The 87056-nt window shown below is 71.9% G+C and carries 73 protein-coding genes and 3 tRNA genes; 50 read left to right on the top strand and 26 right to left on the bottom strand.

All coding sequences use genetic code 11. From position 1 onward, the window contains the following. Positions 1-291: 291 nt before the first annotated feature. Positions 292-2124 carry a hypothetical protein gene (locus tag AC069K_RS32565; RefSeq protein ID WP_478622173.1) on the bottom strand — a complete coding sequence of 611 codons (1833 nt, stop codon included), beginning with the start codon at positions 2122-2124 and terminating at the stop codon, positions 292-294. Positions 2125-2426: 302 nt separating this feature from the next. On the opposite strand from AC069K_RS32565, the gene rplU reads away from it, so the two are divergent. The 4 genes from rplU (at position 2427) to AC069K_RS32545 (ending at position 6613) form a co-directional block, all read left to right on the top strand. After that, positions 2427-2747, top strand: coding sequence for a 50S ribosomal protein L21 (rplU, locus tag AC069K_RS32560; RefSeq protein ID WP_015033583.1), 321 nt, complete (start codon positions 2427-2429; stop codon positions 2745-2747). A gap of 14 nt (positions 2748-2761) precedes the next feature. Next, positions 2762-3016 carry a 50S ribosomal protein L27 gene (gene rpmA, locus AC069K_RS32555; protein WP_108955339.1) on the top strand — a complete coding sequence of 85 codons (255 nt, stop codon included), beginning with the start codon at positions 2762-2764 and terminating at the stop codon, positions 3014-3016. 151 nt (positions 3017-3167) lie between these two features. Beyond that, positions 3168-4607, top strand: a complete 1440-nt coding sequence (gene obgE, locus AC069K_RS32550) for a GTPase ObgE (RefSeq protein WP_358835757.1) — start codon at positions 3168-3170, stop codon at positions 4605-4607. 269 nt (positions 4608-4876) lie between these two features. Further along, positions 4877-6613 carry a stealth family protein gene (locus AC069K_RS32545; RefSeq protein WP_365108337.1) on the top strand — a complete coding sequence of 579 codons (1737 nt, stop codon included), beginning with the start codon at positions 4877-4879 and terminating at the stop codon, positions 6611-6613. Positions 6614-6701: 88 nt separating this feature from the next. Here AC069K_RS32545 and AC069K_RS32540 read toward each other — a convergent pair whose 3' ends face one another. Together AC069K_RS32540 and AC069K_RS32535 are read right to left on the bottom strand one after the other, a co-directional pair. Next, positions 6702-9524 carry a stealth conserved region 3 domain-containing protein gene (locus AC069K_RS32540; RefSeq protein WP_478622170.1) on the bottom strand — a complete coding sequence of 941 codons (2823 nt, stop codon included), beginning with the start codon at positions 9522-9524 and terminating at the stop codon, positions 6702-6704. After that, on the bottom strand, positions 9521-10522 hold the full coding sequence (locus tag AC069K_RS32535; RefSeq protein ID WP_365108331.1) for a hypothetical protein: 1002 nt from the start codon (positions 10520-10522) through the stop codon (positions 9521-9523). The genes AC069K_RS32540 and AC069K_RS32535 overlap by 4 nt, the downstream gene beginning before the upstream one ends. 200 nt (positions 10523-10722) lie before the next feature. Here AC069K_RS32535 and AC069K_RS32530 point away from each other — a divergent pair, with 200 nt between their 5' ends. The 7 genes from AC069K_RS32530 (at position 10723) to AC069K_RS32500 (ending at position 19920) form a co-directional block, all read left to right on the top strand. Beyond that, positions 10723-12885, top strand: a complete 2163-nt coding sequence (locus AC069K_RS32530) for a PIG-L family deacetylase (protein ID WP_478622168.1) — start codon at positions 10723-10725, stop codon at positions 12883-12885. Between the two features lie 228 nt (positions 12886-13113). Beyond that, the gene (gene galE, locus AC069K_RS32525) at positions 13114-14088 is read left to right on the top strand and encodes a UDP-glucose 4-epimerase GalE (protein ID WP_365108326.1); all 975 of its coding nucleotides are present in this window, start codon (positions 13114-13116) and stop codon (positions 14086-14088) included. A 283-nt stretch (positions 14089-14371) separates the two neighbouring features. Continuing rightward, entirely contained in the window at positions 14372-15499 is a 1128-nt protein-coding gene (gene proB, locus AC069K_RS32520; protein ID WP_365108325.1) for a glutamate 5-kinase, read from the top strand. A gap of 277 nt (positions 15500-15776) precedes the next feature. Beyond that, positions 15777-16262, top strand: a complete 486-nt coding sequence (locus tag AC069K_RS32515; protein WP_358836978.1) for a hypothetical protein — start codon at positions 15777-15779, stop codon at positions 16260-16262. Between the two features lie 349 nt (positions 16263-16611). Beyond that, complete coding sequence (locus tag AC069K_RS32510) at positions 16612-17895, top strand: glutamate-5-semialdehyde dehydrogenase (protein ID WP_358836977.1); 1284 nt, start codon at positions 16612-16614, stop codon at positions 17893-17895. A gap of 154 nt (positions 17896-18049) precedes the next feature. Then, complete coding sequence (locus AC069K_RS32505) at positions 18050-18622, top strand: SCO2584 family spore wall biosynthesis protein (protein ID WP_365108318.1); 573 nt, start codon at positions 18050-18052, stop codon at positions 18620-18622. Positions 18623-18846: 224 nt separating this feature from the next. Then, the gene (locus tag AC069K_RS32500) at positions 18847-19920 is read left to right on the top strand and encodes an SCO2583 family membrane protein (protein ID WP_365108315.1); all 1074 of its coding nucleotides are present in this window, start codon (positions 18847-18849) and stop codon (positions 19918-19920) included. Positions 19921-19956: 36 nt separating this feature from the next. On the opposite strand, the gene AC069K_RS32495 is transcribed toward AC069K_RS32500, so the two are convergent. After that, the gene (locus AC069K_RS32495; protein ID WP_365108312.1) at positions 19957-21108 is read right to left on the bottom strand and encodes a M48 family metallopeptidase; all 1152 of its coding nucleotides are present in this window, start codon (positions 21106-21108) and stop codon (positions 19957-19959) included. A gap of 108 nt (positions 21109-21216) precedes the next feature. Between AC069K_RS32495 and AC069K_RS32490 the strand changes: the two genes are divergently transcribed. The 7 genes from AC069K_RS32490 to AC069K_RS32460 all read left to right on the top strand — a co-directional run bounded on the left by AC069K_RS32490 (position 21217) and on the right by AC069K_RS32460 (position 25584). After that, on the top strand, positions 21217-21441 hold the full coding sequence (locus AC069K_RS32490; protein WP_365108347.1) for a hypothetical protein: 225 nt from the start codon (positions 21217-21219) through the stop codon (positions 21439-21441). 89 nt (positions 21442-21530) lie between these two features. Further along, the gene (locus AC069K_RS32485) at positions 21531-21695 is read left to right on the top strand and encodes a hypothetical protein (RefSeq protein ID WP_190092478.1); all 165 of its coding nucleotides are present in this window, start codon (positions 21531-21533) and stop codon (positions 21693-21695) included. 38 nt (positions 21696-21733) lie between these two features. Beyond that, positions 21734-22354, top strand: coding sequence for a nicotinate-nucleotide adenylyltransferase (gene nadD / locus AC069K_RS32480; RefSeq protein ID WP_358837545.1), 621 nt, complete (start codon positions 21734-21736; stop codon positions 22352-22354). A gap of 14 nt (positions 22355-22368) precedes the next feature. After that, positions 22369-24168, top strand: coding sequence for an LCP family protein (locus tag AC069K_RS32475; RefSeq protein ID WP_478622162.1), 1800 nt, complete (start codon positions 22369-22371; stop codon positions 24166-24168). Between the two features lie 78 nt (positions 24169-24246). After that, positions 24247-24681, top strand: a complete 435-nt coding sequence (gene rsfS / locus AC069K_RS32470) for a ribosome silencing factor (protein WP_365108305.1) — start codon at positions 24247-24249, stop codon at positions 24679-24681. Next, on the top strand, positions 24678-25337 hold the full coding sequence (locus tag AC069K_RS32465) for a histidine phosphatase family protein (RefSeq protein WP_358837548.1): 660 nt from the start codon (positions 24678-24680) through the stop codon (positions 25335-25337). Before rsfS ends, AC069K_RS32465 begins: the two co-directional genes overlap by 4 nt. Before the next feature lie 174 nt (positions 25338-25511). Beyond that, positions 25512-25584: transfer RNA gene (locus AC069K_RS32460), tRNA-Ala, on the top strand. Between the two features lie 175 nt (positions 25585-25759). On the opposite strand, the gene AC069K_RS32455 is transcribed toward AC069K_RS32460, so the two are convergent. Next, positions 25760-26629: a helix-turn-helix transcriptional regulator gene (locus tag AC069K_RS32455; RefSeq protein ID WP_365108302.1), complete on the bottom strand. Its 870-nt coding sequence runs from the start codon at positions 26627-26629 to the stop codon at positions 25760-25762. 94 nt (positions 26630-26723) lie between these two features. On the opposite strand from AC069K_RS32455, the gene AC069K_RS32450 reads away from it, so the two are divergent. The 3 genes from AC069K_RS32450 (at position 26724) to AC069K_RS32440 (ending at position 28641) form a co-directional block, all read left to right on the top strand. Beyond that, the gene (locus AC069K_RS32450; RefSeq protein ID WP_478622160.1) at positions 26724-28172 is read left to right on the top strand and encodes an MFS transporter; all 1449 of its coding nucleotides are present in this window, start codon (positions 26724-26726) and stop codon (positions 28170-28172) included. A 72-nt stretch (positions 28173-28244) separates the two neighbouring features. Then, positions 28245-28406, top strand: a complete 162-nt coding sequence (locus AC069K_RS32445) for a hypothetical protein (protein ID WP_478622158.1) — start codon at positions 28245-28247, stop codon at positions 28404-28406. A 1-nt stretch (position 28407) separates the two neighbouring features. After that, positions 28408-28641 (top strand): hypothetical protein, encoded by a 234-nt coding sequence (locus AC069K_RS32440; protein ID WP_067158879.1) that lies wholly within the window; start codon positions 28408-28410, stop codon positions 28639-28641. On the opposite strand, the gene AC069K_RS32435 is transcribed toward AC069K_RS32440, so the two are convergent. Further along, on the bottom strand, positions 28610-29842 hold the full coding sequence (locus AC069K_RS32435; protein WP_478622156.1) for a glycosyltransferase 87 family protein: 1233 nt from the start codon (positions 29840-29842) through the stop codon (positions 28610-28612). The genes AC069K_RS32440 and AC069K_RS32435 overlap by 32 nt on opposite strands. Positions 29843-29959: 117 nt before the next feature. On the opposite strand from AC069K_RS32435, the gene AC069K_RS32430 reads away from it, so the two are divergent. Next, positions 29960-30032 (top strand) — tRNA-Ala (locus AC069K_RS32430). Positions 30033-30093: 61 nt separating this feature from the next. Here AC069K_RS32430 and AC069K_RS32425 read toward each other — a convergent pair. Together AC069K_RS32425 and AC069K_RS32420 are read right to left on the bottom strand one after the other, a co-directional pair. After that, positions 30094-31662 carry a ferredoxin gene (locus tag AC069K_RS32425; RefSeq protein ID WP_365108294.1) on the bottom strand — a complete coding sequence of 523 codons (1569 nt, stop codon included), beginning with the start codon at positions 31660-31662 and terminating at the stop codon, positions 30094-30096. Continuing rightward, positions 31659-33008 (bottom strand): ferric reductase-like transmembrane domain-containing protein, encoded by a 1350-nt coding sequence (locus AC069K_RS32420; protein WP_478622153.1) that lies wholly within the window; start codon positions 33006-33008, stop codon positions 31659-31661. The genes AC069K_RS32425 and AC069K_RS32420 overlap by 4 nt, the downstream gene beginning before the upstream one ends. Before the next feature lie 416 nt (positions 33009-33424). On the opposite strand from AC069K_RS32420, the gene leuS reads away from it, so the two are divergent. The 5 genes from leuS (at position 33425) to AC069K_RS32395 (ending at position 42332) form a co-directional block, all read left to right on the top strand. After that, entirely contained in the window at positions 33425-36313 is a 2889-nt protein-coding gene (gene leuS, locus AC069K_RS32415; protein WP_478622151.1) for a leucine--tRNA ligase, read from the top strand. A gap of 169 nt (positions 36314-36482) precedes the next feature. After that, on the top strand, positions 36483-37190 hold the full coding sequence (locus AC069K_RS32410; RefSeq protein ID WP_478622149.1) for a hypothetical protein: 708 nt from the start codon (positions 36483-36485) through the stop codon (positions 37188-37190). A gap of 237 nt (positions 37191-37427) precedes the next feature. Next, a complete protein-coding gene (locus AC069K_RS32405) occupies positions 37428-38273 on the top strand; it encodes a DegV family protein (protein WP_365108283.1) in 846 nt (281 codons plus the stop codon). A 949-nt stretch (positions 38274-39222) separates the two neighbouring features. Continuing rightward, complete coding sequence (locus tag AC069K_RS32400) at positions 39223-39651, top strand: ComEA family DNA-binding protein (RefSeq protein WP_478622147.1); 429 nt, start codon at positions 39223-39225, stop codon at positions 39649-39651. Next, positions 39648-42332: a ComEC/Rec2 family competence protein gene (locus tag AC069K_RS32395; RefSeq protein WP_478622145.1), complete on the top strand. Its 2685-nt coding sequence runs from the start codon at positions 39648-39650 to the stop codon at positions 42330-42332. The genes AC069K_RS32400 and AC069K_RS32395 overlap by 4 nt, the downstream gene beginning before the upstream one ends. A 71-nt stretch (positions 42333-42403) precedes the next feature. On the opposite strand, the gene AC069K_RS32390 is transcribed toward AC069K_RS32395, so the two are convergent. Continuing rightward, entirely contained in the window at positions 42404-42652 is a 249-nt protein-coding gene (locus AC069K_RS32390) for a hypothetical protein (RefSeq protein WP_358832423.1), read from the bottom strand. Positions 42653-42843: 191 nt separating this feature from the next. Between AC069K_RS32390 and holA the strand changes: the two genes are divergently transcribed. After that, positions 42844-43830: a DNA polymerase III subunit delta gene (gene holA, locus AC069K_RS32385; RefSeq protein ID WP_365108272.1), complete on the top strand. Its 987-nt coding sequence runs from the start codon at positions 42844-42846 to the stop codon at positions 43828-43830. A 314-nt stretch (positions 43831-44144) separates the two neighbouring features. Here the strand turns inward: holA and AC069K_RS32380 are convergent, their stop codons facing one another. Then, positions 44145-44471, bottom strand: a complete 327-nt coding sequence (locus AC069K_RS32380; RefSeq protein WP_358835070.1) for a hypothetical protein — start codon at positions 44469-44471, stop codon at positions 44145-44147. A gap of 162 nt (positions 44472-44633) precedes the next feature. Here AC069K_RS32380 and AC069K_RS32375 point away from each other — a divergent pair, with 162 nt between their 5' ends. Continuing rightward, complete coding sequence (locus AC069K_RS32375) at positions 44634-44903, top strand: GntR family transcriptional regulator (RefSeq protein WP_478622143.1); 270 nt, start codon at positions 44634-44636, stop codon at positions 44901-44903. 56 nt (positions 44904-44959) lie between these two features. Here the strand turns inward: AC069K_RS32375 and AC069K_RS32370 are convergent, their stop codons facing one another. The 10 genes from AC069K_RS32370 to rpsT all read right to left on the bottom strand — a co-directional run bounded on the left by AC069K_RS32370 (position 44960) and on the right by rpsT (position 53115). Next, complete coding sequence (locus tag AC069K_RS32370; protein WP_478622142.1) at positions 44960-45190, bottom strand: hypothetical protein; 231 nt, start codon at positions 45188-45190, stop codon at positions 44960-44962. Beyond that, entirely contained in the window at positions 45187-45402 is a 216-nt protein-coding gene (locus tag AC069K_RS32365) for a hypothetical protein (RefSeq protein WP_358835073.1), read from the bottom strand. Before AC069K_RS32365 ends, AC069K_RS32370 begins: the two co-directional genes overlap by 4 nt. A gap of 95 nt (positions 45403-45497) precedes the next feature. Next, positions 45498-46346, bottom strand: a complete 849-nt coding sequence (locus AC069K_RS32360) for a helix-turn-helix domain-containing protein (RefSeq protein ID WP_358835074.1) — start codon at positions 46344-46346, stop codon at positions 45498-45500. A gap of 12 nt (positions 46347-46358) precedes the next feature. After that, entirely contained in the window at positions 46359-46874 is a 516-nt protein-coding gene (locus tag AC069K_RS32355) for a DUF6879 family protein (protein WP_478622139.1), read from the bottom strand. A 2-nt stretch (positions 46875-46876) separates the two neighbouring features. Continuing rightward, positions 46877-47119: a hypothetical protein gene (locus tag AC069K_RS32350; protein ID WP_358835076.1), complete on the bottom strand. Its 243-nt coding sequence runs from the start codon at positions 47117-47119 to the stop codon at positions 46877-46879. Positions 47120-47266: 147 nt separating this feature from the next. Continuing rightward, a complete protein-coding gene (locus AC069K_RS32345; protein WP_478622137.1) occupies positions 47267-48202 on the bottom strand; it encodes a major capsid protein in 936 nt (311 codons plus the stop codon). A gap of 1046 nt (positions 48203-49248) precedes the next feature. Next, positions 49249-49428: an HNH endonuclease gene (locus AC069K_RS32340; RefSeq protein ID WP_478622135.1), complete on the bottom strand. Its 180-nt coding sequence runs from the start codon at positions 49426-49428 to the stop codon at positions 49249-49251. 226 nt (positions 49429-49654) lie between these two features. After that, positions 49655-49729: transfer RNA gene (locus AC069K_RS32335), tRNA-Leu, on the bottom strand. Positions 49730-50492: 763 nt separating this feature from the next. Next, positions 50493-52208, bottom strand: coding sequence for a recombinase family protein (locus AC069K_RS32330; protein ID WP_478622133.1), 1716 nt, complete (start codon positions 52206-52208; stop codon positions 50493-50495). A gap of 637 nt (positions 52209-52845) precedes the next feature. Then, positions 52846-53115 carry a 30S ribosomal protein S20 gene (rpsT, locus tag AC069K_RS32325; RefSeq protein ID WP_101388267.1) on the bottom strand — a complete coding sequence of 90 codons (270 nt, stop codon included), beginning with the start codon at positions 53113-53115 and terminating at the stop codon, positions 52846-52848. Between the two features lie 205 nt (positions 53116-53320). Between rpsT and lepA the strand changes: the two genes are divergently transcribed. Next, positions 53321-55186, top strand: coding sequence for a translation elongation factor 4 (gene lepA / locus AC069K_RS32320; protein WP_358832421.1), 1866 nt, complete (start codon positions 53321-53323; stop codon positions 55184-55186). A 193-nt stretch (positions 55187-55379) separates the two neighbouring features. Continuing rightward, the gene (locus tag AC069K_RS32315) at positions 55380-57266 is read left to right on the top strand and encodes an AMP-dependent synthetase/ligase (RefSeq protein ID WP_365108268.1); all 1887 of its coding nucleotides are present in this window, start codon (positions 55380-55382) and stop codon (positions 57264-57266) included. Positions 57267-57526: 260 nt separating this feature from the next. Here AC069K_RS32315 and AC069K_RS32310 read toward each other — a convergent pair whose 3' ends face one another. Next, positions 57527-58108 carry a response regulator gene (locus AC069K_RS32310; RefSeq protein ID WP_478622129.1) on the bottom strand — a complete coding sequence of 194 codons (582 nt, stop codon included), beginning with the start codon at positions 58106-58108 and terminating at the stop codon, positions 57527-57529. Positions 58109-58118: 10 nt separating this feature from the next. Beyond that, entirely contained in the window at positions 58119-62192 is a 4074-nt protein-coding gene (locus AC069K_RS32305) for a HAMP domain-containing protein (RefSeq protein ID WP_478622177.1), read from the bottom strand. A gap of 188 nt (positions 62193-62380) precedes the next feature. Between AC069K_RS32305 and AC069K_RS32300 the strand changes: the two genes are divergently transcribed. Together AC069K_RS32300 and hemW are read left to right on the top strand one after the other, a co-directional pair. Beyond that, positions 62381-64291, top strand: coding sequence for a SpoIIE family protein phosphatase (locus AC069K_RS32300; RefSeq protein WP_478622127.1), 1911 nt, complete (start codon positions 62381-62383; stop codon positions 64289-64291). A gap of 33 nt (positions 64292-64324) precedes the next feature. Further along, a complete protein-coding gene (gene hemW, locus AC069K_RS32295; protein WP_478622125.1) occupies positions 64325-65566 on the top strand; it encodes a radical SAM family heme chaperone HemW in 1242 nt (413 codons plus the stop codon). A gap of 275 nt (positions 65567-65841) precedes the next feature. Here hemW and AC069K_RS32290 read toward each other — a convergent pair whose 3' ends face one another. Together AC069K_RS32290 and AC069K_RS32285 are read right to left on the bottom strand one after the other, a co-directional pair. Next, positions 65842-66660: a DUF3097 domain-containing protein gene (locus AC069K_RS32290; protein WP_358834475.1), complete on the bottom strand. Its 819-nt coding sequence runs from the start codon at positions 66658-66660 to the stop codon at positions 65842-65844. 47 nt (positions 66661-66707) lie between these two features. Next, positions 66708-67439: an MBL fold metallo-hydrolase gene (locus AC069K_RS32285; protein ID WP_365108254.1), complete on the bottom strand. Its 732-nt coding sequence runs from the start codon at positions 67437-67439 to the stop codon at positions 66708-66710. Between the two features lie 177 nt (positions 67440-67616). Here AC069K_RS32285 and hrcA point away from each other — a divergent pair, with 177 nt between their 5' ends. The 8 genes from hrcA to AC069K_RS32245 all read left to right on the top strand — a co-directional run bounded on the left by hrcA (position 67617) and on the right by AC069K_RS32245 (position 75004). Continuing rightward, positions 67617-68633 carry a heat-inducible transcriptional repressor HrcA gene (gene hrcA, locus AC069K_RS32280; RefSeq protein ID WP_358834473.1) on the top strand — a complete coding sequence of 339 codons (1017 nt, stop codon included), beginning with the start codon at positions 67617-67619 and terminating at the stop codon, positions 68631-68633. Then, positions 68634-69770, top strand: a complete 1137-nt coding sequence (gene dnaJ, locus AC069K_RS32275) for a molecular chaperone DnaJ (RefSeq protein WP_358834472.1) — start codon at positions 68634-68636, stop codon at positions 69768-69770. A 282-nt stretch (positions 69771-70052) separates the two neighbouring features. Continuing rightward, entirely contained in the window at positions 70053-71129 is a 1077-nt protein-coding gene (locus AC069K_RS32270) for a nitronate monooxygenase (protein ID WP_365108250.1), read from the top strand. A gap of 10 nt (positions 71130-71139) precedes the next feature. Then, on the top strand, positions 71140-71892 hold the full coding sequence (locus AC069K_RS32265) for a 16S rRNA (uracil(1498)-N(3))-methyltransferase (RefSeq protein WP_478622121.1): 753 nt from the start codon (positions 71140-71142) through the stop codon (positions 71890-71892). 105 nt (positions 71893-71997) lie between these two features. Continuing rightward, positions 71998-72537, top strand: a complete 540-nt coding sequence (locus AC069K_RS32260) for a hypothetical protein (protein WP_365108244.1) — start codon at positions 71998-72000, stop codon at positions 72535-72537. A gap of 121 nt (positions 72538-72658) precedes the next feature. Beyond that, entirely contained in the window at positions 72659-73018 is a 360-nt protein-coding gene (locus AC069K_RS32255; RefSeq protein ID WP_358834477.1) for a histidine triad nucleotide-binding protein, read from the top strand. Positions 73019-73041: 23 nt separating this feature from the next. Then, positions 73042-73953, top strand: a complete 912-nt coding sequence (locus AC069K_RS32250) for a ribonuclease Z (RefSeq protein ID WP_478622118.1) — start codon at positions 73042-73044, stop codon at positions 73951-73953. 49 nt (positions 73954-74002) lie between these two features. Beyond that, positions 74003-75004, top strand: a complete 1002-nt coding sequence (locus AC069K_RS32245) for an adenosine deaminase (RefSeq protein WP_478622116.1) — start codon at positions 74003-74005, stop codon at positions 75002-75004. A 447-nt stretch (positions 75005-75451) separates the two neighbouring features. Here the strand turns inward: AC069K_RS32245 and AC069K_RS32240 are convergent, their stop codons facing one another. Beyond that, a complete protein-coding gene (locus tag AC069K_RS32240) occupies positions 75452-76669 on the bottom strand; it encodes an MFS transporter (RefSeq protein ID WP_478622114.1) in 1218 nt (405 codons plus the stop codon). A gap of 259 nt (positions 76670-76928) precedes the next feature. Between AC069K_RS32240 and AC069K_RS32235 the strand changes: the two genes are divergently transcribed. The 6 genes from AC069K_RS32235 to AC069K_RS32210 all read left to right on the top strand — a co-directional run bounded on the left by AC069K_RS32235 (position 76929) and on the right by AC069K_RS32210 (position 82859). Further along, positions 76929-78242 (top strand): glucarate dehydratase family protein, encoded by a 1314-nt coding sequence (locus tag AC069K_RS32235; protein WP_478622113.1) that lies wholly within the window; start codon positions 76929-76931, stop codon positions 78240-78242. A gap of 98 nt (positions 78243-78340) precedes the next feature. Further along, on the top strand, positions 78341-79468 hold the full coding sequence (locus AC069K_RS32230; RefSeq protein WP_478622111.1) for a carbohydrate kinase family protein: 1128 nt from the start codon (positions 78341-78343) through the stop codon (positions 79466-79468). A gap of 225 nt (positions 79469-79693) precedes the next feature. Further along, positions 79694-80710 (top strand): PhoH family protein, encoded by a 1017-nt coding sequence (locus AC069K_RS32225; RefSeq protein ID WP_365108227.1) that lies wholly within the window; start codon positions 79694-79696, stop codon positions 80708-80710. A 12-nt stretch (positions 80711-80722) separates the two neighbouring features. Beyond that, complete coding sequence (ybeY, locus tag AC069K_RS32220) at positions 80723-81220, top strand: rRNA maturation RNase YbeY (protein WP_358834462.1); 498 nt, start codon at positions 80723-80725, stop codon at positions 81218-81220. After that, on the top strand, positions 81217-82509 hold the full coding sequence (locus tag AC069K_RS32215; RefSeq protein WP_365108225.1) for a hemolysin family protein: 1293 nt from the start codon (positions 81217-81219) through the stop codon (positions 82507-82509). Before ybeY ends, AC069K_RS32215 begins: the two co-directional genes overlap by 4 nt. Next, complete coding sequence (locus tag AC069K_RS32210) at positions 82506-82859, top strand: MmcQ/YjbR family DNA-binding protein (RefSeq protein WP_365108222.1); 354 nt, start codon at positions 82506-82508, stop codon at positions 82857-82859. The genes AC069K_RS32215 and AC069K_RS32210 overlap by 4 nt, the downstream gene beginning before the upstream one ends. Positions 82860-82900: 41 nt before the next feature. Here the strand turns inward: AC069K_RS32210 and AC069K_RS32205 are convergent, their stop codons facing one another. Beyond that, entirely contained in the window at positions 82901-84316 is a 1416-nt protein-coding gene (locus tag AC069K_RS32205) for an MFS transporter (RefSeq protein ID WP_365108219.1), read from the bottom strand. 169 nt (positions 84317-84485) lie between these two features. On the opposite strand from AC069K_RS32205, the gene AC069K_RS32200 reads away from it, so the two are divergent. The 3 genes from AC069K_RS32200 to AC069K_RS32190 all read left to right on the top strand — a co-directional run bounded on the left by AC069K_RS32200 (position 84486) and on the right by AC069K_RS32190 (position 86936). Then, the gene (locus tag AC069K_RS32200) at positions 84486-85307 is read left to right on the top strand and encodes a helix-turn-helix transcriptional regulator (protein ID WP_478622175.1); all 822 of its coding nucleotides are present in this window, start codon (positions 84486-84488) and stop codon (positions 85305-85307) included. Positions 85308-85447: 140 nt separating this feature from the next. Continuing rightward, positions 85448-85798: a cytidine deaminase gene (locus AC069K_RS32195; protein WP_478622108.1), complete on the top strand. Its 351-nt coding sequence runs from the start codon at positions 85448-85450 to the stop codon at positions 85796-85798. A gap of 661 nt (positions 85799-86459) precedes the next feature. After that, positions 86460-86936, top strand: a complete 477-nt coding sequence (locus tag AC069K_RS32190) for a hypothetical protein (protein ID WP_478622106.1) — start codon at positions 86460-86462, stop codon at positions 86934-86936. The last annotated feature ends 120 nt before the right edge of the window (positions 86937-87056 follow it).

Raw genomic sequence — 87056 nt, 5'->3', positions numbered from 1 at the left:
GGGGGGTTGCTCGCGCCGTTCCCCGCGCCCCTTGAAGCGCCCCTTCGGGGCGCCCCGGGAATGCCGCGCAGCGGCATGTGAGGGGCGCGGGGAACGGCGCGAGAAGCCCCACCGGCCCGCAGCCGGAGTCCGGGCCCTGAAGGGGCGCGGGGAACTGCGCGACCAGCCCCCCACCGGCCCGCACGCGAACACCGTGCCCCGGGGCAGCCCCCACTGGCCCGCAGGTGGACACAAGCGCCCCGGGGGTCAGCCCGCCACCGGCCCGCCGGCGAAGGCCGGGCGAACCCGGCGTCAGCCCCGGCGTCGGCCGCGGGTTCGCCAGGCCGTGCGCAGTTGGCTCGCCAGGAACAGGGACGCCAGGGTCGGGATCGTCGCCCGGTAGCAGTCCGGGGTCGTCCAGGCGTACGCGGACGCCGGGACCAGGACCGTCAGGGCCGCAACCCGCAGGCCCCACCAGCGGCGGCCGCGGGGGACCGGGATCGCCGGGGTGCCCAGGTCCGTGGAGAGGGAGTCGCGGATGCCGCGCAACACGCCCCGGCGGGCGAGGAGTTGGGCGCCCGGCGCGGTGCGCAGGATCTCGTCGTGGTCGCCGAAGCCCAGCGGGAGGGCGGGCAGGCCGAGCGCCGCCACCAGGTCGGCCTGGCGGGCGGCGGGGGAGTCCGCGCCGCGCAGCAGCGCCACCAGCGGCCGGGCGTCGCGGACCGCGAACGCCGCCGCCAGGGCCCGCGCGGTCGCGGAGGCCGCCGCGTGGTCGGTGACGGGCGCCGCCGGGTCCCACTGGTGGGCCGCGGTCTCCGTGCCCTTCTGCACGAGCGTGAGCCCGTACCGGGAGCCGCTGCGGCGCAGGACCAGCGCGGGCCACTTCTCGCCCGTGGTGAAGCTGCCGGCCGCCGCCGTCAGCCGGTCCTCGCGGCTGAGCGCCGCGCGCCGCCCGGGGACGGGGTCCGGGACGAGCTCCACGTAACTGGTGCCGGGCCGGGCGGGCGCGATCCGCAGGGAGACCCCGCACATCAGCGCGGCCTCGGCGACGGCGTGCGGGGGAGCGGCGGCTATCGCCAGGGTGCGCGGCTGCCCGGGGCCGGCCGGGGCGGGGGCCGCGGGCGCGGTGTCCGGCCGTCCGGGCCGGGAGAACAGCGGGGTGCGCGAGGCCAGTTGCATCCGCACGCCCGAGCGCAGCTCCACGAACTCGGTGCGCGGCTCGCCCAGATACGCCCACGGATACGTCCGCGCGCCCACCCCGATCGCCCGGAACACCTCCAGCGCCTCCTCCCACCGCTCGTGCAGGATCAGCATCAGGACGAGGTGGTTGCGGAAGTCCGCCGCGTCCGGGTCGCCCGGCTCGTACCAGGTGGACAGCTCCAGGCCGCGCTCGACGGCCGCGTCGATCCTGGCCCGCTCGACGGGGCTCTGGCGCGGGTCGTCGGAGACGACGACGTACTCGACGGCGGCGAGCAGCGGCAGCGCGTGCAGCTTGGAGCCGGGCAGGGCGCTCCCGGCGGCCCGCTCGGCGAAGGCGAACATCTCGCCGTGCGAGCCGTACCACTTCTCGGAGAGGTACTGCAGGGCCGCCGCGTGGCAGCCGTAGTGGTGCGGGGCGCGGGCGACGGCCTCCGCCCAGTACGCGTCGAACACCTCGCGCGAGGCCTGGCTGCCCCGGGCGTGGGTGAGGGCGATCTGCCAGGGCACCGGGTCGGTGGGGTTGAGCCGGGCGGCGGCCGAGGCGACGGGGACGGCGTCGCCGAGCAGCGCGAAGAACGCCTGGAACTGCTCGGCCGCCACGTCCTGGGCGCGTGCGGCGCTGCGTACCTCCCACGCCTGGTGGACGCAGAGCTCGGCCTTGACCAGGACGGCGTCGGGGTCCTCGGGTGACTCGGCGAGCCAGTCCTCCAGCCAGCCGGGGCTGTGCAGGGCGGCGGTGGCGAGCTGGGTGACGTAGGTGCTGCGGCGCTCCCACTCGGCCCGCTCGCGGGTTCCGGCGAGCAGGGCGGCGGCGGGGCCCCGGTCGCCGGCGTGCACGGCGGCGAGCGCGTCGCCCATCGGGCCGTCCGGGGCGTCGAGGGTGACGGCCTCGTCGGGCGGCAGGTCCGCGCCCACGGCCGAGCCGTGGCGGAGCATACGGGGCATGGAGAGCAGCGAACGCAGGTGCACGAGTGATTATTGAATCAGTGACCTTCCGGGGCCGGGCCCCGGGTCCGGGGCAGCGGGGGCGGGCCCCGGACGGGAGATCGCTGGTTTGACCCCGGGGAAGGCGACCCGTAGCCTTGACCCTCGGCGTGTTTCCATGCGCGCCCGCCTCTGAGCACCTCCCTCCCGGCGACCGTCCGCGGTCGTGGGGAGAGGCCGCTCGTCCATTCCGGATCGTCACGGGCCCGCCCGTGCGAGCGGCTGGCTTCAGAGGTCCCGTCCCGAGTGAGAGAGAGATCCGCGTGTACGCCATCGTGCGCAGCGGTGGTCGCCAGCACAAGGTTGCTGTCGGCGACATCGTTGAGGTTGACAAGATTTCCACTGCCAAGGTTGGCGACACGGTCGAGCTCTCGACCCTGCTCGTTGTCGACGGCGACGCTGTGACCAGCGACCCGTGGGTGCTGGCCGGCATCAAGGTCACGGCCGAGGTCGTGGACCACCACAAGGGTGCCAAGATCGACATCCTTCGGTACAAGAACAAGACCGGTTACCGCCGTCGCCAGGGCCACCGCCAGCAGTACACGGCGATCAAGGTCACCGGCATCCCCGCGGCTGCGAAGTAAGGGACTGAGGAGACATGGCACACAAGAAGGGCGCATCGTCCACCCGGAACGGTCGCGACTCCAACGCTCAGCGGCTCGGTGTGAAGCGCTTCGGCGGTCAGACCGTCAACGCCGGTGAGATCCTGGTCCGCCAGCGTGGCACCCACTTCCACCCGGGCGCCGGTGTCGGCCGCGGTGGCGACGACACGCTGTTCGCCCTGGAGGCCGGCGCGGTGCAGTTCGGCACCCACCGCGGCCGCAAGGTCGTGAACATCGTTCCGGTCGCCTGACCGGTTCCTACGTGAGGCGGACCTCACTTCCCGTACGGGTTCCGTACGGGAAGCAGGTCCGCCTTTCGCGTGTTTCCTTAGAAACACGGCATTACCCAGACATTCCGTACTCCCCCGGCCCTCGCCGGGGGGACCCCCTGGAGGCAAGCCCATGACCACCTTCGTGGACCGCGTCGAGCTGCACGTCGCCGCGGGTAACGGAGGCCACGGCTGCGCCTCCGTTCACCGAGAGAAGTTCAAGCCGCTCGGCGGCCCCGACGGCGGCAACGGCGGCCGCGGCGGCGACGTCATCCTGGTCGTCGACCAGTCGGTGACCACGCTCCTCGACTACCACCACAGCCCGCACCGCAAGGCCACCAACGGCGCGCCCGGCGCCGGCGACAACCGCTCCGGCAAGGACGGCCAGGACCTCGTCCTGCCGGTCCCGGACGGCACCGTCGTCCTCGACAAGGACGGCAACGTGCTCGCCGACCTCGTCGGCCAGGGCACCACCTTCATCGCCGGCCAGGGCGGCCGCGGCGGCCTCGGCAACGCGGCGCTCGCCTCCGCCCGGCGCAAGGCCCCCGGCTTCGCGCTGCTCGGCGAGCCCGGCGAGGCCCGTGACGTGGTCATGGAGCTCAAGACCGTCGCGGACGTGGCCCTCGTCGGCTACCCGAGCGCCGGCAAGTCCTCCCTGATCTCCGTGCTCTCGGCCGCCAAGCCGAAGATCGCGGACTACCCGTTCACCACCCTGGTCCCCAACCTCGGCGTGGTCACCGCGGGCTCCACCGTCTACACCATCGCCGACGTCCCCGGCCTCATCCCCGGCGCCAGCCAGGGCAAGGGCCTGGGCCTTGAGTTCCTGCGGCACGTCGAGCGCTGCTCGGTGCTCGTGCACGTCCTGGACACCGCCACCCTGGAGTCCGACCGCGACCCGGTCTCCGACCTCGACATCATCGAGGCGGAGCTGAAGAGCTACGGCGGCCTCGACGACCGGCCCCGCATCGTCGTCCTCAACAAGATCGACATCCCGGACGGCAAGGACCTCGCGGACATGATCCGCGGCGACCTGGAGCAGCGCGGCTACCAGGTCTACGAGGTCTCGGCGGTCGCCCGCACCGGTCTGAAGGAGCTCTCCTTCGGCCTGGCGAAGATCGTGGCCGAGGCGCGTGCTGCCAAGCCCGTCGAGGAGGCCACCCGGATCGTCATCCGCCCCAAGGCGGTCGACGACGCGGGCTTCACGGTCACCTACGACGAGGCGGCCGAGGTCTACCGGGTGCGCGGCGAGAAGCCGGAGCGCTGGATCCGCCAGACCGACTTCAACAACGACGAGGCCGTCGGCTACCTCGCCGACCGGCTCAGCCGCCTCGGCGTCGAGGACCAGCTGATGAAGGCGGGCGCCCGCGCGGGCGACGCCGTCGCCATCGGCCCCGAGGAGAACGCGGTCGTCTTCGACTGGGAGCCGACGATGATGGCGGGCGCGGAGATGCTCGGCCGCCGCGGCGAGGACCACCGCCTGGAAGCCCCCCGACCCGCCGCGCAGCGCCGCCGCGACCGCGACGCGGAGCGCGACGAGGCACAGCAGGAGTACGACGACTTCAAGCCGTTCTAGGCGCCTTCCTGGAAGCGTTGTCGGTCGGCTGCGGGTCCGCTGTGGCCGAGCGCGCAGTTCCCCGCGCCCCTGGGCAGTCAGGGGCGCGGGGAACTGCGCGAGCAACCCGGCACGGTCCGCAGACGAACGACCCCGGCCGCCCGCCAGAGGGCTTTCGGGAAGGGGCGGGGCGGGGGAAAACCCCGCGTCCGGCCCCCACGGCCGCGGCGGCATACTGGACACGTTCAGCAAACGTACGATGTCCACCGAACGTCAAGGAGTAGCCCCCCGTGCGTAATCCCGAGGCACCGAGACTGCTGGGGGTCTACCGGCGGGCCGTGCCCGAGAGCGTCCGCAAGGCGATCGTCTCGCAGGTCGACGCCGACATGCGGCGCCGCGTGAAGATGCGTATCGCCGGTGGCGCCGCCGTCGCCGAGAAGATGCGCGCCGCCCGCGTCACCAAGCGCTACCAGACCCTCGCCTCCGGCCCCGACCGCGCGGTCGTGCACGTCGGCAAGGACCCCAAGGTCGCGCTCGTCACGCCCGGGGTCACCCCCCTCCAGGCCCGCCGCGCCAACCTCGACGCCGTGCTGCGCGCCCTGCACGCCGCCGGCCTCGACCACTTCTGCGTGCGCGGCCGCTCCGAGACCGCCGCCGCCGTCGCCGTCCGCGAGGACGACCGCACGGCCGTGCTGAAGGTGCTGGAGGCGCTCTGCGGCGACCAGCCCGGCTACGTCACCCACGTCAAGGGCAACAACCCCGTCCCCGAGGCCTCCCTGCCGGGGTACGAGGACGGCACCTGGCGCCGGTTCAAGAGCGCCGGGACCGTCCGGGTCACCTGGTACCGCACGGACCCCACGCACCGCCTGATCCTGGGCAACCGCTACGGCTGCGACGTCGAGTTCTGGCACGAGGAGGACGGGCAGCTGGTGCCGCCGCGCGTCGGCAAGCTCGCCGAGTCGCTCGCCCCGACGGGCCCCACCACCCGGGTCTCCGAGGCGTACTTCACCCACCTCGCCCCGCGCGAGGCCCCCGACGCGGCCCAGGTCCCCACCCGCGCCGAGTTCGCCATCCACCCCACCGACGAGATCACCTTCCCCATCGACGTCGTCTACACCTGGGTGAACGGCGCCGACCCGGCCTGGCTGCGCCGCCGCGCCGCGTTCACCGGCGAGACCTACCACGCCGAGGCCGCCAACGCCGCGCGCTACCTCAGCCGCGACGAACTGCGCTACTCGCTGCGCTCGCTGCACCTGTACGCGCCCTGGGTACGCAACGTCTACCTCGTCACCGACGACCAGACGCCCGAGTGGCTGGACACCACCCGGCCCGGCATCAAGGTCGTCAGCCACAAGGAGATCTTCCGCGACCCGGCGCTGCTGCCCACCTTCAACTCGCACGCCATCGAGAGCCAGCTCCACCACATCGACGGCCTGGCCGAGCACTTCCTGTACTTCAACGACGACGTGATGCTCGGCAACGAGGTCACCCCGCAGGACTTCTTCCTCTCCAGCGGCCTCACCAAGTTCTTCCCCTCGCCCGCGCTCGTACCGCTGGGCGCGAGGACCCCCGAGGACCCGCCGGTGGCCGCCGCGGGCAAGAACAACCGCCGGCTGATCGAGGAGCGGTACGGGGCGGTGGTCGTGCAGAAGATGAAGCACATGCCGCACCCGCTGCGCCGCAGCCTGCTCACCGAGATCGAGACGGAGTTCGAGCCGGAGTACCGCTACACCGAGGCGAGCCGGTTCCGCTCGGAGGACGACATCTCCATCTCCTCCTCGCTGCACCACTACTACGCGTACCACACGCAGCGCGCGGTGCCCTCCGAACTCCCGTACACCTACCTCGATCTGACGCACCCGTGGACGGAGACGCGGCTCGGCCGGCTCCTCGCCAACCGGGACAAGACGGTGTTCTGCGTCAACGACACCGTCTCCACCGAGCAGGACGTGCACGAGCAGAAGGATCTGATCACGCCGTTCCTGGACGCGTACTTCCCGGTGCCGAGCCCGTTCGAGAAGGACTAGCGCCCACCGGTCGGCGCGACCGAAACGAAGAGGGGGCCCGCCCCGGCCGTCCGGCCGGGGCGGGCCCCCTCTCTCCGTATCCGCCGCGTCAGTCGCGCTCGTACCGCGACTTCACCGGGAAGTACGCGCTCAGGAACGCCCGCAGGACGCGGTCCTGCTCCTCCACCGACACCTCCGCGTCGGCGGACTCACCGATGCAGAACGTGTCGTGGCCGCGCTCGGCGAGCAGCCGGGTCAGCACCGTGTGGTGGTCGTAGTTGCCCACGTTGATGTAGCTGCACGAGATCGCGCTCGGCACCGAGCTGCCGGTCAGGTAGCCGTAGTGGTGGTGGAGCGAGGACGTGATCGACAGGTCCGAGTTGGCGCGGAAGGGGTTGGCCGCGGTCCGGCCCACCTCCTCGGGGAACTTGTCCGCGATCTCGGTCAGCACACTGCGGCGCAGCGGGTGCGGCGCGTGCAGGAAGCTGTTGGTCGCCACCCGCCCGAACGCCTTCTCCAGCAGCGCCCGGTTGTTCTTGGCGGCCGCGAAGTAGCCCTCGTCGTCCGGGGACGGCTCGGTCGGCGGGACGGTGGTGGGCGAGCGGAAGAACTTCGCCACCCCGTTGCTCAGGAAGAACGACGACGGCGCCAGCGGACGCCCGATGAACACGTCGTCGTTGAGGTAGAGGAAGTGCTCCGCGAGGCCCTCGATGCGGTACAGCTGGCTCTCGATGGCGTGCGAGTTGAACGTCGGCAGCCAGGCCGGGTCCTTGAAGATCTCCCGGTGGCTGACGACCTTGATGCCGGGCTGGGTGGTGTCCAGCCACTCCGGCGTCTGGTCGTCGGTCACCAGGTAGATGGTGCGCACCCAGGGCGCGAACATCTCCAGGGAGCGCAGCGAGTAGCGCAGCTCGTCGCGGTTGCGGAAGCGCACGTCACCGCTGTCGGCGTCGTTGGTCGGCATGTTGCGGCTGCGGCGCACCGAGTCGCGGCGCTCCTGCCAGGCCGGGTCGGTGTCGTCGACCCAGGTGTAGACGACGTCGATCGGGTAGTCGACGTCCCACATCAGCTGCTTGGTGAACTGCGCGAGCGTCGGGTAGTCGCGCTCGCCGACCCGCAGCTTGGCCGTGGCCTCCAGGTTGGGCAGACGGCGCCCGAGCAGGGTCGTCAGCCGGGGCGTCTCGCGCCAGCCGTCCTCCTCCGACTCCGCCCAGAACTCCAGACCGCAGCCGTAGGCCGGGCCGTAGCGCAGGGTGCGGCTCTCGGAGGTGATCGGCTTGAACACCCGCAGGCCCGCCACCTCACCGACGCCGTCGAGGCGCTCGGCGAGGACCGCGCCCGGGGCCGCGCCGCGCGGGGTGACCAGCTCGGCGTAGACCGGCTTGCCGTGCAGGGCCGTCGACATGGCCTCCAGGACCCGGCGGCGCATCTCCACGGGCACGGCGACGCGGTGGGCGACACCGACGTCGTGGCGCAGCAGGATGTACGGGATCCCCGCGTCCTCCAGGACCTTGGCGGTGATCTCCAGGTTGATCTGGGCCATGCGCGGGCCGGTGATGTCGTCGCGCTGCTCGGCGAGGCGGCCGGCCGAGCGGATCAGCGTCCCGCTGCGGTCCTGCGCCTGGATCATCACCTCGCGGGCCTTCTGCTCGTCCGCCGAGTTCGACAGGGCCGAGACGGGGGCGGCGACGCTGAAGCTGCGGGTGCCGCCGGCAGCGATGCGCAGCGCCGTGCGGTCGGCGCGCTGGGCGAGGCGCTCGGGGGTGTCGCGGCGGGCCACCAGCTTGGTGAAGAGCTCCTCCCAGCGGGAGGTGATGTCCTCGCCGCCGAACCGCTCGTACACGCCCTTGCGGGCGGCCTTGCCGAAGGCGTGCCGGGTGTCGTCCTCGCCCATCAGCCGGGACATCGCGGCGGCCAGCGAGTCGATGTCGCCGGGCGGCACCAGCAGACCGTCCACGTCGTGGCGGATGATCTCGGCGGGCCCGGTGACGATGTCGTACGCGATGACCGGCACGCCGGCCGCGAACATCTCCAGGAGCACCAGCGGGAACGCCTCGTTGCGCGAGGGCAGCAGGCAGACGCTGGCCTTGGCCCACTCCTGCTCCATCTGCGAGGAGCGGCCCACCAGTTCGATGCGCGAGTGCATGCCCAGGCCCTCGACGAGGCGGCGCAGACGCACCTCCTGCGGGCCGTCGCCGAAGATCCGCAGCTGCCAGTCGGGGAAGTCCGCGGAGATCCGGTGGAAGGCGTGGATGGCGTGGTCCAGCTGCTTCTCCGGGGTCATCCGGGCAGCGAGGACGATCGTCCTGGACTCCAGGTCGGCGCGCGGGCGGTAGCCGTCGGGCACCGCGTTGGGGATCGCGGCCAGCTCCGGCGCGGAGTCGCGCAGCGAGTCGGAGAACCAGTCGTTGGTGCGCTCGGTCAGCGACACCAGCGCGTCCACGCGGGGGCCGTAGACCAGCAGCGGCTCACCGGAGACGCCGCGCAGCTGGGAGGCGCGGTGCTCCTGGTGCACGGTGACGACCCGGGAGGGGGCGAGCTCGGCGGCGGCGGCCAGCAGCGCCGGGGTCGTGGTGATCAGCACGTCCGAGTCGAGGGAGCCGAGGGCGGCCGTCATCTCGATGTCGGAGAGCCGGTCGAACGTCGACTCCCAGGACGGCTTGATGATCTCGCTCGGCAGCGACTCCAGGGTGCGGCAGGCGTTCTCGTCCAGCGAGCTGGGGCGCACCGGGCGTCCGTACGATTCGGTCCTGTCCACCAGGTAGCGCCGCTTGACCTGCTGGGCGGCCGAGAAGAACGGCTCCGGGCGGGTCTTGAAGACGCTCAGCACCTCGACGTCGTGCCGGGGAGCGAGATGGATCGCCTGGGTGTAGGCGGCCATCTCGGTGCCGCCCATCTCGTCGCCCCAGGTGAGCAGAAACGTGATCTTCATGCAACTTCCTCTGCGCCACGGGGGGCGGTTCCGAATCCGGTACAGGACACGGCGAGCACGCCGGCCGGTGTGACGTAGGCGTGCACCCGCGCGAGCGAACCGTTGTCGAGAGCGACGATACGGAACGGCGTCCGGTAGACCTGCTTGGGGTGACGCACATCGGTCAGCCGCCGGGCGATCTTGATCCGGTTCCCGCCGGCCTTCAGGTGCATGTCCCAGGTGCGGGTGGTGCGGCCGACCGCCATCTCGGCGAGCGGTACGTCGAAGGTGAAGCGGTCACCGTCCCACACCGGCACGGCCGCGGCCGACTTGCCGCCGCGCCGCAGCACCGCCTCCGCGGTGTACTCCTCGACGGGGGCCTTGGGCGCGATGAGCCGGCCGTGCACCACGATCCGGTCCCAGCGCAGCTCGAACGAGGTGAGCTCGGCCTGATGGCGCGGGCCGCGCACGTTCAGCATCGAACGGCCGTCCACCGAGCGGACCGGACGGAAGACCGCGCCGCTCGTCGGGGACGGCGACGTGGACAGGGTCGGGCCGTCGGAGGACTCCACCGGAGCCGAGGCGATCTTCGCCCGCACCTCGCGGCCGTCACTGCCCGTGACGACGACCTCCATCCGCCACATACCGGACGAGAGCACCGGACCGCGGGTGGCGGTCTCCGACGGATCGTCATGGCGCAGCGGAACGGTCGCCGTCAGAAGGAGACTTCCGTCACTCTGCGGCTCCTGCTCCAGCTCCACGTGGACGACCTTGCGCCCGCGCGACAGCTCCAGATGAGCAGCGCCGACCGCCTCGGGACGGCGCGGGAACGTCACCGCGAAGTTGAGGGTGCGCCCACCGGAGACCGAGAAGTGCACCGGTCGCAGCAGCGGACGCGGCTTGACTCCGTCGATGGCCGGTACGGTATGCATCTGCTCGACACGTCGGCGCATACGTACTGCCGCGCGGCGCGCCCGCTTGGCGGCGCCCACCGCATAGGGCAGCAGTGAGTCACTCACGGTGAACCTAGCTCTCGTCTGGGCTAATGGTCAGCGTTGCATGCTGCCAATAATGCGTAAGATCGGCAAGTTGCTTCGTAATTCTATCGATGCATCACGATTGCATCATCGAGTGGAACCCAAACGAAGTTTCCGCCCTCTCCTCGGGTGGCGGTCTGCTTGATCGCAGATGAACGTGGAGCGGGGAGTGGGAGAAAGACATGGGACGCTGGCCGAAGACGGGACGCCAAGTGGCCTCCCGGCGTACCGTGCTGGCTTCGCTGGCGGGGATGGTGGCAGCGGGGGCGATCGCCGGGTGTGACAGCAAGCACCCCTCGGCCCGAGGCGCCGCCGCCGTCACCAGTCAACCACCGAAGCCGGTGTCGCTGCTGCCGGTCGACCACCGCAGCAGCTTCGACACCCCCGGCCGCCCGCTCGCCATGGCGATCGTCGCGCACCCGGACGACGACCTGTTCTTCATGAACCCCGACACGCTCCACACGATCGAGCGCGGCGTCCCCGTCGTCTCCGTGTACGTCACCGGCGGCGGCTCCTTCGGCGTCAACCAGGCACCCGGCGAGCCCAAGGCCCGCCCCGACGTGCCCGCCTACGTCTCCGCCCGCCAGCAGGGCCTGCGCCAGGCGTACGCCCGCATGCTCGGCGCGACCCTGTTCACCCCGTGGACGCGCACCGCGCTCAAGCTGCCCGGCGGACGCGAGGCCGAACTCAACGTCCTGGAGTACGAGGGCCGCCGCGCCGAACTGATCTTCCTCGGCGTGCGGATGCACGAGAAGACCGGCCGCGGCTGGGTCGGCATGACCCAGCTGTGGAACACCTCCGGCGTCGTCCTGCGCACCCAGCCGACCCCCGAGTCGCCGGTCCGCGAGAAGTACACCTACAGCCGCGACGAGCTCACCGACGCGCTGCTGTTCCTCCTGCGCAAGTACCGGCCCACGCTCGTGCGCACCCTCGACCCGGACCCCGACGCCCAGGTCCACGACAAGCTCCACCCGCGCGGCAGCGACCAGGTCGGCTACTCCGACCACCCCGACCACACCGCCGTCGCCCTCTTCACCTGGCGCGCCCTCGCCCAGTGGGGCCAGGGCAGCAGCGAGGGCACCCGCACCCCCGGCTTCCTCACCGAGGCCTTCCGCGGCTACTACAACCAGCGCTGGCCGTACAACCTCCCCAATGACACGGTCCACCAGAAGACCGAATACCTCAACGCCTACGGCGGCGCCTCCAGCTGGCAGTGCGGCAACGCATCGGGCTGCGGCGACTACTCCGTCGGCCTCAACGGCGTCCTGAAGTCCAAGAAGGGCTGGGTCCGCTCCACCCACCGCCGCTACCCGACCGCCGGCCCCAAGGTCGTCATCGACGAGGACGGCCGGATGAGCGCCTACGCCGTACTCGGCACCCGCGCCGCCCGCTGGCGCGAGTCCGGCCCCTACAGCGGCGGCTGGGGCGCAGCCGAGGACCTCGGCGGCGGCCCCCTCGCCCCCGCCCTCAGCGCCGTCGTCGCCGCCGACGGCCGCCACCTCGTCCTCGGCCTGCGCTTCACCGGCCTCGGCTCCACCGACAAGGACGACACCCGCGAGATAGTGGTCCTCCAGCAGAAGAGCGCCGGCGGCGCCTTCGAAGAGCGCTGGACCAGCCTCGGCAACCCCGAGACCGACCCCCGCCGCTCCCGCCTCACCGGCCCGCCCACCGCGGTCGCCGCCCCCGACGGCACCATCCACGTCTTCGTACGCAACGCCGCCAAGGGCGTCAGCACCCGCGTCCGCGACAAGCAGGGCACCTGGTCGCCGTGGCAGAAGCTCACCGGCGGCGGACAGATCCAGGAAGGCCTCGCCGCCACCGTCGACGGCGACGGCCGCATCCACGTCTTCGGCTCCGCCTTCGGCTGGGTCGAGCACTGGACCCAGAAGAACCCCGGCGGCCCCCTCGTCCGCGGCGTCCGCGGCCTCAAGACCCGGCCCGGCGACGCCCCCGACGCGGTCACCGCCCAGGACGGCTCCGTGCTGCTCGCCTTCCACAAGCCCTCCAGCGACCAGATCAACGTCGCCCAGCTCCGCGGCGGCCAGGCCGGCCGCTGGACCGAACTGCCCGACCAGAAGGTCACCGGCTACGGCCCCGTCGCCCTCGTCGACGGCCAGGACCTCGCCACCGGCGGCGTCATGCTGAGCTCCCGCAGCGGCACCGGCTCCATCGAGATGGTCGACAGCGGCAAGCAAGTCACCCTCCACGGCGACGCGTCCTCCGGCTTCATGGTCGGCGCCCCCGCCGTCGTCCAGGGCGCGAGCGAGGGCGTCGCCCTCGTCACGCTCAACCTGAACACCACCCCCGCGGTCACCAGGGTCCCCCCGCGCGCGGGCACCGTCTGAGCGACACACCGGTCCGCCCCGCCCGGCCGGGGCGGACCGGAGGACAGCGGGGGCGCGCGCACAACTCCCGTACGCCTCATATGTCCCGGCCCGCACCCCCGTGCGTCGGTTCGCGCCTCCAGGACCGCCCGCCCGTCCTTACGCCGCCCACACCTTCGTACGAAAAGTCACAGGAGCGGCCGCCCCCGCTCCCGCCCCGCGCCCCGGACCGCCTCCTAGACTGTCCGCATGACTTGGATGATCACAGGCGGTGCCGGGTACATCGGATCCCACGTGGTGAAGGCCCTCGTCGACGGCGGGGAGCGCGTCGTCGTCCTCGACGACCTCAGCACCGGCGACCCCGCCCGGCTGCCCGAAGGCGTCCTCCTCGAACGCGGCACCGTCCTCGACCGCGCCGTCCTCGACCGCGTCCTGCGCGAGAACGACGTCGACGGCGTCATCCACATCGCCGCCAAGAAGCAGGTCGGCGAATCCGTCGAACGCCCCCTGCACTACTACCGCGAGAACGTCGAAGGCCTGCGGACCGTCCTGGAAGCCGCCGCCGACGCAGGCGTACGCCGCTTCCTGTTCTCCTCCTCCGCCGCCGTCTACGGCATGCCCGACGTCGACCTCGTCACCGAGCAGACCGCATGCCTGCCCATGAGCCCCTACGGCGAGACCAAGCTCGCCGGCGAATGGCTCGTCAGCGCCGTCGGCAAGGCCCACAACATGGCCACCGCCTCCCTGCGCTACTTCAACGTCGCCGGCGCCGCCACCCCCGACCTCGGCGACCCCGGCATCTTCAACCTCGTCCCGATGGTCTTCGAACGCCTCACCGAGGGCAAAGCCCCGCTGATCTTCGGCAACGACTACCCCACCCCCGACGGCACCTGCGTACGCGACTACATCCACGTCGAGGACATCGCCGGCGCCCACCTCGCCGCCGCCCGCCGGCTCGCCGCCGACCCCGACGCCGCCCTCATCCTCAACATCGGCCGCGGCGAAGGCGCCTCCGTCGCCGAAATGGTCGACATCATCCGCGACGTCACCGGCATCACCGAACCCGCCCCCGAGGTCGCCCCCCGCCGCCCCGGCGACCCCGCCCGCGTCGTCGCCTCCGCCGAGCTCATCACCAAGGAACTCGACTGGACCGCCCGCCACGACATCCGCGCCATGATCACCTCGGCCTGGGAAGGCTGGCAGCTGCGCCACCCGCGCGACTGACCCCCCGGATGGCTACGGGGGCCCCGGGCCCCCGGCTCCCGGGCCGCCGGACCCCAGTGGCCCCGGCCCGCCGGGCGGGGGCCAGTCCACCCGGCGGGGGCCCGTGGGCCCGTCCACCCGGCGGGGCCTGCCAGCCCGGCCGGGGGTACGCCCACCCGGCGGGGGGTCTGCCCACCCGTCGGGGCCTGCCCGCCCGGCCGGGGGCCAGTCCACCCGGCAGGGACCCGTCCAACGCTCGAAACGGCCGTGCGCCCCCACCCCGGCCTGACATAGATTTCCCGGTGTGACAGTGGCAAGGCAGTACGTGACCCAGGCCCGCAGGATCGTCGTCAAGGTGGGCTCGTCCTCCCTCACCACCGCCTCCGGCGGCCTCGACGCCGACCGCGTCGACGCCCTCGTCGACGTCCTCGCCAAAGCCCGCAGCGGCGGCGAGAAGGAAATAGTGCTGGTCTCCTCCGGCGCCATCGCCGCCGGACTCGCCCCCCTCGGCCTGCGCCGCCGCCCCACCGACCTCGCCCGCCAGCAGGCCGCCGCCAGCGTCGGCCAAGGCCTCCTCGTCGCCCGCTACACCGCCTCCTTCGCCCGCTACGGCGTACGCGTCGGACAAGTGCTCCTCACCAGCGACGACACCAGCCGCCGCGCCCACTACCGCAACGCCTACCGCACCCTCGACCAGCTCCTCGCCATGGGCGCCCTCCCCGTCGTCAACGAGAACGACACCGTCGCCACCGACGAGATCCGCTTCGGCGACAACGACCGCCTCGCCGCCCTCGTCGCCCACCTCGTCCGCGCCGACCTCCTCGTCCTCCTCTCCGACGTCGACGGCCTCTACGACGGCGACCCCAGCACACCCGGCACCACCCGCATCGGCGAAGTACACGGCCCCGACGACATCGCCCACGTACAGATCGGCAGCGCCGGAAAAGCCGGCGTCGGCACCGGCGGCATGGTCACCAAGGTCGAAGCCGCCCGCATCGCCGCCGCCGCCGGCATCCCCGTCGTCCTCACCTCCGCCACCCACGCCGCCGACGCCCTCGCCGGCCGCGACACCGGCACCTACTTCCACCCCACCGGCCGCCGCTCCGCCGACCGCCTCCTCTGGCTCGCCCACGCCTCCACCCCCCAGGGCCACCTCGTCCTCGACGACGGAGCCGTCACCGCCGTCGTCGAACGCCGCTCCTCCCTCCTGCCCGCCGGAATCGCCGCCGTCGAAGGCGAGTTCAGCGCCGGAGACCCCGTCGAACTCCGCGACACCACCGGCCGCGCCATCGCCCGCGGCCTCGTCAACTTCGACGCCAAGGAGATCCCCCAACTCCTCGGCCGCTCCACCCGCGAACTCGCCCGCGAACTCGGTCCCGCCTACGAGCGAGAAGTCGTACACAGGGACGATCTGGTCGTCCTGCACCCCTGAAACGGCTGAAAGTCCGGCCTTCGGACCGACACCTTCACGAAAACCGCCCCGCGACCCTGCCAGGACTGGTCAACTTTGTTGCGGGGTACTCGCGGGGAGACCCACGGGGTGGCCCGCAGGGTGCCCACGGGGAGACCCATGGGGTAACCCGCGGGTGACCTGCGGGGTGGCCCGCCGGGAGCCCACGGGGCGACCCGCGGGTGACCTGCGGGGGTGGCCTGCGGGGGTGGCCCGCGGGGGGTACGACAACGCATCGCAGCATCACAGGAGGCCGCCGGTGAGACGAGCGCGCCCGGGGGCGGCGCCCCGAGTCGGGGGAACCCACGCCCGCAGGGCCGTGGGGGAGGACGGGCGGACCCTGACCAGCGTGGGCACGGGGACCGACATCACACAGACCGAGGAGCGGGAGAAGCCCGGAGACACCCCCAGGCTCTGGCACATCACCCTCAGCGTCTCCGGCGCCGAAACCCCGCTCAAAGAGGTCCGCCGCGGCCTCGAGCAGCTCGCCCACGACCACCCCTTCTTACTGACCAGCAGATACGCCGGCGACCACGCCGAGATCCGCTACTGGGAAGAAGCCCGCGACCTGCACGACGCGGCGGCCGTCGCCCTGCGCCTGTGGGGCGAACACCGCTCCACCGCCAAACTCCCGCCCTGGGAGATCGTCGGCCTGGAGGTCATCGACCGCGAGACCTACCACCAACGCCTCGCCGAGGGCTACGGCCCCCCTCCAGCCGCACCCGTGGGGGTTCATCCCTTTTGAGGGGGTGAGGCGGGAGGGAGCGGTGCTGGAGTGGCCGGTGGGCGGGCCGGTGCGGGACGTGCCGGTGGTGGACGTGCCAGTGGTGGGCGGTCTGTTTCTGGATGCGCCGGTAGGGGGCAGTCCGGATCTGGATGCGCCGGGTCCGGGGGGCGTGGTTCTGGACGCGCCGGGTCCGGGTGCCCCGCCTTACGGAGCGCCGCCACCGCCCGCGATCCCCGGCGCCCACGGGCCCGTACGAGCCGGTCGACCCGACCGACCCGCACCCCCCGCCCGACCGGACCGTGAGAGCCCCGTCTCGGCACGTGGAATCCGTGCGGAACACGGCCGCCCGGCGCACTACCCTGCGGACATGAGCGCGTTTTCTCCCGACGAGAACCAGTCCCCGGTCACCCAGGCCGCCCACCGGGCCCGCACGGCCGCCGCCGATATCGCGCCATTGCCGCGCTCGGCCAAGGACGACGCGCTCCTGGCCATTGCCGACGCCCTCGAAGCCCGCACCGAGGAGATCGTCGAGGCCAACGCCCTCGACATCGCCAAGGCCCGCGACGCCGGGACCAGCGAGACCGTCATCGACCGCCTCACCCTCACCCCCGAACGCGTCCGCGCCATCGCCTCCGACGTACGCGACGTCGCGGCCCTCCCCGACCCCGTCGGCGAAGTCGTCCGCGGCTCCACCCTCCCCAACGGCATCGACCTGCGCCAGATCCGGGTCCCCCTCGGCGTCGTCGGCATCATCTACGAAGCCCGCCCCAACGTCACCGTCGACGCCGCCGCCCTCTGCCTCAAGTCCGGCAACGCCGTCCTGCTGCGCGGCTCCTCCTCCGCGTACGAGTCCAACACCGCCCTCGTCCGCGTCCTGCGCGACGCCGTCGCCGGCACGGGCCTGCCCGCCGACGCCGTCCAGCTCGTCCCCGGCGAATCCCGCGACTCCGTACGCGAGTTGATGCGCGCCCGCGGCCTCGTCGACGTCCTCATCCCGCGCGGCGGCGCCTCCCTCATCCGCACCGTCGTCGAGGAGTCCACCGTCCCCGTCATCGAGACCGGCACCGGCAACTGCCACGTCTACGTGGACGCCCAGGCCGACCTCGACATGGCCGTCGACATCCTCATCAACTCCAAGGCGTCCCGCCCCTCCGTCTGCAACGCCGCCGAGACCCTCCTCGTCCACCGCGACATCGCCGACGCCTTCCTGCCCCGCGCCCTCGACGCACTCGCCGAGGCCGGCGTCACCGTCCACGGCGACCCGCGCGTCCAAGCCTACGCCGACGCCACCAAGGCGACCGTCGTCGCCGCCACCGCCGAGGACTGGGAGACCGAATACCTCTCCTACGACCTCGCCGCCGCCGTCGTCGACTCCCTCGACGCCGCCGTCGCCCACATCCGGCAGTGGACCTCCGGCCACACCGAGGCGATCGTCACCACCTCCCAGGCCGCCGCCCGCCGATTCACCCAGTTGGTCGACTCCACCACCGTCGCCGTGAACGCCTCCACCCGCTTCACCGACGGCGGCCAGTTCGGCTTCGGCGCCGAGATCGGCATCTCCACCCAGAAGCTCCACGCCCGCGGCCCCATGGGCCTGCCCGAGCTCACCTCCACCAAGTACATCGTCACCGGCGACGGACACGTGCGATAACGGCATGGATCCGGCCGGGGGGAGCGGGGCGGCCCCGCCCCGCGCGCCGGGCGGGGGCGGCATCCGGCGTGTCAACCGAGGGGGAGAGTCAACCGAGGGGGAGAGTTCGGACACTCCCTGCCCAAAACATCCGCTACGGGGCTAGTCTGAACCCGTGCCGGACGACGTGGGGGGCAAGCCGTTCCCGAACGGCTGGGAGCCCGACGACGACCGCGGAGGTGCGGACGACGCGTTCGCCTCCGTGGTCTTCGACGAGGACTTCGTACGGGCCGCGCAGATCCACGAACCGAGCGCCGTGGAACGGCTGTTGGCCGCCGCGCAAGCCCGCGCCGAAGCCGAAGCGGCCCGAGCCCGCGCCGGCGCGGGAGCCGACGACGACTTCCCCTACCCGGCCCGCGACACCGACGCCTACGGCACCGCCTTCCCCGGCGGCGCCGACGCCGGCCCCTACGGCCCGCACGGCGGCGTATTGCGCCCCTACCGCGGCCGCGCCCGCTGGCACCGCCCCGTCGCCTGGCTGCTCGCCCTGATCATGGGCATCGGGATGGTCGCCCTGGCCTTCGCAGCCGTCTACCGCGGCGGCTCCAACAGCCGCGAGGACCCCGCCCCGCCCCCCGCCACCAGCAACGTGGACAAGTCCGGACCACCCGTTCCAGCCACCGCCGGCCCCACCGCCTCGGCGGACTACTCGGCCCCGGCGGTCGCGGCGGTACCCCGACGACCTTGAGGGCGGGGGGTGGGGGCCCTCCCCCCCCGCCCCCACCCCCTCCCCACCCACCCCCCGCACCCCACCCACCCCACGCCTGACCAGGCCCTTCCCCCGCGCCGACGGCGATCTGACCGTCTTCTGACCAGGCTCTGACCCCACCCCGCACAACCGCGTGGGAACTCGTCAGAACTTGTCGCGTAGCAGCGCGTTTACCGGCCCCTCCCGCGACCTACCCTGAAGGTATGGCAGGGCGTGGAGAGCCACCCGAGGGGACCCCGGAGGGCCTCCCCGGCGGAGGTGAGGACGAGTACCGATCCGTCGTGTTCGACGAGTCGTTCGTCCGCGCTGCCCGCCTGCAGGAGTTCTCCGCTCAGGAACGGATGCGCGAGCACGCGCGCGCGGTGCGCAGCCGGTCCAGCTGGTCCTTCAGGCCCTTCACCAAACAGATAGTCGCGCTGGCCGTCCTCCTCTTCATCGCGTTCGGCACCGCCGTGTACATGGGCCTGCGCCACCCCTACCAGCCCGGTGGCGGCAGCGTCACCGCCGAGCCCCTGCGCATGACGGTCATACCCCTGGCCCCGCAGACCGTCGTCCCCGGCATCGACGTCGCCCGTCTCTTCGACCACAGCCCGGCCGCCCAGTTCCGCACCGGCGCCGACGGCATCAACCTCCCGGCCGTCCGCAGGACCGCCCACTTCTCCGAGAGCCAGATCATCGCCGGTGTGACCACCGCCAAGGAGTATCTGGTCCAGTCCTCCCTCGACCCCCAGGTCCTGACCGGGAAGTCCGTGCACCAGGTGCGGGCTCTGCTCGATCCCGAGCTGGTCACCCAGTTCGACCAGAGCATCGACAACCCCGCCGACGACGGCCGGCACGCCGCCACCGGCTGGCTGGTGCGCTTCGATCCGGCCAAAGTCGCACTGGCCGACACCGAGGTGCGTGTGCAGGGCACCTTCCGCTACGCCGAGTCCGGCCGGGACACCCTCGACGTGACGTCCGACCACACCTTCACGTACGCCCTGCGGCCGGCTGCCTCCGGCCAGGACAAGGCGGCCTCGCTCTTCACCGTCCGCCGCGAGCTGCACTTCCGCTTCGACCGCGACGACCTGCGGCTGCACCGGGTCGAGCTGCAGTTCAGCTATGTGGAGGCCGGACCGCAGGCCTGCTCGGCCGATGTCTCCGCACAGCTGCGGCCGCTGCTCGCGGGCGAGCGGACCAGCGCGACCGGCCCGGCGGGCACCGACCCGTACGCGACCGGTCCCGCCACCGCGGCCCTCTGCGGCACTCTCGCCACCGGCGCCCAGCCGACGCCGTAGAAACCCCCGGACAGCTCCAAGCGTCCCTAAGCCTTCCTAAGCGTCCCGACCCGGCCCCTCCTGTGCCCCGCCCGGTCCCTCGCCGTCCGCCGCCGGGCCGGAAGGCCGGTCCTGCTGACCGTCCCGCTCCCCGCCTTTCGGCCGGTCCGAGGCGCGCGAGGCGGACCCCGCGCCCGTGAACTTGCCGTACAGCTTGCCGCCCAGGTCCGCCGTGCCGCCGGCTATGTCGCCGACCAGCTTCATCAGCGGGTCCTTGCTCGTGCGGACCGTCTCGGCGTACGAGGCGGCGGACTCGCGGAACGAGTCGGAGACCGATGTGTCCTTGTCCTCCTCACGACGGGGGTAGTGGCCGTCCATCAGGCGCTGGTAGTCACGGCTCTCGGCCCACTTCTTCAGCTCGGCCGCGCGCACGGTGGTGAACGGGTGCGAGCGGGGCAGCACGTTCAGGATCTTCAGGACGGAGTCGCGCAGGTCGCCGGCGGCCTCGTACTCCTCGGCCTGCTCCAGGAACGCGTCCACGTTCATCTCGTGGAGGTGGTTGCCGCCGGCTATCTTCATCAGGCCCCGCATCGAGGCCTGGAGGTCCTGGCCGACGAGCAGTCCGGCCCGGTCGGCGGACAGCTCCGACTTGCGGAACCACTCCCGCAGCGCCGTCACGATCGCCATCACGGCCACGTTGCCCAGCGGGATCCAGGCGACCTTCAGCGCCAGGTTGGTGAGGAAGAGCAGGATTGTGCGGTAGACCGAGTGGCCGGACAGGGCGTGGCCCACCTCGTGGCCCACGACGGCGCGCATCTCCTCCTCGTCGAGCAGCTCCACGAGGCCGGTGGTGACGACGATGATCGGCTCGTCAAGCCCGATGCACATCGCGTTGGGCCGGGGGTCCTGCGTCACGTACATCGCGGGGACCTTCTCCAGGTCCAGGATGTAACAGGCGTCCCGCAGCATCGAGTTGAGGTGGGCGAACTGGGCGTCGCTCACGCGCACGGAGTCGGAGAGGAACAGCAGGCGCAGGCTGCGCTCCGGCAGCAGCCCGCTGAGCGCCTTGAAGACCGTGTCGAAGCCGCTGAGCCTGCGCAGCGCCACCAGCGCCGACCGGTCGGCGGGGTGTTCGTAGGCCCGGGAGGAGATCCCGGGGAAGCGGCGGCGCTGCCTGCTCGGCACGCTGTCCTGGAAGTCGTCGGTCATGGTGTCCCCCTGTCGGAGAGTCTCGGCTCGTCCCCCTGACGACATCCACCCTAGGCGGTGGGGCTACCGTGGGGCGGGGGCCTGTGGATAACCAAGGAGACACCTGCCATGACGGACGCCGTCACGCTTCTCGCCGCCGCCTCGGACCAGCAGGGACCCGGAAATGTGCTGCGGATCCTGCTGCTGGTGTCGATCTTCGGTGCGGGCGGCCTCGCCTGGCTGCTGCTGCGCGGCTACCGGTCGGATGACGGTGGCGACGCGGCCGCGGCCGGGCCGGACGGCGAGCCGGGCCGGGGCGCGGGCCCCGACGCGGAGGGCGTCGTCAAGGACTGAACGGCTGAGTCGGCGTGAGAGTGCCCGGGCGGCCCGCATACGATGTGCCCGAAGTCTCCGCTCCGACTCCCGGATAGGTCCTGCTGACGATGAGCCTCACCAGCACCGCCGCCACGCATCTGGTCACCCTCGCCGAGGGCGCCGAGCACGGTGGCAACCACGAAAGCCTCAGCCCGTACGTCACCGGTGGCGGCGCGCTGTTCGCGCTGCTGCTCCTGCTGTGGATCACCACGCGCTTCAACCGCGACCGCTGAGTCGGGGCGTTTCCACCGGGCCAGTAGGCTCTGCACGCATGGGAGAGCAGGAAGTGCCTACCGGTCCGGTCAAGCGGCGCATCGGCGTGATGGGCGGAACGTTCGACCCGATCCACCACGGACACCTGGTGGCCGCCAGCGAGGTGGCGTCCCAGTTCCATCTGGACGAGGTCGTGTTCGTACCGACCGGGCAGCCGTGGCAGAAGAGCCACAAAAACGTCTCCGCGGCCGAGGACCGGTATCTGATGACGGTCATCGCGACCGCGTCCAACCCGCAGTTCTCGGTGAGCCGGATCGACATCGACCGCGGCGGCGCGACGTACACCGTGGACACGCTGCGGGATCTGCGCTCCCTCAACAGTGACGCGGACCTGTTCTTCATCACCGGCGCCGACGCGCTCTCGCAGATCCTCACGACCTGGCGTGACGTGGACGAGCTGTTCTCGCTCGCCCACTTCATCGGGGTGACCCGGCCCGGCCACATACTGACGGACGACGGTCTGCCCGAGGGCGGGGTGTCGCTGGTGGAGGTGCCCGCTCTGGCCATCTCGTCGACGGACTGCCGGGCGAGGGTCGCGCAGGGCGACCCGGTCTGGTATCTGGTTCCGGACGGTGTGGTGCGCTACATCGACAAGCGCCAGCTCTACCGCGGCGAGTGAGAGAAGGGCACCCGGTGAACGACCGACAGGACCCCTACGACCCCTATGCGCCGCAGGTGCGGCTTGTCGGTTATGACGAGTACGGCCAGCCGGTGTACCAGCAGGTGCCCCAACAGGGTTCGTACGACCCGTACGGCCATGCCCAGCCGCAGCAGACCCACCAGTCCGAGCAGGACCATCAGGCTCACCAGCAGGGGCAGCAGCACGGTCAGCAGGGCGGCTACGGGTACGACCCCTACGCCCAGCAGCAGCCCTCGTACGACTACGACTATGACTACGACCGTAGCTCTGGCTCCGGCTCCGGCTCCGGTTCGGGTCCCGGTGCCGGTTCCGGCCCGGGATACGACGCGTACGGGCAGCCCGCACAGCCCTCCGTGCCCCAGCAGCACCAGGGGTACGGCTATGACACGCAGCAGTGGGGCCGCGAGCAGCCCCAGGCCCAGGCCGCCCAGGCGTCCGCGCAGGCGCAGGCCCCCGTGCGGGAGGCCGAGCCCGAGCCCGAACCGGTGGCCGAGCAGGTCCCGGTGCTGCCGCAGCAGCGCAAGGACGAACGCGACTACCGCACCGAGCAGTTCTCGTTCATCGAGGAGCCCGACGAGGACTCCGAAGACGTCATCGACTGGCTGAAGTTCACCGAGAGCCGCACCGAGCGGCGCGAGGAGGCGCGGCGCCGCGGCCGCAACCGGGTGGTCGCGCTGGTCGTGGTTCTCGCGCTCGCGGTGGTCGGCGGTGTCGGCTACCTGTGGGCGGCCGGCAAGCTGCCCGGTCTGTCCTCGTCCTCGGACTCCGGGAAGCCGGCGGTCGCGGTCGGGGCGCAGAAGCGGGACGTGATCGTCGTCCATCTGCACAACACCCAGAAGGGCGGCACCTCCACGGCGCTGCTCGTCAACAACGCGACCACCAAGCAGGGCACCACCGTCCTGCTGCCCAACACGCTGGCCGTCTCCAACGACGACGGCACCCGCACCACGCTGGGCAAGTCGGTGGACGGCGACGGCTCGCAAGGGACCCGCGAGGCACTCGGCACCCTGCTCGGCACCAAGATCACCGGCACCTGGCGGCTGGACACGCCGTTCCTGGAGAACCTGGTCGACCTGGTCGGAAACATCGACATCAGTACGGATGCCGACGTGCCGGGCACCAAGGCGGGCTCGGCCCCCGTGGTGAAGAAGGGCGAGGACCAGACGCTGACCGGGCAGATGGCCGTGGCGTACGCCACGTACAAGGGGCCCGGTGAGGCGGAGGCCAAGCAGCTTCAGCGGTTCGGGCAGGTGATGTACGGGGTGCTGCGCAAGATCTCGGACGATCCGAAGGCCGCGACGATCACCGTGCAGACGCTGGCGCAGATCCTCGACCCCTCGCTGCCCGAGGCCGACCTCGGTGGCGCGCTGGCCAAGCTGGCCGAGCACGCCAAGGTCGGGGCCTACAAGACGGCGCTGCTGCCGGTGCAGCAGGACGGCACGCTCAGCGCGCAGGCCGGTGACAGCGTGGTCAAGGACATCCTGGGCGGTTCGGTCACCGCGCCCGACAAGGGTTCGGCGGTCCGTGTCGGCGTCAGCAACGCCAGTGGCACCCCGAAGGCGGCGGAGAAGGCCCGGGTCGCCCTGGTGAACGGCGGTTACGCCGTCATCGACGCGGGGGGCACGGGCACGGCGGCGTCGTCCTCCGTCACCTACGGTGACGCGAGCCAGAAGGCGAAGGCCGAAGAGGTGGCCAAAACACTGGGGCTGCCGGCCGGAGCGGTCCGGCAGGGCAAGGCCGCGGCCAACGCGGACGTCACCGTGGTGCTCGGCAAGGACTACAAGATCAAGTAATCCTTTCGGGGCTGTCGGCGGTCCGTGAGACCCTGGAGAACGATCTGAATCGATCTGACCGCCGACGAAAGCCAGCTTGTGACCGCCACGGACCGTTCCATCGAGCTCATCACCGCCGCCGCCCAGGCGGCCGCCGACCGGCTCGCGCACGACATCATCGCGTACGACGTCAGCGACGTGCTGTCGATCACCGACGCCTTCCTGCTCGCCTCCGCCCCCAACGACCGCCAGGTCAAGTCGATCGCGGAGGAGGTCGAGGAGCGCCTGAACAAGGAGCTCGGCGCCAAGCCGGTGCGCCGGGAGGGTGACCGCGACGCCCGCTGGATCCTGCTCGACTACGTGGACATCGTCGTGCACGTCCAGCACAGCGAGGAGCGCGTGTTCTACGCCCTGGAGCGGCTCTGGAAGGACTGCCCCGAGCTGCCGCTTCCCGAGGACGCGCTGAAGACCCGCGGCAAGGCCGCCGAGCACGCCCAGCTGCACGGTGGGACGGAGGACGGTGAGCTGAGCTGAACGGCAGCGACACGAAACCGGGCCGCGGCCGCCGCGTCGTCCTGTGGCGGCACGGCCAGACCGCCTGGAACCTGGAGCGCCGCTTCCAGGGCTCCACGGACATCGAGCTGACCGAAGCCGGTCTCGGCCAGGCGCGCCGCGCGGCGCGCCTGCTGGCGGCCCTGAAGCCGGACGCGATCATCGCCTCCGACCTCCAGCGGGCGGCGGCGACCGCCCAGGAGCTGGCCGCGGTGTGCGGGCTGCCGGTGACCCACGACGCCGCTCTGCGGGAGACGTACGCGGGCGCCTGGCAGGGCCTGACGCACGAGGAGATCGTCCAGCGCTACGGCGAGCAGTACGCGGCGTGGAAGCGCGGCGAGCCGGTGCGCCGGGGCGGCGGCGAGCTGGAGACCGAGGTGGCCGACCGGGCCGCCCCGGTGGTGCTCGCGCACGCCGACAAGCTGCCCGACGACGGCACCCTGGTCGTGGTCAGCCACGGCGGGACCATCCGTACGACCATCGGCCGCCTCCTCGGCCTGGAGTCGCACCACTGGGAGGGCCTGGGCGGGCTCTCCAACTGCTGCTGGTCCGTCCTCGGCGAGGGCGCGCGCGGCTGGCGCCTGCTGGAGCACAACGCCGGCACCCTCCCCGAGCCGGTCTTCGGCGACGACGACTGAGGGCGGGCCGACCGGGGCCGGAGCCGGCCGTGCCGCGGCGGCCTGCGGGCCGCCGCCGGGCACGCCGGACGCCCGCCCGGGGCGGTGCGACCACCGGATTTCACTTTCCGGCAGGTCACAGGCTAAAGTTCTTCTTGTTCGCGGCGCGGGAACGCGCGAAACACAGCGAACAGCGGGGCTATAGCTCAGTTGGTAGAGCGCCTGCATGGCATGCAGGAGGTCAGGAGTTCAATTCTCCTTAGCTCCACAGGTGGGGAAATCCCGTCCGGTCGGTTCGACCGGGCGGGATTTCCGCATTTCCTGGCCGCCCCCGCCGACCCCCCCCCGCTCACCCCGCGCACTCCTCTCGTACGCCCCCACGGGCCCGCACGGGTGCCCGCGAGGGTGAGGCGGCCGCCCAGCCCCGTGCCCGCGCGGCCGCCTCACGCCCAGATCTTCTCCCGCATGTCGCGCAACGCCGCCGTGCGCGCGCCGCTCTCCTCGTCGTTCGGTGTGTAGGTCACGATCCGGCACTCCGGCATCCCGTTGATGGACAGCGACACCGACGTCATCCGTATCTCACCGACCGCCGGGTGCCGGAAGGTCTTCACCCTCGGGCCCGGCGGCACCACGTCGCCGTTCTTCCACAGCCGCGCGAAGTACGGGCTGGCCTCGGAGAGCCTCGTGATGAACGACTCCCAGGCGGGCTCCCCGGCATGGCGGCCGTACTCCGAGCGCAGGGTCGCCACCATCACCGGCAGCTCCTTCTCCCTGAACAGCACCGGGCAGTTGGGCTCCGGGACGGTGAACAGCGTCCACAGGACGTTGCGTATGCCCAGTGACCGGATCTCCGGGATGTCGAACAGGTCCCGGTAGGCGGGGTTGGTCGCCAGGATGTCGTAGCGCCCGTTGTAGACCACCGCCGGATGCGGGTCCAGGGCGTCGATGATCCCCTGGATCTCGGGGCCCACCTCCACCACCAGGGCGTCCCGGTCCAGCTCGCAGGGCACGTCCGCCAGGTGGTAGAGGTGCGCGCGCTCCGGCTCGTCCAGGCGCAGGGTGCGCGCCACCGCGTCGAGGACCTGCGGCGAGGCGTTGATCGGACGCCCCTGCTCCAGCCACGTGTACCAGGTCACACCCACTCCGGAGAGCTGGGCGACCTCCTCGCGGCGCAGCCCGGGCGTGCGTCTGCGCAGGCCCGGAGGCATGCCGACATCGGCCGGTGTGACCCGCGCGCGTCTGCTGCGCAGGAAGGCGGCGAGTTCCGGTCTGCGGCGTCCGTTCGGTGCGGCCACTGTCGTCACGTCCCCCATGGTCGATCTCTTCGCCCGCCGCTGCCAGGTGCTGTCAGTACCAGCATCAGCGGGCTCTCGTTACCCGTATCGGAGCATGGTCAGGCTGGCTGCCATGACCACCGCACTCCGTCCGGGCCCAAGTCCCCTACTCAGTAAAGACCGTGCCACTGACAACCGGCCTTCGCTGCTGCTCGCGATCGTGCTCGCGGCGCAGTTCATGGCGCTCCTCGACGTCTTCATCGTCAACGTCGCGGCCCCCACCATCCGCACCGAACTGCACGCGTCCGGCGCCGCGTTGCAGCTGGTCGTCGCCGGGTACACCGTCGCGTACGCCGTGCTGCTGATCACCGGCGCGCGGCTGGGCGACCTGCTCGGGCACCGCCGGCTCTACCTGACGGGCCTCGCCGTCTTCACGGCCGCCTCCCTCGCCTGCGGTCTGGCCGGGACGGCCGGCCAGCTGATCGCCTTCCGGCTGGTGCAGGGCGCCGGGTCGGCGCTGATGATCCCGCAGGTGCTCAGCCTCATCCAGCGCAACTTCACCGGAGAGGCACGCACGCGTGCCCTCGGGGTGTACTCCGCCGTCCTCGCCACCGGCGCCGCCGCCGGGCAGGTGGTCGGCGGCGTCCTGGTCAGCGCCGACCTCTTCGGCACCAGCTGGCGGCCGGTGTTCCTGGTCAACGTGCCCCTCGGCCTCGTCCTGCTGGTCCTCGGCGTGCGCCGGCTGCCCCGGGAGGAGCACGAGCACCGCGGCGCGGCCCGCTGGGTACGCGACCTCGACCTGCCGGGCCTGGTCCTGCTCGGCGCCAGTGTCTGTCTGCTCACGGTGCCGCTCGTGCTCGGCCAGGAGGAGGACTGGCCGCTGTGGGCCTGGCTGTCGCTGGCCTCCAGCGTGCTGCTCTTCGCCGCCTTCTGGGCGTACGAGTCGCGCCTGGCCCGGCGCGGCGGCGTCCCGCTGATCGCGCCCAGGGTGCTGCGCCTGCCCGGCATGGGCCTCGCGGTCTTCCGGATCGCCGTGGTGATGGCCGTCAACGCCGGCTTCCTGTTCACCCTCACCCTGCACATCCAGGGCGGCCTCGGCTACAGCGCGCTGCGCGCCGGACTGACCTTCGCGCCGACCGCCGTGGTCTTCGGCACGGTCGGGCTGACCTGGCGGCGCTGGCCCGCACGCTGGCAACGGGCCCTGGTGCCGGCCGGCTTCGCGCTGACCGCGGTCTCCACCCTGGCCACCGGCGCCCTCCAGCGCGGCGGCGGCACGGGCGGGCTCGTCGTCTACGTGACGTACGCGGGCGTGGGCGCCGGTCTGGCGCTCGCCTTCAGCCCCACCTTCGCGGGCGCGCTCGCGGGAGTGCGCCCCGAGGACGCCTCGGACGCCAGCGGGCTGCTCGCCACCGTGAACCAGCTGGGCCAGCTGATCGGCGTCGCGGCCTTCGGGACGCTCTTCCTGAACCGGCTCACCACGGGGGCGCACACCTCCGGCGGCGCGCTGTGGGCATGCTCTCTCGCGCTGTCCGCGGCGGCACTGGTGGGAGCGCTGACGGGTCTCGTATCACGACGTCGCTGACCCTCTTGCGCGGCCATGGCAGAATCGTGACGGCCGGAGGGGGACGACGGACCGAACGGGAGGGAGACCGCGATGCCTGCGAGCCGCGACGCCGTCCCGGACCTGTCCGGTACGGCGCGGACAGCGACCCGGGCCGGCCGCCCTTCGCGCGCCTCCTCCCCGGTCGCGCGGCTGCTCGGCGACCGCGGAAGCCTCTCCTACGTGTGCACGGCCTGCGGCCACAGCTGGAGCTGAGATGGGTGCACACAGGCGGAAGTGCGACTGGTGCGGCAGCGGTACGCCGATCGTCCGGGACATGGAACCGGTCAACGCCGACTACCAGTACTGGTGCGAGGAGTGCGCGCGGGCGCTGATCATAAAAGGCGACCCCATCGAGACCTACCGGGAGCTGGAGGGGGAGCCGATCTACGGCCGCCTCCTGGAGGCGCACTGCACCCTCAAGAGGTTCTACTCCTTCGCCACGGCCTGACCCCGGCGGCTTCGCCGCCCAGACCCGCCCCGAGGGCCACCGCCGCCACGCACACCGCCCCGGCCAGCGGATAGAGCGCCGAGAGCGCCATCTGCCATCCGTCCTGCGCCAGTTCGGGGCGGCCCTCCCCGTGCGGCACCCACCACAGGGCGTACGAGCCGAAGACCAGCGCCACCAGGGCGCCGCCGGCGCGGCGGGTCCCGAGAGCCACGAGCCCCGGCACGCACCACACCCAGTGGTGCGACCACGAGACCGGGCTCACCAGGAGCGCCGTGGCCGCGCAGCACAGCACCGCCTCCGCCCGCCGGTCGCGCAGCTCGGCCCGTACCGCCGCGGCCAGTCCCAGTCCCGCGGTCAGGGCCGCGACGGCGGCCCACCAGGCCCCCGGCTCCGCGGTGTGCAGCAGCCGGGCCAGCACCCCGCGCAGCGACTGGTTGGCGGTGTCCTCGGCGCGGCCGACCCGGCTCGCCTGGAACACCGTGGACGTCCAGAAGCGGCGCGAGTCGGCGGGCAGCACCAGAGCGGTGGCCAGCGTCGCCCCGGCGAACACCGCGAGCGCCGTCGCCGCCTGCCGCAGCCACGGGTTCCGGCCCGCTCCACGCGCGCGTACGAGACCGGTGAGCAGCAGGAACAGGGCGAACAGGGCCGGAGTGAGCTTCACCGCCGCCGCCAGGCCGATGCCCGTGCCCGCCCCCCGGTGGCCGGAGCGCCGGGTCAGGTCCCACAGGACGGCGACCGCGAGCAGCAGATTGATCTGGCCGTAGCGCAGGGTCGTCCACACCGGCTCGCACCACACCGCGAGCGCCGCCACCCACAGTGCCGCGCCGGGCCGCTCCCGTCCCACCAGCCGCAGCGACAGACGGGCGAGCGCGACCAGGAGGGCGAGGTTCGCCGCGGTGGCGAGCGTGCGCATCTCCGGCACGCCCAGCAGCGTCAGCGGCGTGAACAGCAGCGCGGCGAACGGCGGGTAGGTGGTGGGCAGCCCCGCGCGCGTGGCGCGCATCGCGTACAGGTCCGCCCCGGCCCGTACGGCGCCGCCCTCCGCCCGGTAGACCATCAGATCGATCATGGAGACGCCGGCGGCCCGCTGGGCGGCCCAGAAGGCACCGAAGGAGAGCAGGCAGGCCGCTGCGGCGAGCGCCACGGGGCGGCGGACGGGGGTGAGACGGGCGGCGGTGTGCGCGAGCACGTTCACGGTCACGAAAGGGGACGTTACCGGCCCTGTCCGTACAGAACGGCAATCGATTTGGTGGAGTGCCGGGGGGACCGTGTAATGTTCTCGATGTCGCCGGGGGAAACCGGGCGGCGAACACAGCAAGGGGCTATAGCTCAGTTGGTAGAGCGCCTGCATGGCATGCAGGAGGTCAGGAGTTCAATTCTCCTTAGCTCCACAGTGAAGAAGGCGGCCACCCGATCCGGGTGGCCGCCTTCTCGCCGTTACGGCTCAGCGGGTCAACCGCGGCCGCTGCCCAGGGCCTTGCGGGCCGGGGCCGCCAGCGCGGGCAGTTCGGCGGGCGCCCCCTCGATCCGCAGCGCCAGCGCGGGGCACCGGCGCACAGCTCGCTGCGCGCGCCCCCGCAGATGCATCGGGACGGTCGCGTCGGCCACCGCCGGGTAGCCGTCGGCGCCCAGCCGGATCAGCTCCGGGATGAGGTCCGCGCACAGCCCGTGCCCCTCGCACAGCGTCCAGTCGACCAGCACCTTCTCGCCGCTGGGGATGCCCTCCTCCTGGTAGCCGTCGCCGGGCAGCGGCAGCAGGCCCAGCGTCGGGCGGCCGCAGCCGCCGCCCAGGACGTGCGCCGCCAGGTCGTCGGTGAAGGCGTTGACGGTGGACGCCAGGAAGCGGGCCGAGCCGTCCGGGTGCTTGCAGGCACCGCGCCCCTTGACCGCGCCCGTCACCTCGCGCAGCGCCTCCAGGGCGGCCGGGCCGCCGCCGTTGAGCACGTCCGCCAGACCGCCCGCGGCGGCCGGCAGACCGAGCCGGCACGGGCCGCACTGGCCCGACGTCTCGGCCGCCAGCCAGTTGGCGATCCGCAGCGCCTCGCCCAGCGGGCAGGTCTCCGGGCCGATCGGCAGGATCGCGCCCGCGCCCAGCGCGCCGCCCAGCGCCGCCAGCGAGTCCCGCGAGATGACCGCGTCGTGCGCGGCGGCCGCGTCCAGCCAGCTGCCGTGGTAGCCGCCGGTCAGCACGCCCTGCGGCACCGGCGGCGCCCCGGCCAGCTGGAGCACGTACCGCAGCGGCACGCCCGTCGGTACCTCCACCACCATCGGCCGGGCCACCGCCCCGGAGAGCGTCAGCAGGACCGTGCCGGGCTCGGTGGGCAGCCCCGAGTGGCGGTAGCGGCGCGGGCCGACCCGGGCGGCCACGGCGAGCTGCGCGTACGTCTCCGCGTTGGACAGCAGCGTCGGCGCGCCGCCGATCCCGGTGTCCGAGGCGCGCACCTTGCGCCCCGGCGGCAGCGCGGGGCCGCCGCCCGCCGCCCGGATCACGGACGAGGCCTCGCCGGAGACCATCCGCTCCGGAGTGCGCAGCACGCGCGCGCGGAGCGCGGACCCGCGCCGGTCGGCCAGCCCCCGCTCCGCGAAGGCCGCGCGGATCGAGGCCTCCGTGGAATCCCGGGTCACGGCGACGACCAGGGTGCGGGCTCCGAGGGCCTCAGCGGCCAGCAGAGCGCCGTCCAGGACCAGATGGGGGGCGCGGTTCACCAGGACCGTGTCCTTGCGGCAGGCGGGCTCTCCTTCGCTCGCGTTGACCACCACGACCGGACGCACGCCCCGCCGGATCGCGGACTTGGCGACCGCGCGCAGCTTGCGGGCGAACGGGAACCCGGCGCCGCCGCGTCCGTTGAGCGAGATCTCCTCGGCGAGCTGGGCCAGCTGCTCGCCGGGAACCGGCTCCAGCGGGCCGTGCACCTTCAGGTGCATCTCCAGGCCGAGCCGCTCGACGAGGTCGAACCCCGCGGTCAGTTGCGGGAGTCCGACGACCCGCACCTCGGGGACGTCGGGCAGTGGCGCGTTCACGGGCGGTCTCCTGCGGGGCTGTGCCAGGGCTCACCGGCGACGGGCTGGTGGAACGGGCTGGACTGGGGGGAGGGTTCGGGCTGCGGCGCGGCCGGTCCGGGGAACGGCCCCGGAGCGTCGAAGGCGGCGCCGTTGTCTTCGTAGGGGACGGTCGGCAGGGGCGCGGTCTCGTCGAAGCCGCCGGGATCCGCCCCGCCGTAGGGCCCGGCGCCGTAGGCCGTGGCGTCGTAGGCCGGGGAGCCATAGTCCGCCGTGCCGCGGGCGGGATCGGTGTAGGCCGTCCCCGAGAGGCCGCTGCCTGCCGGGTCGCCGTCGGTCAGGCCCCCGCCGAGGTCCGTGAAGCCGTTCTCCTGGAGCGGCATGTTCTCCGGCGGACGCGGGGTGGGCGTCGGCCAGCTCGGGGCGTACGGGGGCGGAGCGGGGGCCAGGGAGACCGCCCGGTAGGCGGCCGAGATGCCGGGCGCGGGCGCCGCGGCGGGCACGGCACGCCGCCGGCCGGTCCCCTGGAGCTCCTGGCTCTCGTACGGATCGGACGTGAGCGGATCGGCCGGGTCGCGCTCGGCGGTGAACCGGTCGGTCGCGAACGCGTCCGCCGGGTACGGATGCGGCGCGGGCGCCTCGTAGCGGGGGGAGGCGGGATCGGCCGGGTGCGGCTGGGGGGTGGAGGCGTCCGGGGCGATCGCCTGGGCCGCCTCCACGCGCGCGAGGAGCGGCGCCAGCCACCGCACGAGACGACGGCGCGCCGGGCGCGGCAGCGAGCGGACGACGAGGGCGCCGGCCACACCGGCCAGCGACAGGCTGTAGAGCGTGACGACCCAGCCGGCCGCCTGACGGCCCGCGTACAGGCCGTGGACCAGCGCGAAGCACCAGGCCGGGTAGGCCAGCATGTGCACCGAGCGCCAGTGGCCCGCCACCCGGTCGGGGTGGGCGAAGGCGCTGCGCAGGGCGCCGGTGGCGGCCGTGACGACCATGAGGACCGCGGCGAGGGAGCCGAGGCCGATCAGTCCGTCGGAGCCGGTCACCCCGAGCCCGAAGGGGATCAGGGCGCCGAGCAGTCCCACATGACCGACCGCGATCTTGACGGTGACGTGGACCAGCAGGAAGCCGATGGAGGACACCGCGGTCGCGCGGTGCACGGCCTGGGCGACGAGCCGGTGGCGCGTCGTCATCAGCAGCCGGTCGGTGGCGAGCAGGCCCCAGACGACCGAGGAGGTCAGACAGACCAGCGACAGGACGCCGGTGGTGAAGTCCAGCGCGGCACGGAAACCGCCGCCGGTCGTGGCGGCGAGCACGGGTATGAGCACCGCCGAGGCGATGAGCATCGCGCCGGACGTTCCTCCTTTCACCCGTCCTTTCAGGGACGGGATTTTCCGTGTCGGGGTGGAGCGGGGACTGTGAGGGTTCATGGGGCGACTCCGAAACGTTCAGCAAAGTGGTCCCGTGGCCGCATGCTAGGTCGCCTCATACCAAGCAGTACGGCGTTTGAGTGGTTGCCCCAGAAGAGGTCGGTACGCGGAGTAACCTCTTCCGGCCGCGCTCGTTGGGGCGCCCCGTGAACGCTCAGTGCGGGCCGTGCGGGGCCTGCGGTACCCTGACGCCATGCGTGCCGTACGCCTTCTGCTTAGCGAGCCGCGCTGATCAGTCCCGACCGATGAGAAGAGCCGGTCGGAATCGGCGCGGCGTCCCCTCCTGTGCGAGGGGCTTTTTCGTTTGGTGAATGTCGCAGCCGCTGGCAGAGACGATCGATGGAGCTTTAAGGATCATGAGCGAGACGAATTCCGCTGCCGCAGAGCCGGTGGCGCCGCACCGCTACACGGCCGCCATGGCCGCCGACATCGAGGCACGCTGGCAGGACTTCTGGGACGCGCACGGCACCTACGCGGCGCCGAACCCCAGCGGTGACCTGGCCGGGGACCCGGCGGTCGCCGCCCGGCCCAAGAAGTTCATCATGGACATGTTCCCGTACCCCTCGGGTGCGGGACTGCACGTCGGCCACCCGCTGGGCTACATCGCCACGGACGTCTTCGCCCGTCACCAGCGCATGACCGGCCACAACGTGCTGCACACCCTGGGCTTCGACGCCTTCGGCCTGCCCGCCGAGCAGTACGCGGTGCAGACCGGCACGCACCCGCGCGTGTCCACCGAGGCCAACATGGAGAACATGAAGGCGCAGCTGCGCCGCCTGGGCCTGGGCCACGACCGGCGCCGCTCCTTCGCGACGATCGACCCGGAGTACTACAAGTGGACGCAGTGGATCTTCGTCCAGATCTTCAACTCCTGGTACGACACCGAGGCGAAGAAGGCCCGCCCGATCTCCGAACTGGTCGCCCAGTTCGAGAGCGGTGAGCGGCAGGCTCCCGGTACGCGCGCGTGGAGCGAGCTGAGCCCCGCCGAGCGCTCCGACGTCCTGGGCGGCTACCGCCTGGCCTACGCCTCGGACGCGCCCGTCAACTGGTGCCCGGGCCTGGGCACCGTCCTGGCCAACGAGGAAGTCACCGCCGACGGCCGCTCCGAGCGCGGCAACTTCCCCGTCTTCAAGGCCAAGCTGCGCCAGTGGAACATGCGCATCACCGCCTACGCGGACCGCCTGCTGGACGACCTGGACGCGCTGGACTGGCCCGAGGCCATCAAGCTGCAGCAGCGCAACTGGATCGGCCGCTCCGAGGGCGCGCGCGTGGACTTCGCCGTCGACACCGTCACCGGCGGCGCCGACGCCATCACCGTCTTCACCACCCGCCAGGACACCCTGTTCGGCGCCACCTACATGGTGCTGGCGCCCGAACACGAGCTGGTCGACGCGATCGTCCCGGCCGCCTGGCCCGAGGGCACCCACGAGGTGTGGACCGGCGGCCACGCCACCCCGGCTGAGGCCGTCGCCAAGTACCGCGCGTTCGCCGCGTCCAAGTCCGACGTGGAGCGCCAGGCCGACGCCAAGGAGAAGACCGGCGTCTTCACCGGCGCGTACGCGGTCAACCCGGTCAGCGGCGACAAGGTCCCCGTCTTCGTCGCGGACTACGTCCTGATGGGCTACGGCACCGGCGCGATCATGGCCGTTCCGGCGCACGACACCCGCGACTTCGCCTTCGCGCGCGCCTTCGAACTGCCGATGCGCTGCGTCGTCGAGCCGTCCGACGACCGCGGCACCGACGCCAACACCTGGGACGAGGCCTTCGCCTCGTACGACGCCAGGCTGGTCAACTCCGCCAACGCCGAGATCTCCCTGGACGGCCTGGGCGTCACCGAGGCCAAGGCGAAGATCACCGACTGGCTGTCCGAGCGCGGCATCGGCGAGGGCACCGTCAACTTCCGCCTGCGCGACTGGCTGTTCAGCCGCCAGCGCTACTGGGGCGAGCCCTTCCCGATCGTCTACGACGAGGACGGCGTCGCCCACTCGCTGCCCGAGTCGATGCTGCCGCTGGAACTGCCCGAAGTCGAGGACTACTCGCCGCGCACGTTCGACCCGGACGACGCGGACACCTCGCCGGAGACCCCGCTGTCGCGCAACGAGGACTGGGTGAACGTCACCCTGGACCTGGGCGACGGCCGCGGCCCGCGCCCGTACCGCCGCGAGACCAACACCATGCCCAACTGGGCCGGTTCCTGCTGGTACGAGCTGCGTTACCTGGACCCGCACAACAGCGAGAAGCTGGTCGACCCCGAGATCGAGCAGTACTGGATGGGCCCGCGCGAGGGCCAGCCGCACGGCGGCGTCGACCTGTACGTGGGCGGCGCCGAGCACGCCGTGCTGCACCTGCTGTACGCGCGCTTCTGGTCCAAGGTCCTGTTCGACCTGGGGCACGTCTCGTCCGCCGAGCCGTTCCACAAGCTGTACAACCAGGGCATGATCCAGGCGTACGTCTACCGGGACGCCCGCGGCTTCCCGGTGCACGCCGCCGAGGTCGAGGAGCGCGACGGGACGTTCTTCTTCGAGGGCGAGCCCGTCAAGCGCGAGCTGGGCAAGATGGGCAAGTCCCTGAAGAACGCGGTCACTCCGGACGAGATCTGCGCCGAGTACGGCGCGGACACCCTGCGCCTGTACGAGATGGCGATGGGCCCGCTGGACGTGTCGCGCCCGTGGGACACGCGCGCGGTGGTCGGCCAGTACCGCCTGCTGCAGCGGCTGTGGCGCAACATCGTCGACGAGGCGACCGGCGAGGTCACCGTCACCGACGCCGAGCCGGACGAGGCGACCCTGCGCGCCCTGCACAAGGCGATCGACGGCGCCGGCGGCGACCTGGCGGAGATGCGCTTCAACACCGCCATCGCCAAGATCACCGAGCTGAACAACCACCTGACCAAGGCGGGCGGCCCGCTGCCGCGCACGGTCGCGGAGCCGCTGGTGCTGCTGGTGGCGCCGCTGGCCCCGCACATCGCCGAGGAGCTGTGGCGCAGGCTGGGCCACCAGGACTCGGTCGTCCACCAGGACTTCCCGGTCGCGGACCCCGCGTACGTCGTCGACGAGACCGTGACCTGCGTCGTGCAGGTCAAGGGCAAGGTCAAGGCGCGCCTGGAGATCCCGCCGAGCATCTCCGACGAGGAGCTGGAGAAGCTGGCCCTGGCCGACGAGGCGGTCGTCGCGGCGCTGGGCGGCGCCGGGATCCGCAAGGTCATCGTGCGGGCGCCGAAGCTGGTGAACATCGTCCCCGCGTGACCGGCTGACGAGCTGAGCGGGCCGACCGGCCGAGCGGCACTGGGGGTTTCCCCTACGGGCAGGTTGGGGGTCGCCGGGGAACCCCCGACCCGCCCGGGCCGTTTACGGTGGGAGGGAGCCGGCGGAGTGCGCCGGTGAAGGCAGGCCGACCGCCGATGAGGGGACGTTCATGGAAGCCGCGATCGCGATCATGGCTCTGCTGTTCGTGGCCTTCGTCGTGCTGGGCGTGTACCTGACGGTGAAGGCGGTCGGCGCCGCCAAGCGCGGCGTGGAGCGCACGGTCACCCAGGCCCGCAAGACCGTCGAGGACACCACCCTCCGGGCCAAGAGCTTCGGCCAGGTCGGGGTCGGCGGCGAGCTCGCGCAGCTCCGGCTCTCCCTGCGCACCTCCATGCGGGCCACCCAGGAAGCGCTCCACGCGGGCGCGGAGCAGGACGCGTCCCTGAAGGAGTCGCTGACCCTCTTCGAGCGCCTGAGCGGCCATGGGCACGAGCTGGACGAGGAGCTCAAGCGCCTGGAGCGCGAGCCAGACAAGCAGCGCACAGGCAAGCGGATGCCCGAGCTGCGCGAGCGCACCGAGCGGATCACGCACGCGGCGGACTCGCTGCGCTGGGCGGCCCGCGACCGCGCCCGGCAGTTCGCCGAGGACGACCTGGCGGCGCTGAGCGCGGAGATCGAGGTCGAGTCCGGAGCGCTGCGGGACTGGGCCACGAAGGGGCCGACCACAGGAGTCTCCGCCACAGCGGCCGAACCGGCCTCCCCCGCGTCGCCCCCGCCCGCCGAGGCCCCCGCCCCGGCCCCGCAGGCGATCGGCGCGGTGAAGCCCACGCCGGTGTATCCGTGGCAGAAGACGGCCAAGCCGGAGACGACCAACTGACGGGTCCGGGTCCGGGCAGGGACAGGGGAACTGGTACCGGCGCGGGGACCAGTCCGGGTATGGGTACGAGTATGGTCCGGGGCGCACGGGGTGGAGCGTGCGAGCGGGGTGCGGGCGCCCTGAACGGCCCGCCGCCCGGCGCGTACGCAGGTCCGAACCGGTCAAGGCGGGTCCGAACCGATCATTGAGCCGGGGCCGGGCTGCCGTGTGGCGGCCCCGGCGGGTAACCTCCCGCTCATGTCCCGCCATGTCGCGATCGTCACCGATTCAACGGCCTACCTGCCGCCGCAGACGATGGACCGGCACGGCATCACCGCGGTGCCGCTGACCGTCGTCCTCGGCAATCAGGCGCTGGAGGAGGGCACCGAGATCTCGGCCCGCTCCCTCGCCCTGGCCCTGCAGAAGCGCCGTTCCGTGACCACTTCGCGGCCCAGCCCCGACGTGTTCGCCGCCGCCTACCGGGCCGCGGCCGAGTCCGGGGCCACCGGGATCGTCTCACTGCACCTGTCGGCCGAGTTCTCCGGGACCTACGACGCGGCCGTACTGGCGGCGAAGAGCGCTGCCGTGCCGGTACGGGTGGTGGACACCGGGATGGTCGCGATGGCCCTGGGCTTCTGCGCGCTCGCGGCCGCCGAAGTGGCCGAGGCGGCAGGCACCCTCGACGAGGCGGTCGCCGCGGCCGAGAAGCGCGCGGCGGGCACCTCCGCCTTCTTCTACGTGGACACCCTGGACTATCTGCGCCGGGGCGGCCGGATCGGCGCGGCACAGGCGCTGCTCGGCTCGGCGCTCGCGGTCAAGCCGCTGCTCCAGCTGGAGGGCGGACGCATCGAGATGCTGGAGAAGGTGCGTACGGCCTCGCGGGCCATCGCCCGGCTGGAGGAGATCGTCGTCGACCGGGCCGGGACGAGCCGGGTGGACATCGCCGTACACCACCTCGCCGCGCCCGAACGAGCGGCGGTGCTCGCGGACCGGCTGAGGGAACGGGTGCCGGGACTCGCGGACCTGCATGTCAGCGAGGTCGGCGCGGTGATCGGCGCGCACACGGGACCGGGACTGCTGGGGGCTGTGGTCTCGCCGCGCTGAGGGCGTGGGGCGGTGGGGGCGCGGGAGCGGTGGGGGGTGCGGGGTGCTTGGCGTGGCCACCTGCCTACCCCGGCCGGTCTGACGGCCCTGTCCACCTGCGGGTTTGACGGTCCGGCCGCTTGTGACGAAAACCGGCGGGTGCCGGTGTGGACGTCAGCGGCGGCTGGTGTGCGTCACCCGTGAGGGTGGCGGAGTTATCCACAATCACGGGGTTTTCCACGGGAATTGAGCATGATCAGCGGGTTCGGCCGGACCTGCCTACCGTCGTGGCATGGCTATCCGATCACCACGCATCGCAACGAGCGGGCCGGGCCGCGCTTCGGGTTCGGACGGCCGTGTCCGCCACGGTCACGGCCGTCGCCCACGCGGCGCCCAGATCCGTGCCTCTGCCGGAACGGCCGCGCGGCGGCGGGCGGAGGCGCTGCTCCCGGCGGCCCCGCCGACAGATCCGCCCGCGCCGGTCGCGGCCGTCGCCGCACCACCCGGACGCGCTCTCTCACCTCCGACCTCCTACCCGCCCCCTGAACTCGAGCCTGGGCCTGGGCCTGGGGCTGGGCCTGGGCTTGGGCTTGGACCTGTTCCGACTCCGCCAACTGCGGCTTCCCGCCCGGCATTCACCCGTGTACGAGAACGGGCCTGGGTGGCTCTGCGGGAGCGGCTGCCCGTGTGGGTGCAGGCGCGGTGCGGGCTCACGCCGAGAAGTCTGGCCGCGCTGAGCGTGGTGCTGGTCGTGGCTGTGGGGTTCGCCGTGCAGCACTTCTGGGCGGGCAGGCCCGAGCCCGTGCGAGTCCCGGAGAGGGTGACGGGACCGGTGCCTCCCGTCGTGGCGCCCTCCGCCCGGAAGCCCGGCCCGTCCAACACGGGGCTGACACCCAGCCCTGCGGCCATGACGATGACGGGGAGCGGAGCGAGTGGAGCACCTGGGCCGTCCCCCGGCGGCGGAATCGTCGTGGACGTCAGCGGCAAGGTGCGGAGTCCGGGGATTCGCCGACTGCCGCCAGGGTCCCGTGTCGCCGACGCGCTGGCTGCGGCGGGCGGGGTCCGGGACGGTGTGGATGTCACCGGCCTCAACCGGGCCCGGCTGCTCATGGACGGCGAGCAGGTGGTCGTGGGAGTGCCGGGCGCGATGCCCGGTGGGGCCCCGCCCGCGGCCGGCAACGGCGGGAGCGCCGGGGCGGCTGCCGGGACGCCGGTCAGCCTGGGCTCCGCCACGGTGGAGCAACTGGACGCGCTGCCCGGGGTGGGTCCCGTGCTCGCCCAGCACATCGTGGACTACCGCGCCCAGCACGGCGGCTTCCGGTCCGTCGAAGAGCTACGGGAGGTCAACGGGATCGGCGACCGCCGGTTCGAGGATCTGCGCCCCCTGGTGCGGCCATGAACCGCCAAGTGGTCCATACCGAGTCGGACAGCGCCCTGGGCGCCGCGAACCCCCACCAGGAAGGCCCGCCGGACCTCCGCCTGGTCCCACCGGCGATCGGAGCCTGGGGCGCCGCCGCCCTCGCGCTCAACGTCCCTGGGGAGTGGGCGGTATGGGAAGTTCTGGCACTGCTGGCGGTGGCAGGGGTGCTGCTCGGGCCGACGATTCGGCGCCGGGGGAGAGGTGATGCCCTTTCCGGGAGCGGGAGCGGAAACGGAAGCGGTAGTAGAACCGGGGCCCGCGACCTTGTCGCCACTCCCGAACCTGCCGCTCCCCGACCTGCCGCTCCCGAACCCGCCACTTCCGAACCCGCCACTTCCGAACCCGCCACCGGAGCCAGGGCTGGTCCCTGGTGGGCGAACCGGGTCGCTGTCGCCGCCGTGCTTCTGTGCGCGGCAGCCGGGACCACCGCCGGCGCGCTGCACGCGGCCGAGGCACGCCGGGGGCCGGTCCCGGTGCTCGCCCGGCAGTACGCGCACGCCACCGTCGAACTGACCCTGACTTCCGACCCCAAGCCGATACGGGCGCGGGCGGCATGGGGTGGGCGGTCGGTGGTGATCCAAGCCGTGGTCACCCGGGTCGTCGGGCCGGACGGTCGGGCCGAGCGGGTGCGGACACCGGTACTGGTGATCGCCCCGGAGGCGTGGCAGCGACTGCTGCCCTCGACGCGGGTGCGCGTGTCCACCCGGCTCGCGCCACCGAGGCCGAACGACAGGTGGGCGGCGGCCGTGGTGCGGGTGCCCGAGCGGGCGGCGCCGCAGGTCGTGGGGGAGCCAACCACGTTGCAGCGTACGGCGGCCGGACTGCGCGGCGGCTTGCGGGAAGCGGCCGAAGGACTGAGCCCGGACGCCCGGGCGCTGCTGCCGGGGCTGGTCATCGGGGACACCTCGCGGGTCACGCCCGAGCTGCGGGATGACTTCGAAGCGACCGACCTCACGCATCTGATGGCGGTGTCGGGCAGCAACCTGGTGATCGTCCTGGTGCTGCTGATCGGGCCCCCGAGCCGTGCCTCGTTGGCCGAGAGAGGCGGCCTCGCCCCGCGGTTGGGCATCTCACTGCGGGCGACGGCGCTGCTCGGCGGGCTGGTCACCGTCGCGTTCGTGGTGGTGTGCCGACCGGAACCGAGCGTGCTGCGCGCGGCCGCCTGCGGACTCGTCACCCTGCTCGCCATCGCGACGGGCCGCCGCAGATCGCTGATCCCGGCGCTGGCCGCAGCCGTACTGGTCCTGGTGCTGTACGCCCCGGAGCTGGCGGGGAGTTACGGGTTCCTGCTCTCCGTCCTGGCCACGGGGGCACTCCTGACGATCGCCCCGGGATGGAGCGACGCGCTGCGGCGGCGCGGGGTGCCGGGCAGGCTCGCGGAGGTGCTGGCGGCGGCGGGGGCGGCCCAGGCGGTCTGCGCGCCCGTGGTGGCGGTGTTCGCGGCGCGGGTCAGTCTGGTGGCCGTCCCGTGCAACCTGCTGGCGGAGCTGGCGGTGGCCCCGGCGACGGTGCTGGGGTTCGCGGCCCTGGCCGTGGCACCGGTCGCGATGCCCGCCGCCGAGCTGCTGGCCCGGTGCGCGGGCTGGCCGACGGAGTGGATCGCCGGTATCGCCCGGACCGGGGCGTCGCTGCCGGGGGCACAGACGGGGTGGCCGGGCGGCTGGGGCGGGGGAGTGCTGCTCGTCGGCGTCACGGCCGGTGTGGTGTTCCTGGTCAGACGGCTGCCGCGCCATCCGTGGCTGGCGGCCGGGTGCGCGGTGCTCGTGCTGCTCGCCGTGGTGAGGCCTGCCCCGCTGACCAGGATCGTCACCGGCTGGCCACCGCCGGGCTGGGTGTTCGCGATATGCGATGTGGGGCAGGGCGACGCCACCGTGCTGGCTACCGGTGCGGGGGAGGCGGTGGTGGTCGACACGGGGCCGGCCCCCGTTCCGGCCGACCGGTGCCTGAGGGCTTTGGGCGTCACCCGGATTCCCCTGCTCCTGCTCACGCATTTCCACGCCGACCATGTGGCGGGGCTGGACGGGGTGCTGCGGGGCCGGGCCGTCGGGGTGATCGAGACGACGACGTTCGAAGAGCCACCCGAGCAGGCCCGGTTCGTCCGCAGGACCGCCGCCCGGGCCGGGGTGCCGGTGGTCCCGGTGGAGCCGGGGGAGTGGCGTGCGGTGGCCGGCCTCTCCTGGCAGGCACTGTGGCCGCTGCCGCCTCCGACGGTGACCCCGGACGGGCCGAACGACGCCAGCGTCACGCTGCTGGTCCGGGTCGGCGGGCTGACGCTGCTGCTCCCCGGTGACCTCGAACCGCCTGCCCAGCAGGCTCTGTTGCGAGCGCATCCGGAGCTGCCCCCGGTGGATGTCCTCAAGGTCGCCCACCACGGCTCGGCCCACCAGGACCCCGCGCTGCTACGGGCGGTCCGGCCCCGGCTGGCGTTGATCTCGGCGGGGAGGGGCAACCCGTACGGCCATCCGGCGCCGTCCACGGTGGCGCTGCTCGCCTCGTCCGGGGCGCGGGTGCTGCGGACGGACACGGACGGCGCCATCGCGGTGATGGGGAGGGGGAGTCGCAGCGGGAGCGGGAGCGGGAGCGGGAATGGGAATGGGAGCGGGAGCGGGAGTGGGCCGGGGAACGGGTTGGTGGCGGTGCCGCTGGGGCGGGGGCCATGAGTCGCCCGTTGGGGTGGGGTCCATGAATCGTGCTGGGCGGCGCCGGCCGGAAGGGGGTGGGCGGGACGTCGCTAGGGGGCCTCCAGCCAGCCCTCGTACTCCTCGGCCAGTTCGTTCAGGGCCGCCGGGTCGAGGCGCTGGTGCGGGTCCTCGACCACGACCAGCCACTGGGCGTCCTCGGCGTCGTCCTCGCCGGCCAGGGCGTCGCGTACGAGCTGGGGCTCCTCGGTCACGGCGAAGCGGGCGGGGAGTTCCTGGGCCACCTCGTCGGCGGCGTCGCGGTCGGGCAGCACCAGTACGTGTCGGGTCACATCACTCACCTGGACATTCTCCTGCACGGGGAGGGGTGGACAGGGACGGGGGCGGGGTGGGGAGGGAAGGGGAGGGTGGACAGGGGCGGGGTGGGGGTGGGGGCGGGGGGCGGGGGCCCCCGGGGGGGAGAGGGGGAAAGGGAAGGGCCGCTGGGAGTGGGCGGCCGGGGCTGTCAGTAGGGCGTGGGATGCTGGATGCGATGGCCACCAGGAAGAATTCCACCGACGATCCGCTCGCTCCTCTCACGCTCGCCGTGGGCCAGGAGGACCTGCTGCTCGACCGTGCCGTACAGCAGGTGGTGGCGGCCGCGCGGGCCGCCGACGCAGACACCGATGTGCGCGATCTCGCCTCCGATCAGCTCCAGCCCGGCACGCTGGCCGAGCTGACCAGCCCTTCGCTGTTCGCGGAGCGCAAGGTCGTGGTCGTACGGAACGCGCACGATCTGTCGGCGGACACGATCAAGGATGTGAAGGCGTATCTCGATGCGCCTGCCGAGGAGATCACGCTCGTGCTGCTGCACGCGGGCGGCGCCAAGGGCAAGGGGCTGCTCGACGCGGCGCGCAAGGCGGGGGCGCGGGAGGTGGCGTGTCCCAAGACGACGAAGCCGGCGGAGCGGCTGACGTTCGTGCGGTCGGAGTTCCGGGCGCTGGGGCGTTCGGCGACGCCGGAGGCGTGCCAGGCGCTGGTCGACTCGATCGGCAGCGATCTGCGGGAGCTCGCGTCGGCGGTGTCGCAGCTGTGCGCGGACGTGGCGGGGACCATCGACGAGGCGGTCGTCGGGCGCTACTACACCGGGCGGGCGGAGGCGTCGAGCTTCACGGTCGCGGACCGGGCGGTGGAGGGCCGGGCGGCGGAGGCGCTGGAGGCGCTGCGGTGGTCGCTGTCGACCGGGGTGGCGCCGGTGATGATCACGAGTGCGCTGGCTCAGGGGGTGCGGGCGATCGGGAAGCTGTCGTCGGCGCGGGGCGGGCGGCCGGCGGATCTCGCGCGGGAGCTGGGGATGCCGCCGTGGAAGATCGACCGGGTGCGGCAGCAGATGCGGGGGTGGACGCCGGATGGGGTCGCGTCCGCTCTGCGGGCGGTGGCGGAGGCGGATGCGGGGGTCAAGGGTGGGGGGGATGATCCCGAGTACGCCTTGGAGAAGGCGGTGGTGGCTGTGGCTCGGGCTGCGCGGGCTCGGGGTTGAGGGGGCGTTTGGTTTGCCCCAGCCCGCCCCTTCCCGAAGTTCCAAAGTAGGGGTTCTGTCCCGCCCGACCCTGTGCCGGGCGGGACAGCTTGAAAGGACGTACTACCTGGCCGTGGAGCGGCGCGTGGCGGGAAGCTCGTCCCACTGTGGGCCGGGGATGTAGCGCGGGGCGCAGTCCGGGCAGGCGTAGAGGGTTAACCCCGCGCCGCTGGTGCGGTGAATCTGCCTGATGGTGACCGGGGCGCACGTGGGGTGCCCACACACGGTGACGGGGGTCTGTACGGCGGGGGTCTCGCGTGTGAGCGCGTCGCGGGTCATGCCGACACCCCGGCCGTGAACGCCGACGCGGGGAACGGTGCTCCGGGATACGTATAGGGGAAGTCGATTCCCTGGGTGGCGTAGTAGAGGGTCCTGCGGCGCTCGCGCTTCAACCGGAGTTCCAACGTGTCCTCGGCTTGACGCTGGAACAGCGCTTGGACTTCTTCCTTGCTCGGGCTGCGCCACGGTACGGCCCACGGATCGATGCGGGCGGGTTCGGGCAGGGGCTCCAGGCTGGAGGCAGGCGCCGCGCTGTGGCGTCCTCGGGCGGGCAGTAACAAGCGGAGCACCCACAGAAGGGCGCGGGCGATAGAGTCGCGCATACGTCGTTCAGCTCCTCGAAAGCTGCTTCGGCGAGCCCCGATAGACCGGGCCTAATCGGTCTGTCGGGGCGTTTTCATGTCTGACGTTAGAGCAACCGGTATAGCTCCGTCTAGGTCGGTCCAGTCCGGTACAGGTTGGGTGGATTGTCTACGCTTCGCGGCATGGCAGCGCTTGAAATCGACCACCAGGCACCGGAGCCCCCATACCGGCAGATCGCTGCCGACTTGACGGGCCAGATCAAGAGGGGCGAACTCCTTGCTGACCGCCCGATCCCTTCCGAGAAGGTGCTCACGGACCGGTACGGCGTTGCTCGGAATACGGTCCGGTCGGCGATTGCCGTTCTGCGGGAGAACGGACTCGTCTACACAGTGCCGAACCGGGGTACGTACGTGCGCCGCAGCACCGAGGACGAGCACCAGGGCAACCAGTAATCCCGACCAGCACGCGGGGAACGTGCCGACCGGGGCGGCTGTGTTGCTCTCCCGCTTCACGACGACTCGGCGTCCTCGGGGTACTCACGCCGGGGCAGATTGCGGGCCAGTGGATTGCGCGGGATGTAGACCACCCCCGAGCGCACGTCGAGCGCCCCGCCGCACTCGGTCCACCAGCCCTTGGGAGAGTCCGCGTACGGGCCGTCCGGGTCTTCCAGGAGCGTGGCCGCCTTCAGGGTGCGTGAGCCTGTCTTGCACCGTCCGGGGGTCGTTACGGGGGCGCTCACGGCTTCCTCTTCACGGGGTGAGGGTGGTTCCTGATCTCCGCCGCAGCCTCGTACGCCTTCCCGTGATCCTTGGCTTCGCGTGCCGTGGCCAGCTCCGCCGCCAGTGCCGTGCAGACTCCGCACCCGGCCACGGGTGAACAGCCGTACAGGTAGTCCTCGACAAACCCGGCGAGTTCAACCGCCGGCTCCGGGTAGGTCCGTCGCTCCGTCATTGCTGCATCGCCATCCCCTCGCGTGGTCCGATGGGGACGACGCTAGGGACCACCGAATCCCAACACCCAGCGGCGTGCACGTTGTTGCACGGCGATTAATGGAGCGCTTCCATAGCCATCGTGATCAGCGTCCGGGCTGGCTCGCCGTAAACAGCGAGTCCCGCCAACTCCGCGAACGTGTCGGCGTACGCCGCGATCTCGCTGGGTTGCGTCAGTGTGAGATAGCCCGAGACCAATTCGACGTTGACCTGTGTCCTGTCGAAGATCCAGAACCCCTCTACTGGCATTCGCGAACGATCAGGTCGCTTCGGTACGACTCCCACGCTGACGTTGGCCAGCGAGCCGACTGTGAGCAGGTGGGCAAGCTGATCCTTGAGGACGACTGGTCCACACAGCGCGTTGTGCAACGAGGCCTCTTCCACGAGGAACGCGAACCGTCGATCTCCCTCGCGCAACACCCGCTGGCGGGCCATGCGGGCGGCCACCGCTTCGGTTACATCGTCCACCTCGACTCGCCGTCTCTGAACGGAGCGCAGGACAGCCTCGGTGTAATCGCGGGTCTGGATCAGTCCCGGCACGAGTCCGGGCGAGTATGAGCGGAACCAGCGTGTTCGCTCGTACAGGGGCAAGCGAGCGTCCTGGGCATGCTTGAGCCCTGCCCGCTCCATGCGCCGCCAGCCGATCCACATGCCTTCGGCGGTCCGCAAGGAGGCAATTAGGTCCTCTGCCTGGTCCTGCGCGTCGGTTGCCTGGCACCACGCTCGGATGTCGTCAGTGGATGGAGGCGTACGGGCATTCATGATCCGCGACGACTTGGAACGACTCCATCCGCAGCGTTCAGCGATCTCGGTACCAGTCAGCCCAGCATCCCGGCACAGCTCTGCCAAACGATCCGCTAGAGCCTGCCGGGCCTGCTGAGCGCTGGAATACGGGGAAACAGCCATGGTGCGTGACCGTCAGCGCGGCCGGTACTCCTCGTGAGGAGTCGCCCGTTCCCAGACCGCTTCGAATGCTGTGCTGACCAGTTCGACGACGTCCGGTTTGGTGCACCACTCGCGGTCAACTACCTCCCCGATCCCGGAAAAGTAGGTGAACAGCACTGACTCGTTGTCGAACATCCACAGATCGGTGCCGGGCAGAGGAATATCGGCAGCTCTGCGCCGGGGAAGCCATCGGACGAGTTCACCCGCTACGACGTTCGGAAACGTCACGTCGTGCTCGTACCGGATGTAGTCCGTCACCGGCTCAGAGACGATCCGTGCCCGCCGCATGCCCACGCCGCGGGCCGTCACGTCGGCCACTACGTCCAAGAATGGACGCCACCACGTTGAGCGGTCAGCGGCAGGGTCAAGGCGCTTGCCCTGCTGCCACGCGATGAACTCGGGGTCGCTGGGCTGGTAGGCGTCGCGCATCTCCAGATGCACAGCGGAATGCTGGGCCTTGGCCAGACCCTCAAGCACGGGGTTCGTCATCGCTACTCGCTGTCGGGACGGGGAATGAACTGACGCATGACCTTCGGAAGCCGGACGATCGTCTCGTGATCCGGAACATCCGTGCTGTGACCGGGGATTGACCCGACTTTCTGGCAGGCCTTCACCTCCTCCTCGGTGGCCTTATAGGACTGGATCAGCAGATCCCCGGTCTCTTCGTCCAGCCAGATGGTCGGGGAGTCTGTGTCAGGGGTGTTCGGGATGATCCCAAGGAACCGTAGGGCCATGCTCACTCCCGCTGTCGAGTGGGTTGCACCAGCGTGCACGAGCTTCGCCCTTGTGGCTGAGCAGCGCAAGAGGACCGCCGGAACACAGAAAGCCCCCGTACTCGTCACCTCAACAGAGTGACGAGTACGGGGGCTTGGGGGTGCAGATCAGCCGACGAGAACGTTGGTCAGCCGTGCGGCGGCCTTCCCGCCAAACAGGGCGAGGCCACAATAGAAGTCGATGCGGGTGCGGTAGACGGGCTTGTCGTGAGATTCCCCAAGGTCTGTGGCCTGCACGCCACCGTTGGTCAGGCCGCTCACTCCGGCGTCGGCCTCGGTGCGTCCGAAGCGTACGGCGTAGACGTCGCCAGTCTGCTTACCGCCCGTGCCAGCCGTCAGCGGGAGCACGTCCGTACCGTCCAGCTTCTGCCCGGCGTCGAGCAGCGGGATGCCCTTCCACGTGACCGTGTTCTTTCCAGCGATTTCGGCCGAGAGGAGCTGGGCACCGCCGAGCCGCCGGAACCCGGACTCGACCTTCGCACGGAGTGCGGCATTCATGTAGAGCGCGCCGTTCGAACCGTCGATGCCGCGCACCTGGGCGACGAGCGCGTCCAACGCATCAAAGAAGTCATGTCCATTGGCGACCGGTCCGACACCCTTCGCGTCCAGGACCTGACCACCGAACAGGCGCTTGCGCAGCCCGTCAAAGCCTTTCGGGTTCACCTCCACATCACCGTTGAAGAACTGGTCCGCAAAATGAACGGATGCCGCCTTGATCTTTAGCGTCTCCTGAATCGCCCGCTGATCGTTGATGTTGCCGCGAGTCTGCGCGATGAACTTGTCCACATCGGAATCCCCGCCGAGAATGGCAAGCGTTTCGATCTTCTGGTTCAGAGTGCCAGTGCTCTCCGGGTAAGCCTCGTTCACGCCCCGGAAGGACACCCCGGGAAGGGTGGATTCCTCGTTGTATCGGTACGCGTTTCCTTCCACCTGTATCAGCGGGAGCCGGTCCAGGATCGGCGATTCCTGAACGAACGTTTCAATCACGCCGCGCTGAAGCTGGTCAAGGGACAGCTTTGCGGATTCAGCAAGAGTCAAAGACATCGGTAATTCCTTACTTCTCAATGGGTGAACAAGAAAGGTGCCGCAGTCGGTTGGCGGCACCCACAGGAACGGCCTAATCAGCCATGCAAGTTTTTTGCCTCCCTGCCGATCTTTTGGGCGGGAGGAGGGGAGTACCCCCCTGCTCGGAACGCAATTTATGTCCGAATTGGCTTCGCATTTGCCGCTGCCCAGCCACCAGGTTGGCGTTTCGCGGTTTCGCGGTTGTGACACTGCGTGCACAGCGGACGAAGCCTGTTGAACGCGTCCGGCTCGGCGACGCCTTGCGTCACCAACTCACGCCGAGACACAGGGAAATGGTCGGCGACCGTGGCCGTGCGACCGCACAGCAGACACCATGGGTTGCGGTACAGGTACGCCTTACGGATGCGCTGCCAACGCGTCGTATAGCCCCGCTCAGCACTCCTACCGCGCTGTTGCTCGGCCTCGCATCGGTGAGCCTCACAGCGGCCACCACGGGCAGTCAGCTCGGGGCACCCGGGGACAGAGCACGGGGGGCGGGGTCTTCGAGGCATGGGGGATCACCTCCGGACTGGGTTACTGACGGGTCAACGTCATCGCGAGGTCATTCCCAGTCCACGCGTCCAGTGTTGCCATAGGCGCATGCAAAGACAGAGACCACGCCCCCGGCGCTTGGGCCATCGCGGATCGGGCCGCACTGTCAGTGGGACCGCCCTCGTTCGCGCCCGGTGGCCTCAGAACAGCGGCAGCGTGCCCGCATCGAGCGACGTACAGGTATCAACAACCGTCCAGACTCACGTTAGTGACACCCCCCCACGCGGACGGGAAAAACCGCGGCGCATAGGCGGATCCGCAGGAAATTTTCCCGAGATGCCGCTACTGGGCTGAACCTCCGCATGGAACCCTGTCCACAAGAGCGAAACGCACACACGGGAGGCTGCCGCAAATGCCACGATCAGTAGGCTCGCCAGGACAAACGCATACCCCGGTACTCGAATTCCGCTGCGGCGGGCTGCATGTGACCTTGCAGCGCGTGCCCGTGTGGCTGATCACCTTGGTTACAGCAGCTAGCGGTACAGGAGCAGCCTGGTGGACGAGTCGCTAACTGACGTGCCCGAACTCCGTACGCTCTTGAGCCCATGGCACCCGTGGCACAGCACTTGAACGTTGCTGTCTATGTCCTCGCCACCGAGGGACAGCGGGCGTACATGGTCGACGTCCACCCCGTCAGCGGGGAAGGTGTTCATGCACCAGTCGCACCAGGCCGGGCCCCGTTCCTGCACTCGCCGGCGGAGCCGTGCCGCAGCATCAAACCGCTTCGCGCGTCGTCGGCTCCGCGCTCGGCGAGCCCGCATCAAGGGCCGGTCCTGGTGGGCCCGATCGTGAACGTCGCAGCGCCCGCGGCGCGTTGCCGCCTCACTGCACTCAATGCATGGGGTCATGCTTCACCGCCTGGTGCTCGTTGTTGTCGAGTGCCCGCCCCCGGACTCGAACCGGGAACACCGCGGGTCTAGGCCGCGTGCCTCTTGCCAGTTGGGCTAGGCGGGCTGGTGTCGTCCTCGCCGGTAAGGCGGGACAACGAGGGGACTGCACGCGCTTACAACCCCGTTCGGCGCCCCGGTCAAGGGCGGTTACTTGTGGGCGGTGCAGTCCCCGCATGCGTTGCCTCACGACCCCTGCGACCACCCCGGTAACGCGGGGCGTGTGGTGCACGGGCAACGCTGGTTCCGAGAGTCAGGCACTCAGACCGCCGGGTGTCCCCCTGTAGGGCGGGTGCGCGGTAATCCTGCTCTCGGAGCATTCGGGAGAGCGGAGGTTTCCCGTGCCCCTCGGGACAGTCGGGGAGAGCGGAGGTTTCCCCTGCCCGAGGGGCACCAGGACCGTTGCTGATCTCTCTTCCGGGTTACAAGGGAGAGCGAAGGTTTCCCACGGCCCCTCGCGTGACGCTGTGACGCTGAGAGGGCCGTTTCTGTTTTTCTTTTACGTTCTATAGAAAAAGTGAAAACAGCCCTTCCAGCGTCACAGCGTCACGCTTGCCCCGCTGGTGGTCCTCTCTGGTAGGCCGGGACCCCGTGGGAGCCGCTGTATGCCTGTCTGGGGGCATGGGAAAGCCCCGGCGGTCCGAGGACTACCGGGGCAGGGTGCGGGCTGGTCGTACTGCATCCCAGGCCGAACCTGTAAGAGCACCAGCGCTAGCCCGCGCACCCATTCCGGCGCGGGATGCAGCGAGCCTATGGGCCGCTCGGGGGAGATGCCGAACCCCCGGCAGACCAGCGGCCAACCGGGGCGTGCTCGGGCTTCCAGGAGGCCGCTACGCGGCAACCGCCAATGTGCCGGGAGTCAGGTTGCGGTGCGCGTTCGCCCCTGGCGTCGGCGCGTGCTCCGGGTTGTTCTCGGCGGCAAGCTCGGCTGCCATCGTCGCGTTCTCCTCGATGGCGGGGTCAAGGTCACCGTTGATGGTGAAGTCCACCCGTCGCAGGTCGAGCTTCCGCCACCCGCCCTTGGTTCCGCGCTTCACCGTGAGCCGTGCGCCCGATTCCACAAGCATGCTGCGCCGTGCCACGTTGTCCGCGTCGTTCCAATCGTCGGCGTAGGTGCGTCCCGTGCCGATTACGTCGCGCCGGGGCTCGGTCTTCTCCCGTGCTTCCAGTTCGGCTAGGCGCGCGTCAAGGCTGTCTGCGTGGCGCTGCCAGGCTGCCTGCGCGGTCTTGGACTTCTGACGCCCCTTCTGGCGCTGGTGCTCCTCGAACTCCGCGACGGTGGCGTCAATCTCGGGCTGAGGATCGTAGCCGGGTATCTCTATGGTGCGGGTGATCTGCACGGGGCCGACCAGGCGCAGGAACTCGGCGCTCACGTACTCGTCGGCCCAGTCCGCGCGCACGGTGGAAGGGGCCTTGCAGTCCGAGCCGTACTTGTAGGACGAGCATCCGTAGTAGCCCTTGTTCAAGTACATACGGGCGCCGCACCCGTCGCAGTGAATGACGCGCAGCAGCAGCGCCCCGGAGTCCTTGCGGGCGGGCGGGCGGGCAGCGACGGGCTTGGGGGCGAGTAGGGCTCCCACATGGTCGAACTCTTCGCGGGTGAGGATCGGGGTTTCGGCGGCCAAGACCGGGCTGCCCTGGTCGTCGCGGACCGGGTTTCCGCGGTGCATCTTCCAACCCATAATCGCGGGGGACGTGAGCATCTTGACGATGGTCTTGTCCCGCCACTGTGCGGGCTTCCGCTTCGCAGTGGCGCTCTCCTCGGGCTCCGCTCCGCCGTTCTTTGTACGGGCCTTGCAGATGGTCCAGTGGGCGGACGGGGACAGCACGGCGTCAGCGTTCAGCATGCGTGCGATGGTCAGCGGGCTCTTGCCGGACAGCAGCGCTGCAATGATGCGCTCTATGACCTTGACCGCTTCGGGGTCGGGGGCGAGCGTCCAGCCGACCCCGCCATGCTCGGCGGGCATGGGGGCGGGAACGTAGCCGTACGGGGGCTGTCCGCCGCCGCGCCACCGAAGGGGCATCTTGCGCATGGCCGCTTGCGCGCCGGTCACGCGGTCGCTGGTTGACTGCGATTCGACCTGTGCCGCGAACGCCAGCATGAGCATCATGAGCTCGCTCATGGGGTCCATGGGGTTGCGGAAGTCGAAGACGAGCCGACCCCCGCCGATGCCCTCAGCAAAGACGAGCATCTTGCGGTGAGTCTTGGCCCACTTCGCAAGCTCGTGCATGTCGTCCATGGACCGGATGGCGCGGTCGAAGCGCCACCACACGAGAACGTCGAAGTCGGCTGGGCGCTTCAGCCACCCGCCGAGCTGCGGACGCTCGAAGGGGCCGACCTTGGACGCAGACACATCCAGGTCGACCGCTTCTCGCAACGCGTCACCTTCGCCGAAGTCGATACCGAGGGCTGCCGCCGCCATGTCGTCGGCTTCACGCTGACGCTCGGGGCTGGTGGTCTCGTCCGTGTGTACGGACAGGCGTATGCACCGGATGCCGCGCAGGGTCTCTGCATCCAGCGTCCCAACAGGTGTAGTGCTCTCCATGGTTATACCGGGAGAGCGGAGGTTTCCCATACCAGCGCTGACCTGCGCAGATATCAGTGCATCTCTCTTCATGGCCTCTGTGGAGACCACACCTTGCTCGAACCGCTTGACCTGCGTCGATGCCACCATGACCCGAGGACTCCAGAACTGTCAGTCTGGAACTTCGGGGCTTCCCTAAACCCTCCGGGGGACAGGGGGAGAAAGGTGGTTTCCCGGGGGCTTCGCCCCCGGACCCCGTAGCAGGGGCTCCGCCCCCTGCACCCCTGGCCGGGCTTCGCCCCTGCACCCCTGGCCGGGCTCCGCCCCCTGCACCCCAGCGGGGGCTCCGCCCCCGCACCCCCAGCCGGGGCTTCGCCCCGACCCCGTAGCGGGGATCCGCCCCCTGCCCCCGCCTTCGGGGCTCCCGGCTCACCCAAAAAACAAAACCCCGCCCCCGCCCAGCCGGACGGAAACGGGGTCGTGCTCAAAGAGTCGCCGCACCCGCGTGGCGAACGCAGGCCGCGTGCGGCGGTGGTGCTGGGTACCGGGGAGGGAGCGGATGAGAGGGCCCGCTGGGTCCCTTCCGGTGGTCTATCAAGTTGGTCAGCCTGGGAGACTGGCCAGGCGAGCGGCCCGGGGGCCGGTCACTTGGGCCGGGTCAGGCAGCCTTGAGGGCGGCAACCTTGGTGGCCAGCGCCGACTTCTTGTTGGCGGCGGCGTTCTTGTGGATGACACCCTTGCTGACGGCCTTGTCCAGCTTCTTGGAGGCGGTGCGGACAGCCGTGTCGGCCGCCTCGACGTCGCCGGCCAGGACAGCCTCGCGGGCCTTGCGGATCGCGGTCTTGACCTCGGACTTGACGGCCTTGTTACGCAGGCGCGCCTTCTCGTTGGTCTTGTTCCGCTTGATCTGGGACTTGATGTTCGCCACGAAAGAGCCTTTTCAGGTTCGATGTATCAGATGGTTGCGACTCGCCGCTGAGAGGGCGGACGAGGCACAGCTGCCCAGGCTACCAGCAGGCCGACTGGCGGCCCAAACCGAGCGCAGTGCCGTTCCCATGGGACGATGGGGGCTACGTATCGATCCGACATCGCCCGAGACGAGACGCCCCGCGTCTCAAGAATCAGGACCCTGCGTGCCCGCGACTCCTACCAACGTGCCCGAGCCGAGCCGTACCGACCCGGCTCTGATCCGCAATTTCTGCATCATCGCGCACATCGACCACGGCAAGTCGACCCTTGCCGACCGGATGCTCCAGCTGACCGGTGTGGTCGACCAGCGGCAGATGCGTGCTCAGTACCTCGACCGGATGGACATCGAGCGCGAGCGCGGCATCACGATCAAGAGTCAGGCCGTGCGGCTGCCCTGGGCCCCCACCGAGGGGCCGGGCCAGGGCAGCACCCACATCCTGAACATGATCGACACCCCGGGGCACGTGGACTTCACGTACGAGGTGTCGCGGTCGCTGGCCGCCTGTGAGGGGACCGTCCTGCTCGTCGACGCCGCTCAGGGCATCGAGGCGCAGACCCTGGCGAACCTCTACCTCGCCATGGAGAACGACCTCACGATCGTTCCCGTCCTCAACAAGATCGACCTGCCGGCCGCGCAGCCCGAGAAGTTCGCCGAGGAGCTGGCCAACCTCATCGGCTGCCAGCCCGAGGACGTGCTGAAGGTCTCCGCGAAGACCGGTGTCGGGGTGGACGCGCTGCTGGACCGCGTGGTGCGCGATGTGCCCGCGCCGGTCGGTGTGGCCGACGCCCCCGCCCGCGCGATGATCTTCGACTCGGTCTACGACTCGTACCGGGGCGTCGTCACGTACGTCCGTGTCGTCGACGGTCAGCTCAACAAGCGTGAGCGGATCCGGATGATGTCGACCGGTGCCACGCACGAGCTGCTCGAGATCGGGACCAACTCGCCGGAGATGCTGCCCGCCGACGGGCTGGGCGTCGGTGAGGTCGGCTACCTGATCACCGGTGTGAAGGACGTCCGCCAGTCCAAGGTCGGTGACACCATCACGTCCCTGCACCATGGCGCCACCGAGGCGCTCGGCGGGTACAAGGACCCCAAGCCGATGGTCTTCTCGGGTCTGTATCCGCTGGACGGGTCGGACTACCCGGACCTGCGCGAGGCCCTGGACAAGCTCCAGCTCAACGATGCCGCGCTGGTGTACGAGCCGGAGACCTCGGCGGCGCTGGGCTTCGGTTTCCGTGTCGGCTTCCTCGGCCTGCTCCACCTCGACGTGATCCGTGAGCGGCTTGAGCGCGAGTTCGGGCTCGACCTCATCGCCACCGCTCCCAACGTGGTCTACCGGGTGGTTCTGGAGGACGGCAAGGAAGTCACCGTCACCAATCCGAGTGAGTTCCCGGAGGGGAAGATCTCGGACGTGTACGAGCCGGTCGTGCGAGCGACGATCCTCGCGCCGAGCGAGTTCATCGGTTCGATCATGGAGCTGTGCCAGACCCGGCGCGGCACCCTGATCGGGATGGACTACCTCTCCGAGGACCGCGTCGAGATCCGTTACACGCTGCCGCTCGCGGAGATCGTCTTCGACTTCTTCGACCAGTTGAAGTCGAAGACCCGGGGGTACGCCTCGCTCGACTACGAGCCCACCGGCGAGCAGTCCGCCAGCCTCGTCAAGGTGGACATCCTGCTCCACGGCGACAAGGTCGACGCCTTCTCGGCGGTCACGCACAAGGACGCGGCGTACGCGTACGGTGTGCGGCTCGTCGCCAAGCTGCGCGAGCTCATCCCCCGGCAGGCCTTCGAGGTGCCCATCCAGGCCGCGATCGGCTCCCGGGTGATCGCCCGCGAGACCATCCGCGCCATCCGCAAGGACGTCCTCGCCAAGTGCTACGGCGGTGACATCTCCCGTAAGCGGAAGCTGCTGGAGAAGCAGAAGGAAGGCAAGAAGCGGATGAAGATGGTCGGTTCCGTGGAGGTTCCGCAGGAGGCCTTCATCGCGGTGCTGTCCAGCGACGAGTCTGCGAGCAAGAAGAAGTGACCGGCGAGTAGCCGACCGGTGCCGTGACGGACCCCCGCTCTTCCGAGCGGGGGTCCGTTCGTTATGAAACCACCTTCCGCTGCCTCTTACGCGGCGGGGCGGGGGCGCTCTACTCTGATCACGGCCCGATGGTTACTCGCCAGTTAAACAAGAAGCAGCCGCAGCCCTGCCGCAGGCCAGCCCGGAGGACGTCGTGAGCGACACACATACCTTGATCGAGAACCGGCCACCGTCCGTGGCGGCCCTCTTCGTCCAGCGCGTGGAGGCCACTCCGGACCTGGAGGCCTACCGCCATCCGGTCCCGGCCGCCGGCGGCCAGGGGCCCGATGAGTGGAAGTCGCTGAGCTGGGGGCAGGCCGCCGAGCGGGTCTACGCGATCGCGGCCGGGCTCGTCGATCTGGGTGTGACCGCCGAGCAGCGCGTGGCGCTGTCCTCCTCCACCCGGATCGAGTGGATCCTCGCCGACCTCGGGACGATGTGCGCGGGCGGCGCGACCACCACGATCTACCCGCAGACCAACGCCGAGGAGTCCGCCTACATCCTGGGCGACTCCGAGAGCCGGGTGCTCTTCGCGGAGAACGCGGCCCAGCTCGCCAAGGCCCGTGAGCGCCGCGCCGAGCTGCCGGAGCTGAAGCACGTCGTGGTCTTCGACGCGGCCGGCGCCGAGCCCGTCGAGGGCGACCCCGAGGGCTGGGTGCTCACCCTCGCGGAGCTGGAGGCGCGCGGCGCCGCGTATCTGGAGAAGCATCCGGACGCGGTGAAGGAGCGGATCGCGGCGATCACCTCCGACCAGCTGGCCACGCTGATCTACACCTCCGGGACGACCGGCCGCCCCAAGGGTGTGCGGCTGCCGCAGGACAACTGGTCGTACATGGCGAAGGCGATCGCGGCGACCGGGCTGATCAGCGCCGACGACGTCCAGTACCTCTGGCTGCCGCTCGCGCACGTCTTCGGCAAGGTGCTGACCTCCGGGCAGATCGAGGTCGGGCACGTGACGGCCGTCGACGGCCGGGTCGACAAGATCATCGAGAATCTGCCGGTGGTCCAGCCCACCTACATGGCGTCGGTGCCCCGGATCTTCGAGAAGGTCTACAACGGCGTCGCCGCCAAGGCGCGGGAGGCCGGCGGGGCCAAGTACAAGATCTTCCAGTGGGCGGCCGAGGTGGCCCGCGAGTACGCCAAGGCCAGTCAGGACAACTTCCGGCGCACCGGCCGGGCGACCGCCCCCTTCGGGCTCACCGCCAAGCACAAGGTCGCGGACGCGCTGGTGTACGCGAAGATCCGCGAGGCGTTCGGCGGGCGGCTGCGCGCGGCGGTCTCGGGTTCGGCGGCGCTCGCCCCCGACATCGGCTTTTTCTTCTCCGGCGCCGGGATCCACATCCTGGAGGGGTACGGCCTCACCGAGACCAGCGCCGCCTCCTTCGTGAACCCGGGCGAGGCCTACCGGACGGGCACGGTCGGCAAGCCGCTGCCCGGTCTTGAGGTGCGCATCGCGGACGACGGCGAGATCCTGCTGCGCGGCCCCGGCATCATGGAGGGCTACCACAACCTGCCCGAGAAGACCGCCGAGGTCCTGGAGTCGGACGGCTGGTTCCACACCGGTGACATCGGCGAGCTGTCGGCGGACGGCTATCTGCGGATCACCGACCGCAAGAAGGACCTGATCAAGACGTCCGGCGGCAAGTACATCGCGCCGGCCGAGGTCGAGGGGCAGTTCAAGGCGGTCTGCCCGTTCGTCTCCAACATCCTGGTGCTCGGCGCCGACCGGAACTTCTGCACCGCGCTGATCGCCCTCGACGAGCCCGCGATCCTGGGCTGGGCGAAGGACCACGGGGTCACCGGCTCGTACGCCGACGTGGTCGCGAACCCGGAGACGGTGGCGCTGATCGAGGGCTATGTGAAGCGCCTGAACGAGGATCTCCAGCGCTGGCAGACCATCAAGCAGTTCCGGCTGCTGCCGCGCGACCTCGACGTGGAGCACGGCGAGCTGACCCCCAGCCTCAAGCTGAAGCGGCCGGTCGTCGAGCGGGAGTACAAGGACCTGATCGACGAGATGTACTCGGGCTCGCGCGAGGCGTAGCGGCGGCGGGGGGGGGGGGGGGGGGGGGGGCCCCCCCCCCCCCCCCCCCGCCCCCCCCCCCCCCCCCCCCCCCCACCCCCCCCCCCCTCCCCCCCCCCCCCCCACCCCCCCCCCCCCCCTCCCNNNGTACGGGGGGGGGGGGGGGGGGGGGGGGGGGGGGGGGGGGGGGGGGGGGGGGGGGGTGGGTGGGGGGGGGGGGGGGGGGGTGGGGGAGGGGGGGGGGGGGGGGGGGCCCCCCCCCCCCCCCCCCCCCCCGGTACTCAGCGGCGCCCCCGCCGCATGTCCCGGACGATCGCCTCCAGCGCGGTCAGCCGCAGCCGCAGGTCACCGGCGTCGCCCGGCCCCTCGCGCACCAGCTCGTCCTCGATCGCGGCCAGCAGCTCCGCCATCTCGCCGAGCTGCTTCTGCTCCCGGGCGAGCAGCAGTTCCAGCTGGCGGTTCTTGCGGTGCAGTTCGAGGAAGACGTTCACCTTGGCCCGCAGGACCCACGGGTCGAACGGCTTGGTGAGGAAGTCGGCGGCGCCCGTGGCGTAGCCCCGGAAGGCGTAGTCGCTGTCGCCCTCCGCGCCGGTCAGGAAGATGATCGGCACGTCCTTGGTCTGGTCGAGGCGCTTGAGGTTGGCGGCGGTCTCGAAGCCGTCCATGCCCGGCATCCGTACGTCGAGCAGCACCACCGCGAACGACTGCCGCAGCAGCGCCTTCATCGCCTCCTCGCCCGAACGGGCCCGCACCAGCGGCTCGTTGAGCGTGCCGAGGACCGCCTCCAGGGCGGTCAGGTTGTCCTCCCGGTCGTCGACGAGGAGGATGCTCGCCCGCTCGGCGGACGGTACCGCTGTGCTCATCGTGTCGCCTTTACGTGGTCGGCGGAGCGGTGGCGGGGTCCTCGGGGCCGGCCGGCTGCTTCGGTACGGACGCGCCGGTCCGGCCCGGGGGTGCCGCGTCCTCGCCCTCCGGGTCGAGCAGCGCGCACACCACGGTGAGCAGGCGGTCCACGTCGACGGGCTTGGGCACGTACTCGTTGGCGCCCTGGGCGATGGACTTCTCGCGGTCGCCGGGCATGGCCTTCGCGGTCAGGGCGACGATGGGCAGATCGGCCCACAGGGGGCTGCGGCGGATGGCCTCGATCGTCTCGTATCCGTCCATCTCGGGCATCATGATGTCCATCAGGACCAGCTCGACGTCCGGATTGCGCTCCAGGGCCTCGATGCCCTCGCGGCCGTTCTCCGCGTACAGCACGGGCATCCCGACCCGGCCGAGCACATGGGTGAGGGCGAAGACGTTGCGGATGTCGTCGTCGACGATCAGCACCCGCCGCCCCGACAGCACCTGTCCCGCCCGGCCCTCCTTCCACTGCTCCAGCCTGGTGGTGGTGGGCCAGACGTCGTCCTGGTCGGCCACCGGAAGGGGCTCGGAGGCGGCCGGCTGGGCCGGGTCGGCGGTGAGCCTCGGGAGCTGGTCCGGTTCGGCGCCCGCATGGCCGGGGTGGAGCACCGGCACGTACAGGGTGAAGGTGGAGCCGCGGCCCGGCTCGCTCTCGGCGATGATCCGGCCGCCGAGCAGGCCCGCGATCTCGCGGCTGATGGAGAGGCCGAGGCCGGTGCCGCCGTACTTGCGGTTGGTCGTCCCGTCGGCCTGCTGGAACGCCTCGAAGATCACCGGGAGTTTCTCGGGCGCGATGCCGATGCCGGTGTCGGTGACCTGGAAGGCGATCAGGTCGTCCGTGCCCAGCACCCCGTTGTCCGGGTCCTTGATGCGGTTGACGCGGAGTTCGACGCGGCCGGAGGAGGTGAACTTGATCGCGTTGGAGAGGAGGTTGCGCAGGATCTGCTGGAGCCGCTGCTCGTCCGAGTACATCTCGCGCGGCACGTCCTCGCCGACCGCGACCTCGAAGGCCAGGCCCCGGTCGAGGGTGATGGGGCGGAAGGTCGCGTGGACGTAGTCGAGCACCTTGATGAGCGGCAGTTTCTTGGGCCGTACGTCCATCCGGCCGGCCTCGATCTTCGACAGGTCCAGGATGTCGTTGATCAGCTGGAGCAGGTCGGAGCCGGAGCGGTGGATCGTGCTGGCGAACTGGACCTCCTGGTCGGAGAGGTGGTCGTCGGGGTTGTCGGAGAGCAGCCGGGCCAGGATGAGCAGCGAGTTGAGCGGGGTGCGCAGCTCGTGCGACATGTTCGCCAGGAACTCCGACTTGTACTGGGAGCTGGTCGCGAGCAGGGCGGCCTTCTCCTCCAGCTCGGCGTTGGAGCGCTGGAGTTCGGCCTGCTGGCGCTGGAGCTCGTCCGAGCGCTCCTGGAGCTGGATGGCGAGCCGCTGGGACTCGCTGAGCAGCGACTCGGTACGGGAGTTGGCGATGATGGTGTTGATGGCGACGCCGATGGTGTTCACGAACTGGTCGAAGAAGGCCAGGTGGACGTCGGAGAAGCGGGAGAAGGAGGCCAGTTCGATCACGCCGAGGAGCTTGTCCTCGAAGAGGATCGGGATGATCACGACACTGGCCGGGGACGCCTCCCCGAGACCCGAGTTGATCTTGATGTAGTCCGGCGGCGCCTCCTCCAGCAGGATCCGCTTCTTCTCCAGCGCCGCCTGGCGCACCAGGCCGTGGCCCGGCATGCCGGTGGTGTCGACGGTGGCGCCCTGGGCCGAGCCGTAGCCCGCGATGAAGGCGAGGCCCTTGGTGGTCGACGTCGTACGGGACGGGGTGCCCTCGTTGCCCGGATCGGCCAGGAAGAACGCGCCGTACTGGGCGTTCACCAGCGGGGTCAGCTCGCGCAGGATCAGGTCCGCGACCTCCATCAGGTCGCGGTGGCCCTGCATCAGACCGGCCAGGCGCGCCAGGTTCGACTCCAGCCAGTCCTTGGCGCGGGTCGTCTCGCGCAGGTTGGACACCATCAGGTTGATGTTGTCCTTCAGCTCCGAGACCTCGCCCCGGGTCTCCACGGTGATCGAGCGGGACATGTCGCCCTGGGCCACCGCCGAGGCCACCTCCGCGATCGCGCGGACCTGGGTGGTGAGGTTCAGGGCGAGCTCGTTGACGTTGGTGGTCAGGCGCTTCCAGGTGCCGTACACGCCCTCGACCCGGGCCTGGCCGCCCAGCTGGCCCTCCGAGCCGACCTCGCGGGCGACCCGGGTGACCTCGGAGGAGAACGAGGAGAGCGTGTCCACCATGGTGTTGATGGTGGTCTTCAGCTCCAGGATCTCGCCGCGCGCGTCCACGTCGATCTTCTTGGAGAGGTCGCCCTGCGCCACGGCGGTCGCCACCTGGGCGATGTTGCGCACCTGGGAGGTGAGGTTGTCCGCCATGTAGTTGACGTTGTCGGTGAGGTCCTTCCAGACGCCGGAGACGCCGAGGACCTGGGCGCGCCCGCCCAGCCGCCCGTCCGTGCCGACCTCGCGGGCGACGCGGGTCACCTCGTCCGCGAACGCCCGCAGCTGCTCCACCATCGTGTTGACGGTGTCCTTGAGCTCCAGGATCTCGCCCCGCGCGTCCACGGTGATCTTCTTGGAGAGGTCGCCGTTGGCGACGGCCGTGGTCACCTGGGCGATGTTGCGGACCTGGGAGGTGAGGTTCGAGGCCATGAAGTTGACGTTGTCCGTCAGGTCCTTCCAGACCCCCGACACCCCGCGCACCTGCGCCTGCCCGCCGAGGTTGCCCTCGGTGCCGACCTCGCGGGCGACGCGGGTGACCTCGTCGGCGAAGGCGGAGAGCTGGTCGACCATGGTGTTGATCGTCGACTTCAGCTCCAGGATCTCCCCCTTCGCCTCCACGGTGATCTTCTTGCCGAGGTCGCCCTGGGCCACCGCCGTCGAGACGAGCGCGATGTTGCGTACCTGGGAGGTGAGGTTGTCCGCCATGAAGTTGACGTTCTCGGTGAGGTCCTTCCAGACCCCCGAGACGCCCCGGACCTGGGCGCGCCCGCCGAGGTTGCCCTCGGTGCCGACCTCGCGGGCGACGCGGGTCACTTCGTCGGCGAAGGCGGAGAGCTGGTCGACCATGGTGTTGATCGTCGACTTCAGCTCCAGGATCTCGCCCTGCGCGTCCACGGTGATCTTCTGGGAGAGGTCGCCGTTGGCGACGGCCGTGGTCACCTGGGCGATGTTGCGCACCTGGGAGGTGAGGTTCGACGCCATGAAGTTGACGTTGTCCGTCAGGTCCTTCCAGACCCCCGAGACGCCCCGGACCTGCGCGCGCCCACCCAGCCGGCCCTCGGTGCCGACCTCGCGGGCCACCCGGGTCACCTCGTCCGCGAAGGCGGAGAGCTGGTCGACCATCGTGTTCACGGTGAGTTTCAGCTCAAGGAGTTCGCCGGTCGCCTCGACCGTCACCGTACGGGTGAGGTCGCCGCGCGCCACCGCCGTGGTCACCGCCGCGATGTCGCGGACCTGCGCGGTCAGCCGGGACGCCATGGTGTTGACGGCCTCGGTCACGTCCCGCCAACTGCCGCTCAGCCGCTGCACCTTGGCCCGCCCGCCCAGCCGGCCCTCGGTGCCGACCTCGCGGGCGACGCGGGTCACCTCGCCGGTGAAGAGGGAGAGCTGGTCCACCATCTTGTTGACGGCCCGGCCCAGCCGGCGCAGATCCCCGCGCAACTGGCGGTTCCCGTCGTGGAGGTCGACCCGCTGGGTCAGATCACCGCCCGCCACCGCGTCCAGGACGCGCGTGGCGTTCGCCGCCGGTACGACCAGGGCGTCGATCAGGGTGTTCGCGCTGTCCACCCCGGCCGTCCAGGCGCCGTGCCCCGGGCTCGCCGCCAGCCGCTCGTCCAGCCGGCCGTGGCGGACGACCTCGCGCCGCACCCGTCGCAGCTCGTCCGTGAAGTGCTGGTTGCGCACGGCCACTTGGTTGAAGATCGCGGCGAGCTCGGCGGGTATCCCCTCGTGGGTCTCCTGGAGCCGGACCCCGAAGTCCCCGTCCCGCAGCGCCGTCATCGCGGCCAGCAGCGGGCGCAACTCCAGTGCCCGGATCCACTCCCCGCCCTCGGGCGGCGCGGCGCTGTCTCTGCTCATCCCGGTCATCCCGGCCCACTTCAGTGACTCGGTGCTTATGGGCCCGCTCAGTCTGTCACTCTGTCGGTGTCATGAGGTGCGCAATGTGAGAACCGATCAGGAGCCGCACCGTGGGGTCCATTCCAACGCAGCGGGAGAGCGGGAACCGCCCGCCCGGCCCGGTGCCCTCCCCTGGCGCGGCGGAGCCCCGGCCCGCGTCCGCCGCCCGCACCGGCCTGCCCGGCAACCCGCTCGCGCCGTCCGCCGCCCGCCGCTTCGCGCGCGCCGCCCTCGCCGACTGGACCGCCCAGGGCGCGCCCGGCGCCGAGGGGCTGGACGAGCGGGCCGCCGACGAGGCGGCCATAGTCGTCAACGAGCTGGTCACCAACGCCGTGGTGCACGCGGGCACCACCGTCGAGCTGGTCTGCCGCCTGGAGCCGCCCGCCGGGGACGAGCCCGGCGCGGTGGTCGTCGAGGTCTCCGACCACCACCCCTCCCGGGTCGTGCGCCACGAGCCGCGCGAGCCGGGCGCGCCGGAGTACGGCCGGGGGCTGCACCTGGTGGCCGCGCTCGCCGAGTGCTGGGGCATCACCTACCGCACCGGCCTCAAGACGGTCTGGGCGCGGCTGCTCCTCGACGCGGAGGGCGCCGCCCCGGGCGAGGAGGGGCCGGGCCGCGAGGAACGGCTCCAGCGCGGACCGCGCGCCGCCGGGATGCCGGCCGCCCCGGGGCGCGGCGCCCCCCTCGGGCAGGACCGCGACTGGGTGAACCGGGGCGCCCTCTCCTTCCTGGCGGAGGCGTCCGACCTGCTGGCGGGCCAGTTCGACGAGGACATGATCGCGGCGCTCGCCGGACAGCTCCTGGTGCCCCGGCTCTGCGACTGGTGCGCGATCTGGCTCGACCCGGAGACCGGCGGCCCGGCCGGCGAGCCCCGGCTGGCCCGGGTGTGGCACGCCCGCGAGTCCGGGATCGACGAGCTGCGGGCGGTCCTGGAGAAGGATCCGCCCCGGCTGCCGGAGTCCGCGCGCGGCGGCCCGGTCCCGATGCCCTGGCCGGCCCCGCAGGACGGCGGCGACGGGGCGGCGCTCGCGTACCGGATGGTCGCCGGCGGCCGGGCCGTCGGCGTGCTCATGCTCGGGCGGGCCGGGACGGCGCGCATCCCCGACGAGGTCACCGGACTGGTCGAGGACTTCGTACGCCGGGTGGCGCTGGCGATCGGCGCCGCCCGCCAGTACACCCGCCAGGTCACCATCAGCCGGGTCCTCCAGCGCGGACTGCTCCCGGCGGGCGTGGCGGAGATCCCCGGCGTCGACAGCGCGCTGGTCTACCAGCCCAGCGGCGAGGGCGTGGCGGGCGGCGACTTCTACGACCTGTTCCCCGGCGCCGACGGCCGCTGGTGCTTCGCGCTCGGCGACGTCCAGGGCAGCGGCCCCGAGGCGGCCGTCGTCACCGGCCTGGTGCGGCCCTGGCTGCGGCTGCTCGCCCGTGAGGGGTACGCGGTGCACGACGTCCTGGACCGCCTCAACAAGCTGCTCGTCGACGACGGCGTCGAGGCCGCCGAGGCGGCCGCCCGGATGGTCGCGGCGGCGGGCGGCCGCGAGGTGGCCGAGGGCCCGCAGGCCCGCTTCCTCTCCCTGCTGTACGGAGAGCTCGTCCCGGTGCCGCCGGAGAGCGGCGGGGGCGTCCTGTGCACCCTGGCGAGCGCCGGCCACCCGCTGCCGCTGCTGCTGCGGCCCGAGGGGTCGGTGCGGGCGGCGGCCGTGCCGCAGGTGCTGGTCGGGGTGGTGGAGGGGGTGGCGTACGAGAGCGAGAGCTTCCGGCTGATGCCCGGCGACACCCTGCTGTGCGTCACGGACGGGGTGACCGAGCGCCGCTCCGGCCGGCAGATGTTCGACGACGGGGACGGCCTCGCCGCGGTGCTCGCGGGGTGCGTGGGCATGACGGCGACGGGGGTCGCGGAGAGCGTCAAGCGGGCGGTGTACGCGTTCGGCACCACGCCGCCGGAGGACGATCTGGCGCTCCTGGTGCTCCAGGCGCGCTGAGGGCGTGCCCGGGGCCGTCCGGGGTGGCGGACAATGGGGGGCATGCCTTCCGTACTGCCCGATGGTGAGCCCATGCCCGAGGACGGGGCGCTGCCCGGTTCCGCCCTGGAGGGCGCTCGGGAGCGACCGCTCGGCTTCTACCTGCACGTTCCCTACTGCGCCACGCGCTGCGGGTACTGCGACTTCAACACCTACACCGCCACCGAGCTGCGCGGCTCCGGCGGCGTCCTGGCGTCCCGCGACAACTACGCGGCCACCCTGACCGACGAGATCCGGCTCGCCCGCAAGGTGCTCGGCGACGACCCGCGCCCGGTCCGTACGGTCTTCGTGGGCGGCGGCACCCCGACGCTGCTCCCCGCCGCCGACCTGGTCCGGATGCTCTCGGCGGTACGCGAGGAGTTCGGCCTGGCGGACGACGCGGAGGTGACGACGGAGGCGAACCCCGAGTCGGTGGACCGGGCGTATTTGGAGGAGCTGCGGGCCGGCGGCTTCAACCGGGTCTCCTTCGGCATGCAGAGCGCCAAGCAGCACGTCCTGAAGATCCTCGACCGCACGCACACGCCGGGCCGCCCCGAGGCGTGCGTCGCCGAGGCGCGGGCGGCGGGCTTCGACCACGTCAACCTCGACCTGATCTACGGGACGCCGGGGGAGTCGGACCAGGACTGGCGCGAGACGCTGGCGGCGGCGGTGGGGGCGGGTCCCGACCACATCTCCGCGTACGCCCTGATCGTGGAGGAGGGTACGCAGCTGGCGCGCCGCATCCGCCGGGGCGAGGTCCCGATGACGGACGACGACGTCCACGCGGACCGCTACCTCATCGCGGACGCGGTGCTGGCCGAGGCGGGCTTCCACTGGTACGAGGTGTCGAACTGGGCCACCACGGAAGCGGGCCGCTGCCTGCACAACGAGCTGTACTGGCGGGGCGCGGACTGGTGGGGCGCGGGCCCCGGCGCGCACAGCCATGTCGGGGGCGTGCGGTGGTGGAACGTGAAGCATCCCGGGGCGTATGCGGCGGCGCTGGCGGGTGGGCGTACGCCGGGGGCGGGGCGCGAGGTCCTGGCGGCGGAGGACCGCCGGGTGGAGCGCATCCTGCTGGAGCTCCGGCTCCGGGAGGGCTGCGAGCTGTCGCTGCTGCGCCCGGCGGGGCTGGCGGCGGCGCGCCGGGCAATGGGGGAGGGGTTGCTGGAGGAGGGGGCGTTCGGGGCGGGGCGGGCGGTGCTGACCCTGCGGGGGCGGTTGTTGGCGGACGGGGTGGTGCGGGATCTGGTGGACTGACCCCCGGTCCGGGGTGCGGTGTTCGGCTGCGGGTGTGTGGTGGGTTGCCCGCGCAGTTCCCCGCGCCCCTGGGGGGAACGGGGCCCCCGGGGCGCGAGGACCGGGAGGAACTGGGCCGCAGGCCCGTTCCTTGAGGGGCGCGGGGAACTGCGCCGCCAGCCCCCACCGGGCCGCAGGCGAACGTGGGTTTCAGGGGCGCGGGGAACTGCGCGGCCAGCCCCCACCGGGGCGCGGATGGAGAGAGGCGTTCGGGGCGGAGCCGTCCCCCGGAGGGTTTAGGGGAGGGGCGGGGAGGGGGCCGTCACGAAGTCGATCAGCTCCTCCACCCGCCCCAGCAACTCCGGCTCCAGGTCCCGATAACTCCGCACCCCGGAGAGAATCCGCTGCCACGCCGCCCCCGTGTTCACCGGCCACCCCAGCGCCCGGCACACCCCCGTCTTCCAGTCCTCCCCCCGCGGCACCACCGGCCACCCCGCGATCCCCACGGCCGCCGGCTTCACCGCCTCCCACACGTCGATGTAGGGGTGCCCGGCCACCAGCACGTGCGCGCCCGTGACCGCCGCCGCGATCCGGGACTCCTTGGAGCCGGGCACCAGGTGGTCGACCAGGACACCCAGGCGCGCGTCGGGGCCGGGGGCGAAGTCCGCGACGATCGCGGGGAGGTCGTCGATGCCCGACAGGTACTCGACGACGACGCCCTCGATGCGCAGGTCGTCGCCCCACACCTTCTCCACCAGCTCCGCGTCGTGGCGCCCCTCGACATAGATGCGCCCCGCGCGCGCCACCCGCGCCCGCGCCCCCGGCACGGCGACGGAGCCCGAGGCGGTGCGCGCCGGGCGCGAGGGAGCGGGCGCCGGCGGGCGTACCAGCGTGACCACCTTCCCCTCCAGCAGGAACCCCCGCGCCGCCATGGGGAACACCCGCTTCTTGCCGAAGCGGTCCTCCAGCGTCACCGTCCCCGCCTCACAGCGGAGCACCGCCCCGCAGAACCCGGTCGTCACCTCCTCGACGACCAGGTCGAGCTCGGCGGGCACCTCGGGGGCCGGGGTCCCCTTCTTCCAGGGCGGAGTCAGGTCCGGGCTGTAGCTGCGCATTCCGATGAGAATACGGGTGGATCATGTGCCCATATGGGTGTACGCCCTTATGACACGCCGAATTCCTCCGCGAGCCCGGCCCGCTGCGCCCGGACGAACGCCGCGTCCACCACCGCCCCGTGCCCCGGTACGTACACCGCGTCCTCGCCGCCCAGGTCGAGCAGCCGGTCGAGGGCGGCGGGCCAGTGGGTGCGGACCGCGTCCGGCCCGGCCTGCGGCTCGCCGGACTCCTCGACCAGGTCACCGCAGAAGACGATTTCGGGCGAACCGGGGCCACCAGGGCTGCCCGGGACCAGCAGGGCCAGGTCGTGGCCGGTGTGGCCGGGGCCCACGTTCGCCAGCAGCACCTGCCGCCCGCCCAGCTCCAGCGTCCACTCGCCCGTCACGAAGTGCCGCGGGCGCACCAGCAGGTCCGCCGCCTCGGCGGCCCGCGCGGGCGGCACCCCGTGGGTGACGGCGTCGGTCCGCAGGGCGTCCGCGTCCAGGACCCGGTCGATCCCGACCGCCCCGTAGACCTCGGCCCCGGAGAACGCGGCCGTGCCCAGGACGTGGTCGAAGTGCGGATGGCTGAGTGCGATATGCGTCACCCGGCGCCCGAGCAGCGCCTGTGCCTGGGCGCGCAGCTCGGCGCCCTCGCGCAGGGTCGAGCCCGTGTCGTACAGCAGGACCGCGTCCTCGCCCGCGACCAGGCCCGCCGTAGCGTCCCACCCCGGCAGCCGGCGGCGGCCCACGCCGTCGCCCAGCCGCTCCCAGCCGAACTCTTCCCAGCGGACGTCCATGACACGACGCTATCCCGGGCGGCCGGGGCGGTGCGTTCGAGCGCGCCGCGAGCGTCACGGACCGCCGCCCTTGCTAGGGGTGTACCGGTCGGCCGTACACTGGCCGGGGATCGCTGGCACTCGAACGCGCAGAGTGCCAGGGCAGAGCGGCCAGGACGACAGCTGGAGGTGTGCGCGGTGCTCAGTGAACGCAGACTCGAAGTCCTGCGCGCGATCGTCCAGGACTACGTCGGGACCGAGGAGCCGGTGGGCTCGAAGGCCCTGACCGAGCGGCACAAGCTGGGCGTCTCGCCGGCGACCGTGCGCAACGACATGGCCGTGCTGGAGGAGGAGGGCTTCATCGCCCAGCCCCACACCAGCGCCGGCCGTATCCCCACGGACAAGGGCTACCGGCTGTTCGTCGACCGGCTCGCGGGCGTCAAGCCGCTGTCGTCGCCGGAGCGGCGGGCCATCCAGAACTTCCTGGACGGCGCCGTCGACCTCGACGACGTGGTGGCGCGCACGGTCCGGCTGCTCGCGCAGCTGACCCGGCAGGTCGCCGTCGTGCAGTACCCGTCGCTGACACGGTCCACCGTGCGGCACGTGGAGCTGCTGTCGCTGGCCCCGGCCCGGCTGATGCTGGTGCTCATCACGGACACCGGGCGGGTCGAGCAGCGGCTGGTCGACTGCCCGGCGCCGTTCGGCGAGACCTCGCTGGCGGATCTGCGGGCCCGGCTCAACAGCCGGGTGGTGGGGCGCCGCTTCGCGGACGTCCCGCAGCTGGTGCAGGATCTTCCCGAATCCTTCGAGCCGGAGGACCGAGGAACCGTTTCGACGGTGCTCGCCACCCTGCTCGAAACCCTGGTGGAGGAGACCGAGGAACGGCTGATGATCGGCGGCACCGCCAATCTCACCCGCTTCGGACACGACTTCCCCCTGACCATTCGGCCGGTGCTGGAGGCGCTGGAGGAGCAGGTCGTGCTCCTCAAGCTGCTCGGCGAGGCCAAAGAATCGGGCATGACCGTACGAATCGGGCATGAGAACGCCCATGAAGGGCTGAACTCCACGTCCGTCGTCTCGGTCGGCTACGGTTCGGGCGGCGAAGCCGTCGCGAAACTCGGCGTGGTCGGACCGACCCGCATGGATTACCCCGGAACGATGGGAGCGGTACGCGCAGTGGCACGTTACGTCGGACAGATCCTGGCGGAGTCGTAAGTGGCCACGGACTACTACGCCGTACTGGGCGTACGCCGCGACGCATCGCAGGACGAGATCAAGAAGGCGTTCCGGCGCCTGGCGCGTGAGCTCCACCCGGATGTGAATCCGGACCCGAAGACGCAGGAGCGCTTCAAGGAGATCAACGCCGCCTACGAGGTCCTCTCGGACCCGCAGAAGAAGCAGGTCTACGACCTCGGAGGCGACCCCCTGTCGTCCTCCGGCGGCGGTGGAGCCGGTGGCTTCGGCGCGGGCGGCTTCGGGAACTTCTCGGACATCATGGACGCGTTCTTCGGCAACGCGGCGCAGCGCGGGCCCCGTTCGCGCACCCGTCGCGGCCAGGACGCCATGATCCGGCTGGAGATCGACCTCAACGAGGCGGCCTTCGGCACGACCAAGGACATCCAGGTCGACACGGCGGTCGTCTGTACGACCTGCTCCGGCGAGGGCGCCGCTCCCGGCACCTCGGCGCAGACGTGTGACATGTGCCGCGGCCGCGGCGAGGTCTCCCAGGTCACCCGCTCCTTCCTCGGCCAGGTCATGACCTCCCGCCCCTGCCCCCAGTGCCAGGGCTTCGGGACCGTCGTGCCCACGCCGTGCCCGGAGTGCGCGGGCGACGGCCGCATCCGCTCGCGCCGCACGCTCACGGTCAAGATCCCGGCCGGTGTCGACAACGGCACCCGGATCCAGCTCGCGGGCGAGGGCGAGGTCGGCCCCGGCGGCGGCCCCGCCGGTGATCTGTACGTGGAGATCCACGAGCTGAACCACGACGTCTTCCAGCGCCGTGGCGACGATCTGCACTGCACGGTGACGATCCCCATGACAGCGGCGTCGCTCGGCACCAAGGTGCCGTTGCAGACGCTGGACGGCATGGAGGAGGTGGACATCCGGCCGGGCACCCAGTCGGGCCAGTCCATCCCGCTGCACGCGCGCGGTGTGACGCACCTGCGGGGCGGTGGCCGGGGCGACCTGATCGTCCACGTCGAGGTCACCACGCCGACCAAGCTGGATCCGCAGCAGGAGGATCTGCTGCGCCAGCTGGCGAAGCTCCGCGGCGAGGAACGCCCGACGGGGCAGTTCCAGCCCGGGCAGCAGGGGTTGTTCTCCCGGCTGAAGGACGCGTTCAACGGGCGGTGAGGGGGTTCCCTCTCGGGGGCGCCGCCCGTCGGCCCGGTGTTCGGCTGCGGGTGCGTGGGGGTTGCTCGCGCAGTTCCCCGCGCCCCTGTTCGGCCCGGTCTTTGGCCGCGGATCGTGGGTGGCCGGTCGCGCAGTTCCCCGCGCCCCTCGGGGGGACCGCCGTCTCCCGGGATGTCGCTCAGCCAGTGACCCCTTCGGGAACCGTGCGGCCAGCCCGGGGGTGAAGGGGCTGGGGGGTCGGGGCGATTCGGTGGCTGGGCGGGGCCGTGGCACGATGCGGGCATGGCTTTGACCGATCTCTGCCGGTATCCGATCGTGCAGGCTCCCATGGCCGGTGGCGTCTCCGCCCCCGGTCTGGCCGCCGCGGTCTGCGAGGCCGGCGGACTCGGGTTCCTGGCCGCCGGGTACAAGACGGCCGACGGCATGTACCAGGAGATCAAGCAGCTGCGGGGGCTCACCGGACGCCCCTTCGGCGTCAACCTGTTCATGCCGCAGCCGCCGCACACCGACCCGGCCGTCGTCGAGGTGTACCGCAACCAGCTCGCGGGCGAGGCCACCTGGTACGAGACGCCGCTCGGCGAGGCCGACTCCGGTGGCGACGACGGCTACGAGGCCAAGCTGGCGATCCTGCGCGAGGACCCGGTCGCGGCCGTCTCGTTCACCTTCGGCTGCCCCGAGCGCGAGGTGCTCGCCGCGTTCGCCGCCCTCGGCACGTACACCGTCGTCACCGTGACCACCCCCGACGAGGCGCTGGCCGCGCAGGTCGCCGGGGCCGACGCCGTCTGCGTCCAGGGGACGGAGGCCGGCGGCCACCAGTCCACGCACCGCGACGACCCGCAGGCCGACGGCTCCGGGCTCGGGCTGCTGACGCTGATCACCCAGGTCCGCGAGAGCGTGACGCTGCCGATCGTCGCGGCCGGCGGGCTGATGCGCGGCGCCCAGATCGCGGCGGTGCTCGCGGCGGGCGCGGACGCGGCGCAGCTCGGCACGGCGTTCCTGGCCTGCCCCGAGTCCGGCGCGCACGCCCTGCACAAGCAGGCCCTGACCAACCCCCTCTTCGTCCGTACGGAGCTGACGCGGGCGTTCTCCGGACGCCCGGCCCGCGGCCTGGTCAACCGCTTCATGCGCGAGCACGGACCGTACGCCCCGGCCGCCTACCCCCAGGTGCACCAGATCACCGCCGGGCTGCGCCGGGCCGCCGCGGCGGCGGGCGACGCCCAGGGCATGGCGCTGTGGGCGGGCCAGGGACACCGGCTGGCACGGGCGCTGCCCGCCGGGCAGCTGGTGGAGGTCCTGGCGGCCGAAGTGGACGCGGCGCTCGCCGCGCTGGCCGCCGCAACGAGAAACCGCACCACATGAGGAGCACGTCATGACCGCCCCGGTCTTCGTCGTCGAGCGTTTCCCCGCGTCCGGGCCGGGCGGCCGGTACGTCCTGGACGGCCCCGAGGGACGGCACGCCGTCTCCGTGAAGCGGCTCGCACCCGGTGAGGACGTCGTCCTCACCGACGGCCGCGGCACCTGGGCGGACTGCGTGGTCCTGGCCACCGAGGGCAAGGACCGGCTCGTCGTCCAGCTGGACTCGCTGAGGGACGAGCCGCAGCCGCAGCCGCGCATCACCGTCGTCCAGGCGCTGCCCAAGGGCGACCGGGGCGAGGTCGCGGTCGAGACGATGACCGAGGTGGGCGTCGACGCCGTGGTGCCCTGGCAGGCCTCGCGCTGCATCACGCAGTGGAAGGGCGACCGGGGCGCCAAGTCCCTCGCCAAGTGGCGCGCCACGGCCCGTGAGTCGGGCAAGCAGTCGCGCCGGGTGCGGTTCCCGGAGGTACGGGACGCGATGACGACCAAGCAGGTTGTCGCGTTTTTGGCCACGGCTGATTTCGCCGCCGTGCTGCACGAGGGCAGCGACGTCCCGAGCGAGCCGCTGGCCACGGCCGAGCTGCCCGGGAGCGGGGAGATCGTCCTGGTGGTGGGCCCCGAAGGGGGCGTGTCGCCCGAGGAGTTGGCGGCCTTCGCGCAGGCCGGCGCCCGGCCGTACGTGCTCGGCCCGAGCGTGCTGCGCACCTCCACGGCGGGCACGGCGGCGGCGGCTCTGCTGATGGGGCGCACCGGCCGCTGGTCGTGACGCCGCCGGCGCGCGGCTGACCTCCCGCCGGCGTCCGCCCGTGCGTCCGGCCGACGTCGTAAAGCCGTCTACCGCGTCCGGCGCCGGGGTGGGACGCTGGCGCGTATGGGGGCAAGGAGATACGTCACGTGGCCGCTGCGCCACCGGCGCGCGTTCGCCGCGCTCGGCCTGGTCGCCGGGGCGGCGGCCGGAGCCGCGGCCTGCGATCCGGTCGGCGGCATGAGCTCGGTCACCGTCTCGGTGACCACCGACAAGGTCGCGACGAGCAAGCTGGAGCACGACGGCTTCACGGTGCGGTATCTGACCTGCACCGCGAAGGTCGACGGTGGCTCGTCGACCCGTACGCCGTCGGCCGCCTCGACCCGGACGGTCGCCACGGTCGACTGCCGGGGCCGCACCGACGACAACAAGAAGATCAGCGTCACCGGCAAGGTGACGGAGGAGCGCGAGGACCGCTGCGTCCGGGGCGATCTGACGGCGAAGGTCGCGGACCGCACGGTCTTCCACGCGAGCGTCCTGGGCGACTGCAACGCGCCGCCGCCGAGCCGGAGCACCCCCAGGCCCCCGGGCAGGCCCGGCAAGCCGGGCGGCCGGCCGACGGTGACGGTCACGGTGACCGTGACGGAGACGTTCCAGGGCAAGTGAGGGCCGGGCGGGGCCGGGGCGCGTGGGGTCCGGTGGGCAGACGTCAGTAGCATGCTGCTGACCGATCGATCGTTCCCACCCGTATCCCCCCGTTCCCACCGTGACCGAGGAGCTCAGGACCGTGGCCGGAGAGCCGCAGGCGGACTGCCTGTTCTGCAAGATCGTCTCGGGGGACGTCCCGGCGACCGTCGTCCGGGAGACCGAGACCGTCGTGGCGTTCCGCGACATCAACCCCCAGGCGCCCACGCACGTCCTGGTCATCCCCCGCGCCCATCACCCCGACGCGGCCTCCCTGGCCGCCGCCGAGCCGGCGGTCGCCGCCGACCTGCTGCGCGAGGCCGGGGAGATCGCCGCCGCCGAGAAGATCGACGGCAGTGGGTACCGGATCGTCTTCAACACCGGCAGCGGCGCGGGCCAGACCGTCTTCCACGCGCACGCCCATGTGCTGGGCGGCCGCGGCCTCCAGTGGCCGCCCGGATAGCGGGACGGGACCGGTAACCCCTCTTGTCCGTACGTGAACTGGTGGTGCTCGGCACCGCCAGCCAGGTCCCGACCCGGCACCGCAACCACAACGGCTATCTGCTGCGCTGGGACGGCCGGGGCATCCTCTTCGACCCCGGCGAGGGCACCCAGCGGCAGATGCTGCGGGCCGGCGTGGCCGCGCACGACATCGACCGGATCTGCGTCACGCACTTCCACGGCGACCACTCGCTCGGGCTCGCCGGGGTGATCCAGCGGATCAACCTCGACCGGGTGCCGCACCCGGTCACCGCGCACTACCCGGCGAGCGGCCGGCACTTCTTCGACCGGCTGCGGTACGCGACGGCCTACCGCGAGACGGTCGAGCTGGCGCAGGTCCCGGTCGAGGGCGAGGGCGCGGTGCTGGCGGAGACCGACGCGTACACGCTCGAAGCGCGCCGGCTCTCGCACCCGGTCGAGTCCTACGGCTACCGGCTCACCGAGCCGGACCGGCGCCGGATGCTGCCCGCGCTCCTGGCCGAGCACGGCATCGCCGGGCCGGACGTGGGCCGCCTCCAGCGCGAGGGCGTACTGGGCGGGGTGACGCTCGCCGACGTCAGCGAGGTGCGGCGCGGCCAGCGGTTCGCCTTCGTCATGGACACCCGGCTCTGCGCGTCGGTGCCCGCGCTGGCCGAGGGCTGCGACATGCTGGTCATCGAGTCGACGTTCCTGGACGAGGACGTGCGGCTCGCCGAGGACCACGGGCATCTGACGGTGGGTCAGGCGGCCGGGGTGGCCCGGGACGCCGGGGTGGGCCACCTCGTCCTCACGCACTTCTCGCAGCGGTACGCGGACCCGGCGGACTTCGCGCGCCAGGCGCGGGGGGCCGGTTTCGCGGGGGAGCTGACGATCGCGGCTGACCTGACGCGGGTGCCGCTGCCGAAACGTACGCCGTAACCACGTTCACGATCTGGCCGTCCGGCCACCTTTTCCAGGAAGTACCTCCATGCCCCTCCCCAAGGCCGAACTCCACCTCCACATCGAAGGCACCCTCGAACCCGAGCTCGCCTTCGAACTGGCCGCGCGCAACGGCGTGCGGCTGCCGTACGCCGACACCGAGGAGCTGCGCAAGGCGTACCTCTTCGACGACCTCCAGTCCTTCCTCGACCTGTACTACGCGCTGATGGCGGTGCTGCGTACGGAGGACGACTTCGAGGCGCTGGCGGAGGCGTATCTGGCGCGTGCGGCGGCGCAGGGGGTGCGGCACGCGGAGATCTTCTTCGACCCGCAGGCGCACACGTCACGAGGGGTGCCGATCGGGACCGTGGTCGAGGGGCTCGGCCGGGCCCTGGACCGCAGCGAGGCCCGCCACGGCGTCACGACCCGGCTGATCCTCTGCTTCCTGCGCGACCGGTCGGCGGAGTCGGCCCTGGAGACGCTGGAGGCGGCGCGGCCGCATCTGCACCGGATCACGGGCGTCGGCCTCGACTCGGCGGAGGTCGGGCATCCGCCGGCGAAGTTCCGCGAGGTGTACGCGATGGCGGACGCGCTGGGGCTGCGGAAGGTGGCGCACGCGGGGGAGGAGGGGCCGCCGTCCTACATCACCGAGGCGCTCGACGTCCTGGGCGTGGAGCGGGTGGACCACGGGCTGCGGGCTCTGGAGGACCCGGAGCTGGTGGCTCGCCTGGTCCGCGACCGGATCCCGCTGACGCTGTGCCCGCTCTCGAACGTGCGGCTGCGGGCGGTGTCCTCGCTCACCGAGCATCCGTTGCGGCGGATGATGGACGCGGGGCTGGTGTGCACGGTGAACTCCGATGATCCGGCGTACTTCGGGGGGTACGCCGGGGACAACTTCGACGCGGTGGGGGCGGCGTTGGGGCTGTCGGAGGGGGATCTGCGGGGGCTGGCGCGGAATTCGTTCCTGGCGGCGTTTTTGGGGGAGGGGGAGCGGGAGAGGTATCTGGCGGAGGTCGAGGCGTACGAGTTCCCCACCCCGCCCCTTCCCTAAACCCTCCGGGGGCTGGGGGGGCGGCCTGCGGCCGTGGTGAGGTGCGGGTGGGTGGAGGCTCTGTCGCGCAGTTCCCCGCGCCCCTACGGTCCTGGTGATCCGCGGGCCCGGTGGGGGCTGGCCGCGCAGTTCCCCGCGCCCCTTGAGGGGACGGGGCTGCGCCCCTGTCCCCCGGCGGTGGTGATCTGCGGGCCGGTGGGGGCTGGCCGCGCAGTTCCCCGCGCCCCTTAAGGGACGGGGCTGCGCCCCTGTCCCGGGCCTCCAGGTGCCGAGCGAGCCGTACTACCCAGCCCCGGCCCCGGGGCCTCCGGATGCCGGGCGAGCCGGACTACCCAGGGGCGCGGGGAACTGCGCGATCAGCCCTCCACCTAGCGGCAGACGAATCCCGGGCCGATTAGGGGCGCGGGGAACTGCGCGGTCAGGTACCCCGCCCGCCCGCAGGCGCGCTCACACCGACAGCCCGAACTCCCCTCCCACCGGCTGCCCCACCAGTTGCCCCACCGGCTGTGCCGCAGGCTGCTGCTGTCCCGCCGGGGACGGGCGCCGGCCGGGGCGGGCCAGGAGTGTCAGGGGGGCGGCCACCACGAGCAGGAGCGCCCCCAGCACCACCCCCATCCCCCCGAACCCCACCCACGCCGACAGCACGCTCCCCGTCAGCGGCCCGCACGCCACCCCGAGCGACGACGCCGAGCCCGCCAGGACCGCCCAGCGGCCGCGCGGGTCCAGGGACGCCGCCAGGGCGATCAAGTACGAGAGCACCACCGGGTAGAAGACGTTCCACAGGATCTCGCCGGACGCGAAGGACACCAGGCCCCGCGCCGACGCGCTCACCAGCACGCACCCCGCGATCACCACCGTCCCGCCCCCGATCGGCACCGCCCGCCCCAGCCGCGCGCCCAGCGCCCCCGCGCCCGTCACCCCGAGCAGGCCCGCGAGCAGCGCGACCGCGAACACCGCGCCCACCGTCACCTCGGTCAGCCCCGCCTGGGTCAGGCCGATGCGCCCGCTCACGCCCCACAGCGCGTTCTGCGCCAGGGACCAGCACAGCATCGCCGCCGCCAGCACCGCCCCGGTCCGGCGGTGCGGCAGGAGCGAGGACGGCGCGGCGCCCACGGGATGCGCGGCGGCGGCCGGGCCCGGCAGGCGGCTCGTCGCGGGCCACACCAGCGCCGCCACCCCCGCGATCGCCGCGAACGGCAGCCCGTGGCCGCCCCCGAGGTGCGGGAGCGTCAGATACAGCGCCCCGGCCGTCGCCGAGACCGACAGCAGTCCCAGTGTGGTCAGCCGGTGCGGGTCCGGGCGCGCGGCCATCCCGGACGCCGCCACCGCCGTCGCCGTACCGGACCCGAAGCCGCCGACCACCGCCCCCGCCACCACCAGCGGCAGCAGCGAGGTCGACGCGGCGGCGCCGTAACCCGCCAGTGCGAGCAGCAGGCCCAGCCGGGCGAGCCGTCGCTCCCCGTACCGCTCCACGCGCGCCGCCAGCGCGAAGCCCGCCGACGCGGAGCTCAACAGCAGGACGGAGCCGACGAGTCCGGCCCGGGTGGGCGGCAGTCCGAGGCCCGAGGAGAGGCGGCCGACGACGGTGGGGAGCAGATACGCGGCCAGATAGCCGGCCGTGAAGACGGCGACCAGCGGCCAGGCGGCACGAGGGCGTGCGGACATGGGCGTTCCCAGGAGCGGTGCCCGAACGGGCAGAAGGTGGGGAGACAGGCAAAGAGGGGGGATGCGCCCGGTGTTGTCACGTACGGGAACGCGGCCCAATTTGTATCAAGCCACCCGAGCCCGTGAAAGCCGGCCCTTGGTGATCTAGGTCACTTGTCTGTTTCCGGAGGTGAGGGGGTGGGTAGACGCGCTGCCCGCGTGCGCCGTCCGGTGGGCTTCTCCTTGACCCTCACTGTTCACATATCTAGTCTTCATTCCCATGGATGTACCGCTGCAGTCGATCCGTCTCGTCGATGTCCGGCTCACCCCCGTCCTCGTGGCCGACCCCCCGCTCCTCAACGTCCAGGGCGTCCACCAGCCGTACACCCCCCGCCTCGTCGTCGAAGTCGTCACCGACTCCGGCGTCACCGGCGTCGGCGAGACCTACGGCGACACCAAGTACCTGGAGCTGGCCCGGCCGTACGCCGACGCCCTGGTCGCCGCCCGGCACGCACTCGCGGATCTCAACGGGCTGTTCACGCTGATGAACGAGCTGCCCGTGGACGCCGCCCGCGTCGACCACCGCGTGGACGTCGGCGGGCTGCGCGGTGTGCAGAGCGCCGACAAGCTGAGGCTCTCCGTCGTCTCCGCCTTCGAGGTCGCCTGCCTCGACGCGCTCGGCAGAACGCTCGGCGTGCCCGTGCACAGCCTCCTCGGCGGCAAGGTCCGCGACAGCGTGGAGTACAGCGCGTACCTCTTCTACCGGTGGGCCGAACACCCGGGCGGGGCGGGCGAGAAGGACGACTGGGGCGCGGCGCTCGACCCCGAGGGGATCATGGCGCAGGCCAGGCGCTTCGTGCGCGCGTACGGCTTCGGCTCCTTCAAGCTGAAGGGCGGTGTCTTCCCGCCCGAACAGGAGAGCGCCGCGATCCGGGCGCTCGCCGAGGCCTTCCCGGGGCGCCCGCTGCGGCTCGATCCGAACGGCGGCTGGAGCACGGCCACTTCGCTCCGCGTCGCCGCCGAACTCGCGGACGTACTGGAGTACCTGGAGGACCCGGCGTCCGGCACGCGCGCGATGGCGGAGGTCGCCGCCGGCACCTCCGTGCCGCTCGCCACCAACATGTGCGTGACCACGTTCCCCGAGATCCGCGAGGCGTTCCTGGCCGACGCCGTGCAGGTCGTCCTCAGCGACCACCACTACTGGGGCGGGCTGCGCAACACCCGGGAACTGGCCGCGATCTGCCGCACCTTCGGCGTGGGCCTGTCCATGCACTCCAACACGCACCTGGGCATCAGCCTCGCCGCCATGACCCACGTCGCCGCGACCGTGCCCAACCTCGACTACGCGTGCGACAGCCACTACCCCTGGCAGAGCGAGGACGTCGTCGTGGACCGCCACGTCTTCCGGGACGGGCGCCTGACCGTCTCCGACACTCCCGGGCTCGGCGTCACCCTCGACCGGGACGCCCTCGACCGGCTCCACCGCCGCTGGCTGGCCGACGACGGCACCTTCCGCGACCGCGACGACGCGGCCGCCATGCGCCGGGCCCCCGGGCACGAGCGGTGGCGCGCGCCGACGCTGCCGCGCTGGTAGACGCGGTCACCCGCCGCGCCCCAGCCCCCCGGCGACGGCTCCCGGCGCGTACGGATCGGGCACACTGGCCCCATCCGTACGCGAACGGGGAGTCCGCCGTGACCACATCCAGCAGAGAGCAGCAGGACCGCGCAGACCGGTGGGGGCACACCGCGGGCGTCGACCCGCTGGGCAAGGTGCGCCGGCCGCGGGACCCGGAGTGCGACGTCTTCCTGACCGGCACGGTCTTCCTCGACATCATCTTCACCGGCCTGGACTCCGCCCCGGTGCGCGGCACCGAGTCGTGGGCGCGCGGCATGGGCTCCAGCCCCGGTGGCGTCGCCAACATGGCCATCGCGCTCGCCCGCCTCGGCCTGCACACCTCGCTCGCTGCGGCCTTCGGCGACGACCACTACGGCGAGTACTGCTGGGACGCCCTGGAGCAGGGCGAGGGCATCGATCTGTCGCTGTCGCGGACCGTGCCCGGCTGGCACTCGCCGGTCACCGTCTCCATGGCGTACGAGGGCGAGCGGACCATGGTCTCGCACGGCCACGAGGCGCCCCCGGAGGAGTCCGCCCCGGCCGCGCCGCCACGCGCGCGTGCCGCGATCGCCTCCCTGGTGCCCGGCCGCACCGAGGAGTGGATCGCCGACGCCGCCCGGCACGGCTCGCGGATCTTCGCCGACGTCGGCTGGGACGACACCGGGCACTGGGACCTGGCGGGGCTGACCGGCCTCGAGCACTGCGAGGCGTTCCTGCCCAACGCGGGCGAGGCCATGCGCTACACCCGCACCGACTGCCCGCGCGCGGCGGCCCGCGCCCTGGCCGAGAAGGTGCCGGTCGCGGTGGTCACCCTGGGCGCGGAGGGCGCGTACGCGGTGGACGGCTCGACCGGGGAGACCGCCGAGGTCCCCGCGATCGCGGTGGAGGCGCTCGACCCGACGGGCGCGGGCGACGTCTTCGTGGCCGGGTTCGTCACCGGGACGCTCGCCGGGTGGCCGCTCGCGGACCGGCTCGCCTTCGCGGGCCTGACGGCCGCCCTGTCCGTCCAGGAGTTCGGGGGCTCGCTCTCGGCGCCGGGGTGGGCGGAGATCGCGGCGTGGTGGCAGGCCGTGCGCACCCGGTCGGGGCAGGACCCCGCGGCCCTGCGCCGGTACGAGTTCCTGGAGGGACTGCTGCCGGGGGCGGCCCGGCCGTGGCCCCTGCGCCGGGCCGTACCGACGATCGGCTTCCGCCGCCCGGCGTGAGCGGTTCGTCCGCGAACCATGACGGGCCGTGGCGGTCCGGTCGCGCACGGTCCGCGGGCCGGAGACGGCAGCGGGCGTCCCGGCGCTTCCCGGCGCTTCCCGGTGCTTCCCGGTGCGAAAACCCCTCGGCGCTGTCAGTGCCAGGTCGTACGCTGGGTAGTCCAGAGGTTGTCGAGCAGCGAGAACCCTGCAACAGGAGGTATGTGCAGGCCACAGAGCCGGCCCATGACTCAGACACCCACACAGCCGCAGGCGAGTGCCCAGATCGAGGTCCCTGCCAAGCACCCGATGGTGATGCTGCTCGGATCCCGGGACTCGCTGCTGCGCGTGATCGAGAAGGCCTTCCCGGCGGCCGACATCCATGTCCGGGGCAATGAGATCAGTGCCACGGGGGCCCCGGCGGAAGTCGCGCTCATCCAACGCCTGTTCGACCAGATGATGCTGGTGCTCCGCACCGGTCAGCCGATGACGGAGGACGCAGTGGAACGCTCGATCGCCATGCTCAGGGCGAGCGAGAACGGCGGAGCGGAGGACGGCCACGAGACCCCGGCCGATGTCCTGACCCAGAACATCCTCTCCAGCCGTGGTCGCACGATCCGCCCCAAGACCCTCAACCAGAAGCGGTACGTCGACGCGATCGACAAGCACACGATCGTCTTCGGCATCGGCCCCGCCGGTACCGGAAAGACCTATCTCGCCATGGCCAAGGCGGTCCAGGCCCTGCAGTCCAAGCAGGTCACCCGGATCATCCTGACCCGCCCCGCCGTCGAGGCGGGCGAGCGCCTCGGCTTCCTGCCGGGCACGCTCTACGAGAAGATCGACCCGTATCTGCGCCCGCTCTACGACGCGCTGCACGACATGCTCGACCCCGACTCCATCCCCCGGCTGATGGCGGCCGGCACGATCGAGGTCGCCCCCCTGGCGTACATGCGCGGCCGTACGCTGAACGACGCGTTCATCATCCTGGACGAGGCGCAGAACACCAGCGCCGAGCAGATGAAGATGTTCCTTACCCGTCTCGGCTTCGACTCGAAGATCGTCATCACGGGTGACATCACCCAGGTCGACCTGCCGAACGGCACGAAGAGCGGTCTGCGCCAGGTCCAGGAGATCCTGGAGGGGGTCGAGGACGTCCACTTCTCCCGGCTGTCGTCCCAGGACGTCGTCCGGCACAAGCTCGTCGGCCGTATCGTCGACGCGTACGAGAAGTACGACAGCCAGCAGGACCGCAACGGGAAGTAGTCAGAGCGCACCATGTCGATCGACGTCAACAACGAGTCCGGAACCGAGGTCGACGAGCAGGCGATCCTCGACATCGCCCGCTACGCGCTCACGCGGATGCGGATCCACCCGCTCTCCGAGCTCTCGGTGATCGTCGTGGACGCCGAGGCCATGGAGCAGCTGCACATCCAGTGGATGGACCTGCCGGGACCGACCGATGTCATGTCCTTCCCGATGGACGAGCTGCGTCCGCCGATGAAGGACGACGAGGAGCCCCCGCAGGGGCTCCTCGGTGACATCGTGCTCTGCCCCGAGGTCGCCAGGCAGCAGGGCGAGGACGCGCCGACCCGGCACTCGATGGACGAGGAGCTCCAGCTCCTGACCGTCCACGGCGTGCTCCACCTGCTCGGGTACGACCACGAGGAGCCGGACGAGAAGGCCGAGATGTTCGGTCTCCAGGCGGCCATCGTGGACGGCTGGCGGGCGGAGAAGGGCCACACCGGCCCCTCCCCGGCGCCGACCGTCTCATGACCGGGCAGCTGCTCTTCGGCGCCGTCGCGCTGGTCGTGGTGGCCTGGCTGGCCGCCTGCGCGGAGGCCGGCATCGCCCGTACGTCCTCGTTCCGCGCGGACGAGGCCGTACGGTCGGGGCGGCGCGGCGCGGCGAAGCTCGCCCAGGTGGCCGCCGACCCCACCCGCTACCTCAACGTGGCCCTGCTCGTCCGGGTCGCCTGCGAGATGGCGGCCGGGGTGCTGGTCACCTATGTCTGCCTGGAGGACTTCGGGGAGACCTGGACGGCGCTGGTCGTCGCCATCGCGGTGATGGTGCTCGTCTCCTACGTCGCCGTCGGCGTCTCGCCGCGCACCATCGGCCGCCAGCACCCGCTCAACACGGCGACGGCCGCCGCGTACGTCCTGCTGCCGCTTGCCAGGATCATGGGCCCGGTGCCGCAGCTCCTCATCCTCCTCGGCAACGCGCTCACGCCCGGAAAGGGCTTCCGCAAGGGCCCGTTCGCCTCCGAGGCCGAGCTGCGGGCCATGGTCGACCTCGCCGAGCAGGAGTCGCTCATCGAGGACGACGAGCGCCGGATGGTGCACTCGGTCTTCGAGCTCGGCGACACGCTGGTGCGCGAGGTGATGGTGCCGCGCACCGACCTCGTCTGCATCGAGCGCTACAAGACCATCCGCCAGGCGCTCACGCTGGCGCTGCGCTCGGGCTTCTCCCGCATCCCGGTGACCGGGGAGAACGAGGACGACATCGTCGGGATCGTGTATCTGAAGGACCTGGTCCGCAAGACGCACATCAACCGGGACTCGGAGGCCGACCTGGTCTCCACCGCGATGCGCCCGGCCGCCTTCGTCCCCGACACCAAGAACGCGGGCGACCTGCTGCGCGAGATGCAGCAGGACCGCAGCCACGTCGCCGTCGTCATCGACGAGTACGGCGGCACGGCCGGGATCGTCACCATCGAGGACATCCTGGAGGAGATCGTCGGGGAGATCACCGACGAGTACGACCGGGAGCTGCCGCCGGTCGAGGAGCTGGCGGACGGCTGCTTCCGGGTCACCGCACGGCTCGACATCGGCGACCTGGGCGAGCTGTTCGGGCTCGACGCGTTCGACGACGAGGACGTGGAGACGGTCGGCGGACTGCTCGCCAAGGCGCTCGGCCGGGTGCCCATCGCGGGCGCCACGGCCACCGTCGACCTGCCGGACGGGCGGGCGCTGCGGCTGACGGCCGAGTCACCCGCGGGCCGCCGGAACAAGATCGTGACCGTGCTGGTGGAGCCGGTGGCCGTCAAGGAGGAGGAAGAGGCGTGACCCCTCAGGAGCTCAGGGAGTTCTGCCTGGCGTTCAACGCCGCGACCGAGGAGTTCCCGTTCGACTCGGGGACCTCCGTCTTCAAGGTCCTCGGCAAGATGTTCGCCCTGAGCAATCTGGGCGGCACCCCGCTCACCGCCAACCTCAAGTGCGACCCGGACGAGGCGGTGCGGCTGCGCGCGGAGTACCCGGCGATCGTGCCGGGCTGGCACATGAACAAGCGTCACTGGAACACGGTGGACATCGACCAGCTCCCGGACCGGATGGTGCGGGAGCTGATCGAGGACTCGTACGACCTGGTGGTCGCGGGACTGCCGAAGGCCGAACGGCTGCGGCTCGACCGGCCGTGAGGCCCTGAGCCGCTGGGACCCTGAGGCCCGGCCCCGAGGCCCTAGGCCCGGCGGCGGCCAAGGCCGACCGCCACCAGGGCCGCCGCCGCGACCACGATCACCGCGTCCACCAGCAGCACCGTCCGCACCCCCGAGAACAGGTCGTCCCCGGTCGTGGCCAGGACGCCCAGCAGCGGGATGCCGATGGTGATGCCGACCTGCTGGGTCGTGGTGACCAGACCCGTCGCCAGGCCCTGCTCCTCGTCGGGGACCCCGCTGGTGACGGTCACTCCGTACGAGATGATCGCGCCCAGGTGGCACATGCTGGCCAGGGAGACCGCGACGGTGGCGAGCAGCGCGCCCGACTCGCGGCCCGCCGCCAGCAGCAGGGCGATGAACAGGCCCTGGCCGAGCAGCGAGAGGACCAGGGTGCGGCGGGCGCCGAAGCGGCCGATGACCCGGGCGGCGAAGCCGCCGGCGACCGCCGACAGGACGCCCTGGACGCCGAAGACCAGACCGGTCCTGAAGGACGACAGGCCCAGGACCTCCTGGAGGTAGAGGGTCAGGACGAAGACGACGGTCGACATCATCGAGAAGGTGACCAGCCCGCCCAGGTTGCCCCACGCCACCGTGCGGCGCCTCAGCATCGGCAGGGAGACCAGCGGGGCCTGCGCCCGCGACTCGATGACCACGAACGCGGCGAGCAGCGCCAGACCGGCGACCAGGGTGCCCCAGACGTCCGCGCCGCCGAAGCCGCGCTGGGCCGCCGTCGACAGGGAGTAGATCAGGGCGAGCAGACCGCCGGTGACGGTGACCGCGCCGGGCACGTCGAGACGGGGCCGGTCGGGGGTGCGGGATTCGGGCAGCAGACCGGGCGCCAGGGCGAGGACGACCAGCGCGGCCACCGTGAGCAGGCCCATCGTCGAGCGCCAGCCCAGCGTGTCCGTCATGACCCCGCCGAGCACCATGCCCACGGTGAAGCCCAGCGAGAGGAGGGTGCCGCTGATGCCCAGGGCCCGGTCGCGCTGCGGGCCCTCGGGGAAGGTCGTGGTCAGCAGCGACATCCCGGTCGGCACGATCACCGCCGCGCCCAGGCCTTGGAGGGCCCGGCCGGCCAGGAACGACGCCGGGTCCCAGGCGAGGGTGGCGAGCAGCGAGGCCGCGCCGAAGAGGGCGAGCCCGGTGAGGAACAGCTTCTTGCGGCCGTACAGGTCGGCGATCCGGCCGAACAGGAGCAGGAAGCCGCCGGAGGGCAGCGCGAACGCGGTGACCGCCCACTGGAGCGCGGACCGGCTCAGACCCAGGTCCTCGCCGAGGACGGGCAGCGCCACGTTCAGGACGGAGAAGTCGAGCGCCACCATGAACTGGGCGGCGCAGAGCACGAACAGGACCAGCTTCGCGCGGCCGGAGAGCCGGGCGTCCCGCGGGTCCGTCGCGGTGGCCGGCGTGGCCGGCGCGGTGGGGGTGTCGATTGCCATGGCCACAGCCTGGCCGCGCGCCGACCGCCGTGGAGAGTGGGAACTTATCCTGTTGGCGGCACCACCAGGCAGCGGCCGGGGTGCCGACCAGCAGCCGACGAGGGGGAGTACGGACGTGGCCACGCCGATCGGCAAGTCGCTGCGGCGCACCGAACTGCGCGAGTTCCTGATGAACCGGCGGGCCCGGATCAGCCCGGCCGCCGCCGGGCTGCCCGACGGCGGTGCCCGCCGCCGCACCCCGGGCCTGCGCCGCGAGGAGGTCGCGGTGCTGGCGGGGGTGGGGGTCTCCTGGTACCAGTGGCTGGAGCAGGGCAGGGACATCACGGTCTCCCCGCAGGTCCTGGACTCCGTGGGCCGCGTCCTGAAGCTGACCAGCGCCGAGCGGCGGCATCTGTACGTGCTGGCCGGGCTCAACCCGCCCGCGCCCGAGGTGGATCCCGCCGACGCCGACATGTGCCAGGGCCTTCAGCGGCTGATCGACGCGTGGATGCCGTTCCCCGCGCACATCATGGACGCGTACTGGAACACGGTGATGTACAACGACGCCGCCGCCACGGTGCTCGGGATGCGCCCGGAGATCGTGCAGAACTGCCTCGTCGCCTTCTTCACCGACCCGGTCTACCGCTCCCGCGCCAAGGGCTGGGAGGAGATCGCCGCGCTGGTGGTCGCCCAGTACCGGGCGGCCTGCTCGGAGCGGCCGGGCGACGAGGGCTTCCAGGAGGTCGTCGAGGAGGCGTCGCGGCTGTCGGAGGAGTTCGCGCGGCTGTGGGGGCAGCGGGACATCCTGCCCGGCGGCCAGATCAAGAAGGAGTTCCAGCACCCGGTGGTGGGGACGCTGTTCGTGGAGTCCACCCAACTGCGGGTGCCCGCCCGGCCGGACCTGGCGATCGTGCTGCACAACCCGCTGCCGGGGACCGACACGGCCGCGAAGCTGGAGTGGCTGGCCTCGCCGGAGGGGCGGCGGGGGTCGATGTATCCGGTGGCGGGCTGAGCGGTCCTGCGGGGGTCCTGCGGGGGCTGTGCGGGGTTCTGCGGTCCTGCGGGGCTGTGCGGCCCTGCGGGGGTGTGCGGGCTGTGCGGGGGTGGGGGTTGCGCGTGGGTCCGGCCGGGCCCGTTCCTTATGCTCTCGCTATGACTCTGAGCACCGAACTCGACCCCGAGGACCGCAAGATCATCACGCTGGCGCGCAGCGCCCGGGCCCGCAACGGGGTGGCCGAGGGCGCGGCCGTACGGGACGAGACCGGGCGTACCTACGTCGCCGGGACCGTGGAGCTGGACTCGCTCAAGCTCTCGGCGCTGCGCACGGCGGTCGCGATGGCCGTGGCGAGCGGGGCGACGTCGCTGGAGGCGGCGGCGGTGGTGACCGAGGCGGGGACGGCCTCCGAGGAGGACCGGGCCGCGGTCCGCGACCTCGGGGGGGCGGGGACGCCGGTGCTGGTGGCGGGGCCGGACGGGGAGCTGCGCGCCCGGGTCGAGGGCTGACCCGCGTTTTGCCCGGGGGGCGTCTGCGGGTGGTGGTGGGTTGCTCGCGCAGTTCCCCGCGCCCCTGTTTGGCCCGGTGGTCGTCTGCGGGTGGTGGTGGGTTGCTCGCGCAGTTCCCCGCGCCCCTTGGGTAGACGGCCGTCTCCCAAAAGCTTTGCTCAGCCGGCAACCCCCTAGGGGCGCGGGGAACTGCGCGGCCAGCCCCCACCGGGCCGCAGACGAACCGCAGGCGTAAAGGCCCCCCTAGGGGCGCGGGGAACTGCGCGGCCAGCCCCCACCGGGCAGCAGGCGAACCCCGGGCGTCAACGCGCCCCCGCCGGGCCGCAGGCGAATCCCGGGCGTAAAAGTGGCTTCGCGGTGGTGGCTGGAAGTTGTGTGGGGGAGTGGTGGTTTTCGGTCGATGCCGGAGAAACCCTCGACCCCCCTTGCGCCCCGGCACCCCCCGCGCATCAATGAACAGCAGCTCATCCGACGGACCGTCAGATACGGCAGCCGGGCAGGGGGCGCGAGCCGCGGCCCCCGGGCCGCGTCGGCCGCCCTCCTCCCGCGTGGCGTGCGCACCCCGCCCGCGGACGGTTTCACGCGCATGCGCTGTGCACATGCGCTTCCATGCGGCACTCCGCCATCTCTCCCGGTACGGGAAGTACGGGAAGGGGAACCGATGTTACGCAAGAGGTCACTGGTGCTCACGGCGCTCACCGCGAGCGCCCTGGCCACCGGTGCGCTGGTGCTGGCCCCGACGGCCGCGGCCGTCTCCCCGGGGTCGGCCACCGAGGTCTACGACTGCGGTTTCTACGGCGGCGGTGAGGCGACGCTGACGGCCACCCAGAACGGCACGGCCGCCACCGTCACCCTCACCTCCGCCGAGATCACCACCCCGCTCGCCGTGGGCAAGGACACCATCACCACCACGCTGACCATGGCCAAGGCCGGGGGCGGCACGCTGGTCTTCAGCGGGAAGCGCAACCCCGCCATGGCGGCCGGCGGCGGGGTCACGGTCGGCCCGCTCAGCGGGACCGTCTCGCCCGGCCTCTCCGCCAACGCCCACCCCGGCACGGTCAAGATGGTGGTCTTCGGGATCCCGGTGACCTGCAACTCCACCGCCGCCCAGGCGCCCGGACCGTTCGTCTTCAGCTGACCCCGGGCACACGTCGAGCCCCCCACGCCCCACCGGACCGGGGGGGGGGGGGGGGGGGGGGGGGGGGGGTGGGGTGTGGGGGGGGGGGGGGGGGGGGGGGGGGGGGGGGTTTTTCCTCCC

The organism is Streptomyces sp. NPDC043908, assembly GCF_056435525.1.
Note: the sequence above shows the minus strand (reverse complement) of the source record. Positions and strands in the feature narration are given on the sequence as shown.

Excerpts from the sequence above, each read along its gene's own strand:
- AC069K_RS32240 (WP_478622114.1), bottom strand. The coding sequence starts at position 76,669 with ATGTCCGCACGCCCTCGTGCCGCCTGGCCGCTGGTCGCCGTCTTCACG.
- AC069K_RS32375 (WP_478622143.1), top strand. The coding sequence starts at position 44,634 with ATGGCAGCGCTTGAAATCGACCACCAGGCACCGGAGCCCCCATACCGG.
- AC069K_RS32330 (WP_478622133.1), bottom strand. The coding sequence starts at position 52,208 with ATGGAGAGCACTACACCTGTTGGGACGCTGGATGCAGAGACCCTGCGC.
- nadD (WP_358837545.1), top strand. The coding sequence starts at position 21,734 with ATGGGAGAGCAGGAAGTGCCTACCGGTCCGGTCAAGCGGCGCATCGGC.
- AC069K_RS32380 (WP_358835070.1), bottom strand. The coding sequence starts at position 44,471 with ATGCGCGACTCTATCGCCCGCGCCCTTCTGTGGGTGCTCCGCTTGTTA.
- AC069K_RS32235 (WP_478622113.1), top strand. The coding sequence starts at position 76,929 with ATGGATGTACCGCTGCAGTCGATCCGTCTCGTCGATGTCCGGCTCACC.
- AC069K_RS32305 (WP_478622177.1), bottom strand. The coding sequence starts at position 62,192 with ATGACGGCGCTGCGGGACGGGGACTTCGGGGTCCGGCTCCAGGAGACC.
- AC069K_RS32530 (WP_478622168.1), top strand. The coding sequence starts at position 10,723 with ATGGGACGCTGGCCGAAGACGGGACGCCAAGTGGCCTCCCGGCGTACC.
- AC069K_RS32510 (WP_358836977.1), top strand. The coding sequence starts at position 16,612 with ATGAGCGCGTTTTCTCCCGACGAGAACCAGTCCCCGGTCACCCAGGCC.
- AC069K_RS32265 (WP_478622121.1), top strand. The coding sequence starts at position 71,140 with ATGACCGCCCCGGTCTTCGTCGTCGAGCGTTTCCCCGCGTCCGGGCCG.
- holA (WP_365108272.1), top strand. The coding sequence starts at position 42,844 with ATGGCCACCAGGAAGAATTCCACCGACGATCCGCTCGCTCCTCTCACG.
- AC069K_RS32310 (WP_478622129.1), bottom strand. The coding sequence starts at position 58,108 with ATGAGCACAGCGGTACCGTCCGCCGAGCGGGCGAGCATCCTCCTCGTC.
- AC069K_RS32500 (WP_365108315.1), top strand. The coding sequence starts at position 18,847 with ATGGCAGGGCGTGGAGAGCCACCCGAGGGGACCCCGGAGGGCCTCCCC.
- AC069K_RS32215 (WP_365108225.1), top strand. The coding sequence starts at position 81,217 with ATGACCGGGCAGCTGCTCTTCGGCGCCGTCGCGCTGGTCGTGGTGGCC.
- AC069K_RS32200 (WP_478622175.1), top strand. The coding sequence starts at position 84,486 with ATGAACCGGCGGGCCCGGATCAGCCCGGCCGCCGCCGGGCTGCCCGAC.
- ybeY (WP_358834462.1), top strand. The coding sequence starts at position 80,723 with ATGTCGATCGACGTCAACAACGAGTCCGGAACCGAGGTCGACGAGCAG.
- leuS (WP_478622151.1), top strand. The coding sequence starts at position 33,425 with ATGAGCGAGACGAATTCCGCTGCCGCAGAGCCGGTGGCGCCGCACCGC.
- AC069K_RS32340 (WP_478622135.1), bottom strand. The coding sequence starts at position 49,428 with ATGAACACCTTCCCCGCTGACGGGGTGGACGTCGACCATGTACGCCCG.
- AC069K_RS32450 (WP_478622160.1), top strand. The coding sequence starts at position 26,724 with ATGACCACCGCACTCCGTCCGGGCCCAAGTCCCCTACTCAGTAAAGAC.
- AC069K_RS32565 (WP_478622173.1), bottom strand. The coding sequence starts at position 2,124 with ATGCCCCGTATGCTCCGCCACGGCTCGGCCGTGGGCGCGGACCTGCCG.
- AC069K_RS32260 (WP_365108244.1), top strand. The coding sequence starts at position 71,998 with ATGGGGGCAAGGAGATACGTCACGTGGCCGCTGCGCCACCGGCGCGCG.
- AC069K_RS32365 (WP_358835073.1), bottom strand. The coding sequence starts at position 45,402 with ATGACGGAGCGACGGACCTACCCGGAGCCGGCGGTTGAACTCGCCGGG.
- AC069K_RS32225 (WP_365108227.1), top strand. The coding sequence starts at position 79,694 with ATGACTCAGACACCCACACAGCCGCAGGCGAGTGCCCAGATCGAGGTC.
- AC069K_RS32285 (WP_365108254.1), bottom strand. The coding sequence starts at position 67,439 with ATGGACGTCCGCTGGGAAGAGTTCGGCTGGGAGCGGCTGGGCGACGGC.
- AC069K_RS32360 (WP_358835074.1), bottom strand. The coding sequence starts at position 46,346 with ATGGCTGTTTCCCCGTATTCCAGCGCTCAGCAGGCCCGGCAGGCTCTA.
- AC069K_RS32495 (WP_365108312.1), bottom strand. The coding sequence starts at position 21,108 with ATGACCGACGACTTCCAGGACAGCGTGCCGAGCAGGCAGCGCCGCCGC.
- AC069K_RS32190 (WP_478622106.1), top strand. The coding sequence starts at position 86,460 with ATGTTACGCAAGAGGTCACTGGTGCTCACGGCGCTCACCGCGAGCGCC.
- AC069K_RS32270 (WP_365108250.1), top strand. The coding sequence starts at position 70,053 with ATGGCTTTGACCGATCTCTGCCGGTATCCGATCGTGCAGGCTCCCATG.
- AC069K_RS32405 (WP_365108283.1), top strand. The coding sequence starts at position 37,428 with ATGTCCCGCCATGTCGCGATCGTCACCGATTCAACGGCCTACCTGCCG.
- rpmA (WP_108955339.1), top strand. The coding sequence starts at position 2,762 with ATGGCACACAAGAAGGGCGCATCGTCCACCCGGAACGGTCGCGACTCC.
- hemW (WP_478622125.1), top strand. The coding sequence starts at position 64,325 with ATGGGGGGCATGCCTTCCGTACTGCCCGATGGTGAGCCCATGCCCGAG.
- AC069K_RS32350 (WP_358835076.1), bottom strand. The coding sequence starts at position 47,119 with ATGGCCCTACGGTTCCTTGGGATCATCCCGAACACCCCTGACACAGAC.
- AC069K_RS32445 (WP_478622158.1), top strand. The coding sequence starts at position 28,245 with ATGCCTGCGAGCCGCGACGCCGTCCCGGACCTGTCCGGTACGGCGCGG.
- obgE (WP_358835757.1), top strand. The coding sequence starts at position 3,168 with ATGACCACCTTCGTGGACCGCGTCGAGCTGCACGTCGCCGCGGGTAAC.
- AC069K_RS32355 (WP_478622139.1), bottom strand. The coding sequence starts at position 46,874 with ATGACGAACCCCGTGCTTGAGGGTCTGGCCAAGGCCCAGCATTCCGCT.
- AC069K_RS32245 (WP_478622116.1), top strand. The coding sequence starts at position 74,003 with ATGCCCCTCCCCAAGGCCGAACTCCACCTCCACATCGAAGGCACCCTC.
- AC069K_RS32345 (WP_478622137.1), bottom strand. The coding sequence starts at position 48,202 with ATGTCTTTGACTCTTGCTGAATCCGCAAAGCTGTCCCTTGACCAGCTT.
- galE (WP_365108326.1), top strand. The coding sequence starts at position 13,114 with ATGACTTGGATGATCACAGGCGGTGCCGGGTACATCGGATCCCACGTG.
- AC069K_RS32195 (WP_478622108.1), top strand. The coding sequence starts at position 85,448 with ATGACTCTGAGCACCGAACTCGACCCCGAGGACCGCAAGATCATCACG.
- AC069K_RS32455 (WP_365108302.1), bottom strand. The coding sequence starts at position 26,629 with ATGGGGGACGTGACGACAGTGGCCGCACCGAACGGACGCCGCAGACCG.
- AC069K_RS32205 (WP_365108219.1), bottom strand. The coding sequence starts at position 84,316 with ATGGCAATCGACACCCCCACCGCGCCGGCCACGCCGGCCACCGCGACG.
- AC069K_RS32490 (WP_365108347.1), top strand. The coding sequence starts at position 21,217 with ATGACGGACGCCGTCACGCTTCTCGCCGCCGCCTCGGACCAGCAGGGA.
- AC069K_RS32540 (WP_478622170.1), bottom strand. The coding sequence starts at position 9,524 with ATGAAGATCACGTTTCTGCTCACCTGGGGCGACGAGATGGGCGGCACC.
- AC069K_RS32410 (WP_478622149.1), top strand. The coding sequence starts at position 36,483 with ATGGAAGCCGCGATCGCGATCATGGCTCTGCTGTTCGTGGCCTTCGTC.
- AC069K_RS32290 (WP_358834475.1), bottom strand. The coding sequence starts at position 66,660 with ATGCGCAGCTACAGCCCGGACCTGACTCCGCCCTGGAAGAAGGGGACC.
- AC069K_RS32485 (WP_190092478.1), top strand. The coding sequence starts at position 21,531 with ATGAGCCTCACCAGCACCGCCGCCACGCATCTGGTCACCCTCGCCGAG.
- AC069K_RS32395 (WP_478622145.1), top strand. The coding sequence starts at position 39,648 with ATGAACCGCCAAGTGGTCCATACCGAGTCGGACAGCGCCCTGGGCGCC.
- AC069K_RS32440 (WP_067158879.1), top strand. The coding sequence starts at position 28,408 with ATGGGTGCACACAGGCGGAAGTGCGACTGGTGCGGCAGCGGTACGCCG.